The following is a 112996-nucleotide window of genomic DNA, read 5'->3' on the forward strand; positions in this document are numbered from 1 at the left end:
CACGCCTTGATGCCGTACAGCTTGGCAAGCCGGTCGGCCTTGACCGGGTCGCCGGTGACGAGCGCGACGAGTTCGGAATTGTTGGTGCGTCCGATGCCCGGCATGAACGCTTGTTGAGAAATCTGCCCGCCGGCGACGACGGCGTAGCGAATCGTTTTCGTATGTCCGAACATACTCGGCCTTTCGATCTGTGAGCTGGGTATGCGGGACGAACGACGCGGCGCATCGATCGTTGCATCACGCCCTGCGGCTCGGCTGTGACGGTAGCGAAGGATGGCGATCATGACTCGCACCGACGTGCCGCTGGGCAGGAGCGCGGCGTCGGCACGACGCAGCACGCGCTGGCCGCAGGCGGCTCTTCTTGTTCGACCGTCAGGACAAGCCTTGCGCAATCCGGTCGTCAGCAGGCCGATCCGACCTGGCGACGGAGCATAGAGCCGCCGTCCGCTATATGCCGAGGTTTCAGCGGGTTTGTCCGAGCCCGGTGACGGCCCAATACAGGCCACCCAGCAGATGCTGCAGGTACCGGTCATCGCGGTACATCTCAGGATCATGCCCGAGAAGCGTGACGAAGACCCGGCCCTTCTCGTATCGGTGATACCATGCTTCGGGGTGATCCTTCCCCATCGGCTTCGCGACCTGGCCCGGCCAGATCCTGGTGGGATCGTAGCTCGTCTCGTCCACCCTCAGCACCGTATCGATGCGGACCGCGTACGGATTGCTCGTGACGTAGAATTCGTCGCTCCAGATCCAGCGGTCGGGTAGACCGAACGTCGCGGGAAAGGTCTTGTCGACGACGGTGACGACCCCGGTCTGCAGCATCGGGTGGTTGATGAAACGGCGTCCGACCAGTTTCTCGTGCCAGGGCCAGTCGTTCGGCGGGATGATCGCGGCACGGTGGACGATCATCGCATTGCCGCCAGCGCGCATATACGCCTCGAAATGGTCCCGCTGGGTCTTGCTCAGCTGCTCCGCTGGCGTGTTGAGGAACATCACGGCCGCATAATGCTGCAGGTCGCCGTCGAATACCGCCGGATCGCTGGTCCATTTCACATGGAAGGCATGGAGCTTCGCGAGCCGCTCGATGCTGTCGCGGGCGACTGGGATATACTCGTAATGATATTTGCTGGGGGTCGCGATCACCAGGATCTCGAACTGATCGTCCGCATAGCTTGCCGATGACGCAAGCAGGAAACCCAGACCCAGAAGCGCTCGAAAAACCGTCTTCACCCTGCGCTCTCCCGCTATCGCCGACCAAACGCCTTGTAGCGATCGGTACGGCGATGACGATACCACCACGTCCGGCAGGTCGAGGTTGCGAAACGCTGCGTTCGCTGCAACTCTGCCGTCATAAGACGATCAAGGGGATGACGATGCGCGCGACCGGTTGGCTACTCACGGCAGCGGTTCTCGCTGCGCCCGTCTCCGCACAGGCGCAGTCGCGGCCCGACCAGAAGGCGTTTCTCGGGCTCTACAAGGAACTGGTGGAGACCAACACGTCGCTGTCGGTCGGCAGCTGCACGCAGGCCGCGGCGCAGATCGGCGCGCGGCTGAAGACGGCGGGCTATGCGGACGGCGACATCACCTATTTCTCGGTGCCCGAGCATCCCAAGGACGGCGGACTGGTCGCGGTGCTGAAGGGGTCGGACGCGTCGATCAAGCCGATGCTGCTGCTCGCGCATCTCGACGTGGTCGAGGCCAAGCGCGAGGACTGGGTGCGCGATCCGTTCAAGCTGATCGAGGAAGGCGGCTATTATTACGCACGCGGCACCGTCGACGACAAGGCGCAGGCGGCGATCTGGTCCGACGCGATGATCCGCTTCAAGACCGGCGGCTACACGCCGAAGCGGACGATCAAACTCGCGCTGACCTGTGGCGAGGAGACCACGTTCGCATGGAACGGCGCGCAGTATCTGGCGAAGACCAGGCCCGAGTTGATCGCGGCCGAGTTCGCGCTGAACGAAGGCGGCGGCGGGCGTACCGACGACAACGGCAAGCGCCAGTTGCTCGCAATCCAGGTCGGCGAGAAGGCGGCGCAGAATTATACGTTCCTCGCCACCAACCCTGGTGGGCATAGCTCGCAGCCGACGCCGGAGAACGCGATCTACGAGCTCGCCGATGCGGTGAAGGCGGTGCAAGGCTACGAGTTTCCGGTGAAGTTCACCGACACGACCAAGGCGTTCTTTGCGGCGAGTGCCAAGGCGATGCCGGGCGAGATGGGGAGTGCGATCACGCGGTTGCTCGCCAATCCCGAGGACAAGGCGGCGGATGCGATCGTCAGCCGCGACAAGGCGATGCACTCGACGCTGCGGACGACATGCGTGGCGACGTTGCTGAGCGCGGGGCATGCCGAGAACGCTTTGCCACAGCGCGCGACGGCGAACATCAATTGCCGCATCTTTCCGGGCGAGACGGTCGAGGGCACGCTCGCCAAGCTGAAGGAACTGGCGGGGGCGAAGGTGACGGTGACGGCGAACCAGCCGGTGCGGCCGACCGCGATCCCGCCGACGCTCGATCCGAAGATCATGGGGCCGGTGACGAAGGTCGCGGCGGAGCATTTTCCGGGGCTGCCGATCCTGCCGCTGATGTCGACCGGGGCGACCGACGGAATCTTCTTCGAGGCAATCGGGATCCCGGTCTATGGCGCGCCGGGCGTATTCATCGACAAGGACATGGGCGGCATCCACGGGCTCAACGAGCGGATCCGGGTGGAGTCGCTGTATGATGGCCGGGATTATCTGTTCGATCTGGTGAAGGCGTTTGCGGGGTGACGAAGCATTCCCTCGCCCCTTCGGGGAGAGGGAGGGAGGAGCCGTCGGCGACGGAAGGGTGAGGGGCGTGAGGCTCGGGACGGTGCCCAACAACGCCCCTCACCCTTCCCACGGCAAGCGCCGCGGGCCCCTTCCCTCTCCCCGGAAGGGCGAGGGAGTTCAGACGGTGACCTGTTCGCCTAGTTCCAGCACCTTGCCCGGCGGGATCTTCAGGAAGTCGGTGGGATCGCTGGCGTTGCGCTGCAGGAACATGAAGATGCGGTCCTGCCACGGCGGCATGCCCTTCTCCGCATCGGGCTTCAGCGTGTTGCGGCCGATGAAGAACGAGGTGCGCATCGGGTCCAGCCCGAGCTGTTCGGCCTTCGTGCCGATGCCGAGATCGCGCGGCACGTCGGGGGATTCCATGAAGCCGTAGGTCAGCACGACGATCGAGAAATTCTCGTCGACGCGCTCGACCTTCGCACGCGCCGCCTCGTCGACGAACGGCCGGTCGGCGGTGCGGATGCTGACGATCAGGTTGCGCTCGTGAAGAACCTTGTTGTGCTTCAGGTTATGGAGCAGCGCGCCGGGCGTGGCGTGCGGGTTGGCGGTGAGGAACACCGCGGTCCCCGATACGCGCTCGGGCGGACGCTTCTCCAGCGCGGCGGCGAGGTCGGTGAGCGGAATGCTCTGGCGCTTCTCGAACGCGCTGACGATCTTCTTGCCGCGCACCCAGGTGAAGATGATCAGCCCGATCGCGGCGGCGATGACGAGCGGCACCCAGCCCCCCTCGATCACGCGGAGGATGTTCGCGCCGAAGAAGATCAGATCGAGCGTCAGGAACGGCAGGATCGCCGCGAGCGCCAGCGGACGCGACCAGTTCCAGCGGTGGCGAACGACGATGTACGCGAGCAAGGTCGTGACGACCATCGTGCCCGTAACCGCGATGCCGTACGCCGCCGCCATCGCCGACGACGTCTTGAACTGGATCACCAGCACCAGCACGCCGATCAGCAACAGCCAGTTGATCGCGGGCAGGTAGATCTGGCCGGCGAACACGGCCGAGGTCTGGCGGATGCGCAGGCGCGGGAGCAGGCCGAGCTGGATCGCCTGCTGAGTCAGGCTGAACGCGCCGGTGATCACCGCCTGGCTGGCGATGACGGTCGCGAAGCCCGCCAGAATGATCAGCGCGGGACGCAGCGATTCGGGCGCCATCAGGAAGAACCAGTCCTGGTTGACGAACGGCACGCCGCGCGCCGCCGCATCCTCGAGCCTGGCCAGCGCGAACGCCCCCTGCCCCAGATAGTTGAGCGCGAGTGCCGGGAAGACGAGGAAGAACCAGCCGATGCGGATCGGCAGCTTGCCGAAATGGCCCATGTCGGCGGTCAGCGCCTCGGCGCCGGTGACCGTCAGGAACACCGCGCCGAGCACGAACAACCCGGTGACGCCGTGCGTCGCGAGGAACGAGATGCCGTAGGTCGGCAGGAACACGCGGACGATCGAGGGCTCGTCGGCGATATGCCAGATGCCGAGCGCGCCGATCGACACGAACCAGAGGATACAGACCGGGCCGAACAGCTTCGACACCTGCGCGGTCCCGCGCGACTGGATCATGAACAGCGCGATCAGGATGGCGATCGTCAGCGCGCGGACAGTGCCTTCGTCGAAGATGTGCGCGGCGCTCGGGATCGTGCGCAGGCCCTCCATGGCGGAGAGTACCGACAGCGCGGGCGTGATGATCGCATCGCCGTAGAACAACGACGCCCCAGCCGCGCCGAGCACGATCGCGATCTTCGAGCGCATGCCGAGCGCGCGGCGGGCGAGCGCCGCCAGCGCCAGCACGCCGCCCTCGCCCTGGTTGTCGGCGCGCATCAGGAAGATGACGTATTTGACGGTCACGACCAGGAACAGCGACCAGAGCGCGAGGCTCAGCACGCCGACGATCTCGCTCGGATCGATGCCGTTCTCCGCGGTCTGGCCGAGCGCCTCGCGGAACGCATAGAGCGGGCTGGTGCCGATATCGCCGAACACCACGCCGATCGCGCCGACGGTGAGTGCGGCGAGCGCCGGATGCGGATGCAGATGCGCCGCCGACAGATCGGTCGACGGTTCTGAAGGCACGGCAGTTTCGGGTGTTCCGGCTACGGACGACATGGCGCGAGACGCGCTCCTCCTGGAGGGACGGGGCGCTTTACGCCGATTGGGGCCGCGCGCAAGTCCCGCCCGGTGACGACCCGGTTGGCGACCCGTCTGGAGACGTGGCCGCTTGATTCATGCGGAGCGGAGCGGCATGGCTGGCGGATGGTTCCCTTTTCGTTCGGTGGACATGCGCTTCTGGCGCTGCCTCAAGGCGCGCTGTTCTGGCCGGAGCGCCGTGCGCTGCTGGTCGCCGACCTGCATTTCGAGAAGGCGAGCTGGTTCGCCAAGCGCGGCCAGATGCTGCCGCCCTATGATTCGATCGCCACGCTGGCGGACCTGACCGCGCTGGTCACCGCAACCGGCGCGCGCGAAGTCTGGTGTTTGGGCGACAGCTTCCACGACAGCGACGGGTGCGAGCGGTTGCCGCAGCGGGCGCAGGATATGCTGCGGGCGATGACCGACGGCACGCGCTGGACGTGGATCACGGGCAATCACGATCCGGCGATCCTCGATCGGTGCGGTGGCGAGGTGGTGGACGAGGCGGTCGTCGACGGGCTGGTGCTGCGACACGAGGCGGACCGGGCGGAGACGCGGCCCGAACTGTCGGGGCATTTCCATCCGAAGCTGCGGCTGTCGGTGCGCGGCAAGCACGTGGCGCGACGGTGTTTCGTGGCGACCGCGACGAAGCTGATCCTGCCCGCGTTCGGGTCGCTGACCGGCGGGCTGGACGTCGATCATCCGGAGATCGTGCGCGCGGTCGGGGTCGGGGCGCAGGCGCTGGTGCCGGTAGCGGATCGGATGTTGCGGTTTCCGGTGGCGGCTTAGCGTCGGTAATCCGTTCGCGCATTCCCGAACCGCCTGCGTCGGCACTCCAACCGGGTACCGCCCCCCACCCGTCACCCCAGCGAAAGCTGGGGTCTCCCTAGTGGCTCGGGACCTTGGCCGAAACCGGGATATTCCAGCGTTCGCTGGAATGACGTGCTTCAGGGCAAACGTCTTTTGACGCTTATCGCCTCAGTTCGAGATCGTCGGGAACGCCGCGCGGAACGCCGCCAGCTTCGGCTTGTCCCACATCACGATGTACGGATGCGTCGGGTTCCGGTCGAAGAAGTTCTGGTGATACGCCTCAGCCGGATAGAACGCGCCGGTCTCCAGCTTCGTCACGATCGGCCCCGAGAACGCATGCGTGCTCCCGAGCTGGCCAATATACGCACGCGCCACCTGCGCCTGGACCGGTGACTGCGGGAAGATTGCCGAACGATAGCTGGTGCCGCTGTCCGGGCCCTGCCGGTTCAGGCTGGTCGGATCATGCGCGATCGAAAAATATACGCGGAGCAGCGTACCGTAGCTGACGATACGCGGGTCGTATGCGATCTTGATCGCTTCGGCATGGCGAGTCGCTTCGGCCGAGACCTGGTCGTAAGTCGCGGTATCCCGGGTGCCGCCTGCGTACCCGGCGGTGACCGACTTCACGCCCTTCACATGCTCGAACACCGCCTCCATCGTCCAGAAACAGCCACCGGCCAGCACCGCGGTCTGGAGACCGGGCGCGGCGGGAACGTCTGTTTTGGCGGCGGGGATGACGATCGCTCGGGCACCTTGCGCGGCACCGGAGGAGAGGATCGCACCGGCGATACCGGCAGCGGCGAGGGTGGCGAGGAGCGGCTTTTTCATGTGTAGATACATGGGGTTGCCGTGACCGTTCGCCAAGTCTCCGAAGATTGCGGCCTTCGGTAAGCTTAGCGCGTGACGGAGGCGCTGTGCTCGAAATGGCTGGCGAAGGTCTGGCGTGCTTCGGCAGGCTGCAGTGCGAGCAAGCCGATGGCGCCGAGGACGAAACCGCCGCTGAACTGCCAGAAGAAACTCGACTTTACGATGCTGCGCATGATGCGATCCCAATGAACCAAATGACGACGCCGACCGGATAGGTCAGCATCAGCTACGTACCGGCATGTCGTAGAGATGCCGGCCAACCACAATGTCGTTTTTAGAAACTCTCGATTAACGCGCCGTGGCAGATGCGTTCATCGTGCAGCAGACATCCCCCGGCAGGATTGCCGGGATATGTCGCTGTGTGTCCCCAATGTTGCCGGTGAGAGCTTTTGCAATCCTCCCCCGCCAGGGGGAGGTGGCTGGCTCTTGCCAGACGGAGGGGGAGGAAAGCGAAACGCCTGTTCCGTGTCCTCCCCCTCCGTCGCTTCGCGCCACCTCCCCCTGGCGGGGGAGGATCGTGGCGGAATTTACTTCAGCGCGGCGCACGCCGTCTGGATACGCGTGCAGGCCTCGCGGAGCAGCGCGTCCGACGTCGCGTAGCTGATCCGGAACGCCGGCGAGAGGCCGAACGCCGCGCCCTGCACGACCGCCACCTTGGCGTCGTCGAGCAGATAGCCGACCATCGCCTCGTCGGTGTCGATCAGGCGGCCGTTCGGCGTCGTCTTGCCGATCAGCGCGGCGAACGACGGATAGACGTAGAACGCGCCCTCCGGCGTCGGGCAGTGCATCCCGTCGATGTCGTTGAGCATCGCCACGACCAGATCGCGGCGGCCCTGGAACGCGGTGTTGCGCTCGGCGAGGAACGACTGGTCGCCGTTCAGCGCCGCCACCGCCGCCGCCTGCGCGATCGAGCACGGATTCGAGGTCGACTGCGACTGGAGCTTGGCCATCGCCTTGATCAGCCAGGCCGCGCCGCCGGCATAGCCGATCCGCCAACCGGTCATCGCATAGGCCTTCGAACAGCCGTTGACGGTCAGCGTGCGCTCGAACAGTTCCGGGCAGGCTTCGGCGATCGTCGCGAACTTGAAGCCGTCATAGACGATGTGCTCGTACATATCGTCGGCGAAGATCCACACGTGCGGATGCTTCGCGAGCACCGCGCCGAGCGCCTTCAGCTCGTCGATCGTGTAGCCGGCGCCGGTCGGGTTCGACGGCGAATTGAGGATCACCCACTTGGTCTTCGGCGTGATCGCTGCGTCGAGCGCGGCTGGGTCAAGCTTGTAGCCGACCTCGGGGCCCGCCTTGACGATGACGGGTACGCCGCCAGCGAACTGGACGACGTCGGGATAGCTGACCCAATACGGCGCGGGGATGACGACCTCGTCGCCCGGATCGATCGTCGCGACCATCGCGTTGAACAAGGTGTGCTTGCCGCCGACGTTCACGGTGATCTGGTCGGTGGTGTAGGTGAGGTTGTTGTCGCGCGCGAACTTGGCGACGATCGCCTGCTTCAGCTCGATCGTGCCGTCGACGTTGGTATACTTCGTCTTGCCGTCGCGGATCGCCTGGATCGCGGCCTCTTTGACGAAGTCCGGCGTGTCGAAATCTGGTTCGCCCGCGCCCAGCCCGATGACGTCGACGCCTGCGCGCTTCAGTTCGAGAACGCGGCTGGTGATCGCCAGCGTCGGCGAAGGGCTGATGCGACCGAGCGCGGCGGATGCGTGCATGATGGAACCTTTGCGGTTGTCCGCAGTTCTCGGCCGCGGAATTCGCGCGGGCTATACGCCCCGATCGCTTGAATTCGCAACCGCAACAATCGCCGGAACGAGGCCGCGGACCGCATTTCCGATGAAGAAGCCGTCGACGAGGTCGCTGCGAGTGAGCGAGGCCTCGGTCGCGCGGCCCGATTTCAACAACTCCGCACGGAGTATACCGGGGAGCAGGCCCGAAAACTCACCGGGCCGTAGCGGCGGCGTCACGAGTCCCGTTCCTCGCGGTACGAACACATTCGAGAAACTGCCTTCGGTCAGGAAACCATCGGCATCCTCGAACACGATCTCGAACGTCCCCGCTGCCTTGCGGGCGTCGTCGTAAAAGCCGCGCGCGCTTGTCTTGTGACGCAGGCGGAAGTCGGTCGGTGCCACGGGCAGCGGGACGATCGCGACGGTCGCCCGTGTGGGCGATTGCGGAAGCGGCGCCGCCTCGATCGCAACCGCGCCGCTCGCGCTGAGCAACAGGCGGATGCGACGGGGCCCGCGCAACCGGAAGGTCGCGGCCTGGAGCTCGTTGCGCGCGGCGTGGCGGTCGAAGACGAAGCCGAGTGCATCTGCGCTAGCCTTCATCCGCGCGAGATGCGCTTCCAGGCGGGCAAGGCCTTCGTCGGGATCGAACGCCATCGTCTCGATCAGGTCGAAGCGGCGTTGACCGGCTGTGATGAACGCGCCCTTCGCCCGGCATTCCTCCCATTCGGCATCCGCATCGCTGTCGGCGACGATGCCCGAGCCGAGACTCATCGTCGCCGTGCCGTCTGCGATGGCGATCGTGCGGATCGCGACGTTGAAGATCGCGTCGCCATCCGCGTCGAAGCGGCCGATCGCACCGGTGTAGATGCCGCGGGTGCGCGCGTGCTCGACCTCGGCGATGACTTCCATCGCACGCTGTTTCGGCGCGCCGGTGATCGATCCGCAAGGGAACAGCGCAGCCAGCACGTCGACCGCGTCGCACTCGGGCTTGCGCGTCGCGGTGATCGTCGAGGTCATCTGGTGGACGGTCGGATAGGTCTCGACGGTGAACAAATCGGGGACCACGACCTGGGTAGCGACCCGCGACAGGTCGTTGCGCATCAGGTCGACGATCATAAGGTTTTCGGCGCGCTGCTTCGGATCTGACGCGAGCGTCTCGGCGAGCGCGCGGTCCGTGTCGGGCGTGGCGCCTCGTTGTGCCGTGCCTTTCATCGGGCGGCAGGTCAGCGTGTCGCCGTCGAGCGCGAAGAAGAGTTCGGGGGAGAGCGACAGGAAGCGCGTCTCGCCGGTGTCGATCAACGCGCCATATCCCCCCCCGGCCTGAAGGCGCAGACGAGCGTAGAGCGCGAGCGGATCGCCGACGAACGGCACGGTTGCGGCGAAAGTCAGGTTGGCCTGGTAGATGTCACCCGCCGCGATCAGGTCGAGAACGCGTGCAAGGCTGGCGTCGTAGGTCTCGCGGTCGATCAGCGGCTCGGGCGGACCGGTCCAGGCGCCGGCGGGGTCCGGGAGCAGGGCGGCGACGTCTTCGCGCGCAATCGTCCGGTACTGGGCGAACAGCCCAAACCAGAGCAGCGGGCCTTCGGTGCGGACCTCGACCGGCCTCGAGGCAAGTGCGGCGCCGGCCTCGTAGGTCAGGTATCCGGCGGCGTGCAGCCCTTCCTTGCGGGCGTTGCGCAGGGCATCGAGCGCGGGACGGATTTCGGCGAGCGTATCGGCTCGGACGATCCTGACGGGGTCGCGGTACAATCGCGCCGGGGCTCCTGCCGCGCGGGCATCATCGAGCAACACGTAGGGCGCGGTCCACATCACCGCGACTGTTGCACGGGGCACGGGGCAAACCGCAAGCGCCGATTGCTCCGACGGGCGCGCTATCCTATTTCGAGGACATGACAAATCCATCACTCCGCGCCGCGATCGTGCAGGTCACGCCGATCCAGCAGAACTGCACGATCATCTGGTGCACCGCGACGATGAAGGCGGCGGTGATCGATCCCGGCGGCGACCTGCCGCGGATCATGGCGGCGGTCGAACAGGCGGGCGTCACGGTCGAGAAGATCCTGCTGACGCACGGCCACATCGATCACGCAGGCGGGGCTAAACGACTGTCGAACGACCTCGGCGTACCGATCGAAGGCCCGCACGAGGCGGATCGTTTCTGGTTGCAGCGGCTCGATCAGGATGGGCCGAAGTACGGGATCTCCGGCGTGAATTTCGAACCGGACCGGTGGCTGGTGGAAGGCGACACGGTGTCGATCGGCGACCTCGTGCTCGACGTCTACGAAACCCCCGGCCACACCGAAGGCCACGTTATATTCCACCACGCGCCATCGAAGTTCGCGCAAGTCGGGGATGTGCTGTTCCAGGGGTCGGTCGGGCGTTCGGACATGCCTGGGGGAAATCATCAGGTGCTGGTGAAGTCGATCGTCGAGAAGCTCTGGCCGCTTGGGAGCGATACGAGTTTCATTCCGGGGCATGGACCGGCGAGCACGTTTGCGCATGAGCGGGCGACGAATATGTTCGTCAGCGATCGGGCTTTGGCGGTTTAATAGCGTGCCCCGCCCTCGCGAAGGCGGGGGCCAGGGTACCAAGCGGCGCGTTCGTGACACTGGGCTACCGCGTTCGCGGAAGAACACGACGGACGTGGTCTGCGTTCTAGCCCGCTCCGGCGGAGGCCGCCGCCTAACAACTATCGCTATTCGCTATGCAGCAGCTACTGCCGGTTGTTCAGGAAAGTAGGCTAGCTGCGCGAACTCGAGCCCTGCGCCGTTACATCGCCGCCAGCCCGCATCATCTCCGCAACTTTGGCCGCCAGCCCCTGCATGGTGAATGGCTTGGTTAGCAGTTCCATGCCGGGTTCGAGATGGCCGTTGCCGACCGCGACATTCTCCGCATAGCCAGTAATGAAAAGCACCTTGAGATCAGGGCGCAAAGAACGTGCCGCGTCAGCGACCTGCCGTCCGTTCATGCCGTTCGGCAAGCCGACATCGGTGATCAGCAGCTCGATCCTGGCACCCGACTGCAGCACCTTGATACCGGCTGCACCATCTGCCGCGCCGATCACGGTATACCCCTGCTCGTCGAGCACTTCGTCGATCAGGTGCCTGATCGTGGCTTCGTCATCGACCACCAGGATCGTCTCACCGCTGGCCACGGCGGCGATCGCAACTGCCGAATCCTCCTCACTCGGCAGGGCATCGCCAGCATAGCGAGGAAGATAGATGCAGATCGTCGCGCCCTGCCCTTGTTCTGACTGGATGCTCACCTGACCACCCGACTGGCGAGCGAAGCCATAAATCATCGACAGGCCGAGCCCCGTGCCCTGACCGATCGGCTTGGTCGTATAGAAGGGCTCGAAGGCGCGCTCGATCGTCTCCGGCGCCATGCCCGTGCCGGTGTCTGAGACGCAGATCGACAGATAGTCACCGGACGGCAGGTCGCGCGCCCGGGCCGCGTGGTCGTCCAGCCACGTGTTCGCCGTCTCGATAGTGATCCGGCCGCCACCCGGCATGGCGTCACGTGCGTTGATACACAGGTTGAGGATAGCGCTTTCGAGTTGAGTCGCGTCGATCATGGCGGGCCACAGCCCAGCGGCGCCCACCACCTCGATATCGGCGGTCGCCCCTACCGCCCTGCTCAACAGGTCTTCCACTCCGGCGATCAGGCGATTGACGTCGGTCGGCTTCGGATCGAGCGTCTGTCGCCGCGAAAAGGCGAGCAACCGCTGGGTGAGGGAAGCCGCACGGCGGCCGGCGCCTTGAGCCGCGTGAATGAAGCGTTCGACGTCGTCGAGCTTGCCTCGCTCCAGCCGCATCTGAAGCAGTTCCAGATTGCCCATCATGCCGGTCAGCAGATTGTTGAAGTCATGGGCCAGCCCCCCGGTGAGTTGCCCCACCGCCTCCATCTTCTGCGCTTGGCGTAACTGGTCTTCGAGCTGTCGCTGCCCGGTCATGTCGACACCGACGCCGGTCCGCCGCACAGGCACGCCGCTCTCGTCGAAGTAGGTGTGTCCACGGGACAATACCCAGCGGATCGACCCGTCGGGGTGGACCAGCCGGTATTCGAGTTCGAGCTCACCTAAGCGTTGTAGGCCGCCAGACATCGTTTTCTGGAGGGAGATACGGTCTTGCGGATGGACGTTGGCCAGAAACTCCTCACGAGGCAGCCCCACGGCGCCGCGTTCCGCATCGAGCGCGTACAAAGCGGCTATTGCCGCGTCGCAGAAGAAGCAGTCGGATGCGACATCGTAGGTCCACACGCCGACCCCGCCCACGGCCGAAAGGGCAAGGCGCGCGAAGTCCTGCTCGTCGTGCAGCCGTGATTCCATCTCCCGCTCGACTGTGATGTCGCGGCCCGTCGCATAGGTGACGGTGCCCGCTGGCGCAGCGACCCACGAGATCGTGCGGATCGCGCCATCCTTGTGCCGGTAGCGGTTTTCAAGCCTCAGCTGATAGCCGGCCGCGGCCGTTTCATAGGCTCCGACCGTCTTGCGATGATCATCCGGAACGACGAACTCGTTGACATGGTGTCCGACCAACTCGTCAGGCGCGTAACCCAGAAGCGCGGTCCAGGCCGGGTTGACGCGGTGGAACACGCCTTCTAAGTCGACCACCACGAGCAGATCGGGTGACGTCTCCCACATGCGGTCACGCTCGGCCGTGCGCTCCTCGACCTGCTGTTCGAGCGTCGCGTTCAGCTGCCGGAACTGCGCCTCGCTTTTGCGCAGGGCGGCTTCCGCATCGCGACGGGCACTGATGTCGCTCGCGGCTCCGAACCATTCCACGATCTCCCCGGCCGGGTTCAGGAGCGGAACGGCACGGGACAGCGTCCAACCGACGGTGCCGTCCGCACGAACAACACGATGTTCGAGATCGAATGTCTTCTTAAGCCGGATCGCTTCGTCGATGGCGCCGGTTACCGCCGCCCGATCGGTCTCGGGAATATACGCCAGCAACCACGAGCGGTTCGGTTTCGACGAAGCGGTACTGGGCAGAAAGCCGCCCCCGTCGAGCTCCTTCATTTCTCCCCAGTCCGGACTCATCCGGTACAGGACGTCTGAACTCGCTTCGGTCAGCAGGCGCAGGCGGACTTCGCTCTCACGCAGGCGCTGTTCAACGCCTGCCCCGTTTTCGGTCCGGTCTGTCATCAAGGTCCTCAACGCGCCTATCTACTTTCGGTCTCATCCACCTGCCAAGTACAATGCAAAACACACCTGGCTGCCGTGCGGTTCAGGGACCTCGGCGCGCGTTGGCAGAGCGACGCCAGCGGCTTCGAGTCCTTTCAACTGCTGAGTCAGCATCTTGTCGCTGAGCCCACGCATGGCCGGGATAGTACGACGAGGCGGAACGCTGATTTGTGGCTATGCGATGTTGGGAGACTACTGGCCGACGACCACGTATTCTCGAATGAACGCGGTTTCAACGGGTTAGCAAATGGGTGGCGGAGCGGGAGGGATTCGAACCCTCGATACGCTTTTGACGTATACTCACTTTCCAGGCGAGCGCCTTCGACCACTCGGCCACCGCTCCGCATTGCTCTGGAAGGCCGTCTGCTAGTGCGGGTTTCGCGCGCGCGCAAGCGATTGCGTGCGGGGACCGGCTCGGGCAGTCTGTGCGAATGCTGAATCTTCTCCTCGCCGTCGCGCTGGCGCAAGTCGCACCTGCGTCCACTCCGGCCGCGGCGCCCCTCCCGTCCGATCCGCTGCCAGCCGACTGGGTGGCGGTGCCGGACGACGAGTTGCTCGTGTTCACGCTGGCCAACGGGCACAGCTTCACGGTTCGGCTTGCTGCGAAATATGCGCCGGCGCACGTCGCCAACATCCGCAAGCTCGCGGCCGCACGTTGGTGGGACGTTGGAACAAGCGTCTACCGGTTGCAGGACAATTACGTCGCGCAATGGGGCGATGCGACCGAGAAGAAGCCGCTTGTCGCCGGTGTCGTCGAGGCTCCGCCGGCCGAGTATTCGCATGCAGGACCGACGACCGTGGCGCGGCTATCGCAGCGTGATCCTTACGCGGAATGGGCGGGGTACAGCCGCGACGGGTGGCCGCTGGCAGGCAATGGTGCGACCGAATGGCTGCCGCATTGCTATGGGATGGTCGGCGTCGCACGCGATCTGGCGCCAAGCACGGGGAGCGGCGCAGAGCTGTACACCGTGATCGGCCATTCGCCGCGCGCGCTGGACCGCAACATTGCGGTTGTCGGACGAGTGATCGACGGAATCGAATGGCTGTCGTCATTGCCGCGCGGCACCGGCGATCTCGGTTTCTACAAGACCGAAGGCGAGCGCAGCCCGATCGTCTCGGCACGGTTCGCAAGCGAGTTGCCTGCCGCTACGCGTCCGCACTTCGAGTATCGCGCGGCCGACAATGCCCGGTTCGTCGCGTGGATCGGGTCGCGCGAGAACCGGGCGGGACCGTTCTTCACGGTGCCCGCCGGCGGCGCCGACATCTGTGCCGCGCTGCCCCCGGTGCGCAGGCGCCCTAACGAATAACCGGCGGCTTGCCGAACAGGCCAGCGTTATAATCCTCGATCGCGCGAACGATCTCTTCGCGGGTGTTCATGACGAAAGGGCCGTGGGAGACGACCGGTTCGCCAATTGGGTCGGCATGGCCGTAGACGATCGTGGCTGCGGCTTCGGTCGTGACGGTGATCGTGTCACCGTCCACCGCGAAGGTGGCGAGGTGGTGCGGCTTGATCTGTGTACCGTTGGCCGTGGGGGTGCCAGCGACGACGTAGAAGAAGACCGCGCGGCCGGCTGGGGCTGGCAGGTCAACCCTGGCGCCGGCTTCGAGTTCGACGGTCATCATCGCGACGCCGGTCAGCGATTCGATCGGGCCGCGCTCCGTTCCGAAGTTGCCCGAGATCAGGTTCACGGTGCCGCCCTCGACCAAAATCGTGGGAATGTCCTCGCGCTGGAGGCCGGTATAGGCGGGCTTGGTCATCTTGAGCCGACCGGGGAGGTTGACCCAGAGTTGCAGGATCTCCAGCGGGCCGCCGTCGCGTTTGAACGACGCAGGCGATATCTCGGCGTGAATAAGCCCCGAGCCTGCGGTCATCCACTGGACGCCGCCCGCGCGGATGACGCTTTCATGGCCGCCGCTGTCGAGATGCGCCATCTCGCCCCTCAGGATGAAGCTAACCGTCTCGAATCCGCGATGCGGATGCGGACCGAACGGCAGGCCGCTATTGCCGGGACGATAGGTCTGCGGGCCGTGATGGTTGAGGAACAGGAACGGATCGACCTGCGGCAGGCCGGGACCCGGTAGCGGACGTCGTGTCACCAGGTCGGCAATGTCGTCGCGCTGGGCGGGATACTGGTCGAGGACGTGGCGCATGTCAGGAGGCCTCGCGGTCGGCGGCGGTCGGGCGGGCGATATCGGCGAGCAGATCGTCTACGCCAGCGACAAGGAAGTCGAGCGTGCGTTGATCGGTCAGGCGACCGTCGGCGATCTTCTCGTGGACCGCGCCGACGACGGCTTGGGGGCGCAGGACGGTGCGGGCGCCGATCGAGGCCAGCGTCTCGTTCAGTTGCGCGTGCGCGCGTGCGCCGCCGACGGCGCCGGGTGACGACGTGAGCGTGAAGACCGGCTTGCCCGTGAGCGTCGCCTTGCCGTGCGGGCGCGAAGCCCAGTCGAGCGCATTCTTCAGGACGCCGGAGATGCCGTGGTTATATTCGGGGCTGGCGATGACGATCCCGTCGGCCGCGCCGATTGCCGCGCGCAGGGCGGCGACGGCGGCGGGGGGCGTGTCGGTGTCGGCGTCCTGATCGTAGAGCGGGACGTCGTTCAGCGCGAAGACCGTCAGCGCGGCCTGGTCGGCGATAGCTTCGCCTAGCGTGGTCAGGATCGCCGTATTGTACGAGCCGCGGCGCAGGCTGCCGGAGATTGCCAGCAAAACGGGGAGGGCCATGGGAATTCCTTTAGTTGAAGCGGTAACCGGAGATCGCAGTTTGCAGGACGTGTTGGCTGTAGACCTGCTTACCGGGTTGGTCGGAGGCACCGGCGGCGACCATCAGCGGAAGGAGATGCTCTTCGCGGGGGTGCGAGAGGCGGCCGGCTGGGGCTTTCGCCCAACCGGCTAGCGCTTCCGCTCGGGCGGTCGGTTCAGCCGCGACCGCTGCGGTGAGCCATTGGTCGAAGGCTTCGGACGGCGCGCTGAAGCGGGGGTCGCCGTAGCCGCGCATGTTGTGGAAGCTCATGCCCGACCCGACGATCAACACGCCTTCGTCGCGCAACGGGGCAAGCGCGCGACCGGCGCCGCCGTGGAGCTCCGGATCGAGATCGCGGTCGACCGACATCTCGACGACCGGGATATCGGCGTCGGGGAACGCGACTTTCATCGGGATGAAGACGCCGTGATCGAGGCCGCGTGTCGAGTCGACGGCGGCGGTCAGCCCGGCACCGCGGAGCAGGTCGGCGGCGCGGGTGGCCAAGGCAGGATCGCCGGGGGCGTCGTAGCGCAACTCGTATGTATGCGCGGGGAAGCCGCCGTAATCGTAGATCAGCGGCGGCGTTGCGGCGCCGGTGAACGCAAAGCCGCGCGTTTCCCAGTGGCCGGATACAACGAGGATTGCCTTGGGCTTTTCGGGCAGCGAGGTCGCGATCGACCGAAGGTACGCGGCCATGCCGGTCCAGATGCCCGCAGGGTCGTCCATGAAGAAGCAGGGTCCGCCACCGTGCGGGATGAAGAGCGTAGGCTGGCGGGAGTTTGTCATGGTCTCGAGGTAGGCGGCGGTGGCGGCGATCGGAAGGCCGCGAATGGCAACGCTGCGTTGCCGGTTGGCGCAGCGGTCAGGTCCAGTAGAGGATACGGGCCTGCGGAAGCTTGGCGGCGATCTCGTCCTGGAAGAAGGTGCGGAGCGCGCGCATCGTGTCGGCGTCGTAGACATATTTGACCGAGCCGAACTTGGTCCGCTTTTTGGTGCGGTTGGCCATGCTTAGGTCTAGCGACGAGCCAGGGTACCAGGTTTCGAGCACCGCTTTCGACCCTGGCGTGTAGCGGTGGGTTATAAGCTCGATCGTCACGTCGGGAATGTCGGCGAGCACGCTGCCCGCCTCCGCCAGCAATTCGCCATACGCCTCGCGCCAGCCTTCGGCGGCGATGATCGGGGCGACGGTCAGGCCGATCCTGTAGCCTGCGTCCGCCATCCTTCGCAGCGCGACCAGCCGCGCGGCGACGGGGCTCGTGCCGCCTTCGAAGCGTGCATAGGCGGCGGGGTTGATCGAGGCGCGCATGCGGGTGCGGCCGCGGTGGTCGAGCGTGAGTAGTGGGTCGACCGCGTCGAACTTGGTGGTGAACCGTAACTGCACGTCCGCCTCCCATGCGCCGAAATGCGAAATCAGCGCGGAGAGCGATCCGGTGACGTGCTCGATGCCGAGCGGGTCGGTGTAGCAGGAGGCCTCAAACGTGGTGCCTTCATGCGCGCGGGCGGCCGAGCGCGAGGTGACGGTGCCCTGGCCGAGATGCGCGGGAAGTTCGGCGAGGATCTCGGGCAGGTTCGCGTAGACGCGGGTGATAGGCGGGCCTTTCAGCGAGCCCGCCAGGTAGCAATAGCCGCAATGCGCGAGGCAGCCCTCGGCGAGGTCGATCCGCCAGTCCGCGCTGGGGGCGATCGGCTGGAGCTTGCGCTTCGAGGGCGGCGCGACGACGAGCGCGAGTGTCGCCTTGGCCTCGGCATAAGCGCGGCGGGAGTCTTCGGGGAGATCGAGCTTTAGGCGGTCGCTTGGCAGCGTCGTGACGGGTACGCCGAGTGCGGTTGCGCGTGCGACAATCTCCGCACCATGCTCCCAAATCAGCGCAGAGGGGGTCGCTAGCAGTCGCTTTGGCTGCCAAAGTCGTGAGGGTTTCGGCACCAGCATCGAACGACAACGCGCGCCTTCGGCGAAGCGTTGCGGTTATTTTACCGGGCGTTTCTCGAGCTTTCGCGCGAGCGTGCGGCGGTGCATGCCGAGGCGGCGTGCAGTCTCGGAGATATTGAAGTCGGTTTCGGCGAGCGTGGTGTGGATCCGCTCCCATTCGAGCGTCTTGATCGACGTCGGACGTTCGGAGAGTTCGGTGTCCACGCTGCCCTCGGTGCGATCGAACGCGGCTTCGATGTCGTCGGTGTTCGAGGGTTTGACGAGATAGTGCGAGGCGCCGAGCTTGATCGCCTCGACCGCGGTGGCGATGCTGGCGAAACCGGTGAGGACGACGACGAGGATCTCGGGGTCGTGCGCGTGGAGCGTCTGCACGCAGACCAGGCCCGATGCGCCGCCTAGCTTCAGGTCGACGACTGCGTAACGGGGCGTGCGCTCCGCCAGTTGCTCGACGAGCTCCTCGTGGCTGGCGGCCTGCATCACCTCATAGCCGCGGCGTTCGAACGAGCGACGGAGCGTGCGGGCGAAGGTCTCGTCGTCCTCGACGATCGCGAGCAGCTTTGGTTGGGTCGTGATGTCCGTAACGGTGCTTGTCATGACAAGGCGATCGCGGAGAGAGGCATGGTGATCGTGACTTCCGCGCCACCACCCTCGCAGTTCATGACCGACACGCCGCCGCCGAGCTTGCGCATGACGTTGACGGCGAGGAAAAGGCCGAGGCCGTGGCCGGGTTCGCGCTTGCTCGACTGATAGGGTTTGCCGAAGCTTGCCAGCCTTTCGTCACTGAAACCGGGGCCGCGATCGCGGACGATCAGGGCGAGGTCGCCGTCGCTGCGTTCGCCGCGAAACGCGACCCAGTGCGGCGAGGCTTCGGCGGCATTGTCGAGCACGTTGGCGATCACCTGTTTCAATGCGGGGTCGGACACGACCTGCGGATCGTCGCCGACTCGCGTGGTATAGTCGAACTCGACGCCGACGTGCACGGCGCGCCATTCATCGACGATTCCGTCGAGAAGCTGGTGGAGTGGCATGATCTCGGGTGCTTCGCCGCGCGCTTCGCCGGCGGACAGGAGAATCCCGGTGACGATCGCCTTGCAGCGCTGAACCTCGGACTGCATCTCGACGATCTCGGACTGAAGGTCGGCGTCCTGGGCCAGCGTCGGCATGCGACGCCAGTCGGCGAGGATCACGGCGATCGATGCGAGCGGCGTGCCGAGCTCGTGCGCGGCGCCCGATGCGAGCAGACCCATGCGGACGATGTGATCCTCTTCCGCGGCCTGCTGGCGCAAATCCGCAAGGCGGGTGTCGCGGGCGCGAAGGTTGCCAGTGATGCGGGTCATGAAGAGCATCAACAGCGTCGCGATCAGCATGAAGCAGAGCAGCGAGCCGATCGTGTACAGAACGAAATACTCGCCGCTGTAGTTGGGCGGCAGGATCAGCGGGTGGTAATAGAGCGTGAGCAGCCCGAAACAGGCCGCGGTGACGGCAACGATCGCCCAGCTCGACCAGCGATCGAGCAGCACGGCCCCAAGCACGACATGGAGCAGATACAGGGAGATGAACGGGTTGGTCGCCCCCCCCGCGAGATAGAGTTGGGTGGTAAGCAGGCCGACGTCGAACAGGAGCGCGAGCAGGAGCTGGACGTTCGCCCCCTTGCGCCAGCCGTAGAGCGGCATGCTGGCAAGATTTAGCCCTACTCCTGCCGCCAGTGCCGCCATCATCGGCACCAGCGGAAGATCGAAGCCGAGCACGAACCGCGCCACCAGGATCGTCACGAACTGGCCGGCAACCGCGATCCAGCGTAACGTGACGAGCTGACGCATATTGGCGTTGCCGGTCGCGTCGGTGCGCGCGGTGGCCAGGGCAAGCCAGCGTTGCCAGCTTAGACGTGCCGATTCCGAACTCATGCCCCACCTCGCCGCTTGCGCGCATCCTGGCGCACGAAGACAACGAACGCCCCAACCGTCATCGCGGCGAGTGTGAACCAGGTCAGCATGTAGACGAGGTGGTTGTTCGGGAAGGCGATGATCGTCAGTCCGCCGACCGGCGCCCCGGTGCCGGACCGGTCCGCATCGACGAAATAGGGCGCGACGTTCGAGAGACCGCGGGCCTTGGCGATCGCGGCGATGTCGCGTGAATACCATTTACCGGTGGCGGGATCGTTGCTGCGGAGAAAGCCGCCGCTCGGTTCGGTTATGCGCAGATAGCCGGTGATGGTGACCGGGCCAGCCGGCTTGCCATGCGCAACGCGTTGCTCGGGCGAGACGTAGCCGCGGTTGACGAGGACGGTGAAGCCTCGGGCGGTCCGCAAGGGGGTCATGACCCAATAGCCGCTGCCGAGCGCGGTAGCCGCGCGCACCAGTGTTTCGCGATTGTTATCGAACGTGCCGTAAAGACGGATGCGGCGATAGGCGTCGGTGGCGGCAGTGACCGCGCCCCAGGACGAGGGTCCGGGTGGTGCGACCGGCGCGGCGTGTGCGCGGGCTGCGACCTGATCGATCAGATTAAGCTTCCAGGTGCGGCGCTCGACCTGCCAGATGCCGAGCGCCATGAACCCGGCAAAGAGCAGCAGTGCGACCAGGCCTGCGACATAGACTGCAGGACCCGGTCGCGTCTGCATCACATGTCCGCCGCGGCCTGCATCGGCATCATGTTGCTGTTCATGTGGTACATCACCCAGATCGATCCGCTGAGCGTGATGAACACCAGGATGATCGTGAAGATCAGCGCCATCATCGTCCAGCCACCCTCCGACTTGCCGCTCATGTGCAGGAAGTAGATCATGTGGACGACGATCTGCGCGACGGCGAAGACCATCACCACGAGCGCGGCGGTCGACGGATCCTTGAAGGCGCCGGTCATGACGGCCCAGAACGGGATCGCCGTCAAAATGACCGAGAGGAAGAACCCCTTGAGATAGCTGCCACGGGTGCCGTGCGCGGCGCCGTTGTCATGATCGTGATCCGCGTGCGGATTGTTCGCCGGTGCGTGGGGGTCGCTCATCGTAGGGTGCCCATCAGATAGACGAAGGTGAAGACGCCGATCCAGATGACGTCGAGGAAATGCCAGAACATGCTGAGGCACATCAGGCGGCGCTTGTTGGCGGCGATCAGGCCGTGCTTCTGGACCTGCACCATCAGCGTTACGAGCCAGATCAGGCCCATCGTGACGTGAAGGCCGTGGGTGCCGACGAGCGTGAAGAACGACGACAAGAACGCGCTGCGGGTCGGGCCCGCGCCCTCATGGATGAGGGTGGCGAACTCGTACATTTCGATCGACAGGAAGCAGAGCCCGAACAGGCCGGTGAACACCAGCCACATCTGCATGATGCGCTGGCGCCCTTCCTCCATCGACAGCATCGCGAAGCCGTAGGTGATCGACGAGAACAGCAGCATCGCGGTGTTCACCGCCACCAGCGGCAGCTCGAAGATCTCCTTCGGGCTGGGCCCGCCGGCGTAGCTGTTGCCGAGCACGGCATAGGCCGCGAACAGCACCGCGAAGATGAGGCAATCGCTCATCAGGTACATCCAGAAACCCAGCATCGTGCTGCCGCCCTCGGGATGCTCGTGCTCGTCGATGTCGTAGAACGAGACCGGCTCGCCGTCCTTGGTTATCGGTGTAGCGGACATCGCGTCAGGCTCCCTGGGTCGCGAGCTGGCGGGTGCGCGCGTCCTCGCTGGCGATCACGTCCTCGACCGGGATGTAGAAGTCGCGCTTGTAGTTGAAGGTGTGGAAGATCGTCGTCGCGAAGATGCCGACCAGTGCGATGACGGCAAGCCACCACATGTACCAGATCATCGCAAAGCCGAGTGCCACGCTGAGGCCGGCAAGCACGACGCCCGTGCCAGTGCCGCTCGGCATATGGATCGCCTTGAAACCGGAGACCGGGCGCGTGTGCTTGCGGTCCTTCATGTCGTACCAGGCATCCAGATCGTGGATGATCGGCGTGAACGCGAAATTATATTCCGGCGGCGGCGATGAGGTCGACCATTCGAGCGTACGGCCACCCCAGGGATCGCCGCTGTGATCGGCCAGCGCCTCGCGGTTACGGATGCTGACGAAGATCTGCATCAGAAACGCACCGATACCGGCTGCGATCATCGCTGCACCGAAGGCGGCGATGACGAACCAGATCTGCAGGTTCGGATCGTCGAAATAGCGCATCCGGCGAGTCACGCCCATCAGGCCGAGCACGTAGAGCGGCATGAACGCGAAGTAGAAGCCGACGACCCAGCACCAGAACGAGATCGTGCCCCATTTCTTGTCCAGCTTGAAGCCGAACGCCTTGGGGAACCAGTAGTTGATCCCCGCGAACATGCCGAACAGCGTGCCGCCGATGATCACGTTATGGAAATGCGCGACGAGGAACAGCGAGTTATGCAGCACGAAATCGGCTGGTGGCACCGCGAGCAGGACGCCGGTCATGCCGCCGATCGTGAAGGTCACCATGAAGGCGATCGTCCACATCATCGGCAGTTCGAACCGGATCCGGCCCTTGTACATCGTAAACAGCCAATTGAAGATCTTGGCCCCGGTCGGGATCGAGATGATCATCGTGGTGATGCCGAAGAACGAGTTTACGCTAGCGCCCGAGCCCATTGTGAAGAAGTGGTGCAGCCAGACGAGGTAGGCGAGGATCGTGATGACGAGCGTCGCATAGACCATCGAGCTGTAGCCGAAGAGCCGCTTGCCCGAGAAGGTCGAGGTGACCTCCGAGAAGATGCCGAACGCCGGCAGGACCAGGATGTAGACTTCGGGGTGACCCCAGATCCAGATCAGGTTGACGTACATCATCGGGTTGCCGCCGGCGTCGTTCGTGAAGAACGCGGTACCGATGTAGCGATCGAGCGACAGCATCGCGAGCACCGCGGTCAGCACCGGGAAAGCGGCGACGATCAGGATGTTGGTGCAGAGCGACGTCCAGGTGAAGATCGGCATCTTCATCATGGTCATGCCGGGCGCGCGCATCTTGACGATGGTCGCGACCAGATTGACGCCGGACAACAGTGTCCCGATGCCCGCGATCTGCAACGCCCAGATATAGTAATCGACACCGACATCAGGCGAATACGCCAGTCCCGAAAGCGGTGGCATCGCGAGCCAGCCGGTCCGCGCGAACTCGCCGATGAACAGCGACATCATGACGATCACGGCACCGGCCGTGGTCATCCAGAAGCTGAAATTGTTGAGGAACGGGAACGACACGTCGCGCGCACCGATCTGGAGCGGGACGACGTAGTTCATCAGGCCCGTGACCATCGGCATCGCCACAAAGAAGATCATGATCACGCCGTGCGCGGTGAAGACCTGGTCATAGTGATGCGCGGTCAGATATCCTTCGGAACCGTTGAACGCCATCGCCTGCTGCGCACGCATCATGATCGCGTCGGAGAACCCGCGCAGCAGCATGACGATCGCGAGGATCATGTACATGATCCCGATCTTCTTGTGATCGACGCTGGTGAACCACTGGTTCCACAGATAGCCCCAGACCTTGAAATAGGTCAGCGCCGCGACGAGACCGAGGCCGCCGATCGCGACCATCGCGAAGGTGGCGACGACGATCGGTTCGTGCAGCGGCAGCGACTCCAGGGTCAAGCGACCGAAGATAGTCTTCAACAGAGTGTCGTTCATGATGGTTCTCTAGCCGTTCGCGACGGGGCGCGTGCCCGGCATGGTGGAGGGGGTCAGCATCGTGTGGTTGCGGTTCTGCTGCGAGCCGGGAGCGCTGTTGGCACCGTCCTGCTTGATGTCGGCGGGCGCGGTCCAATGGTTGCCGCTACCCTTCTCGCCGGGATCCTTCATCAGCGCGCCTTCGGGGCGTTCCTTTACGTCCTGCGGGCCCTTGCCGCCGTTGACGCCGGGCATCGCCATGTTGCTGTGCGAGTCGCCGCCGTTCTTCCCGCCGTGCATCATCTGCGACATGCAGACCTTGCCGGGCTGGACGCACTGTTCGACGACCAGCTTGAACATGTTCGCCTCGACCGCATTGTAATAGCGGACCGGGACCTTCTCGCTCGGCTTCTCCAACTGGAGATAGCTCGCCCGGTTCAGGCCCCCACCGCGCTGCTTGACCTGGTTGACCCAGGCCTGGAAGCCCGCATCGTCGACGCCGTGGAAGCGGAAGCGCATGCCCGAGAAGCCTGCGCCGCTATAGTTGGACGAAAAGCCCTCATAGTTGCCGGGCTTGTTGATGACCGCGTTCAACGTCGTCTGCATGCCTGGCATCGTGTAGATCATGCCGGCGAGCGCGGGGATGTAGAACGCGTTCATCACCGAAGACGAGGTCAGCTGGAAGCGGATCGGCCGATCGACCGGCGCGGCCAGCTCGTTGACCGTGGCGATGCCGTATTCCGGATAGATGAACAGCCACTTCCAATCGAGCGCCACGACCTGCACCTCGAGCGGCTTGCCCGCGCCATTGGCCTGCTGCTGGTTGTCGACCAGATTGCCGACCGGCACGTTATTGGCGAGCGTCGGCGTATCAGGCTTGATCCGGCCAAGCGGACGGTACGGATCGAGCAGATGCGTGCTGGTCCAGGTCAGCGCGCCCAGCGCGATGATAATCAGCAGCGGCGCGCCCCAGATCATCAGCTCGAGCCCGACCGAGTGATCCCATTTCGGCTCGTAGCGCGCGGCCTTGTTCGACTGGCGATAGTGATAGGCGAAGAACAACGTCGCGCAGATCACCGGCACGATGATCAGCAGCATCAGCCCCGTGGCGATGAGAACGAGATCGCGTTGCTGCACCGCGATATCACCCGAGGGGGACATCACGACCCAGTTGCAGCCGCTGGTAAGCAGCGCCAACGGCATGGCAGCAAGCCACAATTTCAAGCGGGAAAGCGATTTCACGACGGTCATTGTGCCCCCCTACGCCTCGGTTGCGCTGCACTACAGTGGACAATTTGTCCAATGGGCGCTGCACTGCAACATCGGCATGGCTTTATCATTACGCGGGGTAGCATAGATTGCCCCTGCCCGCATCCGTCGGAACAGCGTATCGTCGGGGTATCGTCGGGCTCGGGCCCTGCAAGAGCGAGTTGAAGAATGACTGCAAACACGGTTCCCGAAACGAGCTTCGAGAGCGACGCTCGCGAAATCCACAGCGATGGCGAGCATGTCTCGCCGGGTGTGATCGCGATCGGCGTCGTGATCGGCCGGACGTCGGAATTCTTCGACTTCTTCGTGTACGCGATCGCCTCCGTGCTCGTGTTCCCGACGCTGGTCTTCCCGTATGTCGACCGGTTGCAAGGCACGCTGTACTCGTTCGCGGTGTTCGCACTGGCGTTCATCGCCCGCCCGATCGGCTCGATCATCTTCATCGCGGTCGATCGCGCGTACGGGCGCAGCGTCAAGCTGACGATGTCGTTGTTCCTGCTCGGCACCTCGACCGTCGCGATGGGGTTCATCCCCGGCTATGCCGAAGTCGGCAACTGGTCGGTGGTGATCCTCGCGCTCCTGCGAATCGGCCAAGGCGTTGCGCTTGGTGGCGCATGGGATGGCCTCGCCTCGCTGCTGTCGCTGAACGCACCTGAAAAGCATCGCGGGTGGTACGCGATGCTGCCGCAGCTCGGCGCGCCGTTCGGCTTGCTGGTGGCGAGTGGCCTGTTCGCGTTCTTCGTCGCCGCTCTGCCGACCGAGGATTTCTTCGCCTGGGGCTGGCGCTATCCGTTCTTCGTCGCGTTCGCGATCAACGTCGTCGCGCTGTTCGCCCGTCTCCGCCTCGTCGTCACTCCCGAGTTCGAGGACATGTACGAAAAGCGCGAGCTTCAGCCGGCGCCGGTCGTGGATACGATCCAGTCGGAGTGGAAGGCAATCTGGCTTGGCTCGTTCGTGCCGCTCGCCAGCTTCGCGCTGTTCCACATGGTGACCGTGTTCCCGCTGTCGTGGATCGTGCTGTTCACGCGCGAGGCACCGGGTGAGTTTCTGGTCGTCGAGATGATCGGCGCCGTGATCGGTCTGGGCGCTACGCTGGTGTCCGGACTGCTGGCCGATCGCTTCGGTCGGCGGACGATGCTGGGCACGATCGCCGTCCTGATCGCGTTGTTCGCCATCGCCGCACCCTCGCTCCTCAACGGCGGCGACGTCGGCGAGCGCCTGTTCATGGGCATCGGCTTCCTGTTGTTCGGCCTTTCATTCGGCCAGTCGTCGGGCGCCGTGGCGTCGAGCCTCAGCCCGCAGCATCGTTACACCGGCTCTGCGCTGACGACCGATCTCGCCTGGTTGTTCGGGGCGGGCTTTGCCCCGCTGGCGGCATTGCTGCTGTCGAGCAAGCTGGGTCTGGCCGCGAGCGGCGCGTACCTGTTCTCCGGCGCGGTGTTCACGCTGATCGCACTGGGCCTGAACAAGCAGCTCGCCAAGCGCGATATCGCGCGCTGAGGGGGGCGAGGCATCCTTCGGATCGAACGGTCGCTGCGATCCTGTCGACAAGACGCCGCCTGATACCCCTCATCCAAGTACCGGTTACGCCAGTACCCGTCATTTCAGTACCCTCATCCCAGCGAAAGCTGGGATCTCCCCATTCGGGTCGCAGCATTCGCCAACAGGCATACCCCAGCTTTCGCTGGGGTGACGTGCGTGTGGGGGGCTAAGGTGACGTGTGTGCGCGCGCTGGGGTTAGGTGACGATGCTGGGGTTAGGTGACGATAGCGTAAGAGCTACTGCGTCACCCTAGCGACCTTAAGCCCGCCGACGGTCCAGCCCCCAGGACAACGCCCAGATCGCGAACCCACCGAGCGCTAGCGCTGTCCCGACCCAACCGGTCGACGGCAGACCATAGCCTCCAGCAATCGCGAGACCTCCGAGCCACGGCCCGATCGCATTGGCGGTATTGAACGCCGAATGGTTGAGCGCCGCTGCCAACGTCTGTGCATCCTCCGCGACATCCATCAGCCGCGTCTGCAGGATCGTCGACAAGCCGCCGCCACAGCCGATCAGCACCACGACGGGCAGGATCGTCCAGAGATGCGGCGTGGCCGGGGCGTAGAGCGCGAGCGCCCCTGCCCCGAACAACAGCGTGATTCCCGCCGCCGGCATCAGCGCGACGTCGGCGGCCTTGGCGCACACCAGGGTACCGATCGTCATCCCCACCCCGAACAGCGAAAAAGCAACCGGCGTGAACGCGGACGACACGCCGGTGACCTCGGTCAAGGTCGACGCGAGATACGTATAAACGCAGAAGATACCGCCGAACCCGACCGCGCCGATCGCCAGCGTCAGCCACACCTGGCCGTTCCGCAACGCTGCGAGCTCCCCGAGCGGGCTAGCATCCCTGGCGGGGCGGAGCACCGGCGCGAACTTCAGTAGCATTGCGACGGTCGCGGCCGCGATGATCGCAACGACGCCAAAGCCCCAGCGCCAGCCGACCCACTGCCCGATGGCATTGGCCAACGGCACGCCAGCAATCGTTGCTACGGTCAGCCCGAGCATCATCCGCGAGACGGCGCGCGACCGCTTCTCGCGCGGCACCATCGAGGCCGCCACCAGCGACCCGACGCCAAAATACGCGCCGTGCGGCAGGCCACTGAGGAACCGGGCGAGCAGCATCAGGTGGTACGTCGGCGCAAGGGCGGACAGGCCGTTGGCGATGCCGAGAAAGGTCATCAGCCCGATCAGCAGCACGCGCCGCTCGATCTTCGCGGCCAGCACGGCGATCGTCGGCGCACCGACCACCACGCCGAGCGCATAGGCGCTGATGACGTGCCCGGCGGTCGGCTCGTCGATGCCGAGCCCGCGCGCAAACTGCGGCAGCAGGCTCATCGCGGCGAACTCGGTGGTGCCGATCGCGAACCCTCCTACCGCCAGCGCCAAGAGCGCCATGCGCGTGGCGAGAGGACTCATGGCGGTCGCCATCAAGTCGGCCGCCGCATCTTGAACAACGAGTCTTCGGTGATCGTGAAATAATCGGCCGGACCGCCGCCGCGCAGGATCGGTTGCGCGCGCGCCGTCTGGTAGACGCCGCCCTCCAGCATCGCCGAGTCGATGTGGATCGCGACCGCCTCGCCGAGTACCAGCCACTGATCCAGTTCGCGACCTTCCTTGGTTTCGAGCCGGATGAGCTGCGTCAGCTTGCATTCGAACTGCGCGCGGCTGGCGGCGACGCGCGCCGGCTTGACCTTGGTCGATGCCGCCATCTCGAGGCCGGCCAATGCAAACTCGTCGACGTTTGCCGGAACGCCGGCAGACGTCGCGTTCATCGCGTCGCCGAGATCGCGCGTGACGAGGTTCCAGACGAACTCCCCGGTCGCCTCGATATTGGCGACGCTGTCCTTCCAACCCATCGACGAGAAGCCGATGAGCGGCGGGTTGTAGTTGAACAGGTTGAAGAAGCTGTACGGTGCAAGGTTCGGCACGCCGTCCGGGGAGACGCTGCTGACCCAGCCGATCGGTCGCGGGGCGACGATCGCGTTGAGGGGATCGTGCGGCAGGCGGTGGCCGTTCGCGGGTTCGTAAGAATGCCATTCGGTCATGCGGATATCCCTGCTAGGTTCAGGTTCGACTGGCTAGAGCGAAGACCAAGCATGAACGATCCCTACCTTCCCCCGACTTCCGTGGTTGTCATCAAGCGCCACCGGCTGGCGACTCGCGTCTGGCACTGGGTGACGGTGGTGACGATGTTCGTCATGATCGGCAGTGGGATCGGCATCTTCAAGGCGCATCCGAGGCTGTACTGGGGGCGGTACGGCGCGAATTTCGATACCGCGTGGACGACACTCGACCAGTGGCCAAGTTGGATCGTGACGCTGCTCAACCTGCTGACGATCCCCACGAGTTATAATCTGGCGATCTCGCGGCGGTGGCATCTGCTGTTCGCACTGGTGCTCGCGTTCGCGTTGCTCGGGTTCATGATCGTGAGCCTGATCAACCGGCATTTCCAGCGCGACCTGCGCGTGCGCGCCGCCGAGCTCGCGCCGCAGGCGGTCGCGCATGACGTCCGCGAGCATATTGCCTTCCGCTTCCATGATCCGAAGCGGCCGGGCGCATACAACATTCTCCAGAAGCTGTCGTACGTGGCGACGATCTTCGTGTTGATCCCGCTGATGATCCTGACCGGGCTGACGATGTCGCCGGGTATGGATGCGGCATGGCCGTGGTTGCTCGAGGTGTTCGGCGGGCGGCAATCGGCACGCTCTATCCACTTCATCGCCGCGACCGGGCTGGTGCTGTTCATCGTCGTCCACATCGCGCTGGTCATTCTGGCGGGCGCCTGGAACGAGGTTCGGTCGATGATCACCGGGCGTTGGGCAGTGCCCGCTCACCCGCCGGAGGACATCGCATGAGTTCGCTGATTACCCGCCGCACGCTGGTTGCCGGTGCGACGATCGGCGCGGGCGCGCTGCTCACGGGCTGCGACAAGGTCATCCAGAACCCGTCGGCGCGGAAGATCCTGTTCATGGGCGAGGACATGAACCGTGGGCTGCAACGCGCGCTCACCAACCGCAATGCGCTCGCGCCCGAGTTCACCCCCGCGCAGATGTCGCCGATCTTTCGGTCGAACGGCACGCGCGATCCGGGCACGGCGGATTATACCGCGATGGTCGCGAACAATTTCGCGGATTACCGGCTGAAGATCGGCGGTCTGGTCGATCGGCCGTTGTCGGTCTCGCTGCCGCAACTCCGCCAAATGCCGTCGCGTGCGCAGATCACGCGGCACGATTGCGTCGAGGGCTGGAGCGCGATTGGCAAATGGCAGGGGCCAAAGCTCGGCGCGCTGCTGACCGCTGCCGGGTTGCAGAGCAGCGCGCGCTACATCGTCTTCACCTGCGCGGACCTGTACCGCGGCACGCCCTATTATGAATCGATCGACCTGATCGATGCCTTCCACCCGCAGACTATCCTCGCCTGGGCACTTAATAACCGCGTGCTCGACGTCGCGCACGGGGCACCGGTGCGGCTCCGGGTCGAGCGCCAACTCGGTTACAAGCACGCGAAGTACGTCATGGCGATCGATGCGGTCGCCAGCCTTACCGGGATCGGCAAGGGCAAGGGCGGCTATTGGGAAGATAACGTCGATTATGACTGGTACGCCGGGATCTGAGCCGTCCCGAGGGGTAGCGCAATTCCATACCAGTCATTAGCTAACGCGGCATGGCACTTTTCGATCGTTTCCTGGCTCGGCAGGTTAAAACCGGCGAGCTCACGCTCATCCACGCAGATGGCACGACCAAGCACTTCGGCAAGCCTGATCCCGCCTATAATCCGGTTACGATCCGCCTGACCGAGCCCGGCGTTGCGGGCGCGATCGTCCGCCATCCGGCGCTTGGCGCCGCGGAGGCGTTCATGGACGGTCGGCTCGCCATCGATCGCGGCGACATCCGTGATCTGGTCAACCTGCTCAAGGGCAACAGCCCTTGGGAGCGTGGCGGCGGGCTCAATCCGTCGCTGCCGATCAAGCTGCTTGGGAAGGTCGTGCACCGCGTCGACCGCGTGAACATGGCGCGCCGGTCGAAGAAGAACGTCGCGCATCATTACGACCTTTCGGACCGGTTGTACGACCTCTTCCTCGACGCGGACCGGCAATATTCCTGCGCGTACTTCACCGACCCCGACAACAGTCTCGAGCAGGCCCAGGACGACAAGAAGGCGCATATCGCCGCCAAGCTTGCGATCGAGCCGGGGATGCGGGTGCTCGACATCGGCTGCGGCTGGGGCGGGATGGCGTTGTACCTGCATGCGAAGACCGGTGCCGAGGTGCTTGGCGTGACGCTTAGCGAGGAGCAGTTGAAGGTCGCGCGGCGGCGGGCCGAAGAGGCCGGCGTCGCCGACAAGGTGAAGTTCGAGCTGATCGATTACCGCGCGTTGACGGGGAGTTTCGACCGGATCGTGTCGGTCGGGATGTTCGAGCATGTCGGCCCGGCGCACTACAAGGCGTTCTTCCGCAAATGCCGCGACCTGTTGACGCAGGACGGCGTGATGCTGCTCCACACGATCGGCCGGATGGGCGGGCCTGGCGTGACCGATACGTTCACGACCAAGTACATCTTTCCGGGCGGCTATAATCCGGCACTGTCGGAAATCGTGCGCGGGTATGAGGGGCTGAAGCTCTTCCCCACCGATATCGAGGTGCTACGCGTCCACTACGCGCTGACGCTCGATCTCTGGTACGATCGGACCGTGGCCGCGAAGGACGCGATCGTCGCGCTGTACGACGAGCGTTTCTATCGGATGTGGACCTTCTACCTGGCGGGGGCCGCGGCAGCGTTCCGCACCGGGGGGATGGTCAATTACCAGATCCAGCTGTCGAAGAGCCGGATGACCCTGCCGTTGACGCGCGACTACATGATCGAGGGTGAGCGGGCGTTGCGGGAGGGCTGACCCGCGCTCGCACCGTCCCCTGTACACGTCGGGCTTGGCGCAGGACGCCGCCCGTCAACCTCCGTGTTCCCCCGCGGAGACGGGGGCCCAAGACCAAGCAGGGATACGGTACTTAGCTGGGCTCCCGCGTCCGCGGGAGAACAACGATGTTAGGCGAATGGAGTTAGCGCGGGCCCTGTACGTCGGCCTTGGCCGCAGCGCGCTCGTCGCCGCCGATCTTGCCGTCGTGGTTGGCGTCGTACTTGGCGAACGTCGCTGCCAGCAGCGCCTGCGCTTCGGCCTGCGTGACCTTGCCGTCCTTGTTCTTGTCTGCGCTGGTGAACCACAGATCCGCGAGACGCTTGGCGTGCACCGGATCCGGACGGCCTGGCCCCACCTTCATGTTGCCGATCCGTGCCTGTACTTCGGCACGCGTCAGCACGCCGTCCTTGTTGGTATCCGATGCCGCGAACTCCGCCTTGAACTTGGCCGAGGCAGACGCGCGGGTTTCCTGCGCGAGCGCCGGAGTCGCGAGGCCGGCAAGGACGAGGAGGGTAAGGCTTTGGCGTAGCACGGTGGGTAAACTCCAGAGGATTTGCGGCGCGAATAGACCGGTTCGGTTGTACGCGCCATTAACGCCGGAGTTGCATGGCGCGGTTGCATGCACGGTCCCCAGCGCATAGGGGCGCGGGCATTGGAAATTCCCAAAGGATTCTGCCCGTGACCGATCAGATCAACCGCGTCGTGCTCGCCTATTCCGGTGGCCTGGACACGAGCGTGATCCTGAAATGGCTCCAGCAGACGTATAACTGCGAAGTCGTGACCTTCACCGCCGATCTCGGCCAGGGCGAAGAGCTCGAGCCGGCGCGTGCCAAGGCCGAGATGATGGGCGTCAAGCCCGAGCATATCTTCGTCGACGACCTGCGCGAGGAGTTCGTCCGCGACTACGTGTTCCCGATGATGCGGTCGAACGCGCTGTACGAGGGGCTGTACCTGCTCGGCACGTCGATCGCGCGGCCGCTGATCGCCAAGCGCCAGATCGAGATCGCCAAGATGGTCGGCGCCGACGCGGTCAGCCACGGCGCGACCGGCAAGGGCAACGACCAGGTGCGGTTCGAACTCGGCTATTACGCGCTGTCGCCCGACATCAAGGTGATCGCGCCGTGGCGCGAATGGGATCTCACCAGCCGCACGCGCCTGATCGAGTTCGCCGAGCAGCACCAGATTCCGGTCAGCAAGGACAAGCGCGGCCAGGCGCCGTTCTCGACCGATGCGAACATGCTGCACACGTCGAGCGAAGGCCTCGTGCTCGAGAACCCGTGGGACGAGGTTCCCGACTATGTCTATTCGCGCACGGTGAACCCCGAGGACGCACCCGACGCGCCGGAATACATCACGATCGATTTCGAGCGCGGCGACGGCGTCGCGATCAACGGCGAGGGGATGAGCCCGGCCACCCTGCTGTCGACGCTCAACGAGTATGGCCGCCGCCACGGCATCGGCCGTCTCGATCTCGTCGAGAACCGCTTCGTGGGTATGAAGAGCCGCGGCATGTACGAGACGCCCGGTGGCACGATCTATCACCTCGCACACCGCGGCATCGAGCAGTTGACGCTCGACCGCGGCGCCGCGCATCTGAAGGACGAGCTGGCGCCACGTTATGCCGAGCTGATCTACAACGGCTTCTGGTTCAGCCCCGAGCGCGAGATGCTGCAGGCGGCGATCGATCACAGCCAGGCGAAGGTATCGGGCACCGTCCGGTTGAAGCTCTACAAGGGCGGTGTGTACGTCGTCGGCCGCAAATCGGCGAACTCGCTATACTCCGAGAAGGTCGTGACCTTCGAGGACGACCAGGGCGCGTATGACCAGCGCGACGCGGCGGGCTTCATCAAGTTGAATGCGCTCCGGCTACGCTTGCTCGGACGGCGGGACCAGTAAGCCCGCTCCTGGAATCATGCGGAAGTTTGCCCAGAAGGTGATCGACTCGTCGCGCGCGCACTTGTCTCGTGCGCCCGTCCGCCCCTAGGGTCGGACGGTATGAATATTCAGGGGGAAAAGCTGCACTGGTGGCAGACGCGCGGCTTCGTCGTCGCAGTCGCGCTCGCGTCGATGATACCGCTGCTGTGGCCGGAGGTGCCGCCGCTCGTCGACCTTCCGGGGCATATGGGGCGGTACCGCGTCCAGCTCGCGATCGCCGACAACCCGTGGCTTTCGAACTGGTACAATTTCCACTGGCAGATGATCGGCAACCTCGGCATCGACCTGCTGATCGTGCCGCTCGCGCCGATTTTCGGGTTGCAGCTCGCGGTGAAGCTGATCGTGATCGCGATCCCCGTGCTCACGGTCACCGGCCTGTTGTGGATCGCGCGCGAGGTGCATGGGCGCATTCCGGCGACCGCATTGTTCGCCCTGCCCCTCGCCTACAGCTACCCGTTCCAGTTCGGGTTCGTGAATTTCGCGCTATCGATGGCGCTGGCACTCAACCTGTTCGCGCTGTGGCTGCGGATGGGCCGACTGAAGCGCGTGCGCCTGCGTGCGGTGATCTTCGTGCCGATCTCATGCCTGTTGTGGCTGTGCCATACGTTCGGCTGGGGCGTGCTGGGCGTGCTCGCCTTCTCGGCCGAGCTCATTCATCAGCATGATATCCGCCGGCAGAGCGATCCCAAAAGCTGGGCACATGGCTGGTTCAACGCGTTCGTCCGCGCCGGGCTGAACTGCCTTCCACTCGCGCTGCCGATGGTGATGATGGTGGTCTGGCGGTCGGGCGATCACGTCGGTGGCAAGACGCAGGACTGGTTCAACTGGCGCTGGAAGATGAACTGGATCACGATGGTCCTGCGCGATCGATGGATGACGTTCGACATCGCCTCGGTCACCGTGCTGTTCGTGATCCTGTTCCGCGGCGTGCGCGACCAGACCATCGAATATTCGCGCAACCTGGGACTATCGGCGCTGTTCCTGCTGGCGGTGTACATATTGTTGCCGCGGATCGTGTTCGGCTCGGCCTATGCCGACATGCGGCTCGCGCCGTTCGTGCTGGCGATCGCGTTGATCGCTCTCCGGCCGCGGCACGGCGTTTCGCTGCGCGGCGCGGCGGTGCTGGCGGTGATCGGCTTCGCGTTCTTCGCGGTGCGGCTCGGCGGGACCACGATCAGTTTCCTGATGTACGACCGCAGCTACGACCAAGCGATCGCGGCGATCGATACCGTGCCCGAGCGTGCTCGCGTCGTATCGTTCGTGGGGCGCCGGTGTCGCGACGACTGGGCGTATACCCGGCTCGAGCATGTGCCCGCGCTACTGCTCGAACGCCGCCTGGCCTTCACCAACGATCAATGGTCGATGGCCGGCGCGCAGCTGCTGACGACGCAATATCCCGCGGCGAAGGGCTTTGCGCACGATCCCTCGGAGATCGTCAGCGACATCAAATGCCGTGGCCAGTTCTGGCGGCCGATCTCGATGGCGCTCGAGAAATTCCCGCGCGCGGCGTTCGATTATGTGTGGCTGATCCACCCGCCGAAATTCGATCCGGCGCTGATCCGCGACCTGACCCTGATCCGCCGCGATGGCACCAGTCTGCTTTATCGGGTCAACCGACCTGCTGCTCGCCCCGCCGGAACGGAGTAAGTTCGCCTAGATACTCCTGCTGTTCGGCAACGGCTTCGCGCTCACGGACTAGATAGTCGGCGATCGCGCGTCGGAAGCTTGGATCGGGAATGTAGTGGGCGGAATAGGTCGCTACCGGAGCATAACCACGCGCGAGCTTGTGTTCGCCCTGCGCGCCGGCCTCGACGGTCTGCAAGCCCCGCGCGATGGCCGCATCGATCGCCTGGTAATAACAGAGCTCGAAATGGAGGAACGGCACCTCCTCGGTTGCGCCCCAATAGCGGCCGTAGAGCGTGTCCTCGCCGATCAGGTTGAGCGCGCCGGCGATGGCCACGCCGTCGCGTTCGGCGAGGATCAGCAGGATTTGGTCGCCCATCGTCTCGCCAATCCGGTCGAAGAACGCGCGCGTCAGGTATGGCTGGCCCCATTTGCGGCTGCCGGTGTCCTGGTAGAACACCCAGAACGCGTTCCAGTGCGCAGGCGTGATCTCGGCGCCGGTGAGATGGCGGATCGTCAGGCCTTCGACTGCCGCGGCGCGTTCCTTCCGGATTGCCTTGCGCTTGCGGCTGGCGAGGACGGCGAGGAAATCGTCGAAGCTGGTATAGCCGTCGTTCTTCCAGTGGAACTGCGTGCCTTGGCGGATCAGCCAGCCTGCCGCCTCGAACAGCACCACTTCGTCCGGGTCGATGAAGGTGGCGTGGGCCGAGGACAAGCCGCTCTGGTCGGTCACCGCTTCCAGCGCGGCGATCAGCGCGGGGGCTTGGTCACGGTCACGGAGCAGCAACCGAGGCCCCGGCACCGGGCTGAACGGTGCGGCGATCTGGAGCTTGGGGTAATATTGACCCCCGGCCCGCTCCCAGGCGTCGGCCCAGCCCTGGTCGAAGACGTATTCGCCCTGGCTGTGGCTCTTTGCATAGGCGGGCGCGATTGCGGCCGGCTTGCCGTCGGGGCCGTCAACCACGACCGGCAGCGCCTGCCAGCCGGAGCGGCCGCCGACGCTTTTCGACGTTTCGAGCGCGGAGAGGAAGGCGTGTCCGACGAGCGGGTTGGCGGTGCCGGAGCACGCCTCCCAATCGTCGGCCGCAATCGAGGTGACGCCTTGGGCGATGCGGGCTGTGACGGCGTTCATTGCCGCCTAGGTAGAGACCCGGGGGCGCGCCTCCAAGGGCCAGAGGTGGAGACGCGTGCGCGCCTCCGGTAAGGTCAGGCGGAAACCTGTACGATCGCATCGATCTCGACTGCAGCGCCGAGCGGGAGGATGGGGACGCCAACTGCCGAACGTGCGTGCTTGCCGGCATCGCCGAACAGCGCGACCATCAGGTCCGAGGCGCCGTTGGCGACCTTGGGCTGATCGGTGAAGTCGCCGGCGGAGTTGACGAATACGCCGAGCTTCACGATCCGTTCGACCCGACCGAGCGTGCCAAGTGCCGCCTTCATCTGCGCGACGAGCATGAGCGCGCAGAGCTTGGCGGCTTCCTGCGCGTCTTCGAGCGACACGCCGTCTCCGACCCGGCCGGTGACAAGCTGCCCTTCCTTGAACGGCAACTGGCCGGAGATGTGGAGCATGCCGTTCGCCAGCACGGTCGGAACGTAGGATGCCACGGGTGCGGCAGCCTGCGGGAGGGTGAGGCCCAGCTCTTCGAGCTTGCGGTCGATACGATCTGTCATGCGAGAGCATCACCACAGCGGCGGGGGATGGGTCAAGGGACTCGCCCGCCCGTCCGTCATTCCAACGCAGCCGGGACGCCATATTGGTGGGTGGTCATGATCGAAGCGGTAGCGCGTATGGGTCCCCGCCGCCGCGGGGATGATGGGGAAGCCAGGACGGTTTTACTCACTGCCCTTCCTGTTCTCCCGCGAAGGCGGGAGCCCAGGGTTACGGACGATGTCGCCTTTGGTTCCTGAGCCCCCGCGTTCGCGAGGGAACAAGAACGGCTCAGGCGTCTGCCGGCACCCCAGCCTCGAACCGTGCGGCAATCCAGTCCGCTGCCTCGCGCCAATCGTCGATCCGCGCGTGCGCTTCGGGCGCTTTCGGCACGTTCACCGCCAGCGTCGGCTCGGAGACCATGTGCAGCCGGTGCACCCCCCGTGCGTGCTTGGCGACCGATTCGTGATGCACCGCCAGATCGTCGACGAACACCGTGACCGGGTTCCCGTATTCCTCGACCAGCCGCAACACCGGCGTGCCCTTGCCGCCCTGGTTGCACTCGACCCGGTGGGCGATGCCGAACTTGGCCAGTTGTTCGATCCGCGGCTGGCGGCATTCGTCCTGCAGGTTGGTCAGGATGACGATATCCGCCACCTCGCCAAGCCGCGCGAGCGCCTCGACCGCATGCGGCACGAGCGTCTGGCGGTGCATCTCGGCGGGAAAGAACTCGCCGAGCATCGCCCACATATCCTCGCGTGACGGCGGCGGGCCACCATCGCGCCGCGTCATTGCGGTCGAGAAATCGCCGTGCTGGATCGCAAAGTCGATGTCGTGGCGCTCGTCGAGCCAGACGCCGAAATGCTTGACCATGTGCAGCAGCACCTCGTCGCAATCGCTGATCAGCAGCGGCCTCATGCGTCCAGTTCCATACGGGCGCGGACGAGCGCCTCGGGCTTCACGCCGAGCGATGCGGCGCACGCTATCAGGTCCGGCTCGTGGTTCTCGAGGAAGCCGAGCGCCGCCGACAGCACCGTCGGATCGCTCGCCCGCGCGCGCAGATCGTGCGGCTCGAGGCCGGTGACCGACAACAGCCGCATCGCGCGGTCGGGCTCGACCAGGGTCCATACCAGCGCGCGCAGGGCGAGCGCTTCGGCGTCTTCGTTTGAATCGCGGTCGCGCATTGCCTATCGTGCCCCTCTTTCCGGATAAGGTGCGGCGGTGACAAAGAAGGTGCTCGTTGTCGAGGACAACGAACTGAACCTCAAACTATTCTGCGATCTGCTGCGCGCGCATCAGTTCGCCGTCGAACCCGTACGCGACGGCCGCGAAGCCGTTGCGCGGGCTCGCGATTTCGTGCCCGACCTGATCATCATGGACATCCAGATGCCACACGTCACCGGCTACGAGATCATCCTCGAGCTAAAGGCGGACGAGGAATTGCGTGCGATCCCGGTGATGGCGGTGACGGCGTATGCCGGGCGCGACGACGAGGAGCGGATCCGGGCTGCGGGGGCGGATTCGTACGTGTCCAAGCCGATCAGCCTGGCGCGGTTCATGGATGCGGTTGGGGCGTTGATCTGAAACGGCAGGCGTATGCTTTCCGTCCTAGTATTTCCCCACTCCGTTCGTGCTGAGTAGAGACCGAGTAGCTGCGCCAGCAGCGTATCGAGGGCTCGTATCGAAGCATGGGTTCCGCGCGCCAACCTGTCCTTCGATACGCCGTCTCGATACGCCGCCTGCGGCGACTACTCGACGGCTACTCGGGACGAACGGGAGGGGGAGCGAACATGCGACGGATGGAGCCGAACGGGGAAACGCGAGCGCAAGCATGCGGGAACGGGAAGAACACACCACGCGTCGCGCGCGCCTCACCCCCCTCAATTCGTCACCCCAGCGAAAGCTGGGGTCTCTCCGTTTCGAGCACGCCCTCGCGGCATGAGATCCCAGCTTTCGCTGGAATGACGAGGTTGAAGAAGATCAGCCGGAAATTCCCCGTCTCGAGCGCGCCCCCGCGGCACGAGATCCCAGCTTTCGCTGGGATGACGGGGTTTGGAACGGATGACACAAACGCCAAAAGCCGCCGGTATCGCTACCCGCGGCTTTCCGGATCGTCGCAATCAGACGGCGGCCTTGACCGCCGGCCGGATTACTTGATCTTGGCTTCCTTGAACTCGACATGCTTGCGCACGACGGGATCGTACTTCGAGAAGGAGAGCTTCTCCGTCTTGGTACGGGGGTTCTTCTTTGTGACGTAGAAGAAGCCGGTGTCAGCGGTGCTGAGCAGCTTGATCTTTACGGTGGTCGGCTTGGCCATGAGCCCAATTCCTATGGCTTGAAAATGCGAAAGCGGCGAACTCGCGCCGCCGCTCCATCAGGGGCGGCGCATGGCGGACGCAGCGGGCGAAGTCAAGCTTTACGCCCTCCACGCACAGCAGAACGCACCATTTAACCCGCTATTCACTACCCTAAGCGCATTCTATCCTCAGATAAAATGGAGTGGGGATCATGGGGCAGGCGTTACGAATCGACGACCTAGGACGAATCGATGACATGAGCGCCGTAAAAGCCGACCTCGCCGCGCGAATCGCCGCGATGGACGTCCGCGCGCCCTATTCCCGCCCCTGCGACATCGCGACCGAAATCGATGCGATCCGCGTGATCGCGCACAGCAATGGCCTGAACCCCGCGGTCACCGTCGCGCATTTCGTCGATTCAGCGTTGTCGCGCGGCGAACATGGCGCGCTGGTCCATGGCTGGTTGTCGATTCTGCGCGATGCCGTCGGCAGCGACCGGCAGGATGTCCAGGCGTGCCACGCGTTCGCCGCCGCCTGTTCGGTGCGCCTTGCGGGATAATTCATGGACGCATTGATGGCGGCACTTGTTGCGGCCGCGCTGGCGCAGGTTGGCGATCGCACCGCGTGGCTCGCCGCGATCCTGGCCGACCGCTATGCCAAACCAGGTCTGGTAATCGCGATGGCCACCATTGCGATGCTCGCCGCCAGCGGACTGGCGGCGACGCTTGGCGCGGTCATCGGGCCGAAGCTCGCACCCAATGCGCAGCAACTGATGCTCGCGCTGGCGTTGCTGTTGCAGGGCGGTGGCGCGTTCTTTCCCGCCAAGCCGCCCGAGCGACTGACGGGCTGGAACATCGGCGCGATCGCGACGGCTGCGCTCGGTCTGTTCATCCTGGCATTCGGCGACGGCGTGCAGTTCATCGTCCTGGCGCTAGCGGCGCGCACCCCCGTCCCAGCCCTCGCCGCGATCGGTGCGACGATCGGCTCGCTCGTCGTCATCGTACCCGCCGCGTTGATGGGCGAGGCTGCGTGGCTGAAGCTCCCCCTCAAGACACTGCGGATTGTGGCCGGCGGTCTGTTCGTCGCGTTCGGCCTTATCCTGGCACTCGGTGCACTTCGGCTGGTGTGACCACTTGACGCAAGGGAGCATTTCGGCTTTCGGTTCGTTTACGCAACGACTTTAAAACCGGAGCTTCCCATGGCCGATATCAACCCTGCCCTCGACACGCCGACCGATCTGGCGAGCAACAGCACCAAGTCCGTCGCCGACGCGCTGAACGCCGCGCTCGCGGATTGCTATGCGCTGTATCTCAAGACCAAGAACTTCCACTGGCACATGTCGGGGCCGCATTTCCGCGATTATCACCTGATGCTCGACGACCAGTCCGCGCAGATCCTCGCCATCACCGACGCCATCGCCGAACGCGTGCGCAAGACCGGCAACACCACGCTGCGCTCGATCGGCGACGTCTCGCGCCACCAGACCATCGCGGACAACGACGCGGCGTTCGTCGGCCCGACCGAGATGCTCGCCGAACTGCGCAAGGACAATGTGAAGCTCGTCGAGCAGTTCCGGATCGTCAAGGATGCCGCCGACGCGGCCAAGGACAATGCGACCAGCGGCATCGTCGACGAGTGGACCGACCAGGCCGAAGAGCGCGCCTGGTTCCTGTTCGAGGCGAGCCGCAAGAGCTGATCGTTACGCGCGAGGAACCAACCGGCCCGCCAGCCGGTTGAGCGATCCTTGCCAAATAGGAGGCCGTCATGCTGAAGCTCGCCATCACCTTTCTCGTCGTCGGCCTCGTGCTGGCATTGCTTGGCTTCGGCGGCATCGGCGGCGCGTTCATCGGTATCGCCAAGATCCTGTTCTTCATCGCGATCGCTTTGTTCGTGATCTTCCTCGTGCTCGGCCTGCTCGCGGGCAAGGGCATCAAGAACGCAGTCGACTGACGCAACAGGCCTGACTGTACGGAAACGACCGTCGTCGGAACATCCGACGGCGGTCGTTTCGTATCTGCATCCCTTCGCCTCGCCGGGGCGTTTGAGGGGAATGCATGCTTTTGCCGCCCTGCTCGATTCGCTCACCTACACGCGCTCCCGCAATGCCAAGCTGAAGCTGATCGCGGATTATCTGCGCGCGACGCCTGATCCGGATCGTGGCTGGGCGATGGCCGCGCTGACCGGCGATCTCGATCTGAAAGGTGTGAAGTCGGCGGTGATCCGCGGGCTGATCGAGGAACGCGTCGATCCGGTGCTGTTCCGGATGAGCCGCGATTATGTCGGCGATACCGCGGAGACGGTGGCGCTGCTCTGGCCCGAGCCGGTCGTGCCGGTCGACCCCACGCCCTTGTCGATCACGGACGTCGTCGAGCGACTGGCGGCGTTGTCGCGCGCGGATGCGCCGGGTGCACTGGCCGAGATGCTCGATCGATCGGACGCGGAGGAGCGATTCGCGCTGCTGAAGATGGCAACCGGCGCGTTGCGAATCGGCGTGTCGGCGCGGCTGGCGAAGACCGCGCTCGCCGACGCGTTCGGGCTCGATGTCGATGCCGTCGAGGAGGTGTGGCACGGGCTGGATGCGCCGTATCCGAGCTTGTTCGCCTGGGCGGAGGGCAAGGGCGCGCAACCGACGCCGGCCGACGTGCCGGTGTTCCGGCCGTTCATGCTCGCGCACGGACTGGAAGACCTGCGCGTCGATCTCGCCGACTATGCCGCGGAGTGGAAATGGGACGGCATCCGCGTACAGATCGTCCATGTCGCGGGTGAGACGCGGCTTTACAGCCGCACCGGCGACGACGTGACGGGCAGCTTCCCCGAAGTGGCAGCTGCGTTCCGGACACCCGGGACGGTCGATGGCGAATTGCTGGTAAAGGGCGAGCATCAGGGCGGCACGCTGGAAGACGGCGGCGGCGCGGCGAGCTTCAATGCGCTCCAGCAAAGGCTCGGGCGCAAGACGGTCTCGGCGAAGATGCTGGCCGAATACCCTGCGTTCGTCCGGCTCTACGACCTGTTGCTCGACGGTGAGGAGGATTTGCGCGCGTTGCCGTGGACCGAGCGGCGCAAGCGGCTGGAGGCGTTCGTGCCGCAGCTCGATCCCGAGCGATTCGACCTGAGCCTAGTGATCGAGGCAGACGATTTCACAGCGCTGGAGGCGATCCGCGCCACCGCGCGCGATGCGGCGATCGAGGGCGTGATGCTGAAGCGTCGTGATTCGCCGTACGTCGGCGGGCGCCGCGCCGGGCTCTGGTACAAATGGAAGCGCGATCCGCTGACCGCCGACTGCGTGATGATGTATGCGCAGCGCGGCTCGGGCCGGCGATCGTCATATTATTCGGATTACACGTTCGGGTGCTGGACCGAGGAGGGTGAATTGCTTCCTGTCGGCAAGGCGTATTCCGGGATTACCGACGAAGAGCTCAAGATGCTCGACAGCTTCGTGCGCAACCATACGCAGAACCGCTTCGGCCCGGTGCGCGAGGTGGAGAAGACGCTGGTCCTGGAGATCGCATTCGATTCGCTGCACGAGTCGAAGCGGCACAAATCGGGCGTCGCGATGCGCTTTCCGCGAATCGCGCGGATCAGGACGGACAAGCCGGCGGCGGAGGCGGACCGGATCGAGACGCTAAAGCGGATGATTACGTAATTCGCCTGTCATCGAAGCGGGTGGCTGCGTGAGGTATCGCGCTCGATCTTGGTACACGTAAGGATGGTCCGGTGAAGAGTTCGAGACATCCCCGCACGATAGCGGCACGGCGTTGGCGGCGCGGTGCGTGGGTTACTGGCATCCTGTCCGCGATCGTCGTGCTGTTCGTGTATCTGGCGGGGTATTTCGACCGCGATCCGGTGCATGTGTATCCTGCCGTCGGCGTGCACGCGGCTGCGGCGCCGCCAATTGTAGTCGTCAATTTCTCCGGCGACATGGGGCTGCGCTTCCTTCTCGGTGCGTCGACGTCGCGCGGGCTGACCGAGCACGGGATCCCGGTCGTTGGAATCACGACGCCGGCATTGTTCGCGCATCATCGGACGCGGAGCGAACTGGATTCGATCGTCGCGGACGGGGTGCGGGCTGCGCTCGCGCGGACCGGGGCGAAGCGGGTCGTGGTGATGGGCCAGTCCTATGGCGCGGACATCGTCCAGACCGGGCTGGCGAACCTGTCTCCGTCGTTGCGGACTCGGGTGGCGGCGATCGTGTTGATCCTGCCAGGAGACTCGGTCTTCTATCGCGCCGATCCGTCGGGGCTGCTCTATGATCACGGCACGCTCGACAGCGTGGGCGCTCAGACGGGCAACCAGCTGGGCTGGGCGCCGTTCACGTGCATCTACGGGGTCGAGGAGACGGACAGCCTGTGCCCGTTGCTGACGCTGCCGAACGTGCGAAAGGTCGGGATGCCCGGGGGGCACAACATTCATCACGATGCGGACGGTTTGCTGGCGCATGTGCTGGCAGCGATCCGGGCGGTGGCGCCGGGGGCGGGACGGGGGTTTTAGGATAGGCCACGCGACCGTTGCGTCCTCTCGCCTTGGCTCGCCTTTCCTTTCCTTTCTTTTCCTTTCCATTCCTCTTCACCCCCGCCCCCGCCGTCATCCCAGCGAAAGCTGGGATCTCATCATGTGAGGCACGGCGCCCGCCAACGGGGATACCCCAGCTTTCGCTGGGATGACGGGAATTGGGGGTGACGGAAGCGGGCGTGATGGAAAGTGGGGCATTAGAGGTAAGCCGGAGCTTCGTGGCCGACCGCTACGAGTTACTGTGGCGCGGCGGCGATCTTGATCTCGAACAGCGTGGGCCAGTATTTGCCCGTCACGAACAGCCGGTCGGCCTTTGCGTCCCAGGCGATCCCGTTCAGCACCGCTTCTGGATCGGTCGCTGCGACTTCGGCGACCAGCGGGCGGAGATCGATCACAGCGGTGACCTTGCCGGTTGCGAGGTCGACGCGGACCAGGAAGCCGGTGTGCCAGACGTTCGCCAGCAGCGCGCCGTGGACATATTCGAGTTCGTTGATCTGGCTCAAAGGGCGGCCGTCGATCGTCACCGCGACGCGCTTGCGTTCGGCGAGCGTCAGCGGATCGCGAAAAATGATGTCGGGGCTGCCGTCGGACTGGAGCAGCGACACGCCGTCGCTCGTCAGGCCCCAGCCCTCGCCCTTGTAACTATTCTGACCCTTCGGCTTCAGCGTGCGAGCGTCCCAGCGATGGGCGATGCCGTCATGCCAGGTGAGGCTGACGAGCTGGTTCTTCCACAGCGCAAGGCCTTCGCCGAACTCGGCAGGGTCAATTCGGGCCTTGGCGAGGATCTTGCCAGTGGCGAGCGAGACGCGGCGAACGTCGGATTGACGCTCCTGTCCCGTACTCTCGTACAGCGCACCGTCGTGCCACAGGAGACCTTCGGTGAACGCGGTGCGATCATGGGGGTAGCGTGCGACGATTGCCGCCGAGAACACCGGCACCCGGGTCGGCTCGCGGGGGGTAGGCCCGCGCGGGACTGGCGCCGCGACCTGCCCGGCTCGGGCCATCGACGACAGCGACGATGATGAAACGAGAACGGCCGGCCCCGCCAAAGCGAGACCGGCCGCAATCATTATCCTACCGAACACGGTACGGATCAGCGTTCTGAGTCAGTCAGCTGGATCAGCCGCCTGCGCTCAGGTTTACCGCTGCGTACTTGCCGCGACGATCGACTTCGAGCTCGAACTCGAGCTTGTCGCCCTCGTTCAGCGTCGCCATGCCGGCGCGTTCCACGGCCGAGATGTGGACGAATGCGTCAGGCTGTCCGTCGTCGCGCTGAATGAAGCCGAAGCCCTTCATCGCGTTGAAGAACTTGACCGTACCGGTCGCCTTCTCACCGGTGAGCTGACGCTGTGCGCCACCTGCACCACCATCACGGTCGCCACCACGGGGCGCGCCCGGGCCGGCATCACGGTCACGCGGCGGGCCGCGATCGGTGACGGCCATCGGCTCGCCGTCGATCTTCAGATCGGTTGCCGAGATACGGCCACCGCGATCGACGAGCGTGAAGCCGAGCGGCTGACCCTCGGCAAGAGCGACCATGCCGGCCTGCTCGACGGCGCTGATGTGGACGAACACGTCCTCGCCGCCGTCATCGCGAACGACGAAGCCAAAGCCCTTCTGCGCGTTGAAGAACTTTACGACGCCGGTGCCTTCGCCGACCACCTGGGGAGGCATGCCGCGACCACCGCCGCCGCCGCCACCGCCCGAGAAGCCGCCGCCACCGCCGCCGCCGCGGTAACCACCGCCGCCGCCGCCGCTGCCGCCACCGAAGCTGCTGCCGCCGCCGTAGCTGCTGCCACCGCCGCCGCCATAGCTCGAGCCACCGCCGCCGCCATAGCTGCTACCGCCGCCGCCGAACCGATCGCCGCCACCGCCAAAGCTGCTGCCGCCGCCGAACTCGTTGTCGCCGCCGCCGAAGCTGTCGCGCTTGTCGCGGCCACGCCCGCCACGGTTCCCGCGGCCACCTTTATCGAAACCCATAAGCTCTGTTCGTCTTCCCGGTTCGCCCGCAAATTTCTCAAAACCCTTGTGCCGGACGACGAACGCGGGTTTTCCAGCGCGAAACCTTTTGCGCCTTGAGGGGACCCTTAGCGCAAAATACAAGCCGTCGCGAATAGATTCTGACGTATTAGGCGGCGATATGGATCGATACTGATACAAGTGTCGCTCATCAGCCACGGCTCGTCGCAGACGTGATCAAAACGCCATTTTCTCGCCCGATTCCGATACGCGGCGGTCATTACGGCCATTGAGCGTTCGGCGCCGGGCCGCTACGGCCAGCGTCATGACAGTTCATCTCTACGAAGGCGATATCCCCGCCGATCTGTTCGCGGCCGGCGCCGCGATCGCCGTCGACACCGAGACAATGGGACTCATCACGCCGCGCGACCGGCTTTGCCTCGTCCAGCTATCGGACGGCGGTCCGGACGAACATCTCGTCCGATTCGCCGCCGGTGCCGGCTACGACGCACCCAATCTGAAGGCGCTGCTGGCGGATCCAGCGCGCGTGAAACTCTATCATTTCGGCCGATTCGATATCGCTGCGGTCCAATATTATCTCGGGGTCGTCGCGGCCCCGGTCTATTGCACCAAGATCGCCTCGCGACTGATCCGCACGTATACCGATCGCCACGGCCTGAAGGAGCTGGTCCGCGAACTGCTCGGCCAGGACATTTCGAAACAGCAGCAATCGTCGGACTGGGGCAGCCCGGAGCTTTCGGACGCGCAGAAGGACTATGCCGCCTCCGACGTGCGCTTCCTCCACCGGTTGCGCACCGAGCTCGACAAGCGCCTGATTCGCGAAGGCCGCATGGAGCTTGCCCAAGCGTGCTTCGACTTCCTGCCGACTCGCGCAGCGCTCGATATTGCGGGCTGGCCCGAGATCGACATCTTCGCGCACGCCTGATGGATGTGCCGCCGCCTTCTCCGGTTGCCCGTCGTGCCCGTACCGCGCGCCAGGACTGGGCTGCGCCGGGAGGCAGTCATGACCGGCTGGTCGCGATCGCGCGACTCGGCCTGCCGACCGCGATCGGCGTGCTGGCGGCATTCCTGGTAATGGCGCCGTTGACGGCAGGAGGCGACGTGTCGTTCCTGCTCGACAAGAACAAGGTCGACGTCGCACAGGAGCGGATGAAATTGCAGGCGGCGCAGTATCGCGGCGAAGACAGCAAGGGGCAGGCGTTCACGCTCGATGCGAAGTCCGCGATCCAGAAGAGCTCGGCCGAACCGATCGTGCAGCTCAACCAGCTGGCGGCACGGATCCAGCTGACCGATGGTCCCGCCAATATAAAGGCGAATACAGGTCGCTACGACATGGACACCGAGAAGGTGCAGCTGTTCGGTCCGCTGAACGCGACTGCGGCCGGCGGATACGACCTGAAGACCACCAACGCGACGATCGACATGAAGGCGCGCACGCTCGAAAGCGGAGGTGCCGCGACCGGTACCGTCCAGCAGGGGACTTTCAGCGCGAACAAGCTGCGCGCGAACCTCGAGGAACGTACCGTCACGCTCGATGGCAATGCCCGCTTGCGGATCGTGCCCAGAGGGCCGAAATAGCCGCCATGCGCGCGCCCCTCATCTTAATAGGCCTGTCCGCCCTGCTTTCCACGACCGCGGTCGCTCAGCAGGCGCACAACTCCAACGCCCCGATAAACTTCGGCGCGGATCATATCGAACTGCAGGACAAGGCGAACCGCGCGGTGCTGTCGGGCAATGTGTCCGTGAAGCAGGGGGAGATGACGCTCAATTCGGCGCGGATGACGGTGGCGTATACGGGCCAGGTGATCGGCGGAAACCCACAGGTCTCACGCCTCGATGCATCGGGCGGCGTGACGGTGAAGCGTCCCGACCAGACTGCGCGCAGCCAGTATGCGATCTATGATCTCAACCGCCGGGTGATCACGATGCTCGGCGCGGTGACGCTGACGCAGCAGGGCAATACCGTCAACGGCGGTCGCCTCACGATGAACCTCGATACCGGCCGCTCGGTGATCGACGGCTCCTCGGTCGGTGGCAGCGGCGGCGCGACCAACGGAGGAGGCACGGTGACACAGACCGGCGGGCGCGTGACCGGCACCTTCTCGGTCCCCAAGCGCGACTGAGTCTGCACTAGACGGCGTTGGGGCTTCCCTCCGGCGGCGCGGTCATGCATGTTTTCTGCCAACCCGTGCCGAATTTTCGGCAGATGATCTTTGCAAGGGCCTGATCCCATGGACGCCACCACGCTGCCGCCGATCGAAGCGGTAGAACCGATCAGCGAACAGCCCGTCAGCAACGGGTTGCAGGTGGTCTCGATCGCCAAATCCTATGACAAGCGCGTCGTGTTGACCGATGTGTCGGTGTCGGTCGGGCGCGGCGAAGTCGTCGGTCTGCTCGGCCCCAACGGCGCGGGCAAGACGACGTGCTTCTATTCGGTGATGGGCCTCGTAAAGCCAGATTCGGGTCGCATCATGCTCGATGGTGAGGACATCACGAAACTGCCGATGTACCGGCGCGCGATCCTGGGGCTCGGCTATCTGCCGCAGGAGACCTCGATCTTCCGCGGGCTGACGATCGAGAAGAACATCCTGACCGTGCTGGAACTGTCGGAGCCCGACAAGGCCGCGCGGCAGCGCAAGCTCGATACGCTGCTCGACGAGTTCGGCCTGACCCGGTTGCGGGCGGCACCGGCGATGGCGCTGTCGGGGGGCGAGCGGCGGCGGGCGGAGATCGCCCGAGCGCTCGCGGCGGATCCGTCGATCATGCTGCTCGACGAGCCGTTTGCAGGCATCGATCCAATCTCGATCGCCGACATCCGCGATCTGGTGAAGGACCTTAAGCGCCGCGACATCGGCGTATTGATCACCGACCACAACGTCCGCGAGACGCTCGAAATCGTCGACCGCGCGTACATCATCTACGACGGCCGGGTGCTGTTCTCAGGTTCGCCGGAAGAGCTGGTCGCGGATGCGAACGTGCGGCGGTTGTATCTCGGCGAAGGCTTCTCGCTTTAAGACTATGCAAGCCGCCCCGCCTCTCAACCGTCATCCCAGTGAAAGCTGGGATCTCCCGGCGAGGGCGCGTGCGCTAGCCGCGGGAGACCCCAGCGTTCGCTGGGGTGACGGATTTTGGTGTGAGGGAGCGGCGATCCAGCAGGGTCGGCTGGGTTATCGGCTTGACCAGCAGCGCCCGGCATGAGTCTCGCCCCCCGCCTGGACATCCGCCAGTCGCAGTCGCTGGTGATGACCCCGCAGCTCCAGCAGGCGATCAAGCTGCTGGCATTGTCGAACCTGGAGATCGAGGGGTTCATCGCCGAGGAAGTCGAGCGAAATCCTCTGCTCGAGGCAAGTGCGGCCGAGGACGGCGACGCACCGGACCGTGAACCTATCCCCGAAGTTCGGGACGAACGCGTGGCCGCCGACGACCTGGTCTCCGGTACGGGTGCCGGGGACGAACCGACGCTCGACGTCGACTATGCTACCGAAAGCCACCAGCAGGACAGCGTCGCCGACGGCGGTAGCGGGATGGATGGCGCACTCTCAATGACCGACGCGAGCGCTGGCGGCACAGGCGGCGAGGACGGGCCGGATCTCGACGCGTTTGCGGATACCAGCCTTAGCCTGGCGGATCACCTGCTCGCTCAGGCTGGCCCCGCGGTACACCGCGACGATGCGTTCATCGCCGCGCATCTGATCGATCAGATCGACGAGGCGGGATATCTCACGGTATCTTTGCTCGATATCGCCAATCGACTCGGCGTGGCGCTGGTGCGGGTCGAGAGCGTGCTCGCGATCATTCAAACGTTCGACCCCACCGGCGTAGGCGCGCGCGACCTAGCCGAGTGCCTAGCGTTGCAGGCGCGTGACGCGGACCGCTACGATCCCTGCATGGCGCGATTGATCGACAATCTTGACCTGCTTGCGCGCGGCGAACTGACGCGCCTCAAACGGATGTGCGACGTCGACGACGAGGACATGGCGGACATGATCCGTGAACTGCGTGGCTATGATCCCAAGCCGGGCTGTCGCTACGGCGGGGAACCTGCGCAGTCAGTAACGCCAGACCTGTTCGTCGCGCGCACCAAGGCTGGTTGGGCGATCGAGATCAACGCATCGACCCTGCCCCGCGTATTGGTCAATCGCAGCTACTACACCGAATTATCGGGCGGGCAGCAGGACAAGACGTCCAAGGCATGGCTGAGCGATTGCCTCGCCAGCGCGAACTGGCTGGTGAAGGCGCTCGACCAGCGCCAGCGGACGATCATCAAGGTCGCGACCGAGATCGTGAAGCAGCAGGAAGCGTTCTTCCTGAAGGGCGTCGCGCACCTCCGTCCCTTGACGCTGCGCCAGGTGGCGGACGCGATCGAAATGCACGAATCGACCGTCAGTCGCGTGACGAGCAACAAATACGTGTCGTGCGCGCGCGGGCTGTACGAGCTCAAATATTTTTTCACGAGCGCGATTCAGTCGGCAGACGGCGGCGAGGCGGTCTCGGCGCAGGCTGTGAAGTCCGCGATCAAGGCGCTGATCGACACCGAAGGCGCGAAAATCCTGTCGGACGACACGCTGGTTGAACTACTTAACGCCAAGGGCTTCGACATCGCGCGAAGGACCGTGGCAAAATACCGCGAGGCACTTGGTATCGGGAGCTCCGTGCAGCGGCGGCGCGCGCGGACGCTGGAGGGCGCCGGCTGACGCTTGCCTTACCCCGCGATAGGCCTAGCGTGGCGCCAGTCATCTCGGGGGGGGCCCAGAGCGATGAACGACCAAGCCATAGGCGACGAGGCTGCACGAGCGGTACTGAAGGCGACCGAGCCTGACGGGGCGCCACGGATTGCGGTGCTAGACATTCTCCGGGGGATCGCGATCCTCGGTATATTGTTCATGAATATCAACGATATGGGCGGCTCACTCTGGGCATCGTTCAGTGATTTTCGGCTGCTCGGCTGGACCGCCGCCGATCAGGTCGCGTGGTATCTGCGCGAGGTGATCGCGAACGGCACGGCGCGCTGCATGCTGGAGATGCTGTTTGGCGCCGGGATGGTGATCCTGACCGACCGGGCCGCGCTGGCGGCGGGCAAACGCGTCGTGATGAAGCGCTATTATGTCCGCAATCTGCTGCTGGTCGGGTTCGGACTGGTCCACATCTTCATCCTGTTGTGGCCGGGCGACATCCTCCATACCTATGGTCTCGCGGCGATGATCGCGTTCCTGTTCCGTCGCATGCGGCCGCGCTGGCTGATCACGATCGGTCTGATCGCCGCCGTGGCGCAGTTCGGCGGCGGCGGATATTTTGGCTATTATCAGGGCATGCACGAGCGAACGCAGGTCGCCGCGATCGAGGCTGCGCACGCCGCCGGCCGGCCGGTCTCGGCGGACGACCGCAAGCTGCTGGCCAAGGTCCAGGCCAGCGCGGCGAAACGCGCAAAGTCCAAGGCCGAGGACCGCGCGAAGGTCTTTGCCGAGAACACCGCACGCACCAACAGTTTTGCGAGCTGGGCGGCGATGCAGTGGAGCGTCATCGTCTATTTGGAGACGCACGGGTTCGAACTGCTGTTCGTTTGGGAAGCCGCCAGCGTGATGCTGATCGGTGCCGGGCTCTACAAGCTCGGAATCCTGCAAGGCGCCCGATCCCGGGGTTTCTATATCCGCATGACGGTGATTGCCTACGCCGTCGGGATCTCGCTGAGGGTGATCGGCGCGATCGAGCAGACGCGCTTCGACGACGCACCCAAGACGATGTGGGCAACCGTCGAGATCGCGCGCGAGGCGACGACGCTCGGCCATGTCGGCGCGGTCAACCTGCTGGTGGCGACGGTCTTCGGCGCGAAGTTGCTACGCCCGTTCGTCGCCGCAGGACGGACTGCGCTCTCGATCTATATCCTGCAGACGATCATATGTCTGTGGATCCTGTTCCCGCCTTTCGGCTTCGCCTTGTACGGACGCTTCGGCTGGGCCGGGCTGATGGCCACCGCAGTGGTGGTGAATGCCGCATTGCTGTGGCTTGCCAACGTCTATGTGCGGACATTCGACATTGCGCCGGTCGAATGGGCATGGCGATCGCTGGTCGAGCGCCGCAAGCTGCCCTGGCGAAAGCCGGCGGCGCGCATGTTACCGGCCGAACTCAGCCTGGCCTGAAATCGGGGACGCTCAGTCGTCCTCATCCTCGAACCCGACCAGCGCCAGCGCGCGCGCCTTTATCTGGCGGGTCATGCACCAGTGGACCAGCGCATCCTCGCGGCCGTGCGTGACCCATACTTCCTGCGGGGCAATCTCGGTCAGCGTGGTGATCAGTTCGTCCCAGTCGGCGTGATCGCTAAGGATGAGCGGCAGTTCGACGTTCTTTTGCCGCGCACGTCCCCGCACGCGCATCCAGCCGCTCGCCATCGCGGTGATCGGGTCGGGCAGCCGCCGCGACCAGCGATCGTTGAGTGCGCCGGGCGGGCACATCACGACGTGCCCGGCCATGTCCGCCTTCTTCGCGTCGGCAACGGGAAGGAGTTCGCCGAGCCGGACGCCATGCTCGGCATACAGGTCGCAGAGGCGTTGAAGCGCGCCGTGGATGTAGATCGGCGCCTCGTGGCCACGCTCGCGCAGTTCGGCGATCACGCGTTGCGCCTTACCGAGGGCATACGCGCCGACGACGACGCAGCGATCCGGATTAGCATGGAGCGCGGCGATCAGCTTGTCGATTTCGTCGCCAGTGTCGGGGTGGCGAAACACCGGCAGGCCGAAGGTGGCTTCGGTGATGAAGACGTCGCATTTGACCGGCTCGAACGGCGTGCAGGTCGGATCGGGACGGCGCTTGTAATCGCCCGAAACGACAATCCGCTCCCCGCGATAGTCGAGGACGATCTGAGCCGAGCCCAGAACGTGGCCCGCGGGAACAAAGCCGATATCGACCTCTCCCATCCGGATCGTCTCGCCGTACGCGACCGGGTGGCCAGCTTGCGGGCCATAGCGCGCGTCCATGATGGCTAATGTCTCGGGCGTGGCCCAGACGGCATCGTGACCTCCACGCGCGTGGTCGGCATGCCCGTGAGTGACGAGGGCCTTGGCGGTCGGGATCGAAGGATCGATCCAGGCGTCGATCGGCTTGACGAGAATGCCGTGCGGGTGCGGTTCGAGCCAGTCGCCAAGTTTTGCCATGGGGGTAGTACGCGTGAATGGGGGAAGCGGTGCCGCGGGATCGCCAACGCTTGAACATCTGAGTCCCCGGCTGCGCTGGGAAGACGGATCAGCGCCGCCGCCCGACCTTTATCGTCGCCAGGATCGCGTCCATCTGCCCGGCCGCAACCGCCTGGGTCGCCGCATTGCGTGGCGGGGGCGGACCCGCCTTTACCGCATAGGTCACGCGATCGATCGTATAGCAGGCGCCGTTTATGACGCTGCGCAGGTTCGTCGCGCTCACCTGCTGGCTCATGCCGGCGTCGCCATTGGTGTAGACGGTCCAGCGGTGGCCGCCGAGCATCCTGTCGGGCAAGCGCCGGCCGTTGCCCGAAACCATCCCGTCGGTACCGCATTTCGCGACCACCGCCGCGCTTCGGCTGAAGCCCATCTGGATCATTTCGGTTACCTGCCCCTGGCCATCGGTCGGCTTGGCAACCTGCCAGAAGCGAACGATCCCGACGCCGCGGCCGATCGGCCTGCCGTCCCACATCTGTCGCCATCCGCTGTTCATCAGCGCGCGGCCCGCGAAGTTGCGGGTCGGGGTAACGCTCGACGAATGCGACAACCGTACCAAACCCCCTGCACCGACGAACGACTTGGTCTGCGCAGTAGCGTTGGCGAACGGCAGGAACGCGAGCAATGGCAACGGCAGAAGGTAGCGGAAGAGCGACACCGAGGGTCTTTCGATAGAGAACGCGGTCAAATTGGCGGTCGTTATGCGGGCGGTCCATAGCGGTGCGGCGCGACGCCCCCATATGACGACGATGCGTGAACAGGCCGTGAGCGACCTTCCCCCCCTCCTGGAAAACTGGTTTGTCACGCGGGGTTGGCGGCCGCGTCGGCACCAGCTCGACATGCTCGCCGAGGGTCGCGCGGGGCATCATGCACTGCTGGTGGCGGCGACCGGCGCGGGGAAGACGCTTGCCGGATTCCTGCCAACGCTCGCCGAACTGATCGAGGCACCTACGCGCGGGCTGCACACGCTGTATGTCTCGCCTCTGAAAGCGCTGGCGGTCGACGTACAGCGCAACCTGCTCACCCCGATCGAGGAGATGGGCGCCGACATCCGGGTGGAGACGCGCACCGGTGATACCCCGTCCGATCGGAAAGCGCGGCAGCGGATCAAGCCGCCGCAAATCCTGCTGACGACGCCTGAATCGTTGTCGCTGCTGCTGAGCTACCCCGACAGCATCACGATGTTTGAAGGCATTCGCACGATCGTGGTCGACGAGGTGCATGCGTTCGCGACCGGCAAGCGCGGCGACCTGCTCTCGCTCTGCATGGCACGGCTGCAGAAGATCTCGCCGGGGATGCGCCGGGTCGCGCTGTCGGCGACGGTCGCGGATGCCGATGGCTATCGGGCATGGCTCGCACCCGATGGCGATATCGACCAGGTCGCGATGGTCCAAGGCGAACCCGGCACGGATCCAAACATCACGATCCTGCTGCCCGAGGGTCGCATCCCCTGGTCGGGCCATTCGGGCCGCTACGCCGCGGCGCAGGTGATGGCGGAGATCGAGGCGCACGGCACGACGATCGTGTTCTGCAATACGCGCAGTCTGGCCGAACTGATCTTCCAGGATCTGTGGAAGGCGAACGCGAACAACCTGCCGATCGGCGTCCACCACGGCAGCCTCGCGCGCGAAGCGCGGCGCAAGGTCGAGGGCGCGATGGCGGAGGGGAAGCTGCGCGCGCTGGTTGCGACCGCCAGCCTCGATCTCGGGGTCGACTGGGGCAATGTCGATTGCGTGATCCAGATGGGCGCGCCGAAAGGATCGTCGCGATTGCTGCAGCGGATCGGTCGCGCCAACCACCGGCTCGACGAAGCCTCAGAAGCGATCCTCGTCCCCGGCAACCGCTTCGAATATCTGGAATCGCGCGCGGCGCTCGACGCGGTCGAGGCAGGCGAACTCGATCCCGACCAGTTTCGGGTCGGCGCGCTCGACGTGCTGGCCCAGCATGTGATGGCATGCGCGTGCGCCGCGCCGTTTCGCGAGGCCGATCTGCTCGACGAGATCCGCTCCGCGCTTCCCTATTCCGCGCTGCCGACCGAGACGTTCGAGCGCGTGCTCGGCTTCATCAGCGACGGCGGCTACTCGCTGAAAGCCTATGACCGCTTCAAGCGGCTGACCAAGGACCAGGATGGAACCTGGCGCGTCAGTCACCCGAAATTTATCGGCCAGCACCGCCTGAACGCCGGCATCATCGTCGAGGCGACCATGCTCAACGTGCGGTTCGGCAACGGTCGCGCGCTGGGCCGGGTCGAAGAGGCGTTCGCGGCGCAGTTGAGCAACGGCGACACGTTCTTCTTCGCCGGTCTCAGCCTGGAGGTCGTGAAGATGGACACCGAGGATCTCGTCGTCCGCGCAACCTCGAAGCCCGCGCGGATACCGACCTATGGCGGCAGCCGGATGCCGCTGTCGACCAACCTCGCCGACCGGGTCCGTGGATTCCTGGCGCAGCCGGACGAATGGGCTCGCTTCCCCGACGACGTGCGCGAATGGCTCGAATACCAGCGGCTTCGATCGGTATTGCCCGAACCCGGCCAGCTGCTGGTCGAGACCTTCCCGCGCGAGGGCCGCAACTACATGGTCGCGTACAGCTTCGAAGGGTGGAACGCGCACCAGTCGCTCGGCATGCTCATTACCCGCCGGATGGAAACGCAGGGGCTGAAGCCGCTCGGGTTCGTTGCGAACGACTATGCGCTCGCGACCTACTCGATCGAAAAGGTGACCGACCCGGCGTCGCTGTTCTCGGCTGACATCCTCGAACATGAATTCGTCGACTGGGTGCAGCAATCGAACCTGTTGAAGCGCGCGTTTCGCGAGGTCGCGGTGATCGGCGGGCTGGTCGAGCGGCAGCATCCGGGCAAGCGCAAGACCGGTCGGCAGGTGACGTTCTCGACCGACCTGATCTACGACGTACTGCGCAAATACGAACCGTCGCATCTGTTGCTGGAAGCCGCCTGGGCGGATGCACGGGCTCGGATGACCGATGTCGGACGCCTTGCCGGGCTGCTCGACCGTGCAGCGGCAACGATGCTGCACGTCGATCTCGAGCGTGTAACCCCGCTTGCCGTCCCGGTCCTTACGTTGATCGGGCGCGAGAAGGTGTCGACCAGTTCGGCTGACGACGCGCTGTTGATCGAGGCGGAGGCCTTGGCAGCCGAGGCGATGCGCATCGACTGACCGCGCAGGCGGGGCGGTGACGAGATGGTGGCGCGAGAGTCATATCTCACCACTTCGGCGCAGGATGGAACGCAACCCCTGTCTGGCCGAGACCAGCCTAGCTCTCGGTGAGGAACCGTATAAGCTGCAAGCGTGAGCCACGAAGCCCGACTGGCCGAGAAAGCGCCGCGCGGGTCGCGACGTCGTCCTCCTGATCGTTCTGCGCTTGCACTGGCGGTCGGCGTGCATGGCGCGGTGCTTCTGCTGTTCCTGACGGCACGCGAGACGGCGCCGCCAAAGGCAGCATCGCCGGCCGCGCTCGCGGTGTTCGACATCCTGCCACCTCCGCCCGCCCCGACCACAAGCCTGCGCCCGCCACAGCCTCCAGAACCACGAGCACGGCACGTGTCGAAGGCTGCTGTTCACGAGGCTGGGGAATCGCCATCCGCGGCGCCACGCCAGCGCACGACTTCGGTCGATGCCACGTTGTCGATGCTGGTATCGCTCCGCTCGTCGGCGATGACGTCGTCGTTCGGCAATATCGATGCGACGGGGGTCTTCCCGTTAGGATCGACCGGTGCCGGCGACGGTGTGGGCGACGGCAGAGGCGACGGTGATGCGGTTGGCATAGGGATAGGCAAGGGCTTCGGGTTGGGCCCGCCGCGCTATGCCCGTGCCGAATGGATCCACACGCCCAGCTTCCAGGAGATGCTGGGGTATTGGCCTGCTGGATCGCGGGAGCGGCGGATCGGCGGCAGCGTCGAATTGGCCTGTATCGTGCCGAAACCGGGCAAGCCGAAGCGGTGCTGGATACTGTCGGAGCTTCCTCAGGGTATCGGATTCGGTCGAGCGGCGCTTGCTATGTCCAGTATATTCCGGATCAAGCCCGTGCTTCGTAACGACGATGTCCTCGATATGCCCGTCATCGTTCCCATCGTCTTCCAAGTTCCACCGATACCGAAGGGTACGGCGCCTAAACAGTGATCCCGATCAGTACGAGTTTCCGAAACCAAGACCGTGGCGTGACGTTGTCTCGGTCTGGAAACACTTCATGATGGAGCATCCCATGGCCACGCCGCGTAACGATGTCCTGCAATCCGTCTTTATCACCGGTCTCAAGAACGTTCACGGCGTCGAGCACCAGGCACTCGCACTGATCGACCGACAGCTGAACCACCTGACCAACTATCCCGAGGTCGCCGACAAGCTGCGCAAGCATCGTGTCGAAACCGAACAGCAGATCGTTCGGGTCGAGGAAATCCTCGACGGTTTTGGCGAGAGCCGGTCGCTGCTGAAAGACGCGGCGTTGACGCTGTCGGGCAACCTCGCGGCGATCGCGCACGTGTTTGCGCCCGACGAGATCCTGAAGAACAGCTTTGCCAACTTCGCCTTCGAGAATTTCGAGGCGGCGAGCTACAACTCGCTGATCGCGTTGGCCGACGCCGGCGGCTTCGGCAAGGCAACCCCATTGCTACGCACCTCGCTCGGTGAAGAACAGGCGATGGCGGCGTGGCTCGACGAGCATAACGCTGCACTCACGTTGCAATATGTCGAACGGCGCGCTGCCGGCGAAACCGCCAGTCATTGAGCCAGGCTGGGTCGGCGCGCGCGGCGGAGGCAGATGCGACCGGCCTGCTGGAATGCAACGGTCCGCCGCTTGACGACGTGGCGACCCGTCGAGGCGTATCGAGGGAGACGAAGGCGTGAACTATCCGGAAAGCGTGACCGTTGGATTGCAGGGAGGCGGTGCGTGACCGGTGCGCGCTGGCCAAGCCGACTGTGGATCGTCCGGCACGGCGAAAGTGCGGGGAACGTCGCGCGTGATGCGGCGCATCTGGACGGCGCCGAACGGATCGTGCTGGACGCTCGCGACGTCGACATCGCGCTATCGTCGCGTGGCGAAGACCAGGCACGGGCACTAGGTGCCTGGTTTGCCGCCAAACCCAGCAACGAGCGACCGGACGTTCTCCTCGCATCGCCCTATGTGCGCGCCAGGACGACTGCCGAACTGTTCCGGGAGGCCGGGGGTGCAGACCGCGGCGAAGCGATCTGCACCGACGAGCGACTGCGTGAGAAGGAGTTCGGCATCCTCGACGGATTGACGACCGCGGGCGTCGCGGCGCTCGAACCGCAGCAGGCCGAATTGCGCAGGCTTCTCGGTAAATTCTATCATCGCCCGCCGGGTGGAGAGAGTTGGTGCGACGTCATCTTCCGCTTGCGATCGGTGATGGACACCGTGGCGCTGCATTATGCCGAGCGGCGGGTGATGATCGTCGCGCACCAGGTGGTGGTGCTATGCCTGCGGTATGTGATCGAAAATCTCAGCGAGGAGCAAATTCTCGCGATCGACCGGGAGGGCGATGTCGCCAATTGCTCGGTGACGGAATACAGGTTCGATCCGACCGTCGGTCGCGATGGCGGACTGGCACTGCAGTCCTACAACCTGACGACGCCGGTCGCGCACGATGCAGTCGATATCACTGCCGAGCCTGAGCGAACCGTGGGTGTCAGGGGGTGACCGACGCCCAACGCCTCGACAGCCGCTGGATCGCCGCGAACCCGCCGCCCGTCCACGGCGACGGCACGACCAAGAACAGCCGCGGCCGGGTTCTGGCGATCGGCGGCTCACGCATGGTGCCGGGTGCGCTACGCCTCACCGGCGAGGCCGCGCTTCGCGCCGGGGCGGGCAAGCTTCAGATGGCGACGATCGAATCCGCGGCCATGGGTCTTGGTCTACTGGTGCCCGAGGCAGCCGTTTTGGCGCTTGGCGAGGACAGCGACGGCGAGATCGTCGGGGAACGCTGCGAACCGCTCGAAAAATCGCTGGACACCTGTGACACCGTGGTGATCGGCCCCGGCATCGGTTCGTCGACTGCCGCGGCCGCAGCGCTTCGCTTGGCGCTGTCCAATCGACGCGACGACATGACGCTCGTCGTCGATGCGATGGCGATCGGCTGTGCTCGCGACCTGCGCGGCGCACTCGCCGGGTTCCGGAATCGTCTGGTAATCACGCCCCATCACGGCGAGATGGCGACGTTGACCGGCCGCGACGAAGGCGAGATCGCCGACGCGCCCGAGGCCATCGCGGTCGAAATTGCCGCAGAGTACGGCGCCATCGTCGTCCTCAAGGGCAGCGAAACGGTGATCGCGGCGCCCGATGGCACGGTATTGCTCTATGGCGGGGGCGGAACGGGTTTGGCGACCGGCGGCTCCGGCGATGTCCTGGCGGGCGCAATCGGCGGACTCCTGTCGCGCGGCACGTTACCACCGGTGGCCGCTGGCTGGGGCGTATGGCTTCACGGGCAAAGCGGTCGCCGGGTAGCCACGACCAGCGGGCCAATCGGGTTCCTGGCGCGTGAAGTGCCTGGCGAATTCCCGCGCCTGCTGCCGCAATGATCCCGTCCGGACCACTGATAACTACAGGGGACGCGGGGCAAACCGGCGCCCAGATCGATCGAAAGCTCATTTCAGGACTGGCAGAATGGTAGACATCGCAGGCTGGATCGCGCTGGTCGCAACGTGCGTCGCAGCCCTCATGACAGCTTCCAACCTAGGCGCGCGCGTCACCGGCTGGGGCTTCGTCATCTTTACCGGGGGGGCGTTGGCCTGGATCGTCGTCGGCTTCATCACCGGGCAAACCCAATTGCTCTACTCGAACCTGTTCCTCGCGGCGGTCGACATATTCGGCATCTGGCGGTGGCTGGGACGGCGAGCGCGGATCAGCGATGCATCGCGAGCGGAAGAAAAGCTGAGTGCCCGTCAACCAGGTGACGACCTATTCTCGGTAGCCGGGCTGGATGGCCTGCCGGTCAAGTCGCAGGACGGTGTTGTGGTGGCTCACGCGGTCGACGCTCTCGCTGCCTGTATCGAGGGAAGGATAGGCTATCTCATCGTCCGCGTGGGCGGGGTCGGCGGGGTCGGTGAAACGCTGCACCGCCTCCCCTGGGCGGAGGTCACCGTGACGGACGGAGAGGTACGCACCGATCTGGCAGCCGCCGCGATCGCGCGCCTTCCGGAAGCCGCCGCGAGATGAACGCCAGTAGCCTGATCTACCGGCCCGTCAGTCCGAGCATTGGTCGCGTCGCCTGAAGCGCTGTCTCGAACGGTACCTCGGTGCGGACGATCTTGACCATCACGCTCGCGCCCAGCCACAGATAATAGAGGGAGGTGGCAACGTCGGACGCCGGTTGCGTGACTGAAATCGTTCCGTCCATCACACCGTGGTCGATCGCCTGGGTCATCCGCGTTATGATGCCGTTCGTCCCGGACTTGAGCGCAAGGCGCATGGGTTCCGACAGGTCCGCAACCTCGGCCCCCAGTTTCACCGCGAGGCAGCGCCCCTGGCAGTCCAGGGCTCCCTGGTTCTCGCGCCAGGCGGCGAAATACATCATCAGACGTTCGCCCATGGTCAGCCCCGGCTTTGCGAACAGCGCGTCCATGTCGTCATGATAGCTGGTGAAATACGTCGCCAGCAGCGCTTCGCCGAACGCGTCCTTCGAGCTGAAATAATGATAGAACGACCCCTTGGGTACGCCCGCATCCTTCAGGATCTCGGTCAGACCTACCCCGGAAAACCCCTTTCGGCTCATGATCCGCTGACCGGTCGCCAATATCGTCGACCGCGCATCCTGTTCCTGCATTGCTGATACCATGCTGCGCCAATACGCCGCGTTAGACCAGTTGTCTATAACCAAACGACCAATCGTATACTCACTAGACGACCGGTCTATTTTACTCTAGCTCGTGGCTGCGGGCGATCGGTTGAGACGGGGCGATCGCTGGAAACGAACGTCGCGGATCCTCCAGCCGCACAACATAAAGGAAGTCGCATGAAGATCCTGATGGTCCTCACCTCGCATGACCAACTCGGTACTACGGGCCGCAAGACCGGCTTCTGGCTCGAAGAGCTTGCCGCGCCATATTACACCTTCAAGCAGGCTGGTGCCGATATCACGCTAGCTTCGCCCAAAGGCGGCCTGCCGCCGCTGGATCCTAAGAGCAACGAACCCGAAAACCAGACCGACGACACGCATCGTTTCGAGGCGGACGCGGAAGCGATCGCGGCACTTGCGAACACGCTCAAACTGTCCGACGTCACGGCGGCCGACTTCGACGCCGTCTTTTATCCAGGCGGTCATGGTCCGCTGTGGGATCTGGCGGAGGACAAGACGTCGATCGCTCTCATCGAAAGCTTCCTTGAAGCTGAAAAGCCGGTCGCTCTAGTCTGCCATGCGCCCGGCGTTCTCCGTCACGTGAAGACGCCAGCGGGCCGCCCCCTGGTCGAGGGCAGAAAGGTCACGGGCTTTGCCAATTCCGAGGAAGACGCTGTCGGCCTGACCGACATCGTGCCGTTCCTTGTCGAAGATGAGCTCAAGGCACGAGGCGGTATCTACTCACGGGGCCCGGACTGGGGTTCGTATGTGATCGAGGATGGCTTGCTCATCACCGGGCAGAACCCCGGCTCATCGCCCGCTACCGCACGGGCGTTGATGAACGCGCTGGCGTGATCGTCGTGCCGAACGCCGCGGCGTAACGTAGGTTAGCGGTCCGATACCGACACGTACGCGGTATCGGACCGCTAAAGCCCAACGCACTCAATTCTCCAGCGCTTCTTCAACACGCATCCAAGCCGGCAAGTCCGGTGTGCCGGGCTTTAGCGGACGATGCGCGTTACATGACCCATCTTGCGGCCGGGCCTGGCCGTGCCTTTGCCGTAGAGGTGCAGGTGCGCACCGGACTCGCCAAGCAGTTCTTGCCAACGATCGGCATCGTCGCCGATCAGATTCTCCATCGCCACGTCGCGCCCGGTCAGCGTCGTCGCGCCCAGCGGGAGACCGCAGATCGCCCGGATGTGGTTTTCGAACTGCGAGCATTCCGCCCCCTCGATCGTCCAGTGGCCGGAATTGTGCACGCGGGGTGCCATCTCGTTGAAGACCGGGCCGTCGGCGCCGACGAAGAACTCGCAGGCCAGTACGCCGACATAGTCGAGTTCGGCCGCGATCCGCTCGGCCAATGCAACGGCCTCTTCGGCTTGGGCCAGCACGGAGGCGGGTGCTGGGACGGTGGAGTGGCGGAGGATCGCGTCGCGGTGGACGTTGAGCGGCGGGTCGTAGCGTGAGACGCTGCCGTCGAGACCGCGGGCGATCAGGATCGAGAATTCATGGTCGAACGGTATGAACGCCTCGAGCACGGCCGGGCCGCCGATCGTGTCCCAAGCCGCCTGAGCCGCGTCTGGCGTGTCGATCTTGACCTGCCCCTTGCCATCATAGCCGAACCGCGCGGTCTTGAGCACGGCGGGCGTGCCGACCGCCTCCAGGCCACTCAGGAGCGATGCGAGGCTGTCGACGGGCGCCCAAGGTGCCGGACGGCCGCCGACGCTTTCCACGAAGCGTTTCTCGCCGATCCGCTCCTGTGCCACGCGGAGGGCGCGCGGGCTCGGATGGACGGGGACGCGCTCGGCAAGCCATTCGACCGGCTCGACCGCGATGTTCTCGAACTCATAGGTCACCACGTCGCAGGCGTCGGCGAAATCGGCGAGCACGATGCGGTTGTGATAATCGGCGCGCGTCATGGTCGAGGCGGACTGCGCGGCGACGCTCTCCTGGTCGGGCGCGAGGACGTGCGTGTGATAGCCGAGCTGCGCCGCGGCGGTGGCGAGCATGCGGCCGAGCTGACCGCCGCCGAGGATGCCGATGGTCGATCCGGGGGGAAGCGGCGTCATGTGAGCGTCTTTCAGGCGGGGTCGGTGGCGACGGAGTCGGTCTGCGCCGCACGCCACGTCTTCAGGCGAGTGGCCAGCGCGTCGTCGGCGGTCGCGAGGATCGCGGCGGCGAGCAGCCCGGCGTTGATGGCGCCCGGCTTGCCGATCGCGAGCGTGCCGACGGGGATGCCGCCGGGCATCTGGACGATCGAGAGCAGGCTATCCATGCCCTTCAAAGCCTTCGATTCGACGGGCACGCCAAGCACCGGGAGGTGAGTCATCGAGGCCGCCATGCCGGGCAGGTGCGCCGCCCCGCCTGCCCCGGCGATCACCACCTTGAGGCCGCGGTCGGCGGCGGTCGTCGCATAGTCGTAGAGGCGTTGCGGAGTGCGGTGCGCGGAGACGACCTTGGTCTCGTAGGTGACACCGAGTGCGTCGAGCGTCTCGGCGGCGTGGCGCATCGTCTCCCAATCGGAGGTGCTGCCCATGATGATGCCGACTAGAGCCACTATCGCCCCCCTGTTCAAGGAGCGCCGTGCCTAGCGACGGGAGGGGCATTGGGCAATGTTGTTGGTGGTCTACGTGTGATGCGATCGTGAGGACCCAAACCCGTTCCCCCGCGGAGGCGGGGGCCCAGGATCACGAACGGTATCGTCTGTAATCCTGGGCTCCCGCTTTCGCGGGAGAACAAGACAAGAGAGGTCGGCAGTATCAGCGCTCGCGGAGGTAGTAGCGGTCCGTCGCGTTCAGGTCGGCGTCCAGCTCATACACGATCGGCTGGCCGGTAGGGATCTCCAGCCCGGTGATCTTGTCGTCGGGGATGTTCGACAGGTGCTTCACCAGCGCGCGAAGTGAGTTGCCGTGCGCAGAGATCAGGATGCGCTGGCCGTCCTTCAGCGCAGGGGCGATCCGCTCGTCCCAGTACGGGAGGACGCGCGCGATCGTGTCCTTGAGGCTTTCGGTCTTGGGAATCGCGATGCCGTCGTAACGCCGGTCCTTGGACAGGTCGAACTCGCTTCCGTCGTCAAGAACGGGCGGCGGGATGTCGAAGCTGCGGCGCCAGACGTGGACCTGTTCCGCGCCGTGCTTGGCCGCAGTCTCCGCCTTGTCGAGGCCGGTGAGGCCACCGTAGTGCCGCTCGTTCAGGCGCCAGTCCTTCTCGACCGGGAGCCAGAGCCGGCCCATCGCTTCCAGCGCGATGTTGAGCGTCTTGATGGCGCGGGTCTGAAGGCTGACGAAGGTTTGGTCGAAGTCGAGGCCCTTGGCGGCCATCAGTTCGCCCGCGGCCTTGGCCTCGGCCTCGCCCTTGGCGGTCATGTCGACGTCCCACCAGCCGGTGAAGCGGTTCTCGAGGTTCCAGGTGGACTGGCCGTGGCGGATCAGGACTAGGGTCGGCATTTGGGCTCCCGTAAACAGAAGGTTAGGCAGGGTTAGGCCGACGCACGGTCCGATGTCTCGATGACCAGCGCAACCAATCCTCCACTAACCCATTCAAATCGTGTCAGATTTCGTCGATCATGCCGGCGAGCGTCTCGAGCATTGCATGCGCAAGCTGCTTCGAGCGCTCCGGCGACCAGCCGAACGCGGGATCGGGGTTCGCGTCGTGATCCTTGAACGGCATCTCCAGCGTCATCGACACCGCGCCGAAGCGCTCGGCGACCTGGTTGGTCGACATCGACAGGTTCGCCGAGCCCGACGAGGACTTGGGATAGCCCTGCTCGGTCTGGAAATCGGGCGTGTGCGCTGCGAGACGCCGGCCGTACTCGTAGAATTTCTCGCCGTGCGCATCGGTCCAGGACGGGATGCCCTCGAAGCCGGCGATGAAGTTCGCGGGAATTGCCTCGTCACCGTGGATGTCCATCGCCACGTCGACGCCGGTCAGGTCCATCGCGTTGCGTACGCACAGGACTTCGGGGCTCTTCTCGGGCGTCGGGGTGTGCCATTCGCGGTTGAGGTTCACCCCCACGGCGTTGGTGCGCAGATGACCGCGGCGCGTCCCGTCCGGGTTCATGTTGGGGACGACGTTGAAGGTCGCCTTCGCCAGCAGGGCCGCTGTGATCGGATCAGCCGAATCGGTCAGCCGCTCCAAAGCGCCTTCCATCCACCATTCGGTCATCGATTCGCCGGGATGCTGGCGACCGTAGATCCAGACCTGCTTGGGCCCCGAGCCGATCGTGAAGCAGTCGATCGCCTGGCCGTCGAGCGACTGGCCCAGTTCACGGTGCGCGACGCCCGGCAGCAGCGCGGTGCGCGCCACCAACGTCTCGTGCATTTCCATCGTGTAGGGCGCGAAATACGCGAACCAGGCGAGATCGGTGTCGGCGGTGAACTCGAATTCGAGCACGCCATTGTCGTAGCGTGTCTCGATCATCCGCCACGCCTGTCGATCGGTGCTGGCGCGCGTCTTGTAGCCCGGCCAGCCGAACGGATAGGCCGACTTGCCCGCGTTCAGGATGCGGTAGGTCAGCGCGCGACCAGCCGCGCCTGCCACGCGGAAGTAGAACCACTGGAAGAAGTCGGACTGGAAATCGGTGACGATCTCCAGGTCGATTCGGTCTCCCTCGATGGCGACAACACGGATGTTGCCGCCATCAAAGGCTGCGTTGATGGTCGGGATCATGGTTTGCGCGTTCATTTCACCTGAATAGTGCGACCGGACTCGCCGGGGAACCCCATGAACAGCGCGCGGGCGAGCTTGCCGGCCTGGATATCGGTCGTCGCATCTTCCTTGCGCGCATCGGCGAACGACTGGGCGCGGCCTTCCCAGACCGGCGACTGGTCGGCGCTACGCTTGATCGTCACCGACAGTTCGGAGACGAGGATCGCGGTGCGCCCGCCGCCGCCGATCGGGAAGCCGACCCCGCCGCCAAGCCCGAGACCACCACCGCCGCCGCGGCGCCCGCCGCCGCCGGTGAAGCCACCGCCGCCGATGCCGATGCTGATTGGCGACTGCTTGGGCGGGCCGGCCTGCGTCGTCCGGGTGAAGCCGACGGTCGCGACCAGCAGCGGCTTCGCGCCAGGCGCGGGCACGCTATAGCCGGCCTGGAGCAACTGCCCCTGTACGGCGGCGGCGTACGTCTTGAACTCGATGCTGGCAGGGCCACCCCCCGAAAGCGGCTGCACCGCGATCGTGCCGCGGTCGATCGGCTCACCCAAATGGTAACGCAGCACCTCGGTCGGCGGCAGTGACGGGCCGGTCGCGCATGCGGTGAGGGATGCGCTTGCCAGCGCCAGGATCAGGATCGAACGAACCGCCATCGGGACTTCCTTAGAATGTTGCGCTATAGTAACGCTCCGACCAGCCGAGTGGGTTCCCGGATGGCATGAACGTGTCCGTTGCTTGACTTGGACACACCCCGCCATTAGGCGATCCCGTCTTTCCGCACACCTAGATTTGAAAAGAAGCGAATCGATCATGAAGATCCGCAATTCCCTGAAGTCGCTCAAGGATCGTCACCGCGATAACCGCGTGATCCGTCGTCGTGGCCGTACCTACGTCATCAACAAGACCAACCGTCGCTTCAAGGCACGCCAGGGCTAAAGCCCTGATAACGGCCGTCATCTTCGACGTCGGTCGTGTCCTTTACGACTGGGATCCCCGGATCCTGTACGAGCGCCTGATCGACGACGATCGGGCGCTCGACGCGTTCCTGCGCGACGTCGTGACGACCGAATGGCACTTCCAGCACGATGCTGGCCGCAACTTCGCCGACACCTCGGCGGAGCTCGCCGTGTTGCATCCGCAGCACGCCGCGTTGATCGCCGCATGGGGTCCGCGGTTCAACGAGAGCATCGGCGCTGCAATCGCCGGCATGCACGAGATCGTCGCCGACCTGGACGACGCCGGCGTGCCACTGTTCGCGATCACGAACTTCAGCCACGAATTCTGGCCACCCTTCCGCGCGCGTGAAGCGCCGCTGTTCGACCGGTTCCGCGACGTGGTCGTGTCGGGCGAGGAGAAGATGGTGAAGCCGGATGCAACAATCTACCGGCTGGCGCTGGAGCGATTCGGGTTGGCGGCCGGGGATGCGGTGTTCGTCGACGATAATGCGGCGAACGTCGCAGCGGCGCGGGCGTTGGGAATCGAATCGGTGCTGTTTACGGATGCCGCTGCTTTTCGGGCACGGTTGGTCGAGCTGGGGTTCCCGATCGCGACGTAGGGTTTTTCGTCGGTCCAGCCGTGTTCGGCCCATTTGCATACATTATGGCCTCACTCCGCGCAGCGGGGAGCCCATATTGGCAAGCTTCACGGTTTTTCGCAGACATTCAAGGATACGCGTCTCTCCTCCGCGGGGATCACGATGAGTTAGGTGATCAAGCGAAATAGCTTTCTGACAAACTCACTTTTCCAGCGACACAGACTGTCGCAGGTTCGCGACCGCGGTTTCCTGATCCACGACCGGCTCGTAAGGCACTGCGCCACCTTCGAAATCGTCAGTTACCGTCACGGTGGTGCCCACTGACGTCACCCCGAACAGCTTCTTAGCGAACCCCGTCGGCACGCGGATGCACCCATGCGAATCGGGGAAGCCCGGATTATTGCCCGCGTGAATCGCGATGCCGTCCCAGGTCAGGCGCTGCATGAACGGCATCGACGCGTCGTTATACAGGTTGGACTTATGCTCCTGCTCCTTCTGCAGGATCGGATAGGTGCCGAGCGGGGTGTCCTTGCCATCCTTGCCCGACGAGATCGTGGTTGCAGCCACCATCGTCGAGCCGCGGTAGACGAACGCGCGCTGGGTCGAGAGGCTGATGACGATGCTGACCGCCTCGCCGGTGTTGGAGTCCTTCCAGACGAATTGATTGGCGGACAATTCGGTGGCGGCCTCCTCGATCGGCAACGCGATGCTGTCGACGCCCGACGCACTCGCGGCTAGTGCCGGCGGCGCGGCGGCCAACAGTGCCAGCGCCATGCCGAATCCAATTGCCGATCTCGCCATTCTGATCGTCCTTCCGTCGCCTCGAACCCCCTTGCCCGACAGAACGCGCGATTCTCCGGATCGTGCCATCCGCAAAAACGAGTCGATGAACCGACCCTAGATCGGGGTGGTTAGAGGGAACAGACCCACAACCAGTGGAAATCGTTGCAGAATATTCACGAAAAATCCGCTATACCCCTGTCTACGGGAACTGGGGCAATTTCGGGAAAATCGATGCACGACGAGCAAGGTCTTGTGCGCGAACGACGCGCGCTTCTGAAGAACGGACTGGTTTTGGCGGGGGCGCTGGCAGTGCCAGGCGCCGTATCCGCAACGACACGCTTTTCGCGGCCACTGACGGCACGCGACCTGAAGCCGATGACGCAGCCGCCGCTGCCGCGCACCACGGTCGCGCTGACCTCGCCGAGGGTGGTTCGGCCGGACCTGCTGCGCCAGGCGATGGCATCGCTCAGCCGTCACGGCAGCCGCATTCCGAACCATGACCGTATCGCAATCGCCGATTTCGCGGCGGCTTCGGGCAAGCCGCGCTTCCACTTCGTCGATCTCGCCAGTGGCCGCAGCACGTCGCTGCTGGTCGCGCATGGCAGCGGGTCGGATCCTGCGCATACCGGGTATCTGGAGCGCTTCTCGAACCGCTTCGGCTCGAACGCCTCCTCGGAAGGCGCGTTCGTCACCGACGACTATTATGTCGGCAAGCATGGTCGCTCGCAGCGTCTGATCGGGCTCGATCCGACCAATAACAACGCGCTCGAGCGTGCGATCGTCGTGCATTCGGCATGGTACGCCAACAAGGACATGATCGAGAGCCACGGCATGCTCGGTCGCAGCCAGGGCTGCTTTGCAGTCGGCGAGCGCGATCTCGATGAAGCGTTCGCGCGGCTTGGCGTCGGGCGGATGATCTACGCCGCCAAGGTCTGACCTAAATTACATAAGTCCCGTCATCCCAGCGTTCGCTGGGGTGACGGATGTGCGTATGGGGGTGATAGGGCAGAACCGGGAACGACGGTCCAAGGTCTAGCCAGAAGTCTGCGCCATCCGGCTCTGCTCCATGCGTCGGCGAGCGCGTCGTACACCGCCGATCATCCCCGACCACAGCAGCGCCTCCAGACCGGCATAGCCGAGCCCGAGATGGTCGGGCCGTACCGCGAGCACGTCCGCCAGTCCGATCGTACCGGTACGCAGGCCCGCCCGGGCGATATCACCCCAGCGACGAGCGGTCTCCCAACGGATCAGTCTGATGTCGTGCGCGGTGCAGTCATGCGTGGCCAGGAAGTCCGCCTGGATCACGCTTAACGCGCTACCCAACGCCGCGAGCGTGTCACGATCGGGCACGGGTCGCTTGCCCATGTTGTACGTGACCAGCAAGCGCGCGACCCGCTCCGCACGCGCGTCGAACAGGCGTTCGTGACGCTCCGCGAGAACGCGCGTAGCCGACGTCTCCATATTATCGACGAACCGCTTCGACAGCCCGCCGGCATGGACTCGGTACAGCATCAAGGGTTCGTCGAGACGGGCCACCGTGCCGTGGACCTGCATCCGCTGGTACAGGTCAAAATCCTCTGCGTAGAGGAGCTCGGGACGTGTGAAGGGCTCCAGCCGCCGCGCGACGTCGGTACGCAACATCACCGACGACCAGACGAGCGGGTTTTCGATACAGGTCAACCAGGTCGTGAGCGCGGGAGTCGTCACCGGAGAGTAGGTCGATGGTTTGACGACGCCATCGAAAAGCAATTCCGCTGCGGTGCCGAGCAACACCGTTTCCGGATGGGCGTCGAGATACGCGACCTGCCGCGCGAACCGTTCCGGCCGGCAGAGATCGTCCTGATCGAGCGCGGCGACGTAGCGCCCCCGCGCGACCGCGACCCCGCGGTTGCGGGCGATGACGGGACCTCCATTCCTGTCGAGCGCGATCAGGCGTACGCGCGCATCCGGCCAAGCCGCGACGACCTCTCGCGTCGTATCAGTCGAGCAATCGTCGACCACGATCACTTCGAAGTCCGTGAACGTCTGCGCCTGGAGGCTGGCAAGCGTCTCCTCGATGATGCGGGCGCCGTTATACGCCGCGATGATGACGCTGATGACGGGATCGGACGCCAAGGTGGTCATGCGGCGGCCTTGACCTGCGCTGCCATCACCTGATCAATGATCATCGACCCCACGTCGTTCTGCCATAGCCACAATCCATTGGCCTGGCCGGTAAAGCTCGATTCGCCGCCAAGCGGACCCCAGGGTACGAAGCCCGCTGCGAGTCCGAGCCCGTATAGGCCGTCGATAGGCGCATTCCGGGCATCCAGTATGCGGCAATGGCGATCAACCATGGGTCGGCCGTCAGACGCAGCCAGTGCCAAAGCGCTGCCGTCGCGCTCCGTGATGGGCATCCCGATCGGACGATAGCCGAGTGCCGCAATGACGATGTCGGCGTGCTCGATATAGGCGCGTGCCGTCGCATCGTCGTCACCGGTGATCCGGTGCAGCGCCACGCGTGGATCGGGCGCTCGTCCATCGATACCCAACATCCTTACGACCAGATCCCGGGCTTCCAGACGGAACCCGGCGAGACGGTAGACGAAGCCGGACACCGGGCAGATGTCGTCCGCGCCGAATTCGGTGAACCCTTCGGCATGGGCGGCTTCGACCGAATGATAGAATGGCCGGAGCGGCCGGCGGTGCAGCAACGTCACCGCGCCCGCGCCGAGCGGCAAGGGCGGCTGGCTTTTCAGGAGAAGTGCGATCGTAGTCAGGGCGCTGGTCGACCCGCCGATCACCGCGATCTTCGGATTGCGTTTGCCTGCAATAAGATCCGCGACCTTCTCGAAGCCGCCCACCGTCAGCACGTCGTCCGACTGCAGCAGGCGCCCGTTCGCCAGATCGACCAGGCCGGCGCCGGCAACCCGCTGAGCGGCAAGTCGATCGAGCGGCTGATTCCCGCCGGTCGCCACGACGATGCTGCGCGCGAGCTGTTCGAAGACGTGGCCATCGGACAAACGACGCAGCCGGACGCTCCACAGTCCGCTGCCGACGCGGGTGGCGCCCAACGCTTCGTGTCCGGTCAGAACGGCACCGCCATTGTCGCGAACGATGTCCGCGAGACGATCCCCGATCGCGCGCAGGAATGGTCCGACTTCAACCAGCGGCACGCCCAGCGCACCCTCGTGCGCCGCGACCGCACGTCCCGCGGGATGATCGACCAGTCGCGCGAGTTCAGGATGGATGTTGTCGCGCACGGCGGTCAGGAACGTCTGCGCCGTCGAATCGGATGTGATCGCGTAGCGACCCAGCCGCCCCCCGCCGATCGCGCCACCGCGCTCGACCATCATCAGGCCCGACGCGGCCAAGTCGGGCAGCAAGCCGCGCTTGGTCGCCGACGTCAGCATCGCCGTCCCGGCCGGGCCGCCGCCGATCACGATCACCGACGCTATCTTCCCGCCAGCGCCGCGTACCGATGCGCGCCGATCAAGCGGGCGAACGATCGCCGCGCACGCGCTCACAAGGGTTTGTGCGGCACGGCGCGCGTCGTCGACCGTCATCGCGTCGGTGATCGGCAACGACAGCATCCGGCCGGCGATCTTGTCTGCAACCGGCGTCGGCTCGATCATCGCGGTCGCCTGGAACCAGGGCTGTTCACCCAGATGCGGGCTGAAATACCGGCCGCAGCCGACGCCGTCCCGTTCGATGCTTTCGACGATCGCATCGCGGTGATGGGCCAGCCGCTCGGGCAGCAACACGGGCATGAACTGCATCGCGCGGCGTTGTCCCGAGACGGCCTGCAGTTGAAACTCCGACAACGCCTCGCGGTAGGTTGCCTCGAGCGTTGCGCGGTGTAGACCGATGCCGTCGATCTCGGCAAGCTTGGCCTGTGCCATGATCGCAAGGACCTCGGGCAGCTTTGCGTTGATCCCGGGGAGCGTCGCGTTGCGGCTACCTTCGAATCCGAAATTGCCCATCGCCCGAAGCGTCGCGATCAGGTCGGCATCGCCGCTGTGGACGAGGCCGCCCTCGCCGACCGCAAACGTCTTGGTCGCATGCATCGAATGGACCACCGCAAACGGGGCCTTCGCGCCGAACCCGGCGCCCGTATCGTCGAGCGTACCGAGCGACGACGCGGCATCGATCACCACGCCGACACCGTAGCGCGCCTGATACCGCGCGTACCGGTCGAGGTCGATCGCGTTGCCGAACGTTGCATAGGGCACGACGACGCCGATGCGCTCGCCATAACGCTCAAGCAACCGCTCCTCAGCGAGTGCGCAAGCGCCCCAGTCGGCAGGATCGATATCGCAGATCAGCGGTGTCAGCCCTGCCCATGCCGCAGCCTGCGCGGTCGCCGCGAACGTCAGCGCCGGCATCAACGCGAGCGTGCCCGGCTTGGGGTTCAGCCCGCCGGTCCGCATGCCCGACGCATGGCGTATCGCGAGCATCAATCCAAGCGTGGCGCTACCGACCGCAAGGCTGGCGCCATGGCCGCCGAACAGCTGGTCGGTGACCCCTGCCTCGAACGCACGGACTTCCGGACCGTTGTTGCTGAACACGCCCGATGCCTCGACCCGGCGCAGCGCATCGAGATGCTCACTCAAGCGCGGAGGGTTCGGAGCGATCAGGGGGAGTCGTTTCATCGGCGGATCCGGCTGCTGTTCGCGCGGACCTTGGCGTACAGCCTCCTAAGAAGCAGTTACACTGTCATAATACGGAGTTTTGTACAGTTCACACGAAACCGCCGCGCGGGTTCGAGAGCGCCCGCTGGCGTGGTGGGCTGTTCGCCGCAAGAATATTCATAACGAAGAAGCCCGCGCCTCCCGATCGGAAGCGCGGGCATTCGCGGTATTGATCCGCAGATCAGCCGACCCGCGTACCGGTCAGCGGGAAGCTGCCAAAGGCGCCGGCGGCGACGCTACCCTTGAGGACGTCGTCCTCGACGGTCGCCTTGCAGTCGAGCGTCATCGGCATCGGCACGGTCATGCTCTGCTTCCAGGTGATCGTGTCGCCATCGACGTCACCCGTGACGTCCATGCCGCCCATCGCGCCCGACACGGCACCAGTGAAGGTGCTGCCAGCGCTGTTCACGGTCAGCGTCATCTTCTGGTCGCCCAGCGGCGACTTGACCACGCAATCCCAGCTGCCATCGACGTTTGCCATTGCACTCTCTCCTGAATTACCCTCCCGGCAACGCCCGGGCTCTTAAACCTAATTGGCGCCGGCAACCGACGCCGCAGGGATGACCTCGACCGGCAGGCCGATGCTGTCAAGCTGCGGGCGAACGGTCTTCGCATCGCCGACCACGACCCAGATCGTCTTCTTCGGGTCGAGCGCCTGCTGGATCGCGGTGTTAAGTTGCGGCAGGTTAAGTCCTTGGTATCGCTGCGTGATCGTCGCGTAATAATTGTCGGGCCGCTTGAGCAGGTCGTTCTGCTGCATCGCTCCCAGCACCGCGTCCGACGTCTCGAAATTACCCGACAGCGAGCGGATCGCACCGTTGATCGCGCGATCGAACTCTGCCTGGGTCATCGGCTCCTTGCCGAGGAACGCACCGACATCGCTGCGGAGTGCGGCGATCGACGGACCGGTCTGGTCCGCCTGAACTGGCGCCGACAGGATGTACGGCGCGGCATATTCAGACTGCTGGAACCGTCCCGACACGCCGTAGGACCAATGCTTGCTCTCGCGCAGATCCATGTTGACGCGGCCGAGGAAGCTGCCGCCGAGCGCATCGTTCGCGGTCGCGACCGGCAGCAGGTCCTGCGTGCCCTTCACTGCGGTCGGCACGCCCGCGATGATCAGCGACTGTGGGCTGTCCGGCCGGTCGATCAGTACGATCTTCGGCCCGGACGGCGTCACGGTCGCGGGGAACGCCTTGACGCCCGCCGTACCCGTCGGCCGCCACGTCCCGAAACGTGCATCGAGCGCGGCCTTCACCTCGGCGAGCGGACGATCGCTGACGACGAAGATCTTCGCCTTGTCCGGCCGCAGCCATGCCTGCTGGAACGCGACCAGGTCGGCACGCGTCAGCGCCGCCACCGCCTTCGGATCGCCGCTGCCCTCCGCCTTGGCGTAGGGCGAGGTCGGCCCGAGCAGCTTCGGCAGGACGCGCGTCGCCAGCCCCTGCGGGCTGGTCAGTTCCTGCGCGATCTGTGCGAGCTGCTGGTTCTTGACGCGCGCGACCTCGGCATCGGCGAAGGCCGGGTTCTGCGCGATGTCCGCGAACAGGTCGATCGCCGGTGCCAGGTTCGCGCTCGGTACCTGCAACGACAGGAAGGTCCGGTCGTTCGACGCACCCGAGCCGATATCTGCGCCAAGACGCTCCTTCGCTTCGGCCAGCGCGACCGAATCGCGGGTCGGCGTACCCTCGTCCATCATCGACAACGTCAGCTTCTGCGTGCCGAGCTTGGTCGGAATGTCCGCCGCCACGCCCGCATCGAAGCTCAGTACCGCCTGCGTTACCGGCACGGCGGTGCGCTGTGCGTAGACGACCTCGATACCGTTCGACAGGCGCGTGCGCTCGACACTCGGGAAGCTCAGGCCGGCAACCGTGCCGACGCCGGGCAACGGGCCACGCGTCCCCTTCGGTGGCGCCTCGGCCGCTGGCACGACGTCGACCTTGGGCGGCACGACCGCGTTGGCATAGGCATCGCGCGGCCCCGGCACGACGGTCAGCGAATAGGCCGGACGCGACAGCCACTTCGCCGCGGCGGCCTTCACGCTCGCCGGCGTCTCGGCCGCCAGCTGCAACAGCTGTTTCTTGTAATAGCCGGGATCGTTCGAATAGAGCGCGCCCTCGGCGAGCGTCACTGCCTTGCCGCCGAACCCGCCGACGGACTCGAGCCCCTGCATCGTGCGCGACGCGGTCGTCGTGGCGACCCGGCTGACCTCGTCGGCGGTCGGGCCGTTCTTGAGGAAGTCGGCGAGGATCTCGTCGATCCGCTTCGATACCAGCGCGGGGTCGACGCCATCCCGGACGATCGCCTCGATCTGGAACATGCCGAGCTGGCTGAAGCTGTTGTTCGACGCGGAGATGCGCGTGACCAGCTTCTCCTTCTTGACCAGCGCAGTATCGAACCGGCTGCTCGCGAGTCCGCCGAGCACGCCCGCCGCGACGCTGAGCGCGGTGCCGTCCTTGTCGTTGAGGCCGGGCACCACCCAGTTGCGGCTGATCATCACCGCTGCGACACGGTCCTTGATCGTCTCGCTGACGGGCGCTGGCAGCGTCGGAATCGGTGCAGGCGGAACGATGCTCTCGGCGCCCTTGGGAATGCCGCCGAAATACTTCTCGGCGAGCGCTTTGCCGGTGGTCGCATCGACGTCGCCCGCCAGCACGAGCACCGCGTTGTTCGGGCCGTAATGGTCCTTGAACCAGTCCTTCACCGTCTGCAGCGAGGCCGCATCGAGATCCGCCATCGAGCCGATCGTGGTGTGGCCGTAGGGATGCGTCGCGGGGAACAGCCCCTCGGTGATCTTGTATTCGGTCAGGCCGTAGGGCTGGTTGTCGCCCTGGCGCTTCTCGTTCTGGACGACGCCGCGCTGCTCGTCGAGCACACCCTGCGTGATCGCGCCGGTGAGATAGCCCATGCGGTCGGATTCGAGGAACAGCGCGCGGTCGAGGGCCGCGGTCGGCACCGTCTCGAAGTAATTTGTGCGGTCGTAATAGGTGGTACCGTTGAAGTCGGTCGCGCCGACCTGTTTCAGCGGTTCGAAGAAGTCGCCTGGTGCGTTCTCGGAGCCGTTGAACATCAGATGCTCGAACAGATGCGCGAAGCCGGTCTTGCCCTTGGGTTCGAACTTCGACCCGACATTATACCAGACCGAGACCGCCACCACCGGCGCCTTGCGATCGGTATGCACGACGACGCGCAAGCCGTTCTTCAGCGTGAACTGTTGAAACGGAATGTCGACCGACTTGACGAGATCGGCAACCGGTGCGGGCTTTGCCGATGACGTGGCGGAACGCTGGACCTGACCGGCTGCGGGCGAGACGAGGGCGATTGCAGCGACGCCGGCAAGCGCGGTCATTTTCAAAGCCATATGCGAACATTACCCTTGGTTTCGGATGATCTGGTCGCACCATAAGCGCGCTTCGTCGCTGGGCAATAGGATAGATATGGCGGCCTCCCACGCCCGTCGCCGGCGCTTCACGGACGCACCGCCACTGTCGGATGGCGACGCATGTAAAGCCAAGCTGCACGATCGCGGTGGTCGCACGCCAGCTCGGCCCGAGGCCTAGAAGAACAGTTTGCGGATGCTGAGGCGTACCGTCCGACCCAGCGGGTTGAGGTAATCCGGTTGATACGTGTTGGGCGTCGCGCCGGTGGCGTCGGTGACGCGCTGGCGGGTGTTGAGGACGTTGTCGACCGACAGGCTGACCCGCATGCCGCGCAGCCACGGGTGCGATTTCACCCATTCGAGGCGCTGACCGAGGTCGGCGAACAGGCGGAGGTTTGCGGTCGCCAAGCCCCCGAAGTTCAGCGTCTCGGGTGCTGCAACCGTGCCGCCGTTGACTCGCGTTCCGGTCGCGTAGTTGGCGGACACCCGCGCGCCGAGGCCGTTATTGGTATAGCCCGCCTGCGCCTCCAGTTCGTGGCGCGCCTGACCGCCGCTGTTGCCGATCGCATCGCCGTCGAGCAGATTCAGACTCGGGCCACCATCGGCGACGAGTACGCGATCGGTGAAGTGCCAGGTGTGATAGACCGCGAACTGGATACGGCCGCCGGCCTGGCCGCCACGACCACCGAAGCCGCCGGGACCGCGTCCGCCGCCACCTGGGCCGCCGCCACCTGGACCGCCAGCACCCGGGCCGCCAGCACCTGCAGCGCCGCCGCCGGGACCACCCTGCCCGCGCGGACCGTCGCCGCTCGCGCCATCGGGACGACGGAAGCCACCGGGGGGTTGCAGGCCCTCGAACGGATTGGGACCGGTGCCAGCGCGATAAGCCTCCAGTTCCTTCTGGATCCTCGACTTGAGCGGCGCGGAGAAATTGATGCCCCACCGCAGTTCGGAGCGTTCGCTGCGCGCGAAATTGATCGGGCGGCGGTCGACCTGCAGCAGGGTCCCGCCAGCGTCGCGCACGAACCGGTCGGGGAAGGCGGCTTCGATCGCCGCGGTAGCCGAGGGGAAGGCGGCGATCGGATTGTCGGTACGGCTGTCGACGTAATTGGCCGTGATCGAAAGGTCCTTTGCGGTCCACGGCTTCAACGTCAGACCGAGCTTTCGAACGTGGTTGTTGTCGGCGACAAGCCCGGGGTTGCCGCCGCTGATCGTCGTGACGGTTGCGGTCGTGCCGCGCACGTAGTCGAAGATACGGACGTTGGGCGTGGTGATCGAGGGGTTGCCGAGTTGTTGCGAAGTCGGTGCCTCGTCGGTGTCGGTGACCGAAGCGATCAGTCGGACACCATCGATCGGCGACCAGTTCGCGCCATAGCCCAGCGTCGTCAGCGTGCCGAAGTCCGACAGATGGTCCTCGGCCAGATTGAAGTTCGCCGACAGCGTGCCGAGGAACGGCAAGACCCCCTTCGACCGGCTGGTCAGCGGCAAATCGACGTTGACCTGGCCGTTCACGGTATCGCGCGACACCTGACCGGTCTGTGCGACCTGTCCGGCGAGCAGGCTGTTGGTACGGTACGACCGGCTTTCGAAATCGGCGGTCTCGGCACCGAGCTTGATCGTCGTGGAAACTGCGCCCGCCGGCAGGCTGAACAGATTGCCGTTCACCACGGCGTCGACGCCGCCGGTGCTCTGCGTGGCATAGGCCCGATTGCCGGGTGCCGCACCGATGTCGCTCGCCGTCAGCCGGGCAAACGGATTGGCCGTCGGGTCGCCTGCTGCGAGCCGGGCGTTGAAGGCGGTCGCATCGACGCCGGTTTCGGTGAAGGTCTGCGTATCGCTGCGGTCGTAATTGCCAGTGACGTTCCACCGCCACGTACCGATGTCGCCGTTGAGCGTCGTGCCGAGATGGGCTGCGATCGACGAGGTCCGTTGGGCCAGCGGTAGGAAGTCGTCGTCGTCGAGCGCGCGGTTGACGGTCGTGCCGTCGGCCAGCGTCAGGGCGGCGACAGGCAAGCCGTTGAGACTGCGGCTGTCGGTCGATTCGAGGCGACCGTTGATGGTCGCGCCGATGTTGCCGAAGATGTTGCGGGCATACACGCTGTTCGCGGTAAAGGTGCTGGTCTCGGCCTGAAGGCTGCGAAACGGGGTCGGATCGACGATCGCACCGTTCGCGCCGACCGCCGTGGTCGCGGTCGGCGTGATGGTGCGTTCGGCTTCGGTCAGCCCGGAGGTCGAGGTGTATTCGACGTGCAGGTTGACGCGACGATCGCGGGCGATGGTGAGCATGTCGAGCTCGCCCTGCGGCGTGTTGCTACCCCCCTCGGTCGGCACCTTGTCGGTCGCTTCGACGGTGACCGCGCGGAAGCGGCGGCGCAGGACGAAGTTCACGACCTTCTGATCGGCACGATAGCCGTATTTGAGCGCGACCTCCTCGGGCAGGATCTCGACGCGCTGGATCGCCTCGGTCGGGATGTCGCGTATTTCCGAGAAGCTCGAGATGCGGCGACCGTTGAGCAGCACGACCGGCGCGCCGCCACTGCCGCGCCCGCTGGTCGTCTGCGGGCTGAGTTCGGTCAGGAGATCGGAGATCGAGCTGACGCCGTAGGAACGGATCTCGGCCTGACCAAGCGTCTGGTCAGGCGGAATGTCGCCGATGACCGAACCCGGCAGCTTGCGCGAACCGGTCACGACGATCTCTTCGGAGTCCGCGGCTTCGTCCTGTTCGGAGGCCTGCGCGACGGGGTGCGCGACCGGTGCAGCCGGCTTTGAAGGTGCCTGTTGCGCAACGGCCATCGCCGGCATGCTCGCCGCCAGAACCAGACTCAATTTACGCATACCCGTTCCACCCCGATGATCGTCGGATCGGACTAGAGGTAATTTGTCGCAGGATTGTGCCGGGTCGGCAGCGAATTATCGCGTCGTTTCTACGCTCTTTTCGGATTTATAGACCCGATTGCCGACCTTGAAGACGGAGTTGACGCCGGCTTGCCTAACCGGCGACCTCTGGCGACGGGACTTGCTGACCGGGCACGCCGCCCACGATCTCCATCTTCGTTGCCGTGGTCCCGACTTCGATTCCCGCCTCGCGGAACTGGCGGAGCAGCGTGAACAACAGTTCGCTGCGCATCGGATAGGCGTCGCGCGGGCTCGCCACATAGGCGAAGCAGTTGAACTTGGCGCGGCCGGCGTCGATCGAGTCGATGAACACCTTGGGTTCGGGATCGTCGAGTACCTCGTGCTTCTCCGCGAACGCGGCGAACAGCATCTTGCGCACCCGATCGAGATCCTCTTCGAGCGGCACCGAGAACTGCAGCTGGATCCGGCCGATCGGTGCGGCCAGCGTCATGTTCTGGATCGTCTTGGTGATCAGTTCCGAATTCGGCACGATCAGCGTCGAACGGTCCGCCACCTGGATCTCGGTCGAGCGCACGTTGATCCGCTTCACGTCACCCTCCATGTTGCCGATCCGGACGAGGTCGCCGATCTTCACCGGGCGCTCGGCGAGCAGGATCAGCCCCGAGACGAAGTTCTGCGTGATCGCCTGCAAACCGAAGCCGATCCCGACCGACAGCGCGCCGAGCACCACGGCCAGCTTCTCCATGCCGATGCCGAGCGCGCCGAGCGCCCACAGCACCGCGGCGATGATCCCGGCATAGCGTGCGACCATCGTCACCGAATTTTGCGCACCGGCATCCATCGCGGTGGTCGGCAGGTAGCTGTTCACCAGCCAGTGCTGCAGCCCGCGCATGATCGCCAGCGCGACGAACAGCACGGCCATCGAGCGCAGCACCGCGCCGGGAGATATCGTGATCTCGCCGACGGTGACGCCGCCAGCGACCGTGCCGAACAGCTCGAACACCGAACCGACATTCGCCCCGAACGGCGCCATCACCGCGCCGAGCGCGAGCATGATGAGCATCAGCCGCAGGAACGCCGACAGCAACACGCCGATCTGGTCGACGGTTTTGTTGCCGACCCCGAACCCGCTATTCGCCGACCGACCGAGCCGGTTGCCGCTCGACAACAGGGTCCGGCAGGCATCGTCGGTGAAGGTCATCATCAGGTACAGCGAGGCGCCGACGATCGCGCCCCATAGCATCCACTGACCGGTCTTGAGCGCGAAGTTGACGTACCCGATCAGTCCCGCGACCAGCGCAGCGACGACCGCAAGCCAAACGACCATCGCGACGATCGCGAGCAGACTGTTGCGGGCCGGTTTCTCCGGATCAGGCTGCGCCGCCGCGCGCAGCCGACCGAGCGCGACGAGGAGTGCACCGATCAGCACGAGATGGAGCAACGCCACCAGCGCATTGGCGGCGGTCGACGCCGGCGCACTCGCCCCGATCAGCATGTTCGTCGCGGTCAGCAATTGCCCGAAAAAGACGAGCGCAGCGGCCATCCAGCTATACGGACGCAGCGTCTGCGCGGCGGTATCGCCGATCGGGAGCAGCCGCCACGTCGATTGCGCACGGAGCAGCAGCGCGCCGCCCAGTGATGAGACAAACGCGGCGAAGAACGAGACACCCACGAAGATCGATCCAGCCTGGTTCCAGGCCGGCGACAGCAGCAGCGACCAGCGTAACGACTGGACGAACGCGAGCGCCGCCAGTCCCGGCAGCGCAGTACCAATGACGACCAGCCACAGCGCATAGGCAGAGCGGCGGATGCGCCCCCCCGGCGCGTGATTGGTCGCATATTGCCGACCGATACGGTGGAGAGCGCCTCGGAGGGGCACCGCAATGACCAGCGCGAGCAGCAATCCGGCGAGGGCAATGATCCCGGCGCGCGCGTCGAACCGCTGGGCGAACTGCTTCGCGCCGATTCCCGCGAAACGATTCAACCGGGCCGAGTCGCGCGGCAGATGCTCGACGATTGACGCCCAAAGGGTTGGCGACAGCGGCGAGGCGGTCTTCTCCGACAGCTGTTGGCCGAGCTCTTCGGCTTCCGCCGCACCAATGTCGTCGATCTGTTGCTTGGCCTCGACCCCGATGAGGCGTGCGCGCTTGATCGCGGAATCGAGCGCGGACTGGCTCTGTGAGAGGAGGCGGCGTTGCGCGCGGATCTCTGGCGCCTCGACGACGCCGGGAGTGGCGGCGCCGAGCTCGGTGACGCGCGCCTGGACGAGCGCCATCTCGGGCGTGAGCACGCGGACCGCGTCGGCGGCGGTGGTCTGGACCGCCTGAGCGCGGGTGCGGAGCGTTTGGCGGGTCGTGTCGTCGCGCGCGTCGACGGTGGCGTCGTCGATCGCCTGAAGTTCGGTCGAGGCCTGGGTAAGACTCGCCGCGATGGTCGCGACCTTGGGCTCGTCCTGCGCGATCGCTGGAAGGGCGGCGACGGCAAGGAGGAGCGCGAGGAGGTAACGAAGGACTGTCATCCGCGCGGCTTTACAGCTTTGGGAGCGGAAGCGGGAGGGGGACCGGTTTCTCCATCGCGCCCGGCGCCCGCTTAGATATCCAGATCGCGTCCCAACTCACGCCGCCACCCCGGCGGAGGCCGGGGCCCAGTTGGAAAGGTTTTTGTAACGGTGCGCTGCGCTTCGTTAGCGCCGTCCCCCAACTGGGCCCCGGCCTTCGCCGGGGAGGTGTGACAATGGTGAACTCGGCACGACCACAAAGAGGCGTCCCGTCCTTGTTCTCCCGCGAAGGCGGGGAGCCCAGTCCGGGTTCTCCGCCTTCGCAGGGGAAACAAGCGCGGCTCAGTCGAGCTCGAGGATCACCTGATCCACCGCGAGGCTGTCGCCCATCTTGGCCGCGACGGATTTCACCGTGCCTGTCTTCTCCGCGCGCAGGATATTCTCCATCTTCATCGCCTCGACCACCGCGAGCGGTTGGCCCATCTCGACCTTGTCGCCCGCCGCCACGTCGAGCCGCACCAGCAGCCCCGGCATCGGGCAGATCAGGAACTTCGACAGATCGGGTGCGACCTTCTCCAGCAGGTGCGCGGTGTACGGCGCGACGCGGGCAGGCAGCACGCGGGCGACGTGGCTCGCACCGCGGGTCGTCAGCTTGAAACCGGCCCGGGCCTTGGCGATGCGGATCGTGAGATGCTCGTCGCCGTCTGCGCCGTGGCCGTCCGCGACCACCATGCGGTCACCGGGGGTGTATTCGAGCGCCAGATCCAGGTCCTCGCCGTCGACCATGATACCGTCGGTCGAGATCGTTACGGCGTGGTCGATCGTGTCGATCGTCACCGACCAGTCGGCGGGCGGACGCAGGCGCTTGCCAAGTTGTCCGTCGATGCGGCGGGCGCGGTCGGCTTCGGCAGTAGCGGCAAAAGCGGCGACGGCGGCGAGCGTCTTCAGCAACGCCGCATCAGCCGGCGCGCCGTGGAAGCCGTCGGGATATTCCTCGGCAATAAATCCCGTCGTCAGCGCACCCGACTGGAAGCGCGGATGCTGCATGATCGCCGAAAGGAAATCGATGTTGTTGCCAGGCCCCTCCAGCTCGAACGCGTCAAGCGCGGCGATCTGCGCCGCGATCGCACCATCACGCGTCGGCGCCCAGGTGATGAGCTTGGCGATCATCGGGTCGTAGAACATGCTGACCTCGCCGCCCTCGCGCACGCCGTCGTCGACGCGGACCCTTGCTTCCCCCCGCCCGCTTGCGGGAGGGGGCTGGGGGGTGGGCTCGCGCCATCGTCAAACGCAACGTCAGCGGTGGAGGAGAACGCGTGCCCACCCCCGGCCCCTCCCGCCTGCGGGAGGGGGGAAGTCTCGGGCGGATTGTAGCGGACGAGGCGGCCTATCGAGGGCAGGAACCCACGATACGGGTCCTCGGCATACACCCGGTTCTCGATCGACCAGCCGTTGAGCTTCACTTCGTCCTGCCCGAAGCCGAGCGGCTCCCCTGCAGCGACGCGGATCATCAGCTCGACCAGATCCAGCCCGGTGATCTCTTCCGTCACCGGATGCTCGACCTGGAGCCGGGTGTTCATCTCGAGGAAGTAGAATCCCTCCCCGGTCGTGTCCGCGCCCGACACGATCAGCTCGACCGTCCCCGCCGAATAATAGCCGACCGCCTGCGCCAGCGCGACCGCCTGCTCGCCCATCGCCTTGCGCATCTTTGGCGTCACGAACGGCGACGGCGCCTCCTCGACGACCTTCTGGTGGCGGCGCTGGATCGAGCATTCGCGTTCGTTGAGATAGACGATGTTGCCGTGCTGGTCGCCGATCAGCTGGATCTCGATGTGACGCGGGCTTTCGATGAACTTCTCGATGAACACGCGATCGTCGCCGAAGCTGGCAAGTCCCTCGCGCTTGGTCGCCTCGAAGCCTTCGCGGACGTCCTGTTCGCTGTACGCCAGCCGCATGCCCTTGCCGCCGCCGCCGGCCGACGCCTTCATCATCACCGGATAGCCGATCCCGCCTGCGATCTCGACCGCGTGATCTGTGCTGTCGATCTCGCCGAGATAGCCCGGCACGACGTTGACGCCGGCGGCCTTGGCGAGCTTCTTCGACTCGATCTTGTCGCCCATCGCCGCGATCGCTTTCGGCGGCGGCCCGACGAACGCGATCCCGGCCTCGGCGCAGGCCAGCGCGAAACTTTCGCGTTCGGAAAGAAAGCCGTAGCCCGGGTGGATGCAGTCCGCGCCGGTCTCCTTAGCCGCCAGCAGGATGAGTTCCGCCTTGAGGTAGCTCTCGGCGGCGGGTGCGGGCCCGAGCCGGACGGACTCGTCGGCCATCAGGACATGCGGTGCGCGTGCGTCGGCATCCGAATAGACTGCGACGGTCTTGATGCCCATCGCCTTGGCGGTCCGCATGACGCGGCATGCGATCTCGCCGCGATTGGCGACCAGGATTTTCTTGAACATTATTGACCGCCATCACCCAAACTGTTGAGAAATTTCGTACGCTGTTTCGTAAGGCGAGCGAGGCACTGACCGGCGAGCATCGGCTCGCCCGAGCCACCGCGCATCGCCTGTCCCTCCACGACGCATTGCGCGTCACGGAACGCAACCCATGCGCGTTGCGATTTCGTCATCGCCTGCACATAGGTCGGCGCATTGTCGCGTTCGGTAAGATTGTTCCTGTCGAGCTTCGCCCAATATCCGAGCGCCTTCTTCCACGCGACGTTCAGAGCCCGGTCTGCCCGCGCAAAATCCTTATATGCACACGCGGTCATCGTCGTCTGGTCGAGCGGATTGGCGCAGCTATTGGGCATACCGGTCCCCTGCGCCAACAGCATTGCCAGAGCTGCGATCACTCCGCTGTAGCCCGCATCGGTTCGGGGCCGACCATCGGCTTCATCCCCAACTTCGCCAGCAGCGTCGCATCGGCGCTATCGCCAGCGTTGCCGGTGGTCAGCAGCTTGTCGCCGGTGAAGATCGAGTTCGCGCCCGCCATGAAGCACAGCGCCTGAGTCGCCTCGGACATGCTCTCGCGCCCGGCGGACAGGCGAACCATGCTCAGCGGCATGGTGATGCGCGCGACCGCGACCGTCCGGACGAACTCGATATCGTCGATCTGCGCCATCGGCGTGCCGGCGAGCATGTCGCCGAGCGGTGTACCCTTGACCGGGACCAGCGCGTTGACGGGGACGCTTTCGGGATGGCGGGGCAGCGTGGCGAGCGCGTGGACGAAGCCGACGCGGTCGCTGCGTGTTTCGCCCATCCCGACGATCCCGCCACAGCAGACCGAAATGCCGGCATCGCGGACATTCGCCAGCGTCTCCAGCCGATCGCCGAAGGTCCGCGTGGTGATGACGTTGCCGTAATTCTCCGGCGAGGTGTCGATGTTGTGGTTATAGTAGTCGAGCCCCGCCTCGGCGAGTTGCTTCGCCTGGTCCGCGTCGAGCATGCCGAGCGTCATGCAGGTCTCAAGCCCCATCGCGCGGACGCCCTCGACCATGGCGACGACCTTCGGCATGTCGCGCGGCTTCGGGTTGCGCCACGCGGCGCCCATGCAGAAACGCTGCGATCCGGCGGCCTTGGCCTGCGCGGCGTCGGCGAGGACGGCGTCGACGTCCATCAGCTTTTCCGCCTTCAGGCCGGAGTCAGACGACGCTGACTGTGAGCAATAGCCGCAATCCTCGGGGCAGCCACCGGTCTTGATCGACAACAATGTGCACAGCTGCACCTCGCCGATCGCGTGGTGCGCGCGGTGGACGGTCTGCGCGCGGTACATGAGTTCGTCGAACGGGAGATCGAACAGCGTGGCGATTTCCGGGCGTGTCCAATCTATGCGAACGCCCGGCGCAGCAGCAGCAACGGCAGGCTCGACGCCAGTCGCAACGGGGGAGCGGAGGAGGGTTTCGATCATCATGCGGCCTTTAGTCTCTGGTCGTTTCGCGTCGCTGCATAGCGCGTGCGCGCGGCGGCGTAACTGGCGCGCGGTGTCACTTGGTGGCCATCGCACGCTTTACGCGCGCTTCGAGCTCGGGCCCGCCGCCGTCGCCGAAGCCATAGGCGGTGTGAACCTGCCGCCCCTTCGCATCGAACAGATAAACGCGCGGAATGCCGACCTTGCCTTCGGGGATATCCTTGATGTCCTTGCCGATGATCTGGCGGTACGCATCGACGTCCGCGACGACGTAGTCGATGTCGCTCATTCCCGCGCGCTGCAGGAACTGCGCGATCTCGGCGGGAGGCTGGGTACGATCGGGACTTCCCTCGCTGCGGTTGATGTAGAGAAAGTTGTAGCCGCTGCTCAAGTCCTTGCGAATCTTGTTCAGATACGGGGCTTCGGCGATGCACGGCGGACACCAGCTCGCCCAGATCGACACCAACGTGGGCTTACCCGGCTTTATGCGCGAGCCGAGCGGGATCGCCTTGCCACCGCGCGTCTTCACCATCACCTGCGCGATCGTAGAGATCGAGCGACCCGTCGTTGGCGCGGTTTCCTGCGCCACGGCAGGCGCGATACTGAAAGCGGTCAGCGCCATCGCCAACACCGTGGTGCGCATGTTCATACCCGTTCCTCTTGCGGTGCCATGTTGTGGCCGAGGAGTTTCAACACGTCCTCGGCGGCCTGGATCAGGTTGGTGCCGGGTCCAAAGATCGCCTGGACCCCGGCATCGCGCAGCGCCTGATAGTCCTGTGCGGGGATAACGCCACCCGCGATCACCTTGATATCCGCGCGGCCCGCCTCGCGGAGATAGCCGATCAGCTCGGGGATCAGCGTCTTGTGCCCGGCGGCGAGCGACGAGGCACCGACGATGTCGACGTCCTTTTCGAGCGCGAGTGCGGCGGCTTCGGCGGGGGTCTGGAACAGCGGGCCTGGCACGATCTCGAAGCCCAGGTCGCCGAACATCGACGAGACGAGGTTGGCGCCGCGGTCGTGGCCGTCCTGACCCATCTTGGCGACGAGCATGCGGGGTTTGCGGCCGAGGCGGCGTTCGGTCGCCTCGACGCCGTCGGTGAGGCGGGTCCAGCGTGCGTCGTCCTCGTACGCGCCGCCGTAGATGCCGGAGACGGGGGTGGGCTGCGTGCCGTAGCGGCCGAACACGTCTTCCATCGCGGAGGATATTTCGCCGAGCGTGGCGCGGGCGCGGGCGCAATCGACGGCGAGGGCGAGGAGGTTCTCGGAGCCCTTCGCACCTTCCCGCAACGCATCGAGCGCGGCCCGGCATGCTGCCTCGTCGCGCGTAGCCTTGACCCGCTCGATGCGTTCGATCTGGCCCGCCCTCACCGCGACGTTGTCCACGTCGAGGATCTCGATCGCGTCCTGTTCGGCGAGCTTGTACTTGTTCACGCCGACGATGACGTCCTCACCGCGATCGACGCGCGCCTGGCGGCCGGCGGCGGCTTCCTCGATCATCGCCTTGGGCCAGCCTGCCGCGACCGCCTTCGCCATGCCGCCCTCGGACTGGATCCGCTCGATCAGGCTCCACGCGCCATCGACCAGGGACTGCGTCAGGCTCTCGATATAATAGCTGCCACCCAAGGGATCGACGACCTTGGTCATCCCCGTCTCTTCCTGGATCACGATCTGCGTGTTGCGGGCAATGCGCGCCGAGAAGTCTGTCGGCAGCGCGATCGCCTCGTCGAGCGCGTTGGTGTGGAGCGACTGCGTGCCGCCCAGCATCGCCGCCATCGCCTCGATCGTGGTGCGCATGACGTTGTTGTACGGGTCCTGCTCGGTGAGCGACACGCCGCTCGTCTGGCAATGCGTGCGCAACATCTTCGAGCGCTCGTCCTGCGCACCCAATTGCGTCATCGCGCGGTGCCAGAGGACGCGGGCGGCGCGGAGCTTGGCGATCTCCATGAAGAAGTTCATGCCGATCGCGAAGAAGAAGCTCAGGCGCCCGGCGAACTTGTCGATATCGAGCCCGCTCGCGACGCCGTATTTCACATATTCCATGCCATCGGCGATCGTGAAAGCGAGCTCGTGGAGCTGCGTCGCCCCCGCTTCCTGCATGTGATAGCCGCTGATCGAGATGCTGTTGAACTTGGGCATCTCGCGGCTGGTGTAGCCGAAGATGTCCGAGATGATCCGCATGCTCGGCTCGGGCGGGTAGATGTAGGTGTTGCGGACCATGAACTCCTTGAGGATGTCGTTCTGGATGGTCCCGTCGAGCAGCTTTCGGTCGACGCCCTGCTCCTCGCCCGCGACGATGAAGAAGGCGAGGATTGGGATCACCGCGCCGTTCATCGTCATGCTGACCGACATTTTGTCGAGCGGAATGCCGTCGAAGAGGATCTTCATGTCCTCGACCGAATCGATCGCGACGCCCGCCTTGCCGACGTCGCCGGTTACGCGGGGGTGGTCGGAGTCGTAGCCGCGGTGTGTCGCGAGATCGAACGCTACCGACAGGCCTTTCTGCCCGGCGGCGAGGTTGCGGCGGTAGAACGCGTTGGAGGCTTCGGCGGTGGAGAAGCCGGCGTACTGACGGATCGTCCAGGGGCGACCGGCGTACATCGATGCGCGGACGCCGCGGGTGAAGGGGGCGAAACCGGGGAGGCCGGGATCGGCGGTCACGTCTTCCGCGGTGTAGAGCGGTTTGACGTCGATGCCCTCGGGGGTTGGCCAGGTTAGGTCGGCGCCCTTTACCTCCTTGGCGGCGAGCGCCTGCCAATCGGCGAGGGTCGGGCCGGTTTCGGGCGTGTCAGTCATTACCTAGTTCCCCGGCGAAGGCCGGGGCCCAGCCCCTCAAACAAATCGCGCGCGAAAGCGCGTTCGATGCTCCGCATCGAGCCTGGGCCCCGGCCTTCGCCGGGGAACGAGAAGTAAAAGTCATCACTTGCCCGTGAACACCGGCTTGCGCTTCGTCAGAAACGCGAGGCCGCCTTCCATCGAGTCCGCAGAGCCGCGCGCGGCCTGTTGGTTCGCCGCCTCCGCCTGCATGGCAGTCGCGTAATCCGTCTCGTACGCAGCCGTGATCGCCCGCCGCATCAAGCCGAGCGCGACCGTCGGCATCGCCGCCAGCCGTTCGGCCAGCACAAACGCCTCGGCATCGAGCGCGTCGTCGGCCACGACCTGGTGGACCATGCCCCAGTCGAGAGCCTTCGCCGCTGGCACCCGCTCGCCGAGCATCATCATCTCGGTCGCCCGCGCGCGACCGATCAGCCGCGGCAGCATCCACGACGCGCCGCCGTCCGGCACCAGCCCGATGTTCACAAACGCCTGAAGGAAATACGCACTTTCGCTCGCGACACAGAAATCGACAGCAAGTGCGAGGCTGCAGCCGATCCCCGCCGCCGGCCCGCGCACTGCGCTCACCACCGGCACCGATAGGTCGGCGATCGCAGCCATCGTCGGATTGTAACTGCCGGTCAGCGCCGCGAACGTCGCCTCGCCCGGATTATCCGAGCCAAGCGCCCCGCCCCCGACATCCGCCCCCGAACAGAACGCGCGCCCTGCGCCAGCGATCAGCACCGCCCGTGCCCCAGCCAGATCAGCCAAAGCCGCGCGCAATTCCTCGAACATCGCCGGTGGCGCTGCGTTCAGCCGATCGGGCCGGTTCAGCGTCAGCACCAGCACGTCGCCGCGCCGCTCGCTCAGAATATGCTCGTACGCGGCCATCAGATCTCTCCTAGTGCGCGCCGGTATCGCCCGGCGTCTCCATCAACTCGACCAGCATGCCGCCAACGTCCTTGGGATGCACGAACACGATCGGCGTACCGTGCGCCCCGATCCGCGGCTCGCCCAACACGGTCGCGCCCTTCGCCCTCAGGTCGGCGACCGCAGCGTGGATATCGACGACTTCGAAACAGACATGATGCTGCCCGCCGGCCGGATTTTTGCGCAGGAACCCAGCGATCGGGGAACTCTCGTCATACGGCTCGATCAACTCGATCTGCGTATTGGGCGCATCGATGAAGCAAACTTTGACACCCTGCGCGGGCAGGTCGAACGGCTCGCCGATCGCGGTGGCGCCCAGCAATGTGCGATACGTCTCGACCGATTTGGCGATCGACGGCGTCGCGACCCCGATATGGTTGAGGCGGCCAAGCGTAGCAGTCATCCTTCGATCCTCGGCTGATCGGGCATGCGGCGCGCCATCGCCGCACCCTCGATGATTCCCTCAAGCCGGCTGACTCGGTCGCGCAATGCGCCATGCGCCTCAGCAAGACGTGCGAGCCGGTCGCCCTGCGCGTGCGCGGCGTCCTTCATCACGCGCAGATCCTCCTGCATCAGCAGGACGGTCCGCATCGCCTTCAATGCATCGCCGACGACGCTCATGCGCGAGGTCTCTCACCGGCCAGGACCGCGTCGACGGCATCGTTGGCGCGCTGGATCGAGGCGATTGTGTCGCGGATATCGGCGCGCATCGCGGGGACGGCAACTTCGACTTCGCGGACGAGCAATGCCAGCGCAGCCTCCTCATCCGCTTCGCCTTCGACGAGGTACCGGGTCGAGGCGGCACGGAGCACGTGGCCAACAGATTTGCCGTTACTCGCTGCGAAGGCATCGAGCGCTGCCTTGTGATCGGGCGAGGTCAGAAACGTCACGCGTTCGGTCTGCATGTCACGACTCCTTATCATGACATGATAATGTGCCGGGGGCCGGGGTACAACGCGTCATTCCGTAGGCGCTGCGGCTGGCTTGGCGGGAAGCGGCGGGACGATCCCGAGCGTGTAGCCGCAGACCCCGAGCACCTGACGGATCATCGCATCGCTTGTCGGCGCGACGAAGTTCGCCTGCACCGCGAAGTTCGCACCGTTGGTAGTTTCAACCCGCACCGTCTTCGACTTCACGAGGAACGTGGTTAGCCTGGTGATCGCCTCGGGATCGGTGACATACGTGCCGGTTCCCGGAAACTGCCAGTTGTAGGTAAACGCCGGGCCGCCATCGAAACGCACGGCGACGGGCTTGTCCGCACCCGACCCAAGCGGCTGCGGCTGGATGAACTGGATCGACACGATGGGCTCGGACGCCACGTCGCACTTCACCACGAACCGGGAGAGACCATCATTGCCGATCACTGCCGCAGAGACGCTGCGGACGCCCGCCGGACTGGTGCGGTCGGTCAGCTTCCAGGCGGGGGCTGGGGCGGCGGCTTGAAGGAGCAGGAGAATCGCGAGCATCATACCTCCGTGCCCGTACGCGTCGTCACCCCAGCGAATACCGGAGTTTCAGCACGCGAACCGGCGCCCTGCCGCTCCAGATCCCAGCTCTCGCTGGAGTGACGGGCGGCAGGCCGGAACGCGTGACGGGCAGGGTCACAGCGGGATGTTATCATGCTTCTTCCACGGATTCTCCAAGGTCTTGCCGCGGAGTTTCCGTAGGCCGAGCGCGATGCGGCGGCGGGTCGAATGGGGCTGGATCACCTCGTCGATGAAACCCTTCGACGCGGCGACGAACGGGTTGGCGAACCGCGCCTCGTATTCCGCGGTGCGCTCGGCGATCTCTTCGGGCGTCTTGCCGCGGAAGATGATCTCGACCGCGCCCTTCGCGCCCATCACCGCGATCTCGGCGGTCGGCCATGCATAGTTCAAATCGCCGCGCAGGTGCTTCGAGGCCATCACGTCGTATGCGCCGCCATACGCTTTCCGCGTGATGACGGTGATCTTCGGCACGGTCGCCTCGGCATAGGCGAACAGGAGTTTCGCGCCGTGCTTGATGATGCCGTTATGCTCCTGCGCAGTGCCGGGCAGGAAGCCGGGGACGTCGACGAAGGTGACAATCGGGATTTCGAACGCATCGCAGAACCGCACGAACCGCGCCGCTTTCTTCGAGCTGTTAATGTCGAGAACACCGGCAAGTACCATCGGCTGGTTCGCAACGAAGCCGACCGTGCGGCCTTCGATCCGGCCGAAGCCGGTGATGATGTTGGCTGCATGCGCCGGCTGCGTCTCGAAGAAATCGCCTTCGTCGACGGTCTTCCGGATCAGCTCGTGCATGTCGTAGGGCTGGTTCGCCGACGCCGGGATCAGCGTGTCGAGGCTCTCCTCGATCCGGTCCCATTCGTCCGCCGTCGGGCGCTCCGGAACGCCTTCCCGGTTCGACGCCGGCAGGAAATCGAAGAAATCGCGCGCCGCAAGCAGCGCTTCGATGTCGTTCTCGAACGCGTTGTCGGCGACTGACGTCTTGGTCGTGTGCGTCACCGCGCCGCCCAGCGCCTCCTGCGTCACGACCTCGTTGGTCACCGTCTTGACCACGTCGGGGCCGGTGACGAACATGTAGCTCGAATCCTTCACCATGAAGATGAAGTCGGTCATCGCGGGGGAATAGACCGCACCGCCAGCACAAGGCCCCATGATCAGCGAAAGCTGCGGCACGACGCCGGACGCGAGCGCATTGCGCTGGAACACCTCGGCATAGCCGCCGAGCGAGGCGACCCCCTCCTGGATGCGCGCGCCGCCGCTGTCGTTGAGACCGATGACCGGCGCGCCGACCTTCAGCGCGGTGTCCATCACCTTGCAGATCTTCTGCGCGTGACGTTCGCTGAGCGACCCGCCGAACACCGTGAAGTCCTGGCTGAAGACGAAGACGAGGCGGCCGTTGATCGTGCCGGAGCCGGTGACGACGCCGTCGCCCGGGATCACCTGGTCCTGCATGCCGAAGTCGACGCAGTTGTGCTCGACATACATGTCGAGCTCCTCAAACGATCCCTCGTCCAGCAGCACGTCAAGGCGCTCCCTCGCGGTGAGCTTTCCCTTGGCGTGCTGCGCTGCGATCCGCTTTAGGCCGCCACCCACTCTTGCGGCTTCGCGGCGGCGTTCAAGCTCTTCGATCGTCGATGACATCGTCTCTCCGTCCTGCTGATTGCCTTCACAGAGCGGGATGCGATGCGCAAATGCAATGTTGCAAACTTGTATGCGATATGTTTGCAAACTAGGCGGAAGGATGACCCTGCCCGCACGCCGCCTCTTCGTCGGACACCGCCTGCGCGACCTTCGCCGTGTCCTCGGCATCAGCCAGGCAGCGATGGCCGCGCGGATCGGGCTGTCGGTGAGCTATCTGTCGCAGATCGAGAATGGCGACCGTCCGGTAACCGAGGGCGTGCTGATCACACTGGCGCGGGAATTTCCCGCAGACTGGGGCAGCATCGATGCGGCCGACGATACCGCGCTGCTGGTCGCGACGCTGGAGGCGGTGTCGGACACCAGTGTCGAGGCGCCAGCGCTCGACGAAACGGCGGTACGGCGGGCGGTGAAGCATCAGCCGCTGTTGGCACAGCGTCTGGTCGCGATGCACGATGCGTATCGGCGCGCGCAGGAGCAGTTGCGCGCGCTCGACGATCGGATCGTGGCCGGTTCCGGCGCGCCGGGGTTGCTGCCGTGGGAGGACGTACGCGACTGGTTTCATGCAGCGGGCAATTACGTCGATACGCTGGATCGCCGTGCAGAGGAGATCGGTGAGACGTTGGGGGCGGACCGGATCGCAGCGCTCGAGGCCCGACTGGCCGCGCGAGGCGTGTCGGTCGCAATCTCCGGCGCACTCGCCGCACCTTTGCGCGACTATGATGGCGCGACCTTGCGGCTCGACGGCTCGCAACCCGGCGAGACCACCTTGTTCTCGCTCGCACACCAGGTCGCACGACACGAGTTCGGCGACGTCATCGAGGGGATCGTCGCGGCGTCGGAGATGGCGTCGGAAACCGCGCGCGCGCTGCTGGCAGCGGGACTGACCAATTACGCGGCAGGGGCGATCATGATGCCCTACGCGCGCTTCCGGACAGAAGCGCGCACCGTCCGCCATGACATCGACCGGCTGCGGCGGATCTTCGGGACCAGCTTCGAGCAGACGTGCCACCGGCTGTCGACGCTGCAGCGACCGGGCGCACTCGGCATTCCGTTCTTCTTTTGCCGCGTCGACATGGCGGGGAACATCACCAAGCGGCATTCCGCCACGCGGCTGCAGTTCGCGCGGTTCGGGGGGGCGTGCCCGTTGTGGATCGTGCATGAGGCGGTAGCGATCCCGGACCGGATTCTCACGCAGTTGATCGAGACGACCGACGGCATCCGCTACGTCTCGATGGCGAAGGGGCTGGTGAAACCATCCGACACGTACACGCGGCCGGCGCGGCGCTATGCGGTAGCGCTGGGCTGCGAGGAGGCGAACGCGTCGGAGTTCATCTATGCGGACGCGCTGGGCACGGGCGGGATCGCGACACCGATCGGGTCCTCGTGTCGTATCTGCCTGCGTACGGACTGCGACCAGCGCGCCTTTCCGCCGGCGGCGAGTGAGATACGCGTCGATCCTGACCGGCGCGGCGCAGTCCCGTACGAGGTCGTCTAGAACCGCCGCCGCGTAGTCGATCAAAGTATCGCTCCGGCGACCGACAAAAAAGGCCCGGTGTGTTTCCACACCGGGCTTAGGATGTCCGCAGGAGGAACGTCGTGGGTGTGGGCTCGGTTGGCCCGCTACCGATTAGTTGTAGGCGCGTTCGCCGTGTTCGCCGATGTCGAGACCCTCGTGCTCGACTTCCGGCGAGACCCGCAGGCCAGTCACAGCCTTGGCGATGAAGATCGCGATTGTGGTGCCGACTGCGGCCCAGATGATCGTCACGACCACTGCCTCGAGCTGCACCAGCAACTTGGCGCTCATCACGTAGTCCGCTGGGCCAGGGCCGCCGAGCGACGGGGCATAGACCACCGCGGTACCGATTGCGCCGATCATGCCGCCGATGCCGTGGATCCCGAAGGCATCCAAGGAGTCATCATAGCCGAGCATTGGCTTGAGCTTCGACACCGCCATGAAGCAGACGATCGAGGCGATCGCGCCGAGGATGATCGCGCCGAACGGGCCGGAGTTACCAGCAGCAGGCGTAACTGCGACGAGGCCGGCGACGATGCCCGAGCAGAAGCCGAGCGCCGAACCCTTGTGACCCGAGAGCTTCTCGGCGAGCATCCAGAACAGGCCGGCAGAGGCCGTGGCGACGAACGTGTTGAGCATCGCGAGCGCGGCCGAACCATTCGCCTCGAGTGCGGAGCCCGCGTTGAAGCCGAACCAGCCGACCCAGAGCAGCCCGGTGCCGATGCCGGTCATGACCAGCGAGTGCGGTGCCATCGGCTCCTTCGGGTAGCCGATGCGCTTGCCGAGGATCAGGGCTGCGACCAGCGCCGAGACACCGGCGTTGATGTGGACCACGGTACCGCCGGCGAAATCGAGCGCGCCCGCCTTGAAGAAATACCCGGTCGAAGCCCATACCATGTGTGCGACCGGAAGATACACGATCGTCAGCCAGACCAGGCCGAAGACCATCACCGCTGAGAACTTCATGCGCTCGACGACCGAGCCCAGAACCAGCGCGATGGTGATCGCGGCAAAGGTCATCTGGAAGCAGATGAAGACATATTCGGGGATTTCGACGCCGGCAGTGAAGGTCGCCGCCTGCGATGCCGGCGTGACACCGGCCAGGAACAGCTTGCCGAAGCCGCCGATGAAGTTGCTGAGCAGTGGGCTGCCATTGTCGCTGCCGAGTGCCAGCGAATAGCCCCACATCACCCAGATGAGCATCGCGAACGCCGCGACGGCGCCAATCTGCGTCATGGTCGACAGCATGTTCTTCGACCGCGTAAGGCCGCCGTAGAACAACGCGAGACCCGGCAGGATCATCATCAGGACGAGGATCGTCGAGGTCATCATCCAGGCGGTGTCGCCCTTGTTCACGGTCGCCACGACCGGCGCCGCTGCCGCCTGAGCCCATGCGGGTGCGGCGGCGATCATCGTCGCCCCGAACCCCAGAGCCGCGATGGCGGCCTTCTTTACGTCATGCTTCATCTCGTCCCCCCTCAGAGCGCTGAATCGTCGGTTTCGCCGGTGCGGATGCGCACCGCCTGGCCGACATCGAGCACGAAAATCTTGCCGTCGCCGATCGCGCCGGTGTTCGCCGATGCCTGGATCGCCTCGACCACGCGGTCGGACAGGCTGGCGGCGCAGACCACCTCGATCTTGATCTTCGGCACCATGTTGGTGCTGTACTCGGCCCCGCGATAGATCTCGGTCTGACCCTTTTGACGGCCGAACCCCTTGACCTCGGTGACCGTCATGCCCGCCACGCCGATCGTGGTGAGCGCTTCGCGCACCTCGTCGAGCTTGAACGGCTTGATGATGGCAATGACGAGTTTCATCGCGCCCCTTCCCCTTGTTACGGGAGGTGCCTCGCAATGTGCGTGCCAGTTGCGGTGTGGAGGGGTGGGAAGTGCTCGGCGAGCGGGCAGCGGGGAATTGTGGGTTAAAACTTGTGCAGTGCGATGCTGGTGCTTGAAAAACGGGCACCTCCCCCGTCATGCCGGGCTTGTTCCGGCATTCACCGATCGGCGTACTCGCCAGCGTTTGGTTTGCGGGACCGTGGATGCCGGAACGAGCCCGGCATGACGGAGTGGGTGGGGGCGACGGGGTTTGCTTGCCCCCGCCGGCCCCATGCCCAACTCAGTGGCGGAAGTGGCGCATGCCGGTGAAGACCATCGCGAGGCCGGCTTCGTCCGCTGCGGCGATGACGTCGGCGTCGCGGATCGAGCCGCCGGGCTGGATCACCGCTGTCGCACCGGCCTCTACCGCGGCGAGCAGGCCGTCGGCGAAGGGAAAGAATGCGTCGGAGGCGACCGCCGAGCCGATCGTGCGCGGGGTGGACCAGCCGGCCTTCTCTGCCGCATCCTTCGCCTTCCATGCGGCGATGCGTGCGGATTCGAGGCGGTTCATCTGGCCGGCGCCGATGCCCGCGGTGCTGCCGTCCTTCGCGTAGACGATCGCGTTGGACTTGGTGTGCTTGGCGACGGTCCAGGCGAAGCGGCAGTCGAGGAGTTCCTGCTCGGTCGGCTGGCGCTTGGTGACGACGGTCAACTCGCCGGGCGTACCGTTGTCGCGACCCTGGACGAGCCAGCCGCCGGCGATCGACTTGGCCGTCAAGCCAAGGCGGGCGGGATCGGGGAGGTCGCCGGTTAGCAGCAGGCGGAGGTTCTTCTTGGCGGCGAACAGCGCGATCGCCTCCTCGTCGGCATCGGGGGCGACGACGACTTCGGTGAAGATGCCGGTTATCTGGCGCGCTGTTTCGGCGTCGAGCGTGCGGTTCACGGCAATGATGCCGCCGAACGCCGACACCGTGTCACAGGCGAACGCCGCAGCATAGGCGTCGGCGAGCGTGGCGGCGGTGGCGACGCCGCAGGGGTTGGCGTGTTTAACGATAACTACGGAGGGGGCGGCGTCGCGGAATTCGGCGATCAGCTCGAGTGCGGCGTCGGCGTCGTTGAGATTGTTGTAGCTGAGCGCCTTGCCCTGGAGCTGGCGGGCCTGGCCGATGCCGCGGACCGAGTCGGTCGCGGTGTAGAAGGCGGCGGACTGGTGGGGGTTCTCGCCGTAGCGCAAGCTGTCGCCGCGCTTGAGCGTGATCGGCAGGGTGGCGGGAAACTGCTCCGCCTGGTCGACGGTGCCGAACCATGTTGCGATGGCGGAATCGTAGGCGGCGGTGGTGGCGAAGGCCTTTGCGGCGAGTTTCTTGCGGTCGTCGAGCGTGGTCGTGCCGCCCGAGACGAGCGCGTAGTCCGCAGGGTCGGTGACGATCGCGACATAGGCGTGGTTCTTGGCCGCCGAGCGCACCATGCTCGGGCCGCCGATGTCGATGTTCTCGATCACGGTGTCGCGGTCGGCGCCCTTCGCGACGGTGGCCTCGAACGGGTAGAGGTTGACGATGACGAGGTCGATCGCGCCGATCTTATGCTCGGCCATCGAGGCGGCATGGCCGGCGTCGTCGCGCACCGCGAGCAGGCCGCCATGGACCATCGGGTGGAGCGTCTTGACGCGGCCGTCCATCATTTCGGGGAAGCCGGTGAGTTCCGACACGTCGCGGACTTCGAGACCGGCGGCGCGGAGGGCGGTGGCGGTGCCGCCGGTCGAGACGAGCTCTACGCCGTTTGCGGCCAGCGCCTTGCCGAGATCGACGATCCCGGTCTTGTCGGAAACGGACAGGAGCGCGCGCTTGATCGGGATGCTGGTCATGGGAGTCTTTCGTGTTCCGGGGAGGCCACCGTGCGGCGGTGCCTTAGCGTCGGTTGGGGTTTGGGAACAGAGCTCCTCTGCTCTGTCGAGCCACTCAGGAAGCTTGCACCTCCCCGGCGGAGGCCGGGGTCCAAATGGAAAGGTGGCAATAACGGAGTGCCGTCCCCGGTTAGCGACGTTTCCCAATTGGGCCCCGGCCTTCGCCGGGGGGGCGCTTTACTCCGGGTGGGTTTGTTCTAGACCGCCTTCTTCAGCGCCCAGCTCACGCTCGCGCCGCCGGCCGCGGCTTCGCCCGTGATCATCAGCTGCTGTGTCGCGACCGGGCGGCCGTCCGCGTCGATCCAGACGCTGTCCTCGACCACCAGCGCGCCGCCGCGGCAGCGGAATTGCCAGAGCGGGCCGCCGGGCAGGCGGAGGATCGCGCCTAAGCCATCGGCGGTAGGAGAAACCTGCACGCCCTCCCCCAAGTGGAAGCGGATCGCGAACAACGACAAGCCGGCGCGGCGCTTGCGGCCCTGCGGTAACAGCGCGTCCTCGCCGCGGAGTTCGCGGCCGTCGCCGGTCAGCATCAGTTGGCGGCGGTGGAGGAAACCCCAGCGGCGGACATAGCCGTCGTGGCTCGCCTCGATCCGGCTGGCGGCGTCCGATTCCTGGCGGCTGAGCTCGACTTCGCCGACGCCGCGGCCAAGCGTGCCATCGGCGTGGATCGCGGTCGAATTGCTGTCGGCGATTGTCAGCGTGGAGTGCGCCGCCGTCGAGCGCAGGCCCTCGACCATCGCGGGCGGGAGCTGCGCGATGCCCGCGCGCGCGCCGCCGCAATTGACGACGATCCGCGCCGCGCCGTCCGAGAATTCAAATGCGAGCGTCGAGGCGCAGCCGCCTTCGACGAGGCGCGCGATCGGCGGCGGGGCGGCGTCGACAATGAGCACCGCGGTACCGGCGGCGAGGCGCTGATAGCCCCAGTCGCGCGCCTGGCGGAGCGGGCGCGTGCGGACACCGCTGGCTTCGATGACGGCTGCGACCTGCGTTTCGCTGGCGGGGCCCCCACCCTGCCAGCTCGACAGGCCCCGATCGGCGTGCGCGACGCCGAGCAGCGCCGCGACCATCCGGGTCAGCGTAACCGCCACCGTCTCCGGCAGTTCGGTGCCACGCGCGGCGTAGCTTTCCTGAAGCAGCGTCAGCAACTGGATCGAATCGAGCAGCATCGCCGGGCTGCGCGAGACCGAGCCGCCATCGTCGAACAGGCCGGTGCCGAGCGCGCGGAGCAGGCCGGCCTCGCCGAACGCCTGGCGGGGTTCGCCGCCGGGGATGAGGAGTCCGGCCGCGACGACTCCGCACCATGCAGCGATGCGGGGCGCGCCGGCGGGGGCCTTGTCGGCATTGCGATCGAGGTGAAGTGCGCCCTTTGCGAGCGCGTTGAGCACTTTCGAGCGGTAGATCTGGTCAGTGGACGACAGGATCAGCGGCGCGTGCGCGGTCCAGGCTAGGATGCGGCGGCCCCACATGTCGGGGCGCCAGGCGATCCCGCCCTGGGTGTCGGCGTGCGCGGTCAGCCAGAGGCCCATGAGGTATTCGGCGATCGGTGCGCCCCGCGCGCGGGTCGCGACGGTCGAGAGATCGCGGAGCCACGCGAAACTGTGCAGATATTCGGCGAAGGGTTTGGGAAGCGGCTTGGCAAGATCGAGCGTCTCGATATCGCGCGCTTCGCCGCGGAACGAGAGGACGCCTTCCAGCAGCATCGTGCCGCGGGGAATGTCGCCGAGGATGGGGTCGTCGGGAACCGCGATCAGCTTCAGCGGATACCGCCCCTTGAGGCGCAGCGTGTGGAGCGGGGTGCGCCATGTCAGGCGGTGGAAGCGCTCGGCGAGGCGATCGGCGAGCGACAGTCCCTTGTCGCCGCCGAGACGGATCAGGCGGCGGCCTTCGTCGATTCCGTCGGGGGCGGGATCGGTCACGGGGTCGTGCGGTTCGTTCACCCCCGCAACGCGGCGATGTTGGCGGCGTAGTGGTCGGGGCCGCCGCGGAAGACCGAGGTGCCCGCGACCAGCGCATCGGCGCCGGCCTCGATGCAGCGCTTGGCCCATTCCGCGTCGACGCCGCCATCGACTTCGAGATCGATCGCGCGGCCGCTCTTTTCGATCATCGTGCGGATCGCGCTGATCTTCTTGAGCTGGCTCGGGATGAAGCTCTGGCCGCCGAAGCCCGGGTTGACGCTCATCACGAGGACGAGGTCGACCATGTCCATGAGGTAGTCGAGCATCTTCGCCGGCGTGCCGGGGCAGATCACGACGCCGGCGCGCTTGCCGAGGCCCTTGATGTGCTGGAGCGAGCGATGGATGTGCGGCCCGGCCTCGTAATGCACGGTGATGCAGTCGGCGCCGGCCTCCGCGAACGCGTCGAGATAGGCGTCGACGGGCGAGATCATCAGGTGGACGTCGAACGGCTTGGTCGTGACGCCGCGGACCGACTTCATGACCGCGGGGCCGAACGAGATGTTGGGGACGAAATGGCCGTCCATCACGTCGATGTGGATCCAGTCGGCGCCAGCCGCGTCGATGGCGCGGACTTCCTCGCCGAGTTTCGAGAAGTCGGCGGAGAGGATCGAGGGGGCGATGCGGACGGGTTGCATGGTTTTGTCCTAGCGCGGGATTCGTGCGGTGCGAAGTGTTTCAATCCTCCCCCGCAAGGGGGAGGTGTCACCGTAGGTGACGGAGGGGGAGGACACGGACGCTGCGTTGTCGCCCCCTCCCCCTCCGTCTGGCAAGTGCCAGCCACCTCCCCCTAGCGGGGGAGGATTTCTTAGCTGCGCTTCAATCTCGCGATGAAGAAACCGTCGCAGCCGCCTTGGTCTGCCAGCATGCCTGGGAGGGTGCGGATGGTGCCGGTTTCCGTAGGGCTGATGCCGGCGGGGAGTTCGGACTGGTCTACCGGGGCGATCGAATAGTCGCTGCGGGTCGCGAGGAACGCGTCGAGTTGCGCTTCGCCTTCCGACGGTTCGAGCGAGCAGGTGGCGTAGACGAGCGTGCCGCCGGGCTTCACCCAGTCCGCCGCCCGCGCGAAGATGCGCGCCTGCAACGCCGCAGTCTCGGCGATGATCGAGGGGCGGACGCGGTGGAGGACGTCGGGGTGGCGGCGGAAGATGCCGGTGGCGCTGCACGGCGCGTCGATCAGGACCCTGTCGGCGGGCTCGGTCGGCGCCCATTCGAGGATGTCGGCATTGACGACCTCGGCCTTCAGATGCGTGCGGTAGAGATTCTCGCGGAGGCGCTTGATCCGGCTCTGCGAATTGTCGACCGAGGTGACTGTCCAGCCGGCGCTCGCGAGTTGGAGCGTCTTGCCGCCGGGCGCCGCGCAGAGATCGAGGACATGGCCCTCCCCTTTGCCGAGCAGACGTGCGGGGAGCGAGGCGGCGATGTCCTGCACCCACCACGCGCCGTCGCCGAAGCCGGCCATGTCGGGGACCGAATCATGGTCGCCCAGGCGCAGGTGCCCGGGCATGAAACTTTCGCCGCCGAGTTTCTCGCGCCAGCCTTCGGTCTCGGACGGGTCGGCGATCGTCAGGTCGAGCGGCGGCACCTGCGCGATCGCGCGGCCGGCGGCGTCGACCATCTCCTCGCCCCACGCGGCTTCCCAGCGGAGTTCGACGGGAGCCGGCAGCGTCGGCACTTCGGGCAGCAGCATGTTGGCGCGGAACAGCGTGCCGAACACGCCGTGGACGAGTTTGCGCGGACCGCCGTCGACCAACGGCAACACGGTCGAGATCGCGGCGTGCGAGGGGGTGCCGAGGATCAGCACCTGGACCAGCGCGATCCGCAGCGCCATCCGCGCTTTCGCGTCGTCGGGCAGGTTGGTCTTGGTGACCGAATCGATCATCGCGTCGAGATCGGGCAGGCGACGCAGCGTCTCGGCGGCGATCGCATGCGCGAGGCCGCGGTCTGGGCCGTGGATCGCGCGGGTCGCTGCCGGCAAGGCGGATTCGAGCGACTCGCCGCGACGCAGGACGGCGTCGAGCAGGCGGAGCGCGGCGCGGCGCGTGGGAACGCCGAGCGGCTCGGGGGCGTGGGTATAGTCGGGCATATGAAGGTCCTTCGCGTTCGGTTTGCGGCGCGGCGGCTGTGGCAAAGCGGCGCGACAGGGCCCATGTGGCGGTTACGACGCCAACACGCAATCCGGAGAGCCGCGATGGGCCAGCGCCCCGATCACGTTAAGCCACCTGAATATCTGGCGAAGAATACGCCGGTGCCGCAACCCGAGGCGATCGTGCCGGACAAGGATCCCGAGCCGCGCGACCCGACGCGCTATGGCGATTGGGAGCTGAAGGGCATGGCGATCGATTTCTGAGAACCGATCGCCCGAGGCCTAATCGTTTAGGGACCGTCAGTCCCTGAGGTCGGCCTTTGGGAAGAAATGCTCGACGACGCTGTTCGCGAGGCGCGACGGGCGGAGCGTCTCGGCATCGAGGCAGCACCAGCTCGATTTCACTTCGGCGAGCACATCCTCGCCGCGCTTGATGATCGTCTCGTAGAACGCGCGCGCGCCCTGCACCTTCTCGAGCAGCACCGTCGCAATGACGTCGTCGTCGAGAAACGCCGGCTTGCGGTACGTAATCTCGTGCTTGAGCGCGACCCACAGGTGCCCGGCCACCGCCTCGGCGGGCGCGAGACGCTGCCAATGGTCGATCACCGCGGCCTGTACCCACTTCAGATAGTTCGCGTTGTTGACGTGACCCATGAAGTCGATGTCGGCCGGCTCGATGCCGATGGCGTAGGTATGGGGGAGCGCTGTGGACACGTGCTGCATATAGCATGCGAACCTGAACATAGCGATGACGGGGCGGCTTCGATACCGACAATAAACGCTATTCCTGGCGTGACGCCGGGGCCCTAGCATCCGACCTGCGCCCGCCTCTTGTGTTGCCCAAATACAACACCATCTTTCGGCCAACACCGACCCACTTCCACAGGAATTCGTCATGAACATCGACAAATTCACCGACCGCGCGAAAGGCTTCCTGCAATCCGCGCAGACCGTCGCGATCCGCATGAACCACCAGCGGATCGCCCCCGAGCATCTGTTGAAGGCGCTGCTCGAAGACGAGCAGGGCATGGCCGCAGGGCTGATCGCAGCGGCGGGCGGCGATGCCAAGCGTGCGACCTCCGAGACCGATCTCGCGCTGGCGAAGATCCCGGTCGTGTCGGGCTCGGGCGCGCAGACCACGCCGGGGATCGACAACGATGCGGTGCGCGTGCTCGACCAGGCCGAGCAGATCGCGAACAAGGCGGGTGACAGCTTCGTCACCGTCGAGCGGCTGCTGGTCGCGCTGGCGCTGTCGTTCAACACCGCGGCGGGCAAGGCGTTGAAGGCCGGCGGGGTGACGCCCGAGGGGCTGAACACCGCGATCAACGGTTTGCGCCAAGGCCGCACCGCCGATACCGCGGGTGCCGAGGATCGCTATGATGCGCTGAAGAAATTCGCGCGCGACCTGACGCAGGCGGCGCGCGACGGCAAGCTCGATCCGGTCATCGGCCGCGACGAGGAGATCCGCCGCACCATCCAGATCCTCGCGCGCCGGACCAAGAACAACCCCGCGCTGATCGGCGAACCCGGCGTCGGGAAAACGGCTATCGCGGAAGGGCTGGCGCTGCGGATCGCCAATGGCGACGTGCCCGATACGCTCAAGGACCGCCGGCTGATGTCGCTCGACCTCGGCTCGCTGATCGCCGGCGCGAAATATCGCGGCGAGTTCGAGGAGCGGCTGAAAGGCGTGCTCGACGAGGTGAAGGCCGCGGAGGGCGACATCATCCTGTTCATCGACGAGATGCACCAGCTGATCGGCGCGGGCAAATCCGAAGGCGCGATGGACGCGGGTAACCTGCTCAAGCCGGCGTTGGCGCGCGGCGAGCTGCATTGCGTCGGCGCGACCACGCTCGACGAGTACCGGAAATATGTCGAGAAGGACCCGGCGTTGCAGCGGCGGTTCCAGCCGGTGATGGTCGGCGAACCGACCGTCGAGGACACGATCTCGATCCTGCGCGGGCTGAAGGAGAAGTACGAGCTGCATCACGGCGTGCGGATCACCGACGGCGCGATCGTCGCCGCGTCGACGTTGTCGAACCGCTACATCACCGACCGCTTCCTGCCCGACAAGGCGATCGACCTGATGGACGAGGCCGCGTCGCGGATCCGCATGGAGGTCGAATCGAAGCCCGAGGCGATCGAGACTCTCGACCGGCGGATCATTCAGCTCAAGATCGAGCGCGAGGCGTTGAAGCGCGAGACCGACGACGCGTCGGTCGATCGGCTCGACACGCTGGAGGGCGAACTCGTCAATCTGGAGGAGCAATCTGCCGAGCTGACGACGCGCTGGAAGGGCGAGAAGGACAAGATCAACGCCGAGGCGCGGGTCAAGGAACAGCTCGATGCCGCGCGGCTCGAGCTGGAGCAGGCGCAGCGGTCGGGCGATCTCGCCAAGGCGGGCGAGCTTTCCTACGGCACGATCCCCGGGTTGCAGCGCCAGCTCGACGAGGCGGCGGGGGCGACCAAGGGCGCGATGCTGCGCGAGGAAGTGACCGCGGACGACATCGCTGGCGTCGTCAGCCGCTGGACGGGGATCCCGGTCGAGCGGATGCTCCAAGGCGAGCGCGACAAATTGCTGGCGATGGAAGCGACGATCGGCAAGCGCGTGATCGGCCAGGCGCATGCGGTGAAGGCGGTCTCTACCGCGGTCCGTCGTGCGCGCGCCGGGTTGCAGGATCCTAATCGACCGCTCGGATCGTTCCTGTTTCTTGGGCCGACGGGTGTCGGCAAGACCGAGTTGACCAAGGCGCTGGCGGAGTTCCTGTTCGACGATCCCTCCGCGATGGTCCGCATCGACATGAGCGAGTTCATGGAGAAGCACGCGGTCGCGCGGCTGATCGGTGCGCCTCCGGGCTATGTCGGGTACGAGGAGGGCGGCGTGCTGACCGAGGCAGTGCGCAGGCGGCCGTACCAGGTGATCCTGTTCGACGAGGTCGAGAAGGCGCACGGCGACGTGTTCAACGTGCTGTTGCAGGTGCTCGACGACGGCCGGCTGACCGACGGCCAGGGGCGCACGGTGGATTTCAGCAACACGCTGATCATCCTGACGTCGAACCTCGGCAGCCAGTATCTGGCGAACATGGCGGAGGGCGACGACGTGTCGTCGGTCGAGCCGCAGGTGATGGAGATCGTCCGGTCGCACTTCCGGCCGGAGTTCCTCAACCGGCTCGACGAAGTGATCCTGTTCCACCGTCTGGGGCAGGCGCACATGGCGCCGATCGTGGATATCCAGGTGTCGCGCGTCGACAAGCTGCTGGCGGACCGCAAGATCGTCCTAGACCTTACGGACGCCGCGAGGGCGTGGCTGGGGCGGGTTGGCTATGATCCCGTCTACGGTGCCCGGCCCTTGAAGCGGGCGGTCCAGCGGTATCTGCAGGACCCGCTCGCCGACATGATCCTACGCGGCGAGGTCAAGGATGGCTCGACGGTCAAGGTCGACGAGGGCGACGGCAAGCTGGTGCTTCGGGTGGCCTGATGCCAGCTAGACCTGGTCGATACTGCCAACAAAAAAGGGGCGGTTCCTTGCGGAACCGCCCCATATTTTTGCCGGTGCGTAAGGCTTAGAAGCCGAACTTCGCGCCTGCACGGAACTGACGACCGAAGATGCCGTCGCCGCCCTGGATCGCATTGTACAGATACGCACCGTAGGTGACGGTATCGACTGGCGGCAGGTGGTTAAACACGTTCAGTGCGTTGACGTAGAAGCTGAACTGGTCGGTGACCTTGAAGTTCACGTTCGCATCAACCGTGATGTACTTCTTCACGTGGCAGTCGGTGTACACCTGTGCCTGGCCGCAATCCTTATAGTCGTCGCCCTGATCGGTTGCCGACAGATCGTAGCCCGACGTGTAGTTGACCGTGCTGCTGAGCGCGAAGTTGCCGAAGTCGAAGGTGTTGAGCCAGTTGCCCTTCCACTCGAACGTGCCCGAACCGGCGGTCAGGTTGAAGTTGCCGAGCGTACCCTCGTAGCGCTGCTTCACGCCGTCGACCGTCGTGCTCAGCTCGATGATGTAGCTGGCGTTCAGGTTGGAGGTCCACTTGACCGGACCGAAGTCGTACGCACCGTTGATGCCGAAATCGATGCCCGACGACTTGATCGTGTCGGCATTGATCAGCTGCGAGCGGACGAAGGCGATCTTCGGACGCGCGTTCGGGTTGTTGACGTCGACCGCGTCGGCGATGACTTCGAACCCGGTCGGGATGGCCTGGCCGGCATAATAGGCGGCGATTGCCGGGGCATTGTTGGCGGTCGTGATCGCGCCGGTCTTCTTGATGTTGTAATAGTCGACCGTGAACGACACGTTGCGGATCGGATCGAACTTCAAGCCACCAGTGAAGCTGCGCGACTTTTCAGGCTTCAGGTTCGGCGATGCCAGCGTCGTCTGACCGATCGAGTAGGTCGTGATGTACGCCGGGCAACCGTTCGGTGTCGCCTGCGAGCAGCCAGCGCCGTATTGCGCGAGGAACGAGTTCGGGATGGCGTTGACCGACTGCGTTACATAGCCCGTCGTCGGCAGCGCGTTCGCTTCGCCGAAGCTCGGAATACGGAAACCGCGCGAATAGGTACCACGCGCCGTGATCTGCTTGACCGGCGTGAAGATCGCACCGACCTTTGGCGAGAAGTTGCTCTGGCCGGTCGAGTAGTGATCGTAGCGGCCCGAACCGTTGAGCGTCAGCACGCTCAGGATCGGCGCGTTGATTTCAGCGAACGCCGAGCTGACCGTACGGTTACCCTTGGTACCAAACGCATTCAGCGTGAAGTAACGCTGCGTCGGGCCATTGTAATCGTCGTTGGCGCTGGGTGCGTCGACTGCTTCGTAGAAGATCGAGCCGCCGACTGCGAGGCGAAGGTCGCCGCCGGGCAGCGTCGCGAGCGACTTCTGCACCGTCAGCTGTGCCTGGTAGAGATCCGACGTCGTATCGGTGATGTTCTCCGGCGACAGATAGTCGCGCACCGCCTGGGTGTTGAGGCCGGGGTTGACGAAGTTGTAGCTGCCGTCGGCAATGACGTCGAGCAGATGCTGAATGTACACGTAGCCGTTGGTCTTGATGCGCAAGTCGGTGTGCATCGCGGTCGCGTTGAAGTCGTAGTCGATATCGTCGAGCACGGTGCCCTTCATACCGAAGGCCGCACGGTACACGCGGCTGCGTGTCGCGTTCTCCGTCACCGTGTCGGGCAGCGCGCCGACGAGGCGAGCGAGCTGACCCTGTGCTGCGAACGGATTGTTCGGGTTCAGCGTGCCGTTCGCGGCGGTGCAGTTCACGCGAGCCGCGCAAACATAGACCGGCAGGGCCAGGACGGCAGACCCGGCGGCCAGGGCCGGCGTCTGGTTCTGCGACGTCGAGAACTGCGGGAAGAGAATGCCGGCCGGCGCGTTGCCGCGGATAGCGGCAGGACGACCCGTGTAGTTGCTCGACGACTGCTGGAAGTTTACCATCAGGTACGCTTCAGAATTGTCGCCGACCTTCGCCGTGAAGCGCGCCGAGCCGCCAAAGCGCTCGTTGTTCGGCGTCACCATGTCGTACTTGTTGGTATTGTCGACCTGACAGACCGTGGTCGGCGCCGTTGCGTTCGCAGTGGTCGCCAACTGAGCGGCCGTCAGGTTGTACGGCGTGCCGTTGAGGCAACCCGCAGCCGGGTTCAGCAGCTGATAGCGGCCGGTCGCGACGGTGTTTGCGGCGTTCGCGGGACGAACATAGTAGTTCCCCGTGCCGATGGTGAAGCCGTTGAGGGTGCCATCCGACTGAAGGCCGTTCGAAATATTGTTCGGGCCGCACTGCTGGCTGCCGGTACGGCTGCTGCAGAGACCGGTCAGGTTGTCCGAATTGAACGGAGCAGGCAGATCGCGCTGGTACACGCCTTCGGTGCGGTAATAGAAACCGCTGACGTACGCGTTGAAGCCCTTCTCATCGAGATCGCCGGTGCCGGCAGTCAGTGTCAGGCGCTGGTTGGCGTTGACGCCATCCTGCGAGATGCCGGCTTCGGCGCGACCGGAGATGCCGCTGAACTTACGCTTGGTGATCACGTTGACCACGCCGGCGATCGCGTCGGCGCCGTAGCTCGACGATGCACCGTCGCGCAGCACGTCGATGCGCTCGACGACGTCATCCGGGATGGTGTTCAGATCGACGAAGTTACGCGAACCGTCATCCGACAGCGGGTAATAGGCAGCGCGCAGACCGTCGAACAGCACGAGGGTCGAGTTGGTCGACAGGCCGCGCAGCGACACCGACGAGGCACCGGCTGCGAACGCGCCATTGGCAGTGAACGAGTTGGTCAACGCCGGACCGTTATTCGACGACAGGGCCTGGATACCGGCCTGAACCGTGTTGATGCCGCGCGAATCGAGATTCTCGGTGGTCAGCGTGGTGACTGGCGAGATGCCCGTATCGGTACCGCGGATGATCGAGCCGGTGACGACGATTTCCTGGCCGGTTTCCTCAGCGGGCGTCGCAGCCTGCGGTGTTACCGTCGCCTGGGTATCGGTCGTCGCGGCTGCGTCCTGCGCAAAGCCCGATGTCGCCGAAAGGATGAGCGCCACTGGCGTTGCTGCGGCAAGAAGCAGTGCCTTGGACGTGAAACGAGACGTGGTTACCAAGTGAAATCCCCTTTTGCGTAGCCCGCAGCGCTCGCTTCGCGATCTGCTGCGGAAACACCCCGGCTGCTGTCATCAGCTCCCGGGGACATGGTGGGACGATGAAGCCGCCGCTTTCAGCTGTAAAGACACGCCCTGACGCAACGTGTAATTTGCAAGCCTCTAGTGTCCAAAATGACACAAAAGACGGGCTGTACCGCCAAGCATGCGATATTTTTAATCGTTTGGCGGGTCTCGTGAAACAAAATGAGGCTAGATGCTCAGGGCATCGCACCCGCGACCAGCATCGGATCGAGCTTTGCGGCGTTCCAGCGCAGCGACCAGTGGAGATGCGGGCCCGTCGCGCGGCCGGTTATGCCGACGGCGCCGATCGGTTGACCCTTCGTGACGTGATCGCCGACCTTCACGTCGATGCGGGACAAATGCAGGAACGCGCTGTTGAGGCCCATGCCATGGTCGATCATCAGCAGGTTGCCCTCCAGCGTGAAGGGGTGATCTGCGGCGAGGATCACGACGCCGTCGGCGGGGGCGGTGACGATCGCGCCGGTGGGCTTCGCGATGTCGGTGCCCGAATGATAGCTGCCGGGTTCGCCCTTGTAGATCCGCTGGGCGCCGAACAGCCCCGAGACGCGGCCGGTGGCGGGCCAGGCGAACGCCTGGCGCCAGCCTTGGGCGTCGGTGATGCGCGCGCGGGCGGCGGCGATCTGGGCGAGTTCCGGGGGGCGGAGTCTTGCGATGACGGGGTCGGGCGCGGGGAATTTCGGCAGCGTATCGAGCCGCTCGAGCCGCCACGCCCTAGGCGCAATCGCCAGCGGCTGAGTGACGGCGCGACCGTCCGGGAAGGTCGCGACCAGGGTCGCTTGCGCTCCGGCGTCGCGGTCGAAGCCGGCGAGGAAGCGGCCGTCGGGGGACAGCGCGATCGGCTTGCCGTCGAGTGTTACCGCGCGCGTACCGGCGGGAGCAGTGCCGAGCATCAGGCCGCCCTGGCTGAGCGTGCCGGTCCAGCGGAAGGCAGTCTGGCTGGCCGTAATCGGGGGCGGCGCCTGCTGCGCGACCGCGCGCGTCGCGGCCAGCAGCAGGAGTGCCCCCGCGCGCTTCATCGTGGCGCCATCGCTTCGCTGGCAGCAGCGGCGGTCGCATAGGCTTCCTGGCGGACGACGCTCCAGTAGCGCAGGTCTTCGAGCGCGATGCGGTGACCGGTCGCCGCGCAGGGGACGTGATCGCCGGGGCTGAGCACGCGGAAGCCATTGGCCATATAGTGCAGGCGCGCGGCGCGGTCGGAGTTGGACATCAGCATGGTCGGGCTCTTCTATAACAGGGTCGGCTGGCGCGGCGTCGCGTCCGGCGCGGGCTTGGCCTTGGGGGCAACATAGGTTTTGGCGGTGGGCCGCTCAAGGCCGGTGTCGGTGAGCGCGTCGACGGTGCCGTCGCGGAAGTGGAGAGTCAGCGAGCCCGCCCCCTGCGCGGCCTTGGCAGAGGCGAGCGTCTCGCCGCCGGCGCGCGCGGTGACGCGGGCATAGCCGCGGTCGAGGATCGCGTCGGGGTTGAGCGACCGGACGAGGCGCCATGTCGCGTCGAGCTGCGCGCGTTTGGCTTCGAGTTTGCGTTCGAGGGTGGCGGGACGGAGTGCTGCGCCCGAGCGGTCGAGACTGCCGCGCGCCAGGGTCAGGCGGCGCTCCAGCCCGCGGTCGAGGCGCTGGGCGAAATCGTCGGCGCGCTGGCGTTGGGGGCCGAGCAGCTGGTCGCGCTTCGGGAGCAGCCGGGCGAGCGCATCGAGCCGTTCGCGACCGCGCTCGACGTGCCGGCGCGCACAGCGTTCGGTGCGGTTGCGGTGGCTGTCGAGCGTCAGGCGCAGGTCGGCGAGCACCGGCACCGCGATCTCGGCGGCCGCGGTCGGCGTCGGCGCGCGCAGGTCGGCGGCGAAATCGCACAAGGTGGTGTCGGTCTCGTGGCCGACCGCGGAGATGATCGGGATCGTGCAGGCGGCGACCGCGCGGACGACGACCTCCTCGTTGAACGACCACAGATCCTCGACCGAACCGCCGCCGCGCGCGACGATGACGAGGTCGGGAAGCGGCACCGGGCCGCCAGGGGCGATCGCGTCGAAGCCGCGGACGGCGGCGGCGATCTCGGCAGCCGAGCCCTCGCCCTGCACCTTCACTGGCCAGACGATGACGTGCGTCGGGCAGCGGTCCTCGAGGCGGTGGAGGATGTCGCGGATCACCGCGCCGGTGCCCGAGGTGACGACGCCGATCACCTGCGGCAGGAATGGCAGGGCTTTCTTGCGAGTGCCGTCGAACAGCCCCTCGCCTGCCAGCTTGGCCTTTAGCTTTTCCAGCAGCGCCATGAGCGCGCCGGCGCCGGCCAGCTCCATGCGCTCGATGACGATCTGGTATTTCGAGCGGCCGGGATAGGTGGTGAGCTTGCCGGTGGCGATCACCTCGATGCCGTCCTGCGGCACGAAGGCAAGGCTCGACGCATTGCCCTTCCAGATGACGCCGTCGATCACCGCCTGATCGTCCTTCAACGACATGTAACAATGCCCGGAGGCGACGCGTTTCCAGCCCGATATCTCGCCGCGCAGGCGGACATGGCCGAACTCGCCCTCGACCATCCGCTTCAGCTTGAACGCGAGTTCGCCGACCGACATGGCGAGTGCGTTGTCGCCGGGGACCTGCTCGGCTACCAGCCGCCCCATGTCACTGGACACGTCATCGGAAAAAGGATCGGGCATGAACGTCCTGCTGCTGGGCTCGGGGGGTCGCGAACATGCGCTCGCGTGGAAGCTGGTGCAATCTCGCGGCCTCGATACGCTGTATGCGGCGCCGGGCAACCCCGGGATCGCGCGGCTTGCGACGCTCGTGCCGCTGGATGCGACGGATCACGCCGCGGTCGTCGCGTTCGTGCGCGAGCACGGCGTCGGGCTGGTCGTGATCGGGCCCGAGGCGCCGCTGGTCGACGGGCTGGCCGATACGTTGCGGGCGGCGGACATTCCGGCGTTCGGGCCATCGAAGGCGGCAGCGCAACTGGAAGGGTCGAAGGGCTTTACCAAGGATCTGTGCTTGCGCGCCGGCATCCCGACGGCGGGCTATGTCCGGGTTCGTAGCCGTGCCGAGGCGGAGGCGGCGATCGCCACGACCTTCTCGCTGCCGGTGGTCATCAAGGCGGACGGCCTGGCCGCGGGCAAGGGCGTGGTCATCGCGTTCTCGGCAGGCGAGGTCACCGGGGCGCTCGACGCGCTGTATGCTGACGACGCGAACGCCGAGGCGGTGATCGAGGAATTCCTGGAGGGCGAGGAGGCGAGCCTCTTCGTGCTGACCGACGGCGTGTCGCTGATGCCGTTCGGCTCCGCGCAGGATCACAAGCGCGTCGGCGAGGGCGATACCGGGCCGAATACCGGCGGGATGGGCGCGTACAGCCCTGCCCTCGTCCTCACGCCCGCGCTGGAGAAGCGCGCGATCGACGAGATCGTCGCGCCGACCGTGGCGGCGATGGCGGCGGAGGGCATGCCGTTCTCGGGCGTGCTGTACGCGGGCCTTATGCTGACGCCGCAGGGGCCCAAGCTCATTGAGTATAACGCGCGGTTCGGCGACCCCGAGACGCAGGTGCTGATGATGCGGTTCCAGGGCGACCTGCTCGCGACGATGCTGGCAACCGCGGAAGGACGACTGAGCGAGATGCCGGCCGCAAAGTTCAGCGACGAGACCGCGTTGACGGTGGTGATGGCGGCCGACGGGTATCCGGGGACGCCCAAGGCCGGCGGCGCGATCGTCGGGCTCGATTCCGCGCGTGCGGCGGGGGGCATCGTGTTCCATGCGGGCACGCGGATCGAGGATGGCGGTCTGGTCGCATCGGGCGGGCGCGTGCTCGCGGTGACGGCGGTGGGCGACGACGTCGCGGCGGCGCAGGCGAACGCCTATCGCGCGGTCGAGGCGATCGACTTCGCGGAAGGATTCTACCGCCGCGACATCGGTTGGCGGGAGATCGCGCGCGGGGCCTGATGCTTGCAGCGCGCCCGAAGCCGATTTGGCCTCGCCGCCTACGGCTCGTGACGCTACGGTATGGGAATGAACGAAACTTCCCCGGCCTCCGCCTCGGGCCTGAGCCTGTTGCCCGACAGCATCGCCACGCTGACGGCGATCCATTTCACGATCATCGGCGTGCTCGCGCTTCTCGTGATCGTCGGGCTGTTGTGGGGTATCCGTGCCAAACGGAGCCGCGTGAAGGCGTCGCGCGAGGTGATCGCGAACGCCGAGGAAGCGGGCGTGCCGCCAGAGCCCGTCACGCCGGCGGTCCAAGAGCGCCAGCCCGCGCAGTCGCAAACGCAGACGGTCGCACCCGCCCCCGCCGCCGCCCCTGCCCCCGCCCCTGCCCCCACGGCGCCCGCCGCGGCACCGAGCGCGCCACCCGTCCAGAGCGCCCCTGCGCCGATCCCGGTCGCGCCGTCCTTGCCGCCGATCGCCGACGCGCCGGTCGCTGGCGTTCCCGAGACGCCCGACCGGCTCGTCGACGAGCCGATCGCCGCGGCGTCGCCGCTCGAGGCCAGCCCGGCTACGGAAGTCGCTCCCGCCGCGCCTGTAGCAAGCGCACCAGTAGAACCGGCTGCGCCTGCACAATCCTATGCGGACGGGCCGATCACGCAGCTCAAGGGGCTTGGGCCCAAGGTCGCAACGCGGCTCGGCGAACTCGGCGTCACGACGGTCGGCCAGATGGCGGCGTTGTCCGACGGCGAGGCGCAGACGATCGATGCGCAACTCGGCAACTTCACCGGGCGCATGGGGCGCGACCGGTGGATCGAACAGGCGCGCCTGCTGGCAGCCGATGACAAGGCCGGCTTCGAGGCGGTGTTCGGCAAGCTGTAACGCGAGACGGGTGGGCCGCCGGCCACGACGCCCGATCGGCGGAATGTCGATTGGCTCTATGCCCCGCACGCGGCGACGGGCATGTCAGGCGCGTTGCACCTCGAACTATGGGGGCAGCCGATAGACAGGGCGATGAGTGCACATGCTGGCGATGATGAGTGCGATGCTGTTGACCGCCGTGCCGGTGCATTCGACGTCCGCGCCGATCGCGTTGCCCGGCGCGACTCCATCGCCGTTCGCAGGGGATTTTCCCGTACCGCCAATGCCGACGTCGATGGCGGTCTCTCCGCTGGCGTTGGTCGCTGCGCTTCCTGCGGTGGCGTTCGTGCCTCAGGTTCCGACCCAATCGATCCCCCCAGTCGGTCCGGCGCCGCTGAACACCCCGTCGACCGACCATGCCTTGCAGACCGATATCATCGTCACCGGCCGCAAGGAGCCGGCAGGCGATCCGTTACGCGCGGTCAACGCTGAATCGTTCGCGGTCACGCAGAAGGTCGACGATGCGGTGATCGGCCCGGTCGCGCGGACCTACAAGAAGACGGTGCCGAGCCCGATCCGGCGCGGCATTCACAACTTCCTCTATAATCTGCGCGAGCCGATCGTCT

At 65.5% G+C, this 112996-nt stretch carries 104 protein-coding genes, 1 tRNA gene and 1 pseudogene (2 of these 106 only partly in view); 39 read left to right on the plus strand and 67 right to left on the minus strand.

The genetic code is table 11. From position 1 onward, the window contains the following. On the minus strand, nucleotides 1-173 hold the start of the coding sequence (locus SJY41_RS14875; protein ID WP_380782987.1) for a Gfo/Idh/MocA family protein. Its footprint begins 943 nt before the window's first position; 173 of the gene's 1116 nt are visible here — the first part of the coding sequence; its start codon is at nucleotides 171-173; its stop codon lies beyond the left edge, outside the window. Nucleotides 174-462: 289 nt separating this feature from the next. Then, entirely contained in the window at nucleotides 463-1230 is a 768-nt protein-coding gene (locus SJY41_RS14880; RefSeq protein WP_380782989.1) for a ThuA domain-containing protein, read from the minus strand. Between the two features lie 143 nt (nucleotides 1231-1373). On the opposite strand from SJY41_RS14880, the gene SJY41_RS14885 reads away from it, so the two are divergent. Next, a complete protein-coding gene (locus tag SJY41_RS14885) occupies nucleotides 1374-2771 on the plus strand; it encodes a M20/M25/M40 family metallo-hydrolase (protein ID WP_380782991.1) in 1398 nt (465 codons plus the stop codon). A 159-nt stretch (nucleotides 2772-2930) separates the two neighbouring features. Here SJY41_RS14885 and SJY41_RS14890 read toward each other — a convergent pair whose 3' ends face one another. Further along, on the minus strand, nucleotides 2931-4871 hold the full coding sequence (locus SJY41_RS14890; RefSeq protein WP_380782992.1) for a potassium transporter Kup: 1941 nt from the start codon (nucleotides 4869-4871) through the stop codon (nucleotides 2931-2933). Between the two features lie 180 nt (nucleotides 4872-5051). Here SJY41_RS14890 and pdeM point away from each other — a divergent pair, with 180 nt between their 5' ends. Next, the gene (pdeM, locus tag SJY41_RS14895) at nucleotides 5052-5714 is read left to right on the plus strand and encodes a ligase-associated DNA damage response endonuclease PdeM (protein ID WP_380782994.1); all 663 of its coding nucleotides are present in this window, start codon (nucleotides 5052-5054) and stop codon (nucleotides 5712-5714) included. A 189-nt stretch (nucleotides 5715-5903) separates the two neighbouring features. On the opposite strand, the gene msrA is transcribed toward pdeM, so the two are convergent. The 4 genes from msrA to pabB all read right to left on the minus strand — a co-directional run bounded on the left by msrA (nucleotide 5904) and on the right by pabB (nucleotide 10153). Next, a complete protein-coding gene (gene msrA, locus SJY41_RS14900; RefSeq protein WP_380782996.1) occupies nucleotides 5904-6563 on the minus strand; it encodes a peptide-methionine (S)-S-oxide reductase MsrA in 660 nt (219 codons plus the stop codon). Between the two features lie 65 nt (nucleotides 6564-6628). Next, nucleotides 6629-6775: a hypothetical protein gene (locus SJY41_RS14905; protein ID WP_380782998.1), complete on the minus strand. Its 147-nt coding sequence runs from the start codon at nucleotides 6773-6775 to the stop codon at nucleotides 6629-6631. Nucleotides 6776-7129: 354 nt separating this feature from the next. Beyond that, a complete protein-coding gene (locus SJY41_RS14910) occupies nucleotides 7130-8329 on the minus strand; it encodes a pyridoxal phosphate-dependent aminotransferase (protein ID WP_380783000.1) in 1200 nt (399 codons plus the stop codon). A gap of 51 nt (nucleotides 8330-8380) precedes the next feature. Further along, on the minus strand, nucleotides 8381-10153 hold the full coding sequence (gene pabB / locus SJY41_RS14915; protein ID WP_380784157.1) for an aminodeoxychorismate synthase component I: 1773 nt from the start codon (nucleotides 10151-10153) through the stop codon (nucleotides 8381-8383). A gap of 80 nt (nucleotides 10154-10233) precedes the next feature. Between pabB and SJY41_RS14920 the strand changes: the two genes are divergently transcribed. Next, on the plus strand, nucleotides 10234-10893 hold the full coding sequence (locus SJY41_RS14920) for an MBL fold metallo-hydrolase (RefSeq protein WP_380783002.1): 660 nt from the start codon (nucleotides 10234-10236) through the stop codon (nucleotides 10891-10893). 191 nt (nucleotides 10894-11084) lie between these two features. On the opposite strand, the gene SJY41_RS14925 is transcribed toward SJY41_RS14920, so the two are convergent. Next, on the minus strand, nucleotides 11085-13490 hold the full coding sequence (locus SJY41_RS14925; RefSeq protein WP_380783003.1) for a PAS domain-containing protein: 2406 nt from the start codon (nucleotides 13488-13490) through the stop codon (nucleotides 11085-11087). 291 nt (nucleotides 13491-13781) lie between these two features. Beyond that, nucleotides 13782-13872 (minus strand) — tRNA-Ser (locus tag SJY41_RS14930). A gap of 88 nt (nucleotides 13873-13960) precedes the next feature. Between SJY41_RS14930 and SJY41_RS14935 the strand changes: the two genes are divergently transcribed. Further along, nucleotides 13961-14836, plus strand: coding sequence for a peptidylprolyl isomerase (locus tag SJY41_RS14935; protein ID WP_380783005.1), 876 nt, complete (start codon nucleotides 13961-13963; stop codon nucleotides 14834-14836). Here SJY41_RS14935 and SJY41_RS14940 read toward each other — a convergent pair. The 11 genes from SJY41_RS14940 to SJY41_RS14990 all read right to left on the minus strand — a co-directional run bounded on the left by SJY41_RS14940 (nucleotide 14826) and on the right by SJY41_RS14990 (nucleotide 25064). Further along, entirely contained in the window at nucleotides 14826-15680 is an 855-nt protein-coding gene (locus tag SJY41_RS14940; protein WP_380783007.1) for a pirin family protein, read from the minus strand. The genes SJY41_RS14935 and SJY41_RS14940 overlap by 11 nt on opposite strands. 1 nt (nucleotide 15681) lies before the next feature. Next, a complete protein-coding gene (locus SJY41_RS14945) occupies nucleotides 15682-16254 on the minus strand; it encodes an NADPH-dependent FMN reductase (RefSeq protein ID WP_380783009.1) in 573 nt (190 codons plus the stop codon). A gap of 10 nt (nucleotides 16255-16264) precedes the next feature. Then, nucleotides 16265-17059 carry a DODA-type extradiol aromatic ring-opening family dioxygenase gene (locus SJY41_RS14950; protein WP_380783011.1) on the minus strand — a complete coding sequence of 265 codons (795 nt, stop codon included), beginning with the start codon at nucleotides 17057-17059 and terminating at the stop codon, nucleotides 16265-16267. A 76-nt stretch (nucleotides 17060-17135) separates the two neighbouring features. Then, nucleotides 17136-18203 carry a spore photoproduct lyase family protein gene (locus tag SJY41_RS14955; RefSeq protein WP_380783013.1) on the minus strand — a complete coding sequence of 356 codons (1068 nt, stop codon included), beginning with the start codon at nucleotides 18201-18203 and terminating at the stop codon, nucleotides 17136-17138. A 36-nt stretch (nucleotides 18204-18239) separates the two neighbouring features. Beyond that, a complete protein-coding gene (locus SJY41_RS14960) occupies nucleotides 18240-18797 on the minus strand; it encodes a response regulator transcription factor (protein ID WP_380783015.1) in 558 nt (185 codons plus the stop codon). After that, on the minus strand, nucleotides 18794-20107 hold the full coding sequence (locus SJY41_RS14965; protein ID WP_380783016.1) for an ATP-binding protein: 1314 nt from the start codon (nucleotides 20105-20107) through the stop codon (nucleotides 18794-18796). Before SJY41_RS14965 ends, SJY41_RS14960 begins: the two co-directional genes overlap by 4 nt. Continuing rightward, nucleotides 20104-20820, minus strand: coding sequence for an SURF1 family protein (locus SJY41_RS14970; protein ID WP_380783017.1), 717 nt, complete (start codon nucleotides 20818-20820; stop codon nucleotides 20104-20106). The genes SJY41_RS14965 and SJY41_RS14970 overlap by 4 nt, the downstream gene beginning before the upstream one ends. Continuing rightward, nucleotides 20820-21203: a cytochrome o ubiquinol oxidase subunit IV gene (gene cyoD / locus SJY41_RS14975; RefSeq protein ID WP_380783018.1), complete on the minus strand. Its 384-nt coding sequence runs from the start codon at nucleotides 21201-21203 to the stop codon at nucleotides 20820-20822. Before cyoD ends, SJY41_RS14970 begins: the two co-directional genes overlap by 1 nt. Then, entirely contained in the window at nucleotides 21200-21829 is a 630-nt protein-coding gene (cyoC, locus tag SJY41_RS14980; protein WP_380783019.1) for a cytochrome o ubiquinol oxidase subunit III, read from the minus strand. The genes cyoD and cyoC overlap by 4 nt, the downstream gene beginning before the upstream one ends. A 4-nt stretch (nucleotides 21830-21833) precedes the next feature. Next, on the minus strand, nucleotides 21834-23834 hold the full coding sequence (gene cyoB, locus SJY41_RS14985; RefSeq protein WP_380783020.1) for a cytochrome o ubiquinol oxidase subunit I: 2001 nt from the start codon (nucleotides 23832-23834) through the stop codon (nucleotides 21834-21836). Between the two features lie 9 nt (nucleotides 23835-23843). Then, the gene (locus SJY41_RS14990; RefSeq protein WP_380783021.1) at nucleotides 23844-25064 is read right to left on the minus strand and encodes a COX aromatic rich motif-containing protein; all 1221 of its coding nucleotides are present in this window, start codon (nucleotides 25062-25064) and stop codon (nucleotides 23844-23846) included. A 186-nt stretch (nucleotides 25065-25250) separates the two neighbouring features. Between SJY41_RS14990 and SJY41_RS14995 the strand changes: the two genes are divergently transcribed. Next, nucleotides 25251-26582 (plus strand): MFS transporter, encoded by a 1332-nt coding sequence (locus tag SJY41_RS14995; protein WP_380783022.1) that lies wholly within the window; start codon nucleotides 25251-25253, stop codon nucleotides 26580-26582. A gap of 300 nt (nucleotides 26583-26882) precedes the next feature. Here SJY41_RS14995 and SJY41_RS15000 read toward each other — a convergent pair whose 3' ends face one another. Both SJY41_RS15000 and SJY41_RS15005 read right to left on the minus strand, forming a co-directional pair. Beyond that, a complete protein-coding gene (locus tag SJY41_RS15000) occupies nucleotides 26883-28043 on the minus strand; it encodes an MFS transporter (protein WP_380783023.1) in 1161 nt (386 codons plus the stop codon). Between the two features lie 11 nt (nucleotides 28044-28054). After that, the gene (locus tag SJY41_RS15005; RefSeq protein ID WP_380783024.1) at nucleotides 28055-28672 is read right to left on the minus strand and encodes a flavin reductase family protein; all 618 of its coding nucleotides are present in this window, start codon (nucleotides 28670-28672) and stop codon (nucleotides 28055-28057) included. Nucleotides 28673-28723: 51 nt separating this feature from the next. Between SJY41_RS15005 and SJY41_RS15010 the strand changes: the two genes are divergently transcribed. Genes SJY41_RS15010 through SJY41_RS15020 form a run of 3 tightly spaced genes read left to right on the plus strand, consistent with a single transcriptional unit; the run spans nucleotide 28724 to nucleotide 31517 of the window. Beyond that, nucleotides 28724-29482, plus strand: a complete 759-nt coding sequence (locus SJY41_RS15010; RefSeq protein WP_380783025.1) for a cytochrome b/b6 domain-containing protein — start codon at nucleotides 28724-28726, stop codon at nucleotides 29480-29482. Next, the gene (locus SJY41_RS15015) at nucleotides 29479-30240 is read left to right on the plus strand and encodes a molybdopterin-dependent oxidoreductase (RefSeq protein WP_380783026.1); all 762 of its coding nucleotides are present in this window, start codon (nucleotides 29479-29481) and stop codon (nucleotides 30238-30240) included. Before SJY41_RS15010 ends, SJY41_RS15015 begins: the two co-directional genes overlap by 4 nt. Nucleotides 30241-30290: 50 nt before the next feature. Further along, entirely contained in the window at nucleotides 30291-31517 is a 1227-nt protein-coding gene (locus SJY41_RS15020; protein ID WP_380783027.1) for a class I SAM-dependent methyltransferase, read from the plus strand. 163 nt (nucleotides 31518-31680) lie between these two features. Here the strand turns inward: SJY41_RS15020 and SJY41_RS15025 are convergent, their stop codons facing one another. After that, nucleotides 31681-32070, minus strand: a complete 390-nt coding sequence (locus tag SJY41_RS15025; RefSeq protein WP_133020312.1) for an EF-hand domain-containing protein — start codon at nucleotides 32068-32070, stop codon at nucleotides 31681-31683. Nucleotides 32071-32216: 146 nt separating this feature from the next. Between SJY41_RS15025 and SJY41_RS15030 the strand changes: the two genes are divergently transcribed. Both SJY41_RS15030 and SJY41_RS15035 read left to right on the plus strand, forming a co-directional pair. Next, nucleotides 32217-33434, plus strand: coding sequence for an argininosuccinate synthase (locus SJY41_RS15030; protein WP_380783028.1), 1218 nt, complete (start codon nucleotides 32217-32219; stop codon nucleotides 33432-33434). 99 nt (nucleotides 33435-33533) lie between these two features. Further along, nucleotides 33534-35120: a hypothetical protein gene (locus tag SJY41_RS15035; protein ID WP_380783029.1), complete on the plus strand. Its 1587-nt coding sequence runs from the start codon at nucleotides 33534-33536 to the stop codon at nucleotides 35118-35120. Here SJY41_RS15035 and SJY41_RS15040 read toward each other — a convergent pair. The 4 genes from SJY41_RS15040 to SJY41_RS15055 form a co-directional block, all read right to left on the minus strand. After that, complete coding sequence (locus tag SJY41_RS15040) at nucleotides 35083-36228, minus strand: GNAT family N-acetyltransferase (protein WP_380783030.1); 1146 nt, start codon at nucleotides 36226-36228, stop codon at nucleotides 35083-35085. The genes SJY41_RS15035 and SJY41_RS15040 overlap by 38 nt on opposite strands. A 74-nt stretch (nucleotides 36229-36302) precedes the next feature. Further along, nucleotides 36303-36767, minus strand: a complete 465-nt coding sequence (locus SJY41_RS15045; protein WP_380783031.1) for a RidA family protein — start codon at nucleotides 36765-36767, stop codon at nucleotides 36303-36305. 268 nt (nucleotides 36768-37035) lie between these two features. Beyond that, nucleotides 37036-37662, minus strand: a complete 627-nt coding sequence (locus SJY41_RS15050) for an HAD family hydrolase (protein WP_380783032.1) — start codon at nucleotides 37660-37662, stop codon at nucleotides 37036-37038. Then, a complete protein-coding gene (locus SJY41_RS15055; protein ID WP_380783033.1) occupies nucleotides 37659-37928 on the minus strand; it encodes a DUF3572 domain-containing protein in 270 nt (89 codons plus the stop codon). Before SJY41_RS15055 ends, SJY41_RS15050 begins: the two co-directional genes overlap by 4 nt. Before the next feature lie 37 nt (nucleotides 37929-37965). Here SJY41_RS15055 and SJY41_RS15060 point away from each other — a divergent pair, with 37 nt between their 5' ends. Further along, on the plus strand, nucleotides 37966-38328 hold the full coding sequence (locus SJY41_RS15060; protein ID WP_380783034.1) for a response regulator: 363 nt from the start codon (nucleotides 37966-37968) through the stop codon (nucleotides 38326-38328). Between the two features lie 565 nt (nucleotides 38329-38893). Here the strand turns inward: SJY41_RS15060 and rpmG are convergent. After that, on the minus strand, nucleotides 38894-39061 hold the full coding sequence (gene rpmG, locus SJY41_RS15065) for a 50S ribosomal protein L33 (protein WP_055881863.1): 168 nt from the start codon (nucleotides 39059-39061) through the stop codon (nucleotides 38894-38896). Between the two features lie 236 nt (nucleotides 39062-39297). On the opposite strand from rpmG, the gene SJY41_RS15070 reads away from it, so the two are divergent. The 6 genes from SJY41_RS15070 (at nucleotide 39298) to SJY41_RS15095 (ending at nucleotide 43529) form a co-directional block, all read left to right on the plus strand. Continuing rightward, the gene (locus tag SJY41_RS15070) at nucleotides 39298-39600 is read left to right on the plus strand and encodes a hypothetical protein (RefSeq protein WP_380783035.1); all 303 of its coding nucleotides are present in this window, start codon (nucleotides 39298-39300) and stop codon (nucleotides 39598-39600) included. A 3-nt stretch (nucleotides 39601-39603) separates the two neighbouring features. Then, a complete protein-coding gene (locus SJY41_RS15075; RefSeq protein WP_380783036.1) occupies nucleotides 39604-40170 on the plus strand; it encodes a TMEM165/GDT1 family protein in 567 nt (188 codons plus the stop codon). Nucleotides 40171-40239: 69 nt separating this feature from the next. Beyond that, nucleotides 40240-40737, plus strand: a complete 498-nt coding sequence (locus tag SJY41_RS15080) for a Dps family protein (RefSeq protein WP_380783037.1) — start codon at nucleotides 40240-40242, stop codon at nucleotides 40735-40737. Between the two features lie 68 nt (nucleotides 40738-40805). Further along, entirely contained in the window at nucleotides 40806-40991 is a 186-nt protein-coding gene (locus SJY41_RS15085; protein ID WP_380783038.1) for a DUF1328 family protein, read from the plus strand. A gap of 100 nt (nucleotides 40992-41091) precedes the next feature. Next, on the plus strand, nucleotides 41092-42684 hold the full coding sequence (locus SJY41_RS15090) for a cisplatin damage response ATP-dependent DNA ligase (RefSeq protein ID WP_380783039.1): 1593 nt from the start codon (nucleotides 41092-41094) through the stop codon (nucleotides 42682-42684). A 71-nt stretch (nucleotides 42685-42755) separates the two neighbouring features. Next, entirely contained in the window at nucleotides 42756-43529 is a 774-nt protein-coding gene (locus SJY41_RS15095) for an AcvB/VirJ family lysyl-phosphatidylglycerol hydrolase (protein ID WP_380783040.1), read from the plus strand. 257 nt (nucleotides 43530-43786) lie between these two features. Here SJY41_RS15095 and SJY41_RS15100 read toward each other — a convergent pair whose 3' ends face one another. Both SJY41_RS15100 and SJY41_RS15105 read right to left on the minus strand, forming a co-directional pair. Then, nucleotides 43787-44620, minus strand: coding sequence for a glutaminyl-peptide cyclotransferase (locus SJY41_RS15100; RefSeq protein ID WP_380783042.1), 834 nt, complete (start codon nucleotides 44618-44620; stop codon nucleotides 43787-43789). A gap of 49 nt (nucleotides 44621-44669) precedes the next feature. Then, entirely contained in the window at nucleotides 44670-45530 is an 861-nt protein-coding gene (locus SJY41_RS15105; protein WP_380783043.1) for a cold-shock protein, read from the minus strand. Nucleotides 45531-45834: 304 nt separating this feature from the next. Here SJY41_RS15105 and SJY41_RS15110 point away from each other — a divergent pair, with 304 nt between their 5' ends. The 6 genes from SJY41_RS15110 (at nucleotide 45835) to SJY41_RS15135 (ending at nucleotide 51667) form a co-directional block, all read left to right on the plus strand. After that, entirely contained in the window at nucleotides 45835-46455 is a 621-nt protein-coding gene (locus SJY41_RS15110; protein ID WP_380783044.1) for a ribonuclease D, read from the plus strand. Continuing rightward, nucleotides 46455-47108 (plus strand): LPS export ABC transporter periplasmic protein LptC, encoded by a 654-nt coding sequence (gene lptC, locus SJY41_RS15115; protein ID WP_380783045.1) that lies wholly within the window; start codon nucleotides 46455-46457, stop codon nucleotides 47106-47108. Before SJY41_RS15110 ends, lptC begins: the two co-directional genes overlap by 1 nt. Before the next feature lie 5 nt (nucleotides 47109-47113). Continuing rightward, a complete protein-coding gene (locus SJY41_RS15120; protein ID WP_380783046.1) occupies nucleotides 47114-47653 on the plus strand; it encodes an LptA/OstA family protein in 540 nt (179 codons plus the stop codon). A 108-nt stretch (nucleotides 47654-47761) separates the two neighbouring features. Next, nucleotides 47762-48544, plus strand: coding sequence for an LPS export ABC transporter ATP-binding protein (gene lptB / locus SJY41_RS15125; protein WP_380783047.1), 783 nt, complete (start codon nucleotides 47762-47764; stop codon nucleotides 48542-48544). Between the two features lie 180 nt (nucleotides 48545-48724). After that, nucleotides 48725-50224: an RNA polymerase factor sigma-54 gene (gene rpoN / locus SJY41_RS15130; RefSeq protein ID WP_380783048.1), complete on the plus strand. Its 1500-nt coding sequence runs from the start codon at nucleotides 48725-48727 to the stop codon at nucleotides 50222-50224. Between the two features lie 63 nt (nucleotides 50225-50287). Further along, nucleotides 50288-51667 (plus strand): DUF418 domain-containing protein, encoded by a 1380-nt coding sequence (locus SJY41_RS15135; RefSeq protein ID WP_380783049.1) that lies wholly within the window; start codon nucleotides 50288-50290, stop codon nucleotides 51665-51667. A 12-nt stretch (nucleotides 51668-51679) separates the two neighbouring features. Here the strand turns inward: SJY41_RS15135 and SJY41_RS15140 are convergent, their stop codons facing one another. Further along, on the minus strand, nucleotides 51680-52678 hold the full coding sequence (locus tag SJY41_RS15140; RefSeq protein ID WP_380783050.1) for a ligase-associated DNA damage response exonuclease: 999 nt from the start codon (nucleotides 52676-52678) through the stop codon (nucleotides 51680-51682). An 88-nt stretch (nucleotides 52679-52766) separates the two neighbouring features. Next, on the minus strand, nucleotides 52767-53372 hold the full coding sequence (locus SJY41_RS15145; protein WP_380783051.1) for a hypothetical protein: 606 nt from the start codon (nucleotides 53370-53372) through the stop codon (nucleotides 52767-52769). A 91-nt stretch (nucleotides 53373-53463) separates the two neighbouring features. Between SJY41_RS15145 and SJY41_RS15150 the strand changes: the two genes are divergently transcribed. The 6 genes from SJY41_RS15150 to SJY41_RS15175 all read left to right on the plus strand — a co-directional run bounded on the left by SJY41_RS15150 (nucleotide 53464) and on the right by SJY41_RS15175 (nucleotide 59899). After that, nucleotides 53464-55887 (plus strand): ligase-associated DNA damage response DEXH box helicase, encoded by a 2424-nt coding sequence (locus SJY41_RS15150; RefSeq protein ID WP_380784158.1) that lies wholly within the window; start codon nucleotides 53464-53466, stop codon nucleotides 55885-55887. A 132-nt stretch (nucleotides 55888-56019) separates the two neighbouring features. Further along, on the plus strand, nucleotides 56020-56850 hold the full coding sequence (locus tag SJY41_RS15155) for a hypothetical protein (RefSeq protein ID WP_380783052.1): 831 nt from the start codon (nucleotides 56020-56022) through the stop codon (nucleotides 56848-56850). 82 nt (nucleotides 56851-56932) lie between these two features. After that, on the plus strand, nucleotides 56933-57454 hold the full coding sequence (locus SJY41_RS15160; RefSeq protein WP_380783053.1) for a ferritin-like domain-containing protein: 522 nt from the start codon (nucleotides 56933-56935) through the stop codon (nucleotides 57452-57454). A 162-nt stretch (nucleotides 57455-57616) separates the two neighbouring features. Beyond that, nucleotides 57617-58384, plus strand: a complete 768-nt coding sequence (locus SJY41_RS15165) for a histidine phosphatase family protein (RefSeq protein WP_380783054.1) — start codon at nucleotides 57617-57619, stop codon at nucleotides 58382-58384. Further along, the gene (locus tag SJY41_RS15170; protein ID WP_380783055.1) at nucleotides 58381-59262 is read left to right on the plus strand and encodes an NAD(P)H-hydrate dehydratase; all 882 of its coding nucleotides are present in this window, start codon (nucleotides 58381-58383) and stop codon (nucleotides 59260-59262) included. The genes SJY41_RS15165 and SJY41_RS15170 overlap by 4 nt, the downstream gene beginning before the upstream one ends. 85 nt (nucleotides 59263-59347) lie before the next feature. Continuing rightward, nucleotides 59348-59899: a PRC-barrel domain containing protein gene (locus SJY41_RS15175; protein WP_380783056.1), complete on the plus strand. Its 552-nt coding sequence runs from the start codon at nucleotides 59348-59350 to the stop codon at nucleotides 59897-59899. A 16-nt stretch (nucleotides 59900-59915) separates the two neighbouring features. On the opposite strand, the gene SJY41_RS15180 is transcribed toward SJY41_RS15175, so the two are convergent. After that, nucleotides 59916-60506, minus strand: a complete 591-nt coding sequence (locus SJY41_RS15180; protein WP_380783057.1) for a TetR/AcrR family transcriptional regulator — start codon at nucleotides 60504-60506, stop codon at nucleotides 59916-59918. Between the two features lie 189 nt (nucleotides 60507-60695). On the opposite strand from SJY41_RS15180, the gene SJY41_RS15185 reads away from it, so the two are divergent. Then, nucleotides 60696-61373 (plus strand): type 1 glutamine amidotransferase domain-containing protein, encoded by a 678-nt coding sequence (locus SJY41_RS15185; protein ID WP_380783058.1) that lies wholly within the window; start codon nucleotides 60696-60698, stop codon nucleotides 61371-61373. A 146-nt stretch (nucleotides 61374-61519) separates the two neighbouring features. Here SJY41_RS15185 and SJY41_RS15190 read toward each other — a convergent pair whose 3' ends face one another. From SJY41_RS15190 to SJY41_RS15210, 5 genes are all read right to left on the minus strand, one after another. Beyond that, complete coding sequence (locus SJY41_RS15190; protein ID WP_380783059.1) at nucleotides 61520-62587, minus strand: 5-(carboxyamino)imidazole ribonucleotide synthase; 1068 nt, start codon at nucleotides 62585-62587, stop codon at nucleotides 61520-61522. Between the two features lie 11 nt (nucleotides 62588-62598). Beyond that, a complete protein-coding gene (gene purE, locus SJY41_RS15195; protein WP_380784159.1) occupies nucleotides 62599-63054 on the minus strand; it encodes a 5-(carboxyamino)imidazole ribonucleotide mutase in 456 nt (151 codons plus the stop codon). Between the two features lie 223 nt (nucleotides 63055-63277). Beyond that, nucleotides 63278-63964 carry a 2,3-diphosphoglycerate-dependent phosphoglycerate mutase gene (gpmA, locus tag SJY41_RS15200; RefSeq protein WP_380783060.1) on the minus strand — a complete coding sequence of 229 codons (687 nt, stop codon included), beginning with the start codon at nucleotides 63962-63964 and terminating at the stop codon, nucleotides 63278-63280. Nucleotides 63965-64067: 103 nt separating this feature from the next. Next, nucleotides 64068-65186 (minus strand): M14-type cytosolic carboxypeptidase, encoded by a 1119-nt coding sequence (locus tag SJY41_RS15205; RefSeq protein WP_380783062.1) that lies wholly within the window; start codon nucleotides 65184-65186, stop codon nucleotides 64068-64070. A gap of 11 nt (nucleotides 65187-65197) precedes the next feature. Further along, nucleotides 65198-65824: a DUF4136 domain-containing protein gene (locus SJY41_RS15210; RefSeq protein WP_380783063.1), complete on the minus strand. Its 627-nt coding sequence runs from the start codon at nucleotides 65822-65824 to the stop codon at nucleotides 65198-65200. Nucleotides 65825-65981: 157 nt separating this feature from the next. On the opposite strand from SJY41_RS15210, the gene ykgO reads away from it, so the two are divergent. Next, nucleotides 65982-66107 carry a type B 50S ribosomal protein L36 gene (gene ykgO, locus SJY41_RS15215; protein ID WP_003046794.1) on the plus strand — a complete coding sequence of 42 codons (126 nt, stop codon included), beginning with the start codon at nucleotides 65982-65984 and terminating at the stop codon, nucleotides 66105-66107. Nucleotides 66108-66111: 4 nt separating this feature from the next. Next, a complete protein-coding gene (locus SJY41_RS15220) occupies nucleotides 66112-66726 on the plus strand; it encodes an HAD-IA family hydrolase (protein ID WP_380784160.1) in 615 nt (204 codons plus the stop codon). A gap of 180 nt (nucleotides 66727-66906) precedes the next feature. Here the strand turns inward: SJY41_RS15220 and SJY41_RS15225 are convergent, their stop codons facing one another. Continuing rightward, nucleotides 66907-67506, minus strand: a complete 600-nt coding sequence (locus SJY41_RS15225; protein WP_380783064.1) for a L,D-transpeptidase family protein — start codon at nucleotides 67504-67506, stop codon at nucleotides 66907-66909. Between the two features lie 213 nt (nucleotides 67507-67719). Between SJY41_RS15225 and SJY41_RS15230 the strand changes: the two genes are divergently transcribed. Further along, on the plus strand, nucleotides 67720-68424 hold the full coding sequence (locus tag SJY41_RS15230) for a murein L,D-transpeptidase catalytic domain family protein (protein WP_380783065.1): 705 nt from the start codon (nucleotides 67720-67722) through the stop codon (nucleotides 68422-68424). Nucleotides 68425-68520: 96 nt separating this feature from the next. On the opposite strand, the gene SJY41_RS15235 is transcribed toward SJY41_RS15230, so the two are convergent. The 17 genes and pseudogenes from SJY41_RS15235 to SJY41_RS15315 all read right to left on the minus strand — a co-directional run bounded on the left by SJY41_RS15235 (nucleotide 68521) and on the right by SJY41_RS15315 (nucleotide 91662). Next, nucleotides 68521-69612 carry a glycosyltransferase family 2 protein gene (locus SJY41_RS15235; protein ID WP_380783066.1) on the minus strand — a complete coding sequence of 364 codons (1092 nt, stop codon included), beginning with the start codon at nucleotides 69610-69612 and terminating at the stop codon, nucleotides 68521-68523. Further along, nucleotides 69609-72119: a DegT/DnrJ/EryC1/StrS family aminotransferase gene (locus SJY41_RS15240; RefSeq protein ID WP_380783067.1), complete on the minus strand. Its 2511-nt coding sequence runs from the start codon at nucleotides 72117-72119 to the stop codon at nucleotides 69609-69611. Before SJY41_RS15240 ends, SJY41_RS15235 begins: the two co-directional genes overlap by 4 nt. A 220-nt stretch (nucleotides 72120-72339) precedes the next feature. Next, nucleotides 72340-72639 (minus strand): hypothetical protein, encoded by a 300-nt coding sequence (locus tag SJY41_RS15245; protein WP_380783068.1) that lies wholly within the window; start codon nucleotides 72637-72639, stop codon nucleotides 72340-72342. Nucleotides 72640-72687: 48 nt separating this feature from the next. After that, complete coding sequence (locus SJY41_RS15250; protein ID WP_380783069.1) at nucleotides 72688-75519, minus strand: M16 family metallopeptidase; 2832 nt, start codon at nucleotides 75517-75519, stop codon at nucleotides 72688-72690. A 195-nt stretch (nucleotides 75520-75714) separates the two neighbouring features. Beyond that, complete coding sequence (locus tag SJY41_RS15255; RefSeq protein ID WP_380783070.1) at nucleotides 75715-78372, minus strand: TonB-dependent receptor; 2658 nt, start codon at nucleotides 78370-78372, stop codon at nucleotides 75715-75717. Nucleotides 78373-78526: 154 nt separating this feature from the next. Next, nucleotides 78527-80911, minus strand: coding sequence for a DUF3772 domain-containing protein (locus tag SJY41_RS15260; protein WP_380783071.1), 2385 nt, complete (start codon nucleotides 80909-80911; stop codon nucleotides 78527-78529). Between the two features lie 321 nt (nucleotides 80912-81232). Continuing rightward, nucleotides 81233-83346 (minus strand): annotated as a pseudogene (locus SJY41_RS15265) (biotin carboxylase N-terminal domain-containing protein). Continuing rightward, nucleotides 83346-83696, minus strand: a complete 351-nt coding sequence (locus SJY41_RS15270; RefSeq protein ID WP_380783072.1) for a lysozyme inhibitor LprI family protein — start codon at nucleotides 83694-83696, stop codon at nucleotides 83346-83348. Before SJY41_RS15270 ends, SJY41_RS15265 begins: the two are co-directional and overlap by 1 nt. Nucleotides 83697-83734: 38 nt before the next feature. Beyond that, nucleotides 83735-84793, minus strand: coding sequence for a biotin synthase BioB (gene bioB / locus SJY41_RS15275; RefSeq protein ID WP_380783073.1), 1059 nt, complete (start codon nucleotides 84791-84793; stop codon nucleotides 83735-83737). Nucleotides 84794-84869: 76 nt separating this feature from the next. Further along, nucleotides 84870-85442: a TlpA family protein disulfide reductase gene (locus tag SJY41_RS15280; protein ID WP_380783074.1), complete on the minus strand. Its 573-nt coding sequence runs from the start codon at nucleotides 85440-85442 to the stop codon at nucleotides 84870-84872. Then, nucleotides 85439-87586, minus strand: a complete 2148-nt coding sequence (gene scpA, locus SJY41_RS15285) for a methylmalonyl-CoA mutase (protein ID WP_380783075.1) — start codon at nucleotides 87584-87586, stop codon at nucleotides 85439-85441. The genes SJY41_RS15280 and scpA overlap by 4 nt, the downstream gene beginning before the upstream one ends. A 123-nt stretch (nucleotides 87587-87709) precedes the next feature. Further along, on the minus strand, nucleotides 87710-88495 hold the full coding sequence (locus SJY41_RS15290; protein WP_380783076.1) for an enoyl-CoA hydratase-related protein: 786 nt from the start codon (nucleotides 88493-88495) through the stop codon (nucleotides 87710-87712). Nucleotides 88496-88505: 10 nt separating this feature from the next. Further along, nucleotides 88506-88937, minus strand: coding sequence for a methylmalonyl-CoA epimerase (gene mce / locus SJY41_RS15295; RefSeq protein ID WP_380783077.1), 432 nt, complete (start codon nucleotides 88935-88937; stop codon nucleotides 88506-88508). After that, nucleotides 88934-89155 carry a hypothetical protein gene (locus tag SJY41_RS15300; RefSeq protein WP_133029647.1) on the minus strand — a complete coding sequence of 74 codons (222 nt, stop codon included), beginning with the start codon at nucleotides 89153-89155 and terminating at the stop codon, nucleotides 88934-88936. Before SJY41_RS15300 ends, mce begins: the two co-directional genes overlap by 4 nt. Further along, nucleotides 89152-89439, minus strand: a complete 288-nt coding sequence (locus SJY41_RS15305) for a hypothetical protein (protein WP_380783078.1) — start codon at nucleotides 89437-89439, stop codon at nucleotides 89152-89154. Before SJY41_RS15305 ends, SJY41_RS15300 begins: the two co-directional genes overlap by 4 nt. A gap of 54 nt (nucleotides 89440-89493) precedes the next feature. Continuing rightward, complete coding sequence (locus tag SJY41_RS15310) at nucleotides 89494-90000, minus strand: hypothetical protein (protein ID WP_380783079.1); 507 nt, start codon at nucleotides 89998-90000, stop codon at nucleotides 89494-89496. 135 nt (nucleotides 90001-90135) lie between these two features. Continuing rightward, nucleotides 90136-91662: an acyl-CoA carboxylase subunit beta gene (locus SJY41_RS15315; protein WP_380783080.1), complete on the minus strand. Its 1527-nt coding sequence runs from the start codon at nucleotides 91660-91662 to the stop codon at nucleotides 90136-90138. Between the two features lie 100 nt (nucleotides 91663-91762). Here SJY41_RS15315 and SJY41_RS15320 point away from each other — a divergent pair, with 100 nt between their 5' ends. Continuing rightward, nucleotides 91763-93157: a short-chain fatty acyl-CoA regulator family protein gene (locus SJY41_RS15320; protein WP_380783081.1), complete on the plus strand. Its 1395-nt coding sequence runs from the start codon at nucleotides 91763-91765 to the stop codon at nucleotides 93155-93157. A gap of 132 nt (nucleotides 93158-93289) precedes the next feature. On the opposite strand, the gene SJY41_RS15325 is transcribed toward SJY41_RS15320, so the two are convergent. The 6 genes from SJY41_RS15325 to SJY41_RS15350 form a co-directional block, all read right to left on the minus strand. Continuing rightward, on the minus strand, nucleotides 93290-94642 hold the full coding sequence (locus tag SJY41_RS15325) for an ammonium transporter (protein WP_380783082.1): 1353 nt from the start codon (nucleotides 94640-94642) through the stop codon (nucleotides 93290-93292). An 11-nt stretch (nucleotides 94643-94653) separates the two neighbouring features. Continuing rightward, entirely contained in the window at nucleotides 94654-94992 is a 339-nt protein-coding gene (locus SJY41_RS15330; protein WP_056053652.1) for a P-II family nitrogen regulator, read from the minus strand. A gap of 301 nt (nucleotides 94993-95293) precedes the next feature. Then, nucleotides 95294-96856, minus strand: a complete 1563-nt coding sequence (gene purH, locus SJY41_RS15335; protein ID WP_380783083.1) for a bifunctional phosphoribosylaminoimidazolecarboxamide formyltransferase/IMP cyclohydrolase — start codon at nucleotides 96854-96856, stop codon at nucleotides 95294-95296. A 236-nt stretch (nucleotides 96857-97092) separates the two neighbouring features. Then, on the minus strand, nucleotides 97093-98811 hold the full coding sequence (locus SJY41_RS15340; protein ID WP_380783084.1) for a heparinase II/III family protein: 1719 nt from the start codon (nucleotides 98809-98811) through the stop codon (nucleotides 97093-97095). Nucleotides 98812-98828: 17 nt separating this feature from the next. Next, the gene (rpe, locus tag SJY41_RS15345) at nucleotides 98829-99485 is read right to left on the minus strand and encodes a ribulose-phosphate 3-epimerase (RefSeq protein ID WP_107955398.1); all 657 of its coding nucleotides are present in this window, start codon (nucleotides 99483-99485) and stop codon (nucleotides 98829-98831) included. Nucleotides 99486-99655: 170 nt separating this feature from the next. After that, nucleotides 99656-100933 carry an RsmB/NOP family class I SAM-dependent RNA methyltransferase gene (locus SJY41_RS15350; RefSeq protein ID WP_380783085.1) on the minus strand — a complete coding sequence of 426 codons (1278 nt, stop codon included), beginning with the start codon at nucleotides 100931-100933 and terminating at the stop codon, nucleotides 99656-99658. 105 nt (nucleotides 100934-101038) lie between these two features. Between SJY41_RS15350 and SJY41_RS15355 the strand changes: the two genes are divergently transcribed. Further along, complete coding sequence (locus SJY41_RS15355) at nucleotides 101039-101197, plus strand: DUF1674 domain-containing protein (protein ID WP_120300733.1); 159 nt, start codon at nucleotides 101039-101041, stop codon at nucleotides 101195-101197. A gap of 36 nt (nucleotides 101198-101233) precedes the next feature. Here SJY41_RS15355 and SJY41_RS15360 read toward each other — a convergent pair whose 3' ends face one another. Next, a complete protein-coding gene (locus SJY41_RS15360) occupies nucleotides 101234-101656 on the minus strand; it encodes an acyl-CoA thioesterase (protein ID WP_380783086.1) in 423 nt (140 codons plus the stop codon). Between the two features lie 172 nt (nucleotides 101657-101828). Between SJY41_RS15360 and clpB the strand changes: the two genes are divergently transcribed. Next, nucleotides 101829-104408: an ATP-dependent chaperone ClpB gene (clpB, locus tag SJY41_RS15365; protein ID WP_380783087.1), complete on the plus strand. Its 2580-nt coding sequence runs from the start codon at nucleotides 101829-101831 to the stop codon at nucleotides 104406-104408. Between the two features lie 85 nt (nucleotides 104409-104493). On the opposite strand, the gene SJY41_RS15370 is transcribed toward clpB, so the two are convergent. The 4 genes from SJY41_RS15370 to xseA all read right to left on the minus strand — a co-directional run bounded on the left by SJY41_RS15370 (nucleotide 104494) and on the right by xseA (nucleotide 110263). After that, complete coding sequence (locus SJY41_RS15370) at nucleotides 104494-107532, minus strand: TonB-dependent receptor domain-containing protein (protein ID WP_380783088.1); 3039 nt, start codon at nucleotides 107530-107532, stop codon at nucleotides 104494-104496. Nucleotides 107533-107789: 257 nt separating this feature from the next. After that, nucleotides 107790-108629 (minus strand): M23 family metallopeptidase, encoded by an 840-nt coding sequence (locus SJY41_RS15375; protein WP_380783089.1) that lies wholly within the window; start codon nucleotides 108627-108629, stop codon nucleotides 107790-107792. Next, nucleotides 108626-108826 carry a DUF2093 domain-containing protein gene (locus SJY41_RS15380; protein ID WP_380783090.1) on the minus strand — a complete coding sequence of 67 codons (201 nt, stop codon included), beginning with the start codon at nucleotides 108824-108826 and terminating at the stop codon, nucleotides 108626-108628. Before SJY41_RS15380 ends, SJY41_RS15375 begins: the two co-directional genes overlap by 4 nt. A gap of 12 nt (nucleotides 108827-108838) precedes the next feature. Next, nucleotides 108839-110263, minus strand: coding sequence for an exodeoxyribonuclease VII large subunit (gene xseA / locus SJY41_RS15385; RefSeq protein ID WP_380783091.1), 1425 nt, complete (start codon nucleotides 110261-110263; stop codon nucleotides 108839-108841). Here xseA and purD point away from each other — a divergent pair. From purD to SJY41_RS15400, 3 genes are all read left to right on the plus strand, one after another. Further along, nucleotides 110262-111530 carry a phosphoribosylamine--glycine ligase gene (gene purD, locus SJY41_RS15390; protein ID WP_380783092.1) on the plus strand — a complete coding sequence of 423 codons (1269 nt, stop codon included), beginning with the start codon at nucleotides 110262-110264 and terminating at the stop codon, nucleotides 111528-111530. The genes xseA and purD overlap by 2 nt on opposite strands. Before the next feature lie 66 nt (nucleotides 111531-111596). Continuing rightward, nucleotides 111597-112391, plus strand: coding sequence for a hypothetical protein (locus tag SJY41_RS15395; RefSeq protein ID WP_380783093.1), 795 nt, complete (start codon nucleotides 111597-111599; stop codon nucleotides 112389-112391). Nucleotides 112392-112533: 142 nt separating this feature from the next. After that, nucleotides 112534-112996: the start of a VacJ family lipoprotein gene (locus SJY41_RS15400; RefSeq protein ID WP_380783094.1), read on the plus strand. 626 nt of this gene lie beyond the right edge of the window; 463 of the gene's 1089 nt are visible here — the first part of the coding sequence; the start codon lies at nucleotides 112534-112536; the stop codon falls past the right edge of the window.

The sequence above is a fragment of the Sphingomonas sp. R86520 genome, from assembly GCF_042466285.1.
In the GTDB taxonomy this organism is placed as follows: Bacteria; Pseudomonadota; Alphaproteobacteria; order Sphingomonadales; family Sphingomonadaceae; genus Sphingomonas.

What these genes read in the sequence shown, in the direction of transcription:
- SJY41_RS15380 (WP_380783090.1), bottom strand. Translation starts at nt 108,826, where the DNA reads ATGCTGATGTCCAACTCCGACCGCGCCGCGCGCCTGCACTATATGGCC.
- SJY41_RS15350 (WP_380783085.1), bottom strand. Translation starts at nt 100,933, where the DNA reads ATGCCCGACTATACCCACGCCCCCGAGCCGCTCGGCGTTCCCACGCGC.
- rpoN (WP_380783048.1), top strand. Translation starts at nt 48,725, where the DNA reads ATGAGTCTCGCCCCCCGCCTGGACATCCGCCAGTCGCAGTCGCTGGTG.
- SJY41_RS15135 (WP_380783049.1), top strand. Translation starts at nt 50,288, where the DNA reads ATGAACGACCAAGCCATAGGCGACGAGGCTGCACGAGCGGTACTGAAG.
- purH (WP_380783083.1), bottom strand. Translation starts at nt 96,856, where the DNA reads ATGACCAGCATCCCGATCAAGCGCGCGCTCCTGTCCGTTTCCGACAAG.
- SJY41_RS15330 (WP_056053652.1), bottom strand. Translation starts at nt 94,992, where the DNA reads ATGAAACTCGTCATTGCCATCATCAAGCCGTTCAAGCTCGACGAGGTG.
- SJY41_RS14965 (WP_380783016.1), bottom strand. Translation starts at nt 20,107, where the DNA reads ATGAGTTCGGAATCGGCACGTCTAAGCTGGCAACGCTGGCTTGCCCTG.
- SJY41_RS15255 (WP_380783070.1), bottom strand. Translation starts at nt 78,372, where the DNA reads ATGCGTAAATTGAGTCTGGTTCTGGCGGCGAGCATGCCGGCGATGGCC.
- SJY41_RS15325 (WP_380783082.1), bottom strand. Translation starts at nt 94,642, where the DNA reads ATGAAGCATGACGTAAAGAAGGCCGCCATCGCGGCTCTGGGGTTCGGG.
- mce (WP_380783077.1), bottom strand. Translation starts at nt 88,937, where the DNA reads ATGACTGCTACGCTTGGCCGCCTCAACCATATCGGGGTCGCGACGCCG.
- SJY41_RS15260 (WP_380783071.1), bottom strand. Translation starts at nt 80,911, where the DNA reads ATGACAGTCCTTCGTTACCTCCTCGCGCTCCTCCTTGCCGTCGCCGCC.
- SJY41_RS14935 (WP_380783005.1), top strand. Translation starts at nt 13,961, where the DNA reads ATGCTGAATCTTCTCCTCGCCGTCGCGCTGGCGCAAGTCGCACCTGCG.
- SJY41_RS15000 (WP_380783023.1), bottom strand. Translation starts at nt 28,043, where the DNA reads ATGAGTCCTCTCGCCACGCGCATGGCGCTCTTGGCGCTGGCGGTAGGA.
- SJY41_RS15185 (WP_380783058.1), top strand. Translation starts at nt 60,696, where the DNA reads ATGAAGATCCTGATGGTCCTCACCTCGCATGACCAACTCGGTACTACG.
- cyoB (WP_380783020.1), bottom strand. Translation starts at nt 23,834, where the DNA reads ATGAACGACACTCTGTTGAAGACTATCTTCGGTCGCTTGACCCTGGAG.
- rpmG (WP_055881863.1), bottom strand. Translation starts at nt 39,061, where the DNA reads ATGGCCAAGCCGACCACCGTAAAGATCAAGCTGCTCAGCACCGCTGAC.
- SJY41_RS15035 (WP_380783029.1), top strand. Translation starts at nt 33,534, where the DNA reads ATGAATATTCAGGGGGAAAAGCTGCACTGGTGGCAGACGCGCGGCTTC.
- SJY41_RS14925 (WP_380783003.1), bottom strand. Translation starts at nt 13,490, where the DNA reads ATGACAGACCGGACCGAAAACGGGGCAGGCGTTGAACAGCGCCTGCGT.
- SJY41_RS15140 (WP_380783050.1), bottom strand. Translation starts at nt 52,678, where the DNA reads ATGGCAAAACTTGGCGACTGGCTCGAACCGCACCCGCACGGCATTCTC.
- SJY41_RS15230 (WP_380783065.1), top strand. Translation starts at nt 67,720, where the DNA reads ATGCACGACGAGCAAGGTCTTGTGCGCGAACGACGCGCGCTTCTGAAG.
- SJY41_RS15205 (WP_380783062.1), bottom strand. Translation starts at nt 65,186, where the DNA reads ATGATCCCGACCATCAACGCAGCCTTTGATGGCGGCAACATCCGTGTT.
- SJY41_RS15210 (WP_380783063.1), bottom strand. Translation starts at nt 65,824, where the DNA reads ATGGCGGTTCGTTCGATCCTGATCCTGGCGCTGGCAAGCGCATCCCTC.
- pabB (WP_380784157.1), bottom strand. Translation starts at nt 10,153, where the DNA reads ATGTGGACCGCGCCCTACGTGTTGCTCGATGATGCCCGCGCGGCAGGA.
- SJY41_RS15375 (WP_380783089.1), bottom strand. Translation starts at nt 108,629, where the DNA reads ATGAAGCGCGCGGGGGCACTCCTGCTGCTGGCCGCGACGCGCGCGGTC.
- SJY41_RS15280 (WP_380783074.1), bottom strand. Translation starts at nt 85,442, where the DNA reads ATGAACATGCGCACCACGGTGTTGGCGATGGCGCTGACCGCTTTCAGT.
- lptC (WP_380783045.1), top strand. Translation starts at nt 46,455, where the DNA reads ATGGATGTGCCGCCGCCTTCTCCGGTTGCCCGTCGTGCCCGTACCGCG.
- SJY41_RS15175 (WP_380783056.1), top strand. Translation starts at nt 59,348, where the DNA reads ATGGTAGACATCGCAGGCTGGATCGCGCTGGTCGCAACGTGCGTCGCA.
- SJY41_RS15120 (WP_380783046.1), top strand. Translation starts at nt 47,114, where the DNA reads ATGCGCGCGCCCCTCATCTTAATAGGCCTGTCCGCCCTGCTTTCCACG.
- pdeM (WP_380782994.1), top strand. Translation starts at nt 5,052, where the DNA reads ATGGTTCCCTTTTCGTTCGGTGGACATGCGCTTCTGGCGCTGCCTCAA.
- SJY41_RS14885 (WP_380782991.1), top strand. Translation starts at nt 1,374, where the DNA reads ATGCGCGCGACCGGTTGGCTACTCACGGCAGCGGTTCTCGCTGCGCCC.
- SJY41_RS15020 (WP_380783027.1), top strand. Translation starts at nt 30,291, where the DNA reads ATGGCACTTTTCGATCGTTTCCTGGCTCGGCAGGTTAAAACCGGCGAG.
- scpA (WP_380783075.1), bottom strand. Translation starts at nt 87,586, where the DNA reads ATGACTGACACGCCCGAAACCGGCCCGACCCTCGCCGATTGGCAGGCG.
- SJY41_RS15110 (WP_380783044.1), top strand. Translation starts at nt 45,835, where the DNA reads ATGACAGTTCATCTCTACGAAGGCGATATCCCCGCCGATCTGTTCGCG.
- bioB (WP_380783073.1), bottom strand. Translation starts at nt 84,793, where the DNA reads ATGATCGAAACCCTCCTCCGCTCCCCCGTTGCGACTGGCGTCGAGCCT.
- SJY41_RS15050 (WP_380783032.1), bottom strand. Translation starts at nt 37,662, where the DNA reads ATGAGGCCGCTGCTGATCAGCGATTGCGACGAGGTGCTGCTGCACATG.
- cyoC (WP_380783019.1), bottom strand. Translation starts at nt 21,829, where the DNA reads ATGTCCGCTACACCGATAACCAAGGACGGCGAGCCGGTCTCGTTCTAC.
- SJY41_RS15190 (WP_380783059.1), bottom strand. Translation starts at nt 62,587, where the DNA reads ATGACGCCGCTTCCCCCCGGATCGACCATCGGCATCCTCGGCGGCGGT.
- SJY41_RS15360 (WP_380783086.1), bottom strand. Translation starts at nt 101,656, where the DNA reads ATGCAGCACGTGTCCACAGCGCTCCCCCATACCTACGCCATCGGCATC.
- ykgO (WP_003046794.1), top strand. Translation starts at nt 65,982, where the DNA reads ATGAAGATCCGCAATTCCCTGAAGTCGCTCAAGGATCGTCACCGCGAT.
- SJY41_RS15245 (WP_380783068.1), bottom strand. Translation starts at nt 72,639, where the DNA reads ATGGCAAACGTCGATGGCAGCTGGGATTGCGTGGTCAAGTCGCCGCTG.
- clpB (WP_380783087.1), top strand. Translation starts at nt 101,829, where the DNA reads ATGAACATCGACAAATTCACCGACCGCGCGAAAGGCTTCCTGCAATCC.
- SJY41_RS15075 (WP_380783036.1), top strand. Translation starts at nt 39,604, where the DNA reads ATGGACGCATTGATGGCGGCACTTGTTGCGGCCGCGCTGGCGCAGGTT.
- SJY41_RS15305 (WP_380783078.1), bottom strand. Translation starts at nt 89,439, where the DNA reads ATGCAGACCGAACGCGTGACGTTTCTGACCTCGCCCGATCACAAGGCA.
- SJY41_RS14955 (WP_380783013.1), bottom strand. Translation starts at nt 18,203, where the DNA reads ATGCTGGTGCCGAAACCCTCACGACTTTGGCAGCCAAAGCGACTGCTA.
- SJY41_RS15240 (WP_380783067.1), bottom strand. Translation starts at nt 72,119, where the DNA reads ATGAAACGACTCCCCCTGATCGCTCCGAACCCTCCGCGCTTGAGTGAG.
- SJY41_RS15150 (WP_380784158.1), top strand. Translation starts at nt 53,464, where the DNA reads ATGCGTGAACAGGCCGTGAGCGACCTTCCCCCCCTCCTGGAAAACTGG.
- SJY41_RS15070 (WP_380783035.1), top strand. Translation starts at nt 39,298, where the DNA reads ATGAGCGCCGTAAAAGCCGACCTCGCCGCGCGAATCGCCGCGATGGAC.
- SJY41_RS14950 (WP_380783011.1), bottom strand. Translation starts at nt 17,059, where the DNA reads ATGACAAACTCCCGCCAGCCTACGCTCTTCATCCCGCACGGTGGCGGA.
- rpe (WP_107955398.1), bottom strand. Translation starts at nt 99,485, where the DNA reads ATGCAACCCGTCCGCATCGCCCCCTCGATCCTCTCCGCCGACTTCTCG.
- SJY41_RS15310 (WP_380783079.1), bottom strand. Translation starts at nt 90,000, where the DNA reads ATGCTCGCGATTCTCCTGCTCCTTCAAGCCGCCGCCCCAGCCCCCGCC.
- SJY41_RS14960 (WP_380783015.1), bottom strand. Translation starts at nt 18,797, where the DNA reads ATGACAAGCACCGTTACGGACATCACGACCCAACCAAAGCTGCTCGCG.
- SJY41_RS15160 (WP_380783053.1), top strand. Translation starts at nt 56,933, where the DNA reads ATGGCCACGCCGCGTAACGATGTCCTGCAATCCGTCTTTATCACCGGT.
- SJY41_RS14970 (WP_380783017.1), bottom strand. Translation starts at nt 20,820, where the DNA reads ATGCAGACGCGACCGGGTCCTGCAGTCTATGTCGCAGGCCTGGTCGCA.
- SJY41_RS14945 (WP_380783009.1), bottom strand. Translation starts at nt 16,254, where the DNA reads ATGGCCCTCCCCGTTTTGCTGGCAATCTCCGGCAGCCTGCGCCGCGGC.
- SJY41_RS14990 (WP_380783021.1), bottom strand. Translation starts at nt 25,064, where the DNA reads ATGACCGTCGTGAAATCGCTTTCCCGCTTGAAATTGTGGCTTGCTGCC.
- SJY41_RS15055 (WP_380783033.1), bottom strand. Translation starts at nt 37,928, where the DNA reads ATGCGCGACCGCGATTCAAACGAAGACGCCGAAGCGCTCGCCCTGCGC.
- SJY41_RS14920 (WP_380783002.1), top strand. Translation starts at nt 10,234, where the DNA reads ATGACAAATCCATCACTCCGCGCCGCGATCGTGCAGGTCACGCCGATC.
- msrA (WP_380782996.1), bottom strand. Translation starts at nt 6,563, where the DNA reads ATGAAAAAGCCGCTCCTCGCCACCCTCGCCGCTGCCGGTATCGCCGGT.
- cyoD (WP_380783018.1), bottom strand. Translation starts at nt 21,203, where the DNA reads ATGAGCGACCCCCACGCACCGGCGAACAATCCGCACGCGGATCACGAT.
- xseA (WP_380783091.1), bottom strand. Translation starts at nt 110,263, where the DNA reads ATGCCCGATCCTTTTTCCGATGACGTGTCCAGTGACATGGGGCGGCTG.
- SJY41_RS15040 (WP_380783030.1), bottom strand. Translation starts at nt 36,228, where the DNA reads ATGAACGCCGTCACAGCCCGCATCGCCCAAGGCGTCACCTCGATTGCG.
- SJY41_RS15225 (WP_380783064.1), bottom strand. Translation starts at nt 67,506, where the DNA reads ATGGCGAGATCGGCAATTGGATTCGGCATGGCGCTGGCACTGTTGGCC.
- SJY41_RS15010 (WP_380783025.1), top strand. Translation starts at nt 28,724, where the DNA reads ATGAACGATCCCTACCTTCCCCCGACTTCCGTGGTTGTCATCAAGCGC.
- SJY41_RS15090 (WP_380783039.1), top strand. Translation starts at nt 41,092, where the DNA reads ATGCATGCTTTTGCCGCCCTGCTCGATTCGCTCACCTACACGCGCTCC.
- SJY41_RS14995 (WP_380783022.1), top strand. Translation starts at nt 25,251, where the DNA reads ATGACTGCAAACACGGTTCCCGAAACGAGCTTCGAGAGCGACGCTCGC.
- SJY41_RS15315 (WP_380783080.1), bottom strand. Translation starts at nt 91,662, where the DNA reads ATGTCATCGACGATCGAAGAGCTTGAACGCCGCCGCGAAGCCGCAAGA.
- purD (WP_380783092.1), top strand. Translation starts at nt 110,262, where the DNA reads ATGAACGTCCTGCTGCTGGGCTCGGGGGGTCGCGAACATGCGCTCGCG.
- SJY41_RS15355 (WP_120300733.1), top strand. Translation starts at nt 101,039, where the DNA reads ATGGGCCAGCGCCCCGATCACGTTAAGCCACCTGAATATCTGGCGAAG.
- SJY41_RS15290 (WP_380783076.1), bottom strand. Translation starts at nt 88,495, where the DNA reads ATGGCCGCGTACGAGCATATTCTGAGCGAGCGGCGCGGCGACGTGCTG.
- SJY41_RS15270 (WP_380783072.1), bottom strand. Translation starts at nt 83,696, where the DNA reads ATGCCCAATAGCTGCGCCAATCCGCTCGACCAGACGACGATGACCGCG.
- SJY41_RS15005 (WP_380783024.1), bottom strand. Translation starts at nt 28,672, where the DNA reads ATGACCGAATGGCATTCTTACGAACCCGCGAACGGCCACCGCCTGCCG.
- SJY41_RS15180 (WP_380783057.1), bottom strand. Translation starts at nt 60,506, where the DNA reads ATGCAGGAACAGGATGCGCGGTCGACGATATTGGCGACCGGTCAGCGG.
- SJY41_RS15085 (WP_380783038.1), top strand. Translation starts at nt 40,806, where the DNA reads ATGCTGAAGCTCGCCATCACCTTTCTCGTCGTCGGCCTCGTGCTGGCA.
- gpmA (WP_380783060.1), bottom strand. Translation starts at nt 63,964, where the DNA reads ATGCCGACCCTAGTCCTGATCCGCCACGGCCAGTCCACCTGGAACCTC.
- lptB (WP_380783047.1), top strand. Translation starts at nt 47,762, where the DNA reads ATGGACGCCACCACGCTGCCGCCGATCGAAGCGGTAGAACCGATCAGC.
- SJY41_RS15320 (WP_380783081.1), top strand. Translation starts at nt 91,763, where the DNA reads ATGACCCTGCCCGCACGCCGCCTCTTCGTCGGACACCGCCTGCGCGAC.
- purE (WP_380784159.1), bottom strand. Translation starts at nt 63,054, where the DNA reads ATGGGCAGCACCTCCGATTGGGAGACGATGCGCCACGCCGCCGAGACG.
- SJY41_RS14940 (WP_380783007.1), bottom strand. Translation starts at nt 15,680, where the DNA reads ATGCGCCACGTCCTCGACCAGTATCCCGCCCAGCGCGACGACATTGCC.
- SJY41_RS15105 (WP_380783043.1), bottom strand. Translation starts at nt 45,530, where the DNA reads ATGGGTTTCGATAAAGGTGGCCGCGGGAACCGTGGCGGGCGTGGCCGC.
- SJY41_RS15235 (WP_380783066.1), bottom strand. Translation starts at nt 69,612, where the DNA reads ATGACCACCTTGGCGTCCGATCCCGTCATCAGCGTCATCATCGCGGCG.
- SJY41_RS14910 (WP_380783000.1), bottom strand. Translation starts at nt 8,329, where the DNA reads ATGCACGCATCCGCCGCGCTCGGTCGCATCAGCCCTTCGCCGACGCTG.
- SJY41_RS15015 (WP_380783026.1), top strand. Translation starts at nt 29,479, where the DNA reads ATGAGTTCGCTGATTACCCGCCGCACGCTGGTTGCCGGTGCGACGATC.
- SJY41_RS15080 (WP_380783037.1), top strand. Translation starts at nt 40,240, where the DNA reads ATGGCCGATATCAACCCTGCCCTCGACACGCCGACCGATCTGGCGAGC.
- SJY41_RS15250 (WP_380783069.1), bottom strand. Translation starts at nt 75,519, where the DNA reads ATGGCTTTGAAAATGACCGCGCTTGCCGGCGTCGCTGCAATCGCCCTC.
- SJY41_RS15300 (WP_133029647.1), bottom strand. Translation starts at nt 89,155, where the DNA reads ATGAGCGTCGTCGGCGATGCATTGAAGGCGATGCGGACCGTCCTGCTG.
- SJY41_RS15100 (WP_380783042.1), bottom strand. Translation starts at nt 44,620, where the DNA reads ATGATTGCGGCCGGTCTCGCTTTGGCGGGGCCGGCCGTTCTCGTTTCA.
- SJY41_RS14905 (WP_380782998.1), bottom strand. Translation starts at nt 6,775, where the DNA reads ATGCGCAGCATCGTAAAGTCGAGTTTCTTCTGGCAGTTCAGCGGCGGT.
- SJY41_RS15395 (WP_380783093.1), top strand. Translation starts at nt 111,597, where the DNA reads ATGAACGAAACTTCCCCGGCCTCCGCCTCGGGCCTGAGCCTGTTGCCC.
- SJY41_RS15045 (WP_380783031.1), bottom strand. Translation starts at nt 36,767, where the DNA reads ATGACAGATCGTATCGACCGCAAGCTCGAAGAGCTGGGCCTCACCCTC.